General features: G+C 68.5%; 69 protein-coding genes and 1 tRNA gene (1 of these 70 running past the window's edge). 40 read left to right on the top strand and 30 right to left on the bottom strand.

Annotated elements, in window-relative coordinates; genetic code table 11:
• Together AB1L88_RS14490 and AB1L88_RS14485 are read left to right on the top strand one after the other, a co-directional pair.
• On the top strand, nt 1–511 hold the final stretch of the coding sequence (locus AB1L88_RS14490; RefSeq protein ID WP_367097386.1) for a S41 family peptidase. The gene continues 857 nt to the left of window position 1, outside the view; the window shows 511 of its 1368 coding nt (coding positions 858–1368); its start codon lies beyond the left edge, outside the window; it ends in the stop codon at nt 509–511.
• Between the two features lie 174 nt (nt 512–685).
• Nucleotides 686–1849: a serine hydrolase domain-containing protein gene (locus AB1L88_RS14485; RefSeq protein WP_367097385.1), complete on the top strand. Its 1164-nt coding sequence runs from the start codon at nt 686–688 to the stop codon at nt 1847–1849.
• Between the two features lie 10 nt (nt 1850–1859).
• Here AB1L88_RS14485 and queG read toward each other — a convergent pair whose 3' ends face one another.
• A complete protein-coding gene (gene queG / locus AB1L88_RS14480; protein WP_367097384.1) occupies nt 1860–2957 on the bottom strand; it encodes a tRNA epoxyqueuosine(34) reductase QueG in 1098 nt (365 codons plus the stop codon).
• The gene (locus AB1L88_RS14475) at nt 2954–3868 is read right to left on the bottom strand and encodes a hypothetical protein (RefSeq protein WP_367097383.1); all 915 of its coding nucleotides are present in this window, start codon (nt 3866–3868) and stop codon (nt 2954–2956) included. The genes queG and AB1L88_RS14475 overlap by 4 nt, the downstream gene beginning before the upstream one ends.
• A gap of 149 nt (nt 3869–4017) precedes the next feature.
• Between AB1L88_RS14475 and AB1L88_RS14470 the strand changes: the two genes are divergently transcribed.
• The 9 genes from AB1L88_RS14470 to AB1L88_RS14430 all read left to right on the top strand — a co-directional run bounded on the left by AB1L88_RS14470 (nt 4018) and on the right by AB1L88_RS14430 (nt 15498).
• Complete coding sequence (locus AB1L88_RS14470; RefSeq protein ID WP_367097382.1) at nt 4018–4935, top strand: hypothetical protein; 918 nt, start codon at nt 4018–4020, stop codon at nt 4933–4935.
• 127 nt (nt 4936–5062) lie between these two features.
• Complete coding sequence (locus tag AB1L88_RS14465; protein WP_367097381.1) at nt 5063–6178, top strand: aminotransferase class I/II-fold pyridoxal phosphate-dependent enzyme; 1116 nt, start codon at nt 5063–5065, stop codon at nt 6176–6178.
• A 58-nt stretch (nt 6179–6236) separates the two neighbouring features.
• On the top strand, nt 6237–7244 hold the full coding sequence (locus AB1L88_RS14460) for a hypothetical protein (protein WP_367097380.1): 1008 nt from the start codon (nt 6237–6239) through the stop codon (nt 7242–7244).
• Between the two features lie 309 nt (nt 7245–7553).
• Nucleotides 7554–8168, top strand: coding sequence for a sigma-70 family RNA polymerase sigma factor (locus AB1L88_RS14455; protein WP_367097379.1), 615 nt, complete (start codon nt 7554–7556; stop codon nt 8166–8168).
• A complete protein-coding gene (locus AB1L88_RS14450) occupies nt 8168–10279 on the top strand; it encodes a serine/threonine-protein kinase (RefSeq protein ID WP_367097378.1) in 2112 nt (703 codons plus the stop codon). The genes AB1L88_RS14455 and AB1L88_RS14450 overlap by 1 nt, the downstream gene beginning before the upstream one ends.
• Nucleotides 10280–10445: 166 nt before the next feature.
• Entirely contained in the window at nt 10446–12752 is a 2307-nt protein-coding gene (locus AB1L88_RS14445) for a hypothetical protein (RefSeq protein WP_367097377.1), read from the top strand.
• A gap of 103 nt (nt 12753–12855) precedes the next feature.
• Complete coding sequence (locus AB1L88_RS14440; protein ID WP_367097376.1) at nt 12856–13614, top strand: lipoate--protein ligase family protein; 759 nt, start codon at nt 12856–12858, stop codon at nt 13612–13614.
• A gap of 349 nt (nt 13615–13963) precedes the next feature.
• Nucleotides 13964–14422 (top strand): hypothetical protein, encoded by a 459-nt coding sequence (locus tag AB1L88_RS14435; protein ID WP_367097375.1) that lies wholly within the window; start codon nt 13964–13966, stop codon nt 14420–14422.
• Nucleotides 14423–14502: 80 nt separating this feature from the next.
• On the top strand, nt 14503–15498 hold the full coding sequence (locus tag AB1L88_RS14430; RefSeq protein WP_367097374.1) for a DUF1559 domain-containing protein: 996 nt from the start codon (nt 14503–14505) through the stop codon (nt 15496–15498).
• Nucleotides 15499–15640: 142 nt separating this feature from the next.
• Here AB1L88_RS14430 and AB1L88_RS14425 read toward each other — a convergent pair whose 3' ends face one another.
• The 5 genes from AB1L88_RS14425 to AB1L88_RS14405 form a co-directional block, all read right to left on the bottom strand.
• A complete protein-coding gene (locus tag AB1L88_RS14425; RefSeq protein WP_367097373.1) occupies nt 15641–16582 on the bottom strand; it encodes a hypothetical protein in 942 nt (313 codons plus the stop codon).
• Between the two features lie 154 nt (nt 16583–16736).
• Nucleotides 16737–19715 carry an FG-GAP-like repeat-containing protein gene (locus AB1L88_RS14420; RefSeq protein ID WP_367097372.1) on the bottom strand — a complete coding sequence of 993 codons (2979 nt, stop codon included), beginning with the start codon at nt 19713–19715 and terminating at the stop codon, nt 16737–16739.
• Between the two features lie 7 nt (nt 19716–19722).
• Nucleotides 19723–20946 carry a tryptophan synthase subunit beta gene (gene trpB, locus AB1L88_RS14415; protein WP_367097371.1) on the bottom strand — a complete coding sequence of 408 codons (1224 nt, stop codon included), beginning with the start codon at nt 20944–20946 and terminating at the stop codon, nt 19723–19725.
• Between the two features lie 45 nt (nt 20947–20991).
• Entirely contained in the window at nt 20992–23466 is a 2475-nt protein-coding gene (locus AB1L88_RS14410; RefSeq protein ID WP_367097370.1) for a serine/threonine-protein kinase, read from the bottom strand.
• A 25-nt stretch (nt 23467–23491) separates the two neighbouring features.
• Nucleotides 23492–24223, bottom strand: coding sequence for a sigma-70 family RNA polymerase sigma factor (locus tag AB1L88_RS14405; RefSeq protein ID WP_367097369.1), 732 nt, complete (start codon nt 24221–24223; stop codon nt 23492–23494).
• A gap of 138 nt (nt 24224–24361) precedes the next feature.
• Between AB1L88_RS14405 and AB1L88_RS14400 the strand changes: the two genes are divergently transcribed.
• Nucleotides 24362–25417: a PEP-CTERM sorting domain-containing protein gene (locus AB1L88_RS14400; protein ID WP_367097368.1), complete on the top strand. Its 1056-nt coding sequence runs from the start codon at nt 24362–24364 to the stop codon at nt 25415–25417.
• Nucleotides 25418–25749: 332 nt separating this feature from the next.
• Here AB1L88_RS14400 and AB1L88_RS14395 read toward each other — a convergent pair whose 3' ends face one another.
• Entirely contained in the window at nt 25750–26202 is a 453-nt protein-coding gene (locus AB1L88_RS14395) for a cytochrome c (protein WP_367097367.1), read from the bottom strand.
• A 323-nt stretch (nt 26203–26525) separates the two neighbouring features.
• On the opposite strand from AB1L88_RS14395, the gene purM reads away from it, so the two are divergent.
• On the top strand, nt 26526–27626 hold the full coding sequence (purM, locus tag AB1L88_RS14390) for a phosphoribosylformylglycinamidine cyclo-ligase (protein ID WP_367097366.1): 1101 nt from the start codon (nt 26526–26528) through the stop codon (nt 27624–27626).
• A gap of 99 nt (nt 27627–27725) precedes the next feature.
• On the opposite strand, the gene AB1L88_RS14385 is transcribed toward purM, so the two are convergent.
• Nucleotides 27726–29492, bottom strand: a complete 1767-nt coding sequence (locus AB1L88_RS14385; protein WP_367097365.1) for a hypothetical protein — start codon at nt 29490–29492, stop codon at nt 27726–27728.
• Nucleotides 29489–30151 carry a tyrosine-protein phosphatase gene (locus AB1L88_RS14380; RefSeq protein ID WP_367097364.1) on the bottom strand — a complete coding sequence of 221 codons (663 nt, stop codon included), beginning with the start codon at nt 30149–30151 and terminating at the stop codon, nt 29489–29491. Before AB1L88_RS14380 ends, AB1L88_RS14385 begins: the two co-directional genes overlap by 4 nt.
• A 478-nt stretch (nt 30152–30629) precedes the next feature.
• Between AB1L88_RS14380 and AB1L88_RS14375 the strand changes: the two genes are divergently transcribed.
• Nucleotides 30630–34010 carry a cytochrome c biogenesis protein CcdA gene (locus AB1L88_RS14375; RefSeq protein WP_367097363.1) on the top strand — a complete coding sequence of 1127 codons (3381 nt, stop codon included), beginning with the start codon at nt 30630–30632 and terminating at the stop codon, nt 34008–34010.
• A 108-nt stretch (nt 34011–34118) separates the two neighbouring features.
• On the opposite strand, the gene AB1L88_RS14370 is transcribed toward AB1L88_RS14375, so the two are convergent.
• Nucleotides 34119–34943 carry a thioredoxin family protein gene (locus tag AB1L88_RS14370; RefSeq protein ID WP_367097362.1) on the bottom strand — a complete coding sequence of 275 codons (825 nt, stop codon included), beginning with the start codon at nt 34941–34943 and terminating at the stop codon, nt 34119–34121.
• A gap of 56 nt (nt 34944–34999) precedes the next feature.
• Nucleotides 35000–35341 (bottom strand): phosphoribosyl-ATP diphosphatase, encoded by a 342-nt coding sequence (locus AB1L88_RS14365; protein ID WP_367097361.1) that lies wholly within the window; start codon nt 35339–35341, stop codon nt 35000–35002.
• A gap of 307 nt (nt 35342–35648) precedes the next feature.
• Between AB1L88_RS14365 and AB1L88_RS14360 the strand changes: the two genes are divergently transcribed.
• Together AB1L88_RS14360 and AB1L88_RS14355 are read left to right on the top strand one after the other, a co-directional pair.
• A complete protein-coding gene (locus AB1L88_RS14360) occupies nt 35649–37067 on the top strand; it encodes a sugar dehydrogenase (RefSeq protein WP_367097360.1) in 1419 nt (472 codons plus the stop codon).
• Nucleotides 37068–37171: 104 nt separating this feature from the next.
• Nucleotides 37172–38023: a methyltransferase domain-containing protein gene (locus AB1L88_RS14355; RefSeq protein ID WP_367097359.1), complete on the top strand. Its 852-nt coding sequence runs from the start codon at nt 37172–37174 to the stop codon at nt 38021–38023.
• 42 nt (nt 38024–38065) lie between these two features.
• Here AB1L88_RS14355 and AB1L88_RS14350 read toward each other — a convergent pair whose 3' ends face one another.
• Both AB1L88_RS14350 and AB1L88_RS14345 read right to left on the bottom strand, forming a co-directional pair.
• Complete coding sequence (locus AB1L88_RS14350) at nt 38066–41872, bottom strand: CHAT domain-containing protein (protein WP_367097358.1); 3807 nt, start codon at nt 41870–41872, stop codon at nt 38066–38068.
• A 121-nt stretch (nt 41873–41993) separates the two neighbouring features.
• Complete coding sequence (locus AB1L88_RS14345) at nt 41994–43319, bottom strand: lactate racemase domain-containing protein (protein ID WP_367097357.1); 1326 nt, start codon at nt 43317–43319, stop codon at nt 41994–41996.
• A gap of 743 nt (nt 43320–44062) precedes the next feature.
• Here AB1L88_RS14345 and AB1L88_RS14340 point away from each other — a divergent pair.
• The 4 genes from AB1L88_RS14340 to AB1L88_RS14325 all read left to right on the top strand — a co-directional run bounded on the left by AB1L88_RS14340 (nt 44063) and on the right by AB1L88_RS14325 (nt 49796).
• Nucleotides 44063–45526, top strand: coding sequence for a hypothetical protein (locus AB1L88_RS14340; RefSeq protein WP_367097356.1), 1464 nt, complete (start codon nt 44063–44065; stop codon nt 45524–45526).
• 253 nt (nt 45527–45779) lie between these two features.
• A complete protein-coding gene (locus tag AB1L88_RS14335) occupies nt 45780–47111 on the top strand; it encodes a hypothetical protein (protein ID WP_367097355.1) in 1332 nt (443 codons plus the stop codon).
• Between the two features lie 806 nt (nt 47112–47917).
• The gene (locus tag AB1L88_RS14330; RefSeq protein ID WP_367097354.1) at nt 47918–48985 is read left to right on the top strand and encodes a sialidase family protein; all 1068 of its coding nucleotides are present in this window, start codon (nt 47918–47920) and stop codon (nt 48983–48985) included.
• A gap of 10 nt (nt 48986–48995) precedes the next feature.
• The gene (locus tag AB1L88_RS14325) at nt 48996–49796 is read left to right on the top strand and encodes an SDR family oxidoreductase (protein WP_367097353.1); all 801 of its coding nucleotides are present in this window, start codon (nt 48996–48998) and stop codon (nt 49794–49796) included.
• A 124-nt stretch (nt 49797–49920) separates the two neighbouring features.
• Here the strand turns inward: AB1L88_RS14325 and AB1L88_RS14320 are convergent, their stop codons facing one another.
• Nucleotides 49921–51801 (bottom strand): thiamine pyrophosphate-binding protein, encoded by a 1881-nt coding sequence (locus tag AB1L88_RS14320; protein WP_367097352.1) that lies wholly within the window; start codon nt 51799–51801, stop codon nt 49921–49923.
• Between the two features lie 288 nt (nt 51802–52089).
• Between AB1L88_RS14320 and AB1L88_RS14315 the strand changes: the two genes are divergently transcribed.
• Nucleotides 52090–53523, top strand: coding sequence for a sulfatase (locus AB1L88_RS14315; protein WP_367097351.1), 1434 nt, complete (start codon nt 52090–52092; stop codon nt 53521–53523).
• A 152-nt stretch (nt 53524–53675) separates the two neighbouring features.
• The gene (locus AB1L88_RS14310; RefSeq protein WP_367097350.1) at nt 53676–55058 is read left to right on the top strand and encodes a DUF1501 domain-containing protein; all 1383 of its coding nucleotides are present in this window, start codon (nt 53676–53678) and stop codon (nt 55056–55058) included.
• 46 nt (nt 55059–55104) lie between these two features.
• Here the strand turns inward: AB1L88_RS14310 and AB1L88_RS14305 are convergent, their stop codons facing one another.
• Nucleotides 55105–56238, bottom strand: coding sequence for an FAD-dependent oxidoreductase (locus AB1L88_RS14305; RefSeq protein WP_367097349.1), 1134 nt, complete (start codon nt 56236–56238; stop codon nt 55105–55107).
• Between the two features lie 218 nt (nt 56239–56456).
• On the opposite strand from AB1L88_RS14305, the gene AB1L88_RS14300 reads away from it, so the two are divergent.
• Both AB1L88_RS14300 and AB1L88_RS14295 read left to right on the top strand, forming a co-directional pair.
• Nucleotides 56457–57536, top strand: coding sequence for a DUF1559 domain-containing protein (locus AB1L88_RS14300; RefSeq protein WP_367097348.1), 1080 nt, complete (start codon nt 56457–56459; stop codon nt 57534–57536).
• A gap of 109 nt (nt 57537–57645) precedes the next feature.
• Nucleotides 57646–57927, top strand: a complete 282-nt coding sequence (locus AB1L88_RS14295; protein ID WP_367097347.1) for a zinc-ribbon domain-containing protein — start codon at nt 57646–57648, stop codon at nt 57925–57927.
• A gap of 32 nt (nt 57928–57959) precedes the next feature.
• Here AB1L88_RS14295 and AB1L88_RS14290 read toward each other — a convergent pair whose 3' ends face one another.
• The 6 genes from AB1L88_RS14290 to AB1L88_RS14265 all read right to left on the bottom strand — a co-directional run bounded on the left by AB1L88_RS14290 (nt 57960) and on the right by AB1L88_RS14265 (nt 74046).
• A complete protein-coding gene (locus AB1L88_RS14290) occupies nt 57960–59744 on the bottom strand; it encodes an FHA domain-containing protein (RefSeq protein ID WP_367097346.1) in 1785 nt (594 codons plus the stop codon).
• 260 nt (nt 59745–60004) lie between these two features.
• Nucleotides 60005–61324 carry a reverse transcriptase family protein gene (locus AB1L88_RS14285; RefSeq protein ID WP_367097345.1) on the bottom strand — a complete coding sequence of 440 codons (1320 nt, stop codon included), beginning with the start codon at nt 61322–61324 and terminating at the stop codon, nt 60005–60007.
• Between the two features lie 76 nt (nt 61325–61400).
• Complete coding sequence (rsmH, locus tag AB1L88_RS14280) at nt 61401–62270, bottom strand: 16S rRNA (cytosine(1402)-N(4))-methyltransferase RsmH (RefSeq protein WP_367097344.1); 870 nt, start codon at nt 62268–62270, stop codon at nt 61401–61403.
• A 60-nt stretch (nt 62271–62330) separates the two neighbouring features.
• Nucleotides 62331–64229 carry an SWIM zinc finger family protein gene (locus tag AB1L88_RS14275; protein WP_367097343.1) on the bottom strand — a complete coding sequence of 633 codons (1899 nt, stop codon included), beginning with the start codon at nt 64227–64229 and terminating at the stop codon, nt 62331–62333.
• Nucleotides 64226–70738 carry a HEAT repeat domain-containing protein gene (locus tag AB1L88_RS14270; RefSeq protein WP_367097342.1) on the bottom strand — a complete coding sequence of 2171 codons (6513 nt, stop codon included), beginning with the start codon at nt 70736–70738 and terminating at the stop codon, nt 64226–64228. The genes AB1L88_RS14275 and AB1L88_RS14270 overlap by 4 nt, the downstream gene beginning before the upstream one ends.
• Complete coding sequence (locus AB1L88_RS14265) at nt 70735–74046, bottom strand: BRCT domain-containing protein (RefSeq protein WP_367097341.1); 3312 nt, start codon at nt 74044–74046, stop codon at nt 70735–70737. The genes AB1L88_RS14270 and AB1L88_RS14265 overlap by 4 nt, the downstream gene beginning before the upstream one ends.
• A gap of 740 nt (nt 74047–74786) precedes the next feature.
• Between AB1L88_RS14265 and AB1L88_RS14260 the strand changes: the two genes are divergently transcribed.
• From AB1L88_RS14260 to AB1L88_RS14200, 13 genes are all read left to right on the top strand, one after another.
• Nucleotides 74787–74860: transfer RNA gene (locus tag AB1L88_RS14260), tRNA-Met, on the top strand.
• A 1019-nt stretch (nt 74861–75879) separates the two neighbouring features.
• Entirely contained in the window at nt 75880–77175 is a 1296-nt protein-coding gene (locus AB1L88_RS14255; protein ID WP_367097340.1) for an efflux RND transporter periplasmic adaptor subunit, read from the top strand.
• Nucleotides 77176–77256: 81 nt separating this feature from the next.
• On the top strand, nt 77257–80496 hold the full coding sequence (locus AB1L88_RS14250; RefSeq protein WP_367097339.1) for an efflux RND transporter permease subunit: 3240 nt from the start codon (nt 77257–77259) through the stop codon (nt 80494–80496).
• Between the two features lie 435 nt (nt 80497–80931).
• Nucleotides 80932–81297 carry a DoxX family protein gene (locus AB1L88_RS14245; protein ID WP_367097338.1) on the top strand — a complete coding sequence of 122 codons (366 nt, stop codon included), beginning with the start codon at nt 80932–80934 and terminating at the stop codon, nt 81295–81297.
• Between the two features lie 44 nt (nt 81298–81341).
• Complete coding sequence (locus AB1L88_RS14240) at nt 81342–81758, top strand: alkyl hydroperoxide reductase (RefSeq protein WP_367097337.1); 417 nt, start codon at nt 81342–81344, stop codon at nt 81756–81758.
• A 175-nt stretch (nt 81759–81933) separates the two neighbouring features.
• A complete protein-coding gene (locus tag AB1L88_RS14235) occupies nt 81934–82908 on the top strand; it encodes an amidohydrolase (protein ID WP_367097336.1) in 975 nt (324 codons plus the stop codon).
• Nucleotides 82909–83890: 982 nt separating this feature from the next.
• On the top strand, nt 83891–89758 hold the full coding sequence (locus AB1L88_RS14230; protein WP_367097335.1) for a hypothetical protein: 5868 nt from the start codon (nt 83891–83893) through the stop codon (nt 89756–89758).
• 227 nt (nt 89759–89985) lie between these two features.
• On the top strand, nt 89986–92802 hold the full coding sequence (locus tag AB1L88_RS14225; protein ID WP_367097334.1) for a PSD1 and planctomycete cytochrome C domain-containing protein: 2817 nt from the start codon (nt 89986–89988) through the stop codon (nt 92800–92802).
• 41 nt (nt 92803–92843) lie between these two features.
• Nucleotides 92844–94322 carry a DUF1501 domain-containing protein gene (locus AB1L88_RS14220; protein ID WP_367097333.1) on the top strand — a complete coding sequence of 493 codons (1479 nt, stop codon included), beginning with the start codon at nt 92844–92846 and terminating at the stop codon, nt 94320–94322.
• A 153-nt stretch (nt 94323–94475) separates the two neighbouring features.
• The gene (locus tag AB1L88_RS14215; RefSeq protein ID WP_367097332.1) at nt 94476–95606 is read left to right on the top strand and encodes a serpin family protein; all 1131 of its coding nucleotides are present in this window, start codon (nt 94476–94478) and stop codon (nt 95604–95606) included.
• A 99-nt stretch (nt 95607–95705) separates the two neighbouring features.
• Nucleotides 95706–99086: a PSD1 and planctomycete cytochrome C domain-containing protein gene (locus tag AB1L88_RS14210; protein WP_367097331.1), complete on the top strand. Its 3381-nt coding sequence runs from the start codon at nt 95706–95708 to the stop codon at nt 99084–99086.
• 130 nt (nt 99087–99216) lie between these two features.
• Nucleotides 99217–100584 (top strand): DUF1501 domain-containing protein, encoded by a 1368-nt coding sequence (locus tag AB1L88_RS14205; RefSeq protein ID WP_367097330.1) that lies wholly within the window; start codon nt 99217–99219, stop codon nt 100582–100584.
• Between the two features lie 110 nt (nt 100585–100694).
• On the top strand, nt 100695–101096 hold the full coding sequence (locus AB1L88_RS14200) for a 6-carboxytetrahydropterin synthase (RefSeq protein WP_367097329.1): 402 nt from the start codon (nt 100695–100697) through the stop codon (nt 101094–101096).
• A 107-nt stretch (nt 101097–101203) separates the two neighbouring features.
• Here AB1L88_RS14200 and AB1L88_RS14195 read toward each other — a convergent pair whose 3' ends face one another.
• The 3 genes from AB1L88_RS14195 to AB1L88_RS14185 all read right to left on the bottom strand — a co-directional run bounded on the left by AB1L88_RS14195 (nt 101204) and on the right by AB1L88_RS14185 (nt 104418).
• On the bottom strand, nt 101204–101998 hold the full coding sequence (locus AB1L88_RS14195; RefSeq protein WP_367097328.1) for a DUF4190 domain-containing protein: 795 nt from the start codon (nt 101996–101998) through the stop codon (nt 101204–101206).
• Nucleotides 101999–102205: 207 nt separating this feature from the next.
• A complete protein-coding gene (locus AB1L88_RS14190; protein ID WP_367097327.1) occupies nt 102206–102745 on the bottom strand; it encodes a hypothetical protein in 540 nt (179 codons plus the stop codon).
• A 164-nt stretch (nt 102746–102909) separates the two neighbouring features.
• Complete coding sequence (locus AB1L88_RS14185) at nt 102910–104418, bottom strand: efflux RND transporter periplasmic adaptor subunit (protein WP_367097326.1); 1509 nt, start codon at nt 104416–104418, stop codon at nt 102910–102912.
• A 441-nt stretch (nt 104419–104859) separates the two neighbouring features.
• Between AB1L88_RS14185 and AB1L88_RS14180 the strand changes: the two genes are divergently transcribed.
• Nucleotides 104860–106230, top strand: a complete 1371-nt coding sequence (locus tag AB1L88_RS14180) for a hypothetical protein (protein ID WP_367097325.1) — start codon at nt 104860–104862, stop codon at nt 106228–106230.
• Between the two features lie 118 nt (nt 106231–106348).
• Here AB1L88_RS14180 and AB1L88_RS14175 read toward each other — a convergent pair whose 3' ends face one another.
• The 4 genes from AB1L88_RS14175 to AB1L88_RS14160 form a co-directional block, all read right to left on the bottom strand.
• The gene (locus AB1L88_RS14175) at nt 106349–107614 is read right to left on the bottom strand and encodes a dipeptidase (protein ID WP_367097324.1); all 1266 of its coding nucleotides are present in this window, start codon (nt 107612–107614) and stop codon (nt 106349–106351) included.
• 147 nt (nt 107615–107761) lie between these two features.
• Nucleotides 107762–111133, bottom strand: coding sequence for a multidrug efflux RND transporter permease subunit (locus AB1L88_RS14170; RefSeq protein ID WP_367097323.1), 3372 nt, complete (start codon nt 111131–111133; stop codon nt 107762–107764).
• A gap of 13 nt (nt 111134–111146) precedes the next feature.
• Nucleotides 111147–112511 (bottom strand): efflux RND transporter periplasmic adaptor subunit, encoded by a 1365-nt coding sequence (locus AB1L88_RS14165; protein ID WP_367097322.1) that lies wholly within the window; start codon nt 112509–112511, stop codon nt 111147–111149.
• A gap of 236 nt (nt 112512–112747) precedes the next feature.
• A complete protein-coding gene (locus AB1L88_RS14160) occupies nt 112748–113452 on the bottom strand; it encodes a phospholipase D-like domain-containing protein (RefSeq protein WP_367097321.1) in 705 nt (234 codons plus the stop codon).
• 134 nt (nt 113453–113586) lie between these two features.
• On the opposite strand from AB1L88_RS14160, the gene AB1L88_RS14155 reads away from it, so the two are divergent.
• Nucleotides 113587–113790 (top strand): small basic protein, encoded by a 204-nt coding sequence (locus AB1L88_RS14155; protein WP_367097320.1) that lies wholly within the window; start codon nt 113587–113589, stop codon nt 113788–113790.
• A 51-nt stretch (nt 113791–113841) separates the two neighbouring features.
• On the opposite strand, the gene AB1L88_RS14150 is transcribed toward AB1L88_RS14155, so the two are convergent.
• A complete protein-coding gene (locus AB1L88_RS14150) occupies nt 113842–114129 on the bottom strand; it encodes a 4a-hydroxytetrahydrobiopterin dehydratase (protein WP_367097319.1) in 288 nt (95 codons plus the stop codon).
• A 284-nt stretch (nt 114130–114413) separates the two neighbouring features.
• On the opposite strand from AB1L88_RS14150, the gene AB1L88_RS14145 reads away from it, so the two are divergent.
• A complete protein-coding gene (locus tag AB1L88_RS14145; RefSeq protein ID WP_367097318.1) occupies nt 114414–115301 on the top strand; it encodes a ZIP family metal transporter in 888 nt (295 codons plus the stop codon).
• The last annotated feature ends 42 nt before the right edge of the window (nt 115302–115343 follow it).

The following is a 115343-nucleotide window of genomic DNA, read 5'->3' as shown; positions in this document are numbered from 1 at the left end:
GATCACCGGGCATCTCGACGCGCCGGGCTTGATCCTCGATTTGCGGGGGAATCCCGGCGGGATCGGCGCCATGGCCATGGGGATTTGCGGGTGGCTCTTCGACGAGTCGGGCTTGAAGCTGGGCACGATGAGCACTCGCGACACGAACCTGAACTTCGTCGTCTTCCCGAGGGCCGAGACGTTCAAGGGGCCGGTGGCGGTGCTGGTGGACGGCTGCTCGGCCTCGACCTCGGAGATCTTCGCCGGTGGCCTCCAGGATCTCGGCCGCGCCCGGATCTTCGGCTCGAGGACGGCCGGGGCGGCCCTGCCGTCGGTCGTGGTAAAACTGCCCAACGGCGACGGATTCCAATATGCCTTCGCCAACTATGTTTCCGCCAGCGGATCGACGCTGGAAGGCACGGGGGTGATCCCCGATCAGGAAGTCTGGCCGTCGCGATCGGCCTTGCTCTCGGGCGGCGACCCGGTGCTCGACGCCGCCGTGACCTGGATTCGTGCCCAGGCCGACGAGTGAGGCCGGCCCCCCCAGGGGCGGACGGACATCCGAAGAGGGGCGAGGATCGGCCTTGGGGTCCGTTGCCGTCCCCCCTGTAGTGCGTTGAGAGAATCTTCGCGTGCGTGTTCGGGATTGATTCGATGAGGATCTGTCTCCTTTGATTCGGCCTCTCACGGCCCCGGAGCCTCTGCCATGAGCGGTGTTCCCCTTGCAGTCGTGATGGTGACCCTCTTCCCGACGCTGCCCCTCCGGGCGGAGGGTCCCGAGGAAGCCGCCGGGAACGAGGCCCGGGCGCTGGCGGCGCTGCTCGAACCGATTCGGGAGCGTCATGGTCTGCCGGCGCTCGCCGGGGCGATCGTCACCGCCGAAGGGCCGATCGCCGTGGGAGCGGTCGGTCTTCGGCGGGCGGGAGACGGGCCGGCGGTGAGCCTCGATGATCGCTTTCATCTGGGATCGTGCACGAAGGCGATGACCGCCACCTTGCTCGCCACGTTCGTCGAGGAGGGGGTCATCTCCTGGCAGACGACGCTTGCCGAGGCCCTGCCCGATCTGGCCCGGGTGATGCACCCCGATTACCGATCGGCCACACTCGAACAGTTGCTGGCGCACCGCGCCGGATTCTCCGGAGAGACGGCCGCCCCGGGGCTGTCATTGCTCGCCATGAAGGCCTCGAGCGCCTCGCTGACGGCCCAGCGGACCGACTACCTGCGGAGGGTCCTGGCCGAGGCCCCCGCCTCGCGGCCGGGCACGACGTTCGAGTATTCCAACCGGGGGTACATCGTCGCCGGGGCGATCGCCGAGCGATTGGGAAAGGCCCCCTGGGAAGACTTGATGCGACGGCGGCTGTTCGAGCCGCTCGGCATGTCGTCCGGCGGATTCGGCCCCATGGCGTCGCCGGGCAGGGCCGATCAGCCCTGGCCTCATCTCGTCCGGGAGGGCATAACGTTGCCGATCCCTCCGGGGCCGGGCGCGGACAATCCGTTGATGATCGGCCCGGCGGGCACCGTCCACGCCTCGATGGCGGACTGGGCCCGCTTCGTCGCCTGCCACTTGCGGGCAGGTGAAGGGCGACCCGCCTTGCTGGCACCCGAGACGTTCGCCACCCTGCATGCCCGGCCGGGGGACGGGAATTATGCCTTCGGATGGGGGTTCCACGAGCGGTCCTGGGGGGGCGGCACCGTCTTGAATCACGCCGGGAGCAACACCATGAACTATGCCGTGGTCTGGATGGCCCCCCGTCGCCGCTTTGCCGTCCTGGCCGCCACCAACCAGGCGGGGGACGCAGGGCCGAAGGCGTGCGACGAGGCGAGTTCGGCCCTGATTCAGTATTACATGGAGAATCATGCCGGGAAGTGAGCGGGATCGGTTATGGCGCGGGGGGGTGGGGGCGAATCGTTCGGCCTTGAGGCGGCAGCACCCCTCGGAGCGTCGCCAGGGCCTTCGAGCAGGCGGCGCCGACGATCGGGTCGGCGTCGTCGACGTTCTGCTCGAGCGCATCGAGCACCTCCGGGTCGGCGACCCCTCGCGATTCGAGCAGGCTCGCCGCGTTGCGGAGCAGGCCCGAGCGTTTGGCCCGGGTCATGGCCGATCCCCGGATCAGGGCGGCGATTGTCGCGTCGTCGCTCCGGAGCAACTCGACCAGGTCGACGGCGACCCGCCGGGGATCGGCCGCCAGCTCGGGATCGGTGCCGGGCGGGCTCTTGCGGTTCCAGGGGCAGACCTCCTGGCAGATGTCGCAGCCGAAGAGCCAGTCGTGGAGCCGGCCCTCGGCCTCGTCGGGAAGTGGTCCGCGGTGTTCGATCGTCCAATAACTGATGCATTTGCGGGCATCGAGCCGGCCGGGGGCCGAGAACGCGTCGGTCGGGCAGGCGTCGAGGCATCGCGTGCAGGTGCCGCAATGCGTCGATTCGTGGGGAGCGTCGGGTTCGAGATCGAGGTCGGTCAAGAGGGCGCCAAGGACCGTATAACTGCCGATCTGTCGGTGAATGAGCATGGTGTTCTTCGCGATCCAGCCCAGGCCGGCCAGCCGGGCATAATCGCGTTCCAGCAGCGGAGCGGTGTCGGCCACGGCCCTCGACCGCGACTCGGGCCAGGCGGCCTCGACGTGCCCCTTCAGCCGTCCCAGGCGCTTCCAGAGCACCTTGTGGTAATCCCTGCCCCGGGCGTAGCGGGCCACCTTGCCGGTCCGAAGCGTCGAGGGCGGGTCGGGCGTGCCGGGCTTGTAGGACAGGCCGACCATCACGACCGAGCGGACACCCTCGAGGGCCGATTCGGGATGCCGGCGAGCCTCGGCATGGGTGTGCATGTAGGTCATGCCCGCCGCGTTCCCCCCGGCGAGCCAGTCGAGGAACGATCCGAACCCCGGAGGCGAGACGGCCGGTGCGATGCCGACGAGGTCGAATCCCAGCGCCCTGGCCAGGCGCTTCACCTCGGCCGATCGCCGGTCGGGGGGCTGATCGCTCACGGCAAGTGGTCCCGGAAGCGGGAATGACAGGCCTTGCAGTCGTTCGCCGAGTCCTTCAACGCGGCCGTCGCGGCGTCCCGGTCGACGGTCGGGGGACGCAGGGTGTCTCGCAGGGCGAGGGCATTCTGCTCGGCGTCCCGCAGCAAGGCGAGGAATGCATCCCCCCTGCCCTTCGACTCGCCGAGCCGGGCCAGTTCGCGGTAATGCTCGGCCAGCAGGTTGGCCTCATTGACCGGTTCCAGGTCCGGGTGATCGGCGGGCACGCGGAAGCCGGAGTCGGCGATGGCCTTCAGGTGCTCCCAGCGCAGGTCGATCATGACCATCGCCTCGACCAGGTCGGGGACCTCGGCCCGCTCGGGGAGGTCCGCATCGGTCAGGGTGGCGATGGCCCTGTCGGGGGGGGCAGTAAAATGCTCGATGCTTCGATAAAGCCCCGCGTAATCGGGCGAGGTCCCCGCCTGTTCGAGCCATCGGCGGGCGATCGCGTGGTCCCAGCCCTCGGCGACCATCCCGCAGACCGCCGCCGCCGCCGGGCCGCGATGCTTCCCGTGGTGGCAATGGATGTACACGGGCCCCGCCGCCTCCCGAGCAACCTTCGCCAGTGCCAGCGCCCGATCGTCCGGGATCCCGTCGTAACCGATGGGTAAATGCACATAACGCATCCCGTACCGCCGCGCGCGCTCGAGGTCGGGCGCCTGGCCATCCACGCTGACGATCGTCCTCACGCCGAGCGCCGCCAGCGCCTGGAACGCCTCGTCCCCCTCCGGCTGCCCCCCGCTCAGGAATCTCGGCGAGAGGCGGAACAGGTTCTCGATGCCGGCGGCCTCGATCCGATTCGGCCCCTCGACAGGGCGAGGAACGCCCCCGAGGCTGGCCGCGACAATCATTCCCATGACAAGGTGTCGATGCATGCTTCTGGGTCCGCGTTCCTGGCCGCCCGCTCGTTTCGGTGTGCCTTCGAGCATCGCGGACCGGGCGTGCCGTTGTCAACCGGCGGGATCGCAGGCCGATCGGGGCGTGTCGATCCGGATGGGCATGGCCCGCTCGAAGGACCAGGGAGTTGCCGGCTGATCGGCCGATCGGCGAGAATCGCAGCACCACCGGCCGCCTCGCCAACGCTCCTCGGGGGGAAGTCATGATCGCCACCTGTGCCGTGCTTGTCGTCCTGGGAGGGTTCCAGGGCCCCGAGGCCGACGGCCGACGCTCGGTCCTCCCGGGCGGTGCGACCGTGATTTTCCCGGGCGACCTGCCCGAATCCGGGCCGATCGATCTCGTGATCCACCTGCACGGCTCGGCCGATGCCGTTGCTCGCGCGCTGGACGTCTCGGGATGGCCGGCCGTGGCGATCGCGGTGAACGAACCCGGCCTGTCGTCGGCCTACGAGCGCCCGTTCTCCGATCCCGACCGGTTCCCGGCGTTGCTGGAGGGGGCGAGGGCCGTCATTGCCGGGCGCGTGCCGGGGGCCGATCTCGACCGCGGGCGTCTGATCGTCAGCTCGTTCTCGGCCGGGTTCGGCGGAGTGCGGGCGCTGCTCGCGCAGCCCAGGGCGGCCGAGCAGATTGATGCGATCGTCCTGGCTGATTCGCTTTACTGCGGATATGAAGGCGACCCGGCGGACCGCCGGCTCGATCCCGGGAAAATGTCCGGGTTCCGCCGCTTCGCGAGCGAGGCGGCCGCCGGCCGGAAGGCGATGCTCGTCAGCCACTGCGCGCTGATCCCTGACGGCTACGGGAGCACCGCCGAGACGGCCGACGACCTCGTCCGTCACGTCGGAGGCGCCTTCGAGCCCGCGAGCGAGGATCTGGGGGGCGGTTGGCTCCTGTCGAGGCGGTCCGATCGCGGGTCGCTTCGGGTGCTGGGATTCGAAGGGGCCGGGGGGGACGATCACCTCCAGCATCTCCGCCGGCTGGGAGACCTCTGGCGCGACCTCCCCCGTCTCCCCGCGGGCGGCGTTGCGGGGCGGGGCGAGAATCGTTGACAATGCTCGTCCGGGGCCGCGCCGATCCGGCTGGGCGGCCCGATCCGGGATCCGAAGGCCACGGACAATGCAACATCCGCTCCTATCTCGAAAAGCCGAACGGTTCACCGAGAGTGTGATCCGGGGCATGTCGATCGAGGCGCGCAAGTACGGCGCCGTGAACCTGGCCCAGGGGATGCCCGACTTCCCCGCCCCCGAGGCGATCAAGGAGGCCGCGTGCCGGGCGATCCGGGACGACATCAACCAGTATGCCATCACCTGGGGGTCGGCGAACCTCCGCGAGGCGATCGCCGACCACGCCGCCTGGCACCTGGGGATGCAGGTCGACCCGGAGCAGGAGATCACGGTCACCTGCGGCAGCACCGAGGCGATGATCGTCGCCCTGCTCTCGCTCGTCAATCCCGGCGACGAGGTGATCCTGACCCAGCCCTACTACGAGAATTACTGGCCCGACTGCATCATCGCCGGCGCCGAACCGCGATTCGTGCCCATCCGCCCGCCCCACTGGTCGTTCGACTTCGACGAGCTGGCCGCCGCGTTCAACGACCGGACGAAGGCCATCGTCCTCTGCAACCCGAACAACCCGACCGGGACCGTCTTCAGCCGGGAGGAGCTGGAGCACGTCGCCCGCCTCTGCCGGGAGTGGGACGTGATTGCCATCACCGACGAGATCTATGAGCACATCCTCTACGATGGTCGTCGCCATTGCTGCATCGCCGCGCTCGACGGCATGCGAGAGCGTTCGGTGACGGTTTCGGGGATGTCGAAGACCTTCGGCGTCACCGGATGGCGGGTCGGGACGATCATCGCCCCGCCGAGGATGACCTGGGCGTTCCGCCAGATGCACGATTTCATCTCGATCGGCGCCGCCGCCCCGCTGCAGGAAGCGGGCGCGGTCGCGTATCGGCTGCCGCGATCGTACTTCGAGGGCCTCTCCTCGGCCTATCAGGCCCGCCGGGATCGCTTCTGCGCCCCCTTGCTGGAGATCGGCTTCGACTTCGAGCCGCCGCAAGGCGCGTATTACGTGATGGCCGACTTCTCGAGCTTCGTGGGGGATCGGCCCGACGACGAGTCGTTCGCCCGGCACCTGGTCCGAGAGGTCGGCGTGGCGACCGTCCCCGGGTCCAGCTTCTTCCGGGACAAGGAGCTGGGCCGCCACCTGATTCGCTTCTGCTTCTGCAAGCAGGATGAGACGCTCGATGCCGCCATCGCCCGCCTGAGGACGCTTCGAGCCCTGGTCTGATCCGATCCGGGGCATTTGTTCCCAATGGCGCGTCGCGATCGTCGAACATCTTCGCGAGGTGTGCGACGGTCGCGGCTTCATGACCGAGCGGGCGAACAAGGGGGTGATTGTGATCGATTCGGCTCCTCGGTCCTGTTTCTCGCGCCGATCGTGCTCGCGTCGCGCCTCGAACGTCGTCTTCCTGGTCGCGCTGCTGGGGCCGGTCGTCGCCAGGGGCCAGGGGGCGGCCAGCCTGTTCGCGGTCGGGGTCGATGGGAGCGGCCTGCGGACGGTCGCCGCGTCGGGAGAGGGTCCGGCCGGGTTCCACCGGGCGGCGCACCCGAGCTGGTCGCCCGATGGTCGTTGGCTTGCGTTCACCGCGTTCGACCCGACCGGCCGGCGTCCCGAGATTCGCATCGTCCCCCGAGACGGCGGGCCCTCCCGGAGGCTCGTCGAGGGGGTGGCGCCCTCCTGGTCGCACGATGGTTCAAAGCTGGCCTTCATGGTCAGCGGGAAACGGGAGATTGCGACCGACTGGACCCGCCCCGGCCGGAATGACGAGCGGGTGGCCATCGTCCGGGTCGAGCAGCCCGAGCGGCTCGAAGAATTCGGCTCGGGTCTCTGGCCGCGCTGGTCGCCGACCGATGATCGCCTGGCCTTCTCCAGCCGGCAGGGGGCGAGCTGGGATATTTTCGTCCGATCGGCCGACGGCATGAGCCTGTCTCGGCTGTCGGACAACCCGGCGATGGATACCGAGCCGCTCTGGTCTCCCGACGGCCGCGAGGTGGTTTTCCTCTCGAATCGGGGCGTCCGCTGGGACCTCTATCGCGCCCCGGCCGACGGCTCCGCCCCGCCTCGACGCCTGACCAACCACCCGAGCCGCGAGGAGAATGCCAGCCTCAGCCCCGACGCCTCGCGGATCGCCTTCACCGACCATCCCGGCCGGCCGACGAGCAGGATCCTCCTGCTCGACCTGGCCAGCGAGGTCGTCCGACCCTTGCTCCCCGATCCCCTCGGCGACCGCGATCCCGCATGGTCGCCCGATGGCCGCGAGATCGCCTTCGCCAGCCGTCGGCCCTTGCCGTGACGCGGCGCGGCGTGGCGCGGCGAGTGATCCCGGGTCGGGCTCCTGCTCGGAAGCGGTGGCTTTCCTCGGGTTCTTGCATGGCTTCTGATCATGTGTGTGACGAAAAATCAACGTGTTTCGGCGCGGAGATTCGCATGGCTTGACATCATTTGTGGGAGGGTGTTAGCGTTGCTCATCGCTGCGTGGGTGTGATCGCGACGACGCGTTCCAACACGGCGCCCCCCACCAGGGAGAACGATCGTGATGAACACGGTGGTGGCGAGCAGCGGGGGCGATCGTTGAGTTTCGTCGAGCTGCGAGGGACGATCGATGGCGATCACGGACTGCGGCGAGACCGATCGCGGTTTGATCGGGAAGGTCGCCGACTGGCGCGATGCCTCGGCCTGGAACCGGTTCGATGCCCTCTATCGGCCGATGGTGCGCGGCTGGGGCCGGAGGTTCGGCCTGCAAGGGGACGACCTGGAGGAACTCTGCCAGGTCGTCATGATCTGGCTCAGCCGGAAGATCACGAGCTTCCACGAGGCGCCATCGAAGACCTTCCGGGCCTGGCTGCGGTGCGTCGTCTCCTCTCGGGCGATCGACCTGCTGCGTGCCCGGCGACGGTCGTTGCCGGTGATCGATCCCGACGCGATGAGTGATGCGCGATCGCCGGCCGAGCTGCCTTCGACGTCTCGCCCCGCCGGCGGCCGCCTGCCGTCGGTGCCCGACGAGGTCCTGCAGAGCGTCCGGCGCCGGGTCCAGCCCGAGAGCTGGCGGATCTTCTGGATGGTCCGCGTCGAGGGCGTGCCCGTCGACGAGGTCCGCCACCTGTTCGGCAAGACCTACGCGGCGGCCTACCGCAATCAGGAACGCGTGGCTCGGATGCTCCGCGCGGAGCTGGAACGGCACGGGAAGTCGTCGGCATCGGACTCCCGGAGGCGGTGATGGCCCTGGCGTCCTGCCCGAGTCTCGGCGAGCTGCGACAGCTTGAATCCGACTCCCTCGACGATGCCACCTTTGCCGCCCTCGAAGCTCATCTCGAACGGTGTGCCCGCTGCCGATCCCGGCTTGAGCAACTCCTGGCTGACGCCTCCGGGTTTCTCGACTCCCCTTCTGTCCCGGAACCCGATCGGTCGGGAGGGCCGCCCTCGATCCCCGGCTTCGTCGTGCGGCGCGAGCTGGGGCGTGGTGCTTACGGGGTGGTCTACCTGGCCACCCGGGGCCTCGACGGTCGCCCGGTGGCCCTGAAGTGTCTCGGCGGCGGCCCTGCCGAGCTGGCCCGCTGGCGACGCGAGGCCGACACGCTCCGCCGGCTCGAACTGCCCGGCGTCGTGCGATTGCTCGACGCCCACGAGGCCGGGGGCTGGGTGTTCCTGGTGATGGAGTACCTCGCGGGCGGGAGTTTGGAGCCGCGGATCGACCCCTCCCTGTCGCCCGAGGCCGTCGCCCGGCTGGTCGAGCAGATCGCTCGAACGGTCCATTCCGTGCACCAATCGGGCCTGCTCCACCTCGACCTGAAGCCCTCGAACATCCTGCTCTCCGGAGGTCGGGATGAGCCGCTCGACCGCGTGCGGCCCCTGGTCGCCGACTTCGGGCTGGCCCTGCCCTGGGGGGATGCCGAGGCCACCTGGACGATGGCCCTCGGCCCCCGGGGGACCCCCTCGTACATGGCCCCCGAGCAACTGGTCCCCGAGCGGCACACGATCGGCCCCGCGGCCGACGTCTATGCGATCGGGGCGATCCTCTACCGGATGCTCGCCGGCCGGCCTCCGTTCCTGGCCGCGACGAAGCTGGAAACCTATCTGCACCTGCGCGACCGCGAGCCCGTCTCCGTCCGCCGATTGAACCCGAATGTCCCCCAGGCGCTCGAGACGATTTGCCTGGCCTGCCTCCGCAAGTCGCCGGGACGACGCTACGCCTCGGCCGAGGCGATGGCCGACGACCTCCGCCGCTTCCTCGACGGCCAGCCGATCCGCCAGCGAGCCACGCCGAACGTCGTGAAGGGGGCCCGCTGGTGCCTGCGCAACCCGCTGGTCGCCGGTTTGAGCCTGGCGCTGGCCGCGTCGGTGGTGAGCCTCGTCGCCGTCCAGGCGACTCGCCTGCGCGCCTCAAGGGCCGAGGAAGTTCGCCTCGATCGCGAGCTCGTTCGCCTCGAGGAGAACCTCGCGCTCTCCACGGACGTGCTGACGCATTACTCGAGCTACGCCCATTCGCTGTTGTTCAAGGATCGGGCGATCGACGGGTCGTTCGTCCTGGCCGAAATCACCCCGGTCAGGGCCCGGCTGGAGCGGGCCCGCGATTCGGGCACCATCGACCCGGCGAACCTGTACGCGCTCGGCCTGGTGGATCTGCTGACGGCCGAGATCCTGCTGTCTCAGAAACAACCCCTGGAGGAGATCCGCCCGCACCTGATCGAGGCGAGAAACGTGTTTCAGGACGCGATGCGACGCGCCCCGGCGGCCCCCCACATCGAGGGAAACCTGGAACGGCTCGGCACGCATTGGTTCCTGCATCGGATCGGGGCGACCCTCGGGTACCTCGAACAGACCGATTATGCGTACGACTGGCAGGGCTCGGTCACCGAGCTGGTCGACGCGATCGAGCAGGATCTCGACATGCTGGGGATCGGCCGCCGGGCGGCGTTGACGCCCGTCATGAATGTCATGTCCTACATCGGCATCGGCCAGCGCAATGCCGATCATCCCGACGGCTCGAAGTTCTTCTTCCAGTGGCAAGGACTGGGGGGCCGCATCATGTCGCAGACGGTCGACGGGATCGACGAGGCCGAGCGCACCGCGGCGCTCTACGAGGACATCGCCCGGGAACTCCACCGGCGCCACCCGTCCGAGCCGTCCTACGTCTATCTGCTCGCCGAGGTCTACCAGCAGAAGGCCAAGAACTGCTGGAAGCGAGAGGACCTCGACGGGGTCCGATGCTGGCTCGCCCGGTCGATCGAGGTGAACGAGCAGGCCGTGGATCTCGACCCATCGGTCGAGCGCTATCAGACCGTCCTGGCCGATCGCCGGCGTCGCCTCGCCGAGATTCCCGTCGACTGACCCGGCCCGGGGGCGGCCCGGCGGCCCGGAAGATCCCCCCCAGGCGGGTCGGATTGACACAAGAGCACGCGCCGGTACAATCCGCCTCGGATTCCGGCCAGGCGGTCGGCACGAGGGATCGTGCGCGGATCCGGGCGAAGGGGCACGAGGCGATCGCGAGGCAGTCATGGACGATCGAGGATCGGCACGCGACCCGGGCCACGGTCGGCGCATCCGGGTCGAATGCGTGCTCCTGGCCACCGTGGCCCTGCTGGCGTTGATGGCGGCTCCGAGCCTCTGGGGAGAGGTCTACACGACCGAAGATCTCGGATTCTTCCACCTGCCGCTGCGCATCTTCTTCGCCCGATGCCTGGCGACCGGGGCCGACCCGTCCTGGTGTCCTCAGCTGTTCTGCGGGTTCGACCTGCACGGGGAAGGGCAAATCGGCCTGGCCCACCCGTGGCATCGCCTGCTCTACCGGGCGTTCCGGTTCGAGACGGCGTTCAATCTCGAATTCCTGATCAGCTACCCGGCCACGATGCTCGGGATGGCCTGGCTCCTGCGCCGCCGGGGCCTGCCGATCGACGCGTCGCTGCTCGGCGGGTTCGTGGCGGCCTTCGGTGGATTCCTTGTCTACCACTACATGCACGTGAACGTCGTGGCCGTGGTGGCCCATGTCCCCTTCGCCTTGCTGGCGATCGACGCGATCATGCGGCGCGACTCGGCCCGGGGCCGGGCCTGGCCGGGCGTGGCGCTGGCGGTCATCACCGGCTCGCAGCTCCTGCTGGGCTATCCGCAGGCGGTCTTCTTCTCGATGATCCTGGAGGGGCTCTACGTCGCCTCGGCCTGGGCAGAGCTTCGCGGTTGGCCGCGATGGCTGCCGGCCCTCGTCTTCGCGAAGGTGCTCGGCCTGGGGCTGGGGGCCGTGCAGGTCTTGCCGTCCTGGGGGGCCCTGGCCGAGTCGGAACGCTCGGCCCCGACCGCCGAATTCCTCGGGATGCTCTCGCTGCCCCCCGCCAACGCGATGCAATGGCTCGTCCCGTATCTGTTCGAGAGCCGCGTCTACGCCCCGGCGGAGGAACTGGTCCCCGGCTGGAGGGTCGAGGCCGCGGGGACGCTCTCCGACGCCCGGGTCAAGGAATACGGCGCCTACAACGGCGTCGCGGTGCCGGTGCTGCTGGCCTGGGTGGTCATCCGAGGGCGACGCCTGCGGCACGGTCACCTCGCCGCCTGGGCCGTCGCCGCGGCGGGCCTCGGCCTGGTGCTCGCGTTCGGGAAGTATCTCCCGGTCTTCGAGGTGACGCATCGGCTGCCGGGCTTCAACGTCTTCCGGGCCCCGGCGAGGTTCGTGCTGCTGATTCATCTCGCCTCGGCGGTCCTGGTCGCGGTGGCGTTCGCCGATCTTGCGGCGTTGCGCGATCGGGGCGATCGGCTTCCCTGGCGGCGGCTCTGGCCCCTGGCGCTCCCGACGATCGGCTCCCTGGCGATCGTCGCGGCCGCCCGATTCGGATCGCCCGAGGCGTGGCTGGCCGATCATCAGGCCCCGCTCGGGGGCTTGCTGCTCTCGGTCGCCCTGGTCGCGGCGGCCTCCGCCCTGGTGATGGCCGCGGCCCGCCGCGTGTCGTGGGCGCCGACGGCCCTGGCCGTCTTGATCGCGGTCGACCTCGGCGCTTACGGCATGTCGTACCTCGCCTCGGGTTCCCGGGCGAAGCTCGACCTGCTGGCCGCCTTCCATCCCGTGGCCTCGCGGTCGATGGGGGAGCGGTCGGTCTTCGGCCCCGGGACGCTCGTTTGTGACAATATGTGGATGTTCAACGGCCGGGGGCTTGTCGAAGGCTATGCCGGGCTGACCCCCGTGCGTCGGCTCGACTATTCGAAGCCGTCGAGCCGGCGCGTGGCGTCGGCCGCCTGGAGCGTCGGCCACCCCACCACCCCGCTGCCCGATCCGCTCCCCCGGGCCCGGCTGGTGGCCGAGGCCCGCGTCAGCGGCGATCCGAACCGCGACCTCGACGCGATCGATCCCGCGGCCGTCGCGCTCGTCGATCGCCCGGTGACGCTGGAGCCCGGCGGGCCGTCGGGCGGCGACCCGATCATCGTCCGGGATCAGCCGGGAGAGCTCCGGGTCGTGGTCGATTCGCCGGCCCGCCGCCTGCTGGTCCTCTCCGAGCGGCACCACCACGGCTGGACGGCTCGGGTCGATCGCCGACCGGCCGAGATCATCCGGGCCTACGGCGATTTCATGGCCATCGTCGTCGATGAAGGGCGGCACATGGTCCACCTTCGCTTCGAGCCGAAGACCAGGGCGGCCGGCGAGGCCGTCTCGATCGCCTCGATGGCGTTGCTCATCGCCTGGCCGTTGTGCCTGCGGCACCGAGCACGATGGCCGTTTGCCGGGCGAGACCGCGCCTCGCGTCTCAAGGGATTCCACCGCCGATCGGCCGCCTCGGTTGCGTCTCCCGGCCGCCTTGCGAGACAATCGACGCCCCCCGAATGACCGCGAGGCTCGCCGGGTTCCCGGGCCGTTGCCCGGGCCTCGCCGGCCGCATCGGCCCTCGACGGCTCGGGTTCATTGCGATCGCGGAGCGAGACTTGCCCCGATGACGGATGCCGACCTGCCCCCGTTCCGGATGCTCGATTGCACGCTCCCCGGGGTCTTCGCCAATCTGGCGCTCGATGAGGCGCTCCTGATCGAGGCCGATCGGGACGACGCCCCTCCGCTCTTGCGGACCTGGGAGCTGCCGGAATTGGCGGTCGTGATGGGGGCCTCGTGTCGCACGGCCGAGGCCGTCCGGGTGGACCGATGCCTCGCCGAAGGGGTCGGCATCGCCCGACGAAGTAGTGGTGGGGGCACGGTCCTGATCGGGCCGGGTGCCTTGAACTTCACCGTGATCCTGCCCATCGACTCGGCTCCGGGGCGGCTCGCGGTCGATGAGGTGCAACGATGGGTCCTCGGCCGGGTCGCCGAGCGGTTGCGGGCCCTCGGGCCCCCGGTCGAGGTGCTCGGCTCCGGCGACCTCGCGCTGCGAGGCCGGAAATGCTCGGGGAGTGCCCAGCGCCGCTTGAAGCGGAGGTTCCTGGTGCACGCCACCATCCTCTATGACCTGCCGGCCGGCCTGATCGCCCGATACCTCGGGGTTCCTCCGAAGCGGCAGCCCGCATATCGGGAGGGGCGGTCGCACGACGCGTTCGTCACGAATTTACCATTGCCGCGACCGGCGATCCTCCGGGCGGTTCGAGACGCCTGGATCGCGCCGGGCGAGCTTCCCGAGGCCGAATCCGCCGCCGTCCCCGACGCCCTGATCGCCGACCTGATGGGCTCGAAATATACCGATCTCGCCTGGATTCGACGGTTCTAGCCCTCGAAGCGTTTCGTTCGGTCAAGACGACGCTGCCCGTTCCCCGATCAGGGCGACGATCGTCCTCCGTACGTGCTCGAATTCGATATTCCTTCGAATTCAGGATGCCGAAACCAATCGAAGGGGGCGATCTCCCCCGATTGCTCGGCGGGCCGTCGGATTCCCCCCTTTCGGGGATTGTGTCTTTTTCCTTGACTTTTCGGATCCGATCCGCGAAACCAGTTTTGATGGGAAAGATACCGGGATATCCTAGAGAGATTAGGTGCATGCATAGTCTCTCGGATTCGGCGGTGTCGATCTCCCTGATGTTCCGGATTTCGCAATTCGAGACGCTTGAAGGCGGCAATTCATGACCGAACTCGGGATCGGAATGGTTCGACGTCACCACGTCGCGATGCTGGCTCTGTTGGCGGTGGCGTTCCCCGTCGCGGGATGCGGGGGGGGCGATGGCCTCGATCGCCAGCCGGTGACGGGGACCGTGACGCTTGACGGGCAGCCGCTGGCCACGGGCCTGATCACCTTCGATCCGGCGTCGGCCACGGCGGAAACGTCGACGGCGACTGAGATCGTCGACGGGGCCTATACGTTTAGCGAGCAGAATGGGCCGGTTCCGGGCGCGTATCGCGTCGTCATCAATTCCTCGGGCGGTGAGGCCGTCGAGCCGCCGGCCGGTCAGGCGCCGGGTGATACCTATCTTCCCCCGCCCGAGGAGAAGGTTCCCTCGAAATACAACTCGAACACGACCCTGACCGCGACCGTGGAGTCGGGGTCCGGTGAGCCGATCAATTTCGAGTTAACCTCGGATTGATTCGTCGGAGTCGCCGGGCCATGTCGGTCCGGTGAGCATCGTCCTCGTCCTATTGAATTTGAATGATCCGGAGGTCATTGATGCGAAAGACTTCCCGCAAGGGTTTCACCCTGATCGAACTTCTCGTCGTGATCGCCATCATCGGCGTCTTGATCGCCCTCTTGCTTCCTGCCGTGCAGAGCGCCCGAGAGGCCGCCCGCCGCGCGCAGTGCACCAATAATCTCAAGCAAGTCGCCCTGGCGATGCACAACTACCACGACACCTTCGGCTCCCTGGCCCCCGGCCGCAAGGGATGCTGCTGGGGCACGTGGCAGCTCTTCATCCTGCCCCAGCTCGAGCAGGTTGCCGCCTACAACTCCTTCAACTTCGACGGCAACAACGCGGGCGGGCCGGACGGCACCCACCGCTACTTCGGCGTGGTCAACCACACCTCGGCGAACCTCGTGATCTCGTCGTACATGTGCCCGAGCGACTCGGGGTCCAACCCGGCCAACCCGATCACGGCGAACGTCAACGGCACGATCTACGAGTGCAAGTACCGCAACTACGTCATCAACATGGGCAACACCACCGTCACCCAGTTGAACATGCCGGCCTTCGGCATCAACTTCGGTGGCGCCCCGTTCTATGACATGGGCTCGCCCAACATCGACATCGCGCCGGAGTACTACCCCGGCCGGACGACCCGCAAGGTCGTCGGCTTCTCGTCGATCAAGGACGGCCTGAGCAACACCCTGATGAACTCCGAGGTCATCATCGCCAACGGCCGCGACCTCCGCGGCTTCACCCAGTGGGGCGATGCGGTCGGGTTCAGCGGCTTCCTCACCCCCAACAGCAAGTCGCCCGACGTGATCGACGACTACTGGTGCAACCGGCAGCCGCCGAACCCCCCCTGCACGCCGAACACCAGCGAGCTGGACAAGACCTACGCCGCCCGCAGCTACCACCCGGGTGGCGTGAACGCGGCCATGGCCGACGGCAGCGTCAAGTTCGTCAAGGACACCATCAACGTCTTCGTCTGGCGGAGCCTGAGCACCACCAACGGCGGCGAGGTCATCAGCGCCGACCAGTTCTGAGCTGAGCCCTGATCCGCGTCCGACGACGTGGCCCGCGATCGCACGACGAGCCCGCCCGGTTCACTCCTCTGAACCGGGCGGGCTCGTTGCGTTCCGCGGCCAGGTGGCGCGACGCCCAGGAGCAGGACGGTCCGCTTCGGGCTCAGGGCTGCTCATCTGTTCCCGCGTCGGTGTTGGAATCTGCGTCGGTCTCTGCGTCTGCGCTGGCCTCTGCGTCTGCCTCGGTTCCGGCGGGTACCGCGGTCGGCTCGCCGCCCGTGGCCTGGTCATCGTCGCCGTCGGTTCGGATCTCTCGCGGCGGGATGATCGTGTCCGGGAGGGCCGAGGTCAGGTCGTCGGCGCCGTTCTCGGTGATGTTGGTCCGATCCAGGTAGAGATAACTGAGGTTGTCGAGTTCCGAGAGCACCGGCACCGCGGCATCGGTGATGGTCGTGTCGCTGAGATACAGGTTGCTCACCTGGGGGATCTCCCTCAGGTACGTAACCCCTTCATCGGTGATCGGCAGGCCGACGAGGTAGAGCGTCGTGAGCCCTTCGATCGGCGCCAGGTCGGCCAATCCCGGCCCCGAGACCGCCGTGTTGGTCAGATGAAGCGTGCTCAATTGTGTCAGTGGCGCGAGCGATTTGAGGCCCGCATCGGTCACGTCCGTGTCGGTGAGATTCAGTTCGCGCAACTGCGAGAGGCCGTTGATCTGCGCCAGGCCGGCGTCGCTGATGCCCGTCCCCGAGAGATTCAGCACGGTCAATTGCGACATGTCCTTCAGCGCGGCCAGGCCCTCGTCGGTGATGGCCGTGTTGCTCAGGTCGAGCCACGAGAGGTTCTCCAGCGCCTTCAGGTTCGCCAACCCCACGTCCGTGACCTCGGTCCCCCCGAGGAAGACGGAGCTTGCCGTCGTGATCGTGCCGACCTCCGCCAGCTCCTCATCGCCGATCGGCTTGCCGTCGAAATTGATCACCGACACCGAGCCGTTCTCGGCCAGCTCGACCGTCCCCCCGGCCTTCTCGATGGCCGTTCGCTCGGCCGATTGCGACGAGCAGCCCGCCGCCAGCAGGGCACAGGCCATGAATCCCTTGAGAACACGCATTGATGAATCCTAGATGGTGATGTTGAAGTGTCTGGGGCGACATCCAGCCCGCGAACGCCGGCCAACACCCTCCAGGATTGTAATGCTCCATCCTGCGCAACGCGACCGTCAGGCCGCCGTCATCCGGGCGTCGCGGCAGGCACTCGTCCCCGACTCAGGGACACCGCTCGGCCTGGTCGGCCCCCTCGCGGACCAGATAGCGATGATCGGCCTCCAGCCCCTCGATCGTCTCGCGGAGCCCCGAGGGCCAGTCGACCTCCAACCGATCGACCCGAGCGGCATCGCCCAGCCCCACGTGCAGCCAGGGGCCTGAGGCCGACTGATAACTGCCGCCCCCGACCCGGGGCACGACCCACCGACGGCCCCCTGCCCAGACCGAACAGACCGCGCCGATCGCGTCGCGATTCGAATGTCTGCCTTCGAGCCGCAGCGTGATCCAGTGCCCCGGCTCCTCGCCCCGATTCAGGAAGAGGCCCAGCGGCCCCCCCTGGAACAGGGCGACCGCATCGACGCGACCGTCGCGATCGAGATCCCCGACCGCCAATCCCCGGCCCAGCCGAGCGACGCCCCAGGGCGGGGCGTCGGCACCCTCCGGCGGTACGAGCCGACCCTGGCCGTCGTTCACCAGGAGTTGCGTCGGCATCGCGTACGGATACTGCGGGCGGAAGTCATCGACATGACCATTGACGGTGAACAGATCGAGATGTCCGTCGTTGTTCGCGTCGATCAGGGCCGTGCCGAATCCGAGCAGCGACCGCGTCGCCGAGACGAGGCCGACGGAGGCCGATCGGTCGAAGAACTGGCCGCCGCCGAGGTTCTCGTAATAGGTCGTCCCCTCGCCGAAGAAGTTCGTCACCAGCAGGTCGATCCGCCCGTCGCCGTTCAGGTCGCCGCAGGCGATCCCCATGCCCGCCTGATAGCCCCCCTGGGCATTCGCCGCCAGGCCGGCCGCCTCTCCCAGTTCCTCGAAGGTGCCGTCGCCCCGATTCCGGAAGAAGAAATTCGCGGTCGCGTCGTTGGCGACGGAGAAGTCGATCCGACGGTCGCCATCGAGGTCGGCCGCCAGCACGCCCAGCCCCCGGCCCGGCCGGGGCACCCGGATCCCCGCCTCCTCCGAGATGTCTACGAAGTGACCGTTGTCGTTGCGGTACAGCCGGTCCTGCTGCGCCGTCAGGGCCAGGGGATGGCAATAGGAGAACGATCCATCCTCACGCTGGCACCGAATCGGGTGCTCGACATCCCAGACCACGTAGCGCGTGATGTAGAGATCGAGATCCCCATCGAGGTCGATGTCCGCGAATGCCGCCGAGGTCGGCCAACCGTCGAGCGCCCCCAGCCCGCTGGCGAGGGTGACGTCCTCGAACGTCCCGTCCCCGCGGTTGCGGTAGAGCGAACCGCCCCCGAGCCGGGTCACGAACAGGTCGGGATCCCCGTCGTTGTCCAGATCTCCGACGGCCGCGCCGATCCCGTATCCGGCCTCCCGCCCCAGCCCGCTGGCGAGGGTGACGTCCTCGAACGTCCCGTCCCCGCGGTTGCGGTACAGGCGGTCGCCCGACCCCGGCGGCCTCCCTCCCCGAGCCCTCAGCGGCCCCCCTTGCACGGCGAAGACGTCGAGCCAACCGTCTCCATCCGCGTCGAGCAACGCGACCCCGCCGCTCATCGTCTCGGGGAGCTGTCGGTCGGCCGTCCGGCCGGGGTCGTGCACGAAGTCGAGCCCCGCCTCCCGCGCCGCATCGACGAAGTGGATGGATCGCGAGATGCTGGAACCTTCGTGCGGCCCGTCTTCGCCGCGATCGCCCGCGCGGATCGATTCCAGCAACCGCGCCAGGGTCGGCTCGGCGCCGGATGGGGGCGCGGGCGGAATGTCTCGGAGTCGGACCAGGGCCGCTCGCGACTCGTCGTCATGCCCTCGGGTGCGGGCGATGAGGGTCCACCACGCCTCGGCCTCGAACCGCCGGCCCAACGCTTCGGCCCATCGGGCGAGCTGCGGGCCTTCCTCGATCAGATCGGCCTTGAAGTGGCGATCTCGATAACGGTTGAGCACGTCATCAACGGCCCCCTTTCGAGCCCGGATCTCCGCTGCTCCCTCCAGCTCGCCCGACCGGACGAGGCATTCCGCCAGGCGTTCGAGCGCCTCGGGGTGTTCCGGGTCGTACTCCAGGAGCCGATCGAGGGCCGACCGCAACGCGCCCAGGTCGCCGCGACGATCCGCGAACCAGGCCTCGATGGCCAGCAGTCGAGCCGGTGGCAGCCGATCCTCGGGCACATGCCCCAGGGCCTCGCTCGCCTCGTCCTCATCGCCCCGGGCCATTGCCAGCCGAAGCTGAGCGACCCGGACGGCGGGATCGTCGGCTCGGCGGTCGAGGCATTGCTCAAGCCACCTCTGGGCGTCGTCGAGCCGACCCTCCTCGATCGCCAGGTGGAGCAGGCCGAGCCAGACCCGATCGTCCGTCGGAATCCGAGCCAGGGCCGCGTCCAATTGCGCCCGCTGCTCCTCGATCGCGGGGGGCTCGAGATCGACCGAGGAGTACTGCCTCAGCAGGTTGCGCGGCGACGACACCCCCGGCCATTCCCGGCCGGGAGGCTGCTTGAGGGCCTCGGCCCAGACCGCCTCCAGCACGGGCCTCGTCTCGTCGCGCCTCCCGGTCAGGAACAGGAGCCGCACCAGCTGCTCGCGGAGCATGGCGAGCGTCTCGGGCAAGATCCCCTCGGCGGGGTCGTCGATCGCGCGGCGGAGGATCAATTCCGCCCGGGCAAGCTGCCCCCGATCGATCAGGAGCCGGGCCGAGGTCAGGGCCGCCCGGGGCCCGAATTCGCCCGTCTTGAGGTTGAGAAGGTGATCCCAGGCCACGATCGCCGCCTCGTGATTGCCGAGATCCCGCTCGGCGATCCCGAGGTAATACGCGGCCCGAGGATGCTCGGGCTGCTCCTCGACCAGGCGGCGAAGCGCGGCGCGGGCCGACTCGAATCGCCCCGCCTCCAGGTCGGCCCCGGCCCGATCGACCCGGGCCTCGAACTGCCGGTCCTGCCCGCGTCGCACGGCACCATACGCGAGCCAGAGGCCGACGATCGCCAGGGCGACCCCGAGCAATGACCCGCGGACGATGAGGGCAGAACGGCGACTCTCACTCACGAGGTGGTCAATCCATCGGTTCCCCGCGAATGCGGGCGATTTCGTAGGCGTCCTTGTCCCCTCGGCCCGAGAGGCAGATCACCACCACCTTGCCGGGCCCGAGCCGGGCGGCTTCCTTCATCGCCTGGGAGACGGCGTGGCTCGACTCCAGCGCCGGCAGGATCCCCTCGCGGCGGGCCAGGGTGCCGTAGGCTTCGAGGGCCTCGGCGTCGGTGATCGCCTCGTACCGGACGCGGCCGATGTCCTTCCAGTAGCTGTGCTCGGGGCCGACCCCCGGGTAATCGAGCCCGGCGGAGATCGAGTGCACGTCGCTCGTCTGACCCTCGTCGTCCTGCAAGACGTAGCTGAAGCTGCCGTGCAAGACGCCGGGTTGACCCTGGGTGAGGCTGGAGGCGTGCTGGCCGAGGTTCGAGTTGTGCCCGCCGGCCTCGGCGCCGACCAGCTCGACCCCCTCATCGCCGATGAACGGGAAGAACATCCCCGCGGCGTTCGACCCGCCGCCGACGCAGGCGACCACCGCATCGGGCAACCGGCCGACCCGGTCGAGGCACTGCTGCCTTGCCTCCTTGCCGATGACCGACTGGAAGTCCCGGACGATCATCGGGAATGGGTGCGGGCCGACCACCGACCCGATCGTGTAGTGCGTCTCGGCCGACGACCCCATCCAGTCGCGCATCGCCTCGTTCGTGGCGTCGCGGAGGGTCCTCGATCCGGTCGTCACGGGGACGACCGTTGCCCCCATCGTCCTCATGTTGAAGACGTTGAGCTTCTGGCGGCGGATGTCTTCCTCGCCCATGTAGACCGTGCATTCGAGGCCCGTCAGGGCGCAGGCGGTGGCCGTGGCCACGCCGTGCTGGCCGGCCCCGGTCTCGGCGATCACCCGCTTCTTGCCCATCCGCTGCGCGAGCAAGACCTGGCCGATCCCGTTGTTGATCTTGTGCGCGCCGGTGTGGTTCAGGTCCTCGCGCTTCAGGTAGATATCCGCCCCGCCGATCATCGCGGACAGCCGCTTGGCGAAGTAGAGCGGCGACGGGCGGCCGACGTAGTTCGTCAGCAGGTCGTCCATCTCCTGCCAGAAGTCCGGGTCGGCTTTGATTGTCTCATACGCCTCGGACAGTTGGTTCAGGGCGTCCATGAGGGTCTCGGGCACGAACCGGCCGCCGAAGGGGCCGAAGCGTCCGAGGGCGTCGGGGAGGGTCTTCGGGTCGGCGGCGTTTGACGTCGTGGCCATGCGCGGGCATATCCTTCCGAAAGGCGAGCGGCGGACGAACACCTCTCATTGTTTCGCGAACGTCGAGGGCGGGTCAAGGCGTTCCGCCGGAGCCGATGCGACCGCCGAGTCCCCCTCGGGGACGAGGGCGAGGCGTCGGCGGCGCTCGGCCAGTTCGATCCGGAGTCGAGAATCCTCGGGCCCGAGGGCAAGAGCGGCCTCGGTCGCCTCGATCGAGGCACGCATCCAGCGCCGGACGGCGGCCAGGTCGTCGCGCCGCCAGGCGTTCTTGGCGTGCTGCTGGGAGGCGGCGGCGAGCAGCTCATGGCAGCCGGCCGAGTCGGGATCTCGGCCGACGGATTCCCGGGCGACGGCGAGGAAGCATGCGGCGACCCGCTCGGCGTCGTCGATGCTCCCGTTCTGGCGAACGGCCGAACAGAAGAGGAAGCAGGCGGGCGCGAGCGATTCGGCCGCCTTGCCCGGGGAAATCCCCATCATCGAAGTCTCGGTGAGGATGAGGTCGACCAGTTCGGCGGGCGACACGTCCCACCCGAGGCCCGGGCCGGCCCCCGGATCCGAACGCCCGATCAGGGCGCCGATCCGGTAGGTGAGCCAGCGGGTGGTTTGCCAGCCGCCGATCAGCTCGTGATCGATCGCGCCGAAGTCCGCCGAGTAGGCCGCCAGCAGTTCCCGCGCCGCCGCCTCGTCGCCGAGGCCCAGCAGGGTGCCGGCCTGGCTCAGCACGAAGTAGGGATCCTGACGCCAGGAGTCGCCCAGGCGCCCGGTCATCAGGTTGCCGGCCTCGGACAGCCAGCGCCCGTTCGCCTCGTGGTCGCCCCGGCAATAGCCCCGCCAGGCGATCCATTGCAGGAGGATGTGGAAGTGAATCAGCGTCGGCCGGGCGATCGCCGACAGGGACGGCGACCGGGCGAACGCGAGGGCTTCCTCGGCCAGCGCCTCGGAACGCGAGTGATCGAGGCTCGCCTCATAGATCATCGCGGTGAGCTTCGCCTCGGCGTGGCTCCGCCGGATGGATTCGACGTCCGGGGCGAGCCGCACGGCCTCACTCAGCGCGGCTTCGGCCTCCTCGATCAGCGGGGCGATGTCGGCGGTGATGTTGAGGCCGCCGAACTGGGCGACCGTGGCGGCCATCAGGTCGATCTGGCCGAGGGCCGCGAGGTTGGCCGCGTCGATCGTCCCGGACTCCCAGGATCGCCGGAACCGCTCCTGGACCGGGGCGAGCTGTTCGACCAGGCGATCGGGGGCGAGGGGCCGCTCTCGAAAGAGCATGACGTTGGAGTAGTCCTGGTAGACGTGCAGGACCTCCGCCGAGAGCCGCAGGTTCTCCGCCAGCCGGGCGACCTCCCGCTCCTGGCGGGCATCCTCGATCCGGGTCGCCCGGAGCCGGGCCGACTGGATGCCGGACAGGGCGACGGCCATCACCAACGACGCCAGGCCCAGCCCGGCGGCCGCCTGGTTCCGCAGGCACCAGCGGGCGGCGACCACCGGCCGGGGCGTCGGCCGCTCTGAGATCGGCCGGCCGTCGAGGAAGCGCCTCAGGTCGTCGGCCAACGCCTCCGCCGAGCCGTAACGCCGGGCGGGACGCTTGCGGAGGCAGGCCAGGCAGATCGTCTCCAGGTCCCTCGGCACCTCGGGGTTGAGCCGCCGGGGCGGGACGGGCTCGCGGTCGCGGAGCTGCAGGTACGTCTCGATCTTCGTCGGGGCCAGGAACGGCGGCCGTCCGGTGAGCATCCGGTAGAGCAAGGCGCCCATCGCGTAGACGTCGGCCGCCGGCCCGAGGGTCGAGCGTTCGGGGGCGAGCTGCTCGGGGGCCATGTACGAGGGGGTGCCCCGGGGGCCGGCGGCCATCGTCCAGGTGGCCTCGGGGTCGTCGCACGGCAGGGCGAGGCCGAAGTCCGCGACCCTCGGCCGGCCGCCGTCGATCGGCCCGTCGGGATCGCCGTCGAGCAGGACGTTCGAGGGCTTCAGGTCCAGGTGCAAGAGTCCGCAGCGGTGGACCTCGGCGATGGCCCGGGCGACCCCCTCGACGACCCGCGCGGCCTCTTCGGGCTTCGGCGGCCGGGCCGGGTCGAGCCGGTCGTGCAGGGTGCCGCCGGCGACGTACTCGATCGCCAGGAAGGCCCGGCCGGCGACCTCTCCCGAGTCGATCAGGCGGACGACGCCGGGATGGTCGATCCGCCGCATCGCCCCGGCCTCGCGACGCCATCGGGCCAGGTCGTCCGGCCCCCCGCCGAGCAGCTTCAACGCCACCGGCCGGCCGTCGTCGATCCGAGTCGCCAGGTAGACGACCCCCATGCCGCCTCGGCCCAGCTCCCGCTCGATCCGGTAGCCGGGCACGTCCACCGACGGAGCCGATGAGATCGGCGGGGCATTCCAGGGCCGCTCGAGGAACCACCGCTCGAGCGTCCGGCGGCAGCGGTCGCAGCGTTCCAGGTGGTCATCCAGGTCGGCAAAGTCGGCCGTGCGGAGCGATTCGGAGGCCAGCCGCCTCAGGTCGTCGAGGCTCGGGCAGTCGATCATCTCCGGGCCCTCGGGGGGAAGCGGTTCAGGCCGATGGGGCAGGGTGGCGGGGGAGTCGACGCTCGGCCTCGTCGCGGAGCATCCGGGCGATCCGCTCCTGATTGCGGAAGGTCGCCGCGTAGGTCTTGCCGACGGCGGCGGCCACCTCGGCCACCGGCCTGCCGTCGACGCGGATCAACCAGAAGATCCGCCAGTTCTCCGGGGCGACCCGGGCGCGGACGGCCCGCTGGACCTCCTCGACCAGCCCGTCGAGGCGGTCGTCGCGGGGGGGCGGGGTCGCCTCGGGGCGCGGGTGCCAGTGGGGAGCGACCTGCGCCTCGGGGGCGGCCAGCGCGGCGGGGGATCGGCGGCGGGCCCGGATCTGCTCGACGGCCCGGCAGTGGGTGATCCGGCGGAGCCAGCCCCGGAAGGACCGCGACGGATCGTAACAGAACCCCTTCGCCCGGCCGAGCACGCCGACCAGCACGACCTGGCAAAGCTCCTCCAGGTCGTCCCCGGCGAACCCGAACTGCCGGCCCCAGCGGCGGACCATCGGCCGGTAGGTCGCGTCGAACCGCCTCCAGGCCGACGCGTCCCGCCAGTCGGCCACCCGCCCAATCAGCATCCGGTCGGTCGTCCCGCCGTCGAAGTCCGCCATCGACTCCTCCCCCGGCCCCGGCGATCGGCCGCGGGGCCCGTGTTCATCCCGATCGTACTCCCCGTCGGAGAGCGAGGCCAAGGCGGCCAGACGCCGCCGGCCCGCGATCGTGATGGTCACGCTAACACCACCCATCGGATGATGTCAAGCAATGAGAATTGCGTCGGAGCAACACGTTGCGTCCCCGCCTCTCGAGTGCGCGGGGCGACTCATTGCTGGGCCCGCCTGTCACGCCCGATCACGTATGGAGGCCGTATTGTGAAGACAACTCCGCGACACTCCCGACTCCTCGTCTGCCTGGTCGCATGGGCCGCGGTCCTCGCCGGCTCGGAGGCCCGCTCGGATTCGATCCTCGACGTGTCGGTGTACGCGACCCTGGCCGAACGCCCGATGACCCTCTCGTTCGGGGCCGACGGCGAGCTCTTCGTCGGCTCGTCGCGCACGGAAGGCGCCGACATCGATGCCTCCTGGGTCTATCGGGTCGCGCCCGGGGGGGGCGTCGCCTCGACTTATGGGAATGCCCGGCTCCTCGATCCGGACGCCGTGCTCTTCGACGCCGACGGGAGGATCTCCGGCGTCGCCGGCTCGGTCATCGTCGGCGGTGTCGCCACCTGGAACGGCATCCAGGAGCGCGGCCGGCTCTCGGCCATCCGACCCGACGGGACGATCCAGTCGATCGACAGCCCCCTCTTCCAGAACCCGGTGCAGATGGCATTCGACTCGACCGGCCGGATGCTCTTCACCAACCAGGGGGACTCGCGTGGCGTCTTCGCCGTCACCCCGGGGCCGGCGGGGAATCAGCTCTCCCAACTGATCGGGTTCCCCGATCCGCTCCAGACCCCCCGCGGCCTGGCCATCGGCCCGGGCGACCTGATCTACACCGCCCACGTCGATGGCGTGATCCGCGTCCATGCTTCCGATGGGTCGCTCGTGAACGACGCGTTTGCGACCGTGTTCGACCCGACCGGGTGGTTACCCGGAGAACGATCCAGCGGCCTGGCCTTCGCCAATGGCGGCCTGTTCGGCACCGATCTCTATGCCACGACGGGGCGATCCGGAGAAATCCTGCGAATCAGCCCGTCAGGCCAGACCGAGACGATCCTCTCGGGCCTCGGCGGGATCACCGGCATCGCCTTCGGCCCGGACGGTGCGATGTACCTGTCCGACCACCAGAACTTCCGGATCCTTCGCGTCGCGCCGAGCAACTCGCCCCCCGCGGTGATCCCGGAGCCGGCGTCGCTGGTGCTGTTCAGCCTCGGCGGGCTGGCGGTCGCCGGGCTGAGGTTCCGGATCTGGTCCAGGAACCGCGGTTGATGAAGAAGCCGGATCGGTTCCCTTGGGGGGCTGATCCCGCAGTACCTCCCGAGCGTCAAGGGCGAGAAACCCGCGAACTTCGGTCCCGTCTCGCCTTTCCCAGGGACGGCCGCGACCTCCGGACGGGCCGAAGGGCCCGGGGCGGTCGTGGGCTCCGGCCCATGATGGGCCGCTGAAGGGAGGAAGGTTCCCCCATCCGGGCCGGAATCGCCCCCCGCGCAACGCACACGGCCCGCGGCCCGACCGAGAACTCGGGGTCGGGCCGCGGGCCGTGATGATTGGGGCGTGATCGAGGCGGATCGCCTGACCAATCGCGTCAATCCCTACCCGGCTCAGAAGTCGTCTTCGACGCGGAAGACCTTGTGGCACTCGGCGCACGACTTCTTGACCTCGGTGTGGGCGTTCTTCGACTCGGCCTGGTCGCCGGACTCGACCTTCTCGATCAGGGTGCCGAGGTGCGTGTTCATGTCGTCCATCAGCTTGACCCAGGCCTCCTTCGGATTCTCGAGATCCTTGGCCGTCTCAAGCGCTTCTTCGTTCTCGCGGGCCTTCTTGCCCAGTTCGAGCAGCAGCTTCGCCTCGGTCAGGGCGTCTTCCTGCGACTTCTTGAAGGAAACCGGGGTGCGAAGATAGCGATTGATCTTGTTGTTGGCGGCGCTCACCTTCTCCATGATCTCATGGAGGTTTTCTTCGTCTTCCAGCACGGTGGCGGCCGAGAGGCCGGCCGACAGGGCAGCAACGAGCGAGACGCTGGCGGCCAGCGCGAGCCACTTGCGCAACATCATCGGTCAAGGTCTCCGGAGTCTGATGAAAAGGTCATTCGTGCAACAAGGAAGGAGTGGGATCGTTCGGCAGAAAGACGACAACCGCGCACGAACTCTTCGGCCGCCGCCTCGAAGCAGATCTCCTGGCAGTCTCGCCACCATAAACCGCCGGCCCCTCAGAATGCAAGCGCCCTGAGTCGGCCGAGAAGGCAACGGTCCCCCGGGCGGCGGCCGTCTGGTACACTGAGATCATCCTCGATTGCCACCCGGCCCGATCGACCTCCCACCCGGCCCGGCACAGCCCGACCGGACGGCCCCGCACGACAGACCCGGACCGACCGCCCATGCCAGATCCCGAATCCGATCTCGAGCCGAATCCGAAGCCGATCGACTACAAATCCGCCGGCGTCGACCTCGACGCCTACGAGGAGACGATGCGGCAGATCCCCCCCTTGCTGCGCCGGACGTACACCCCCCGGGTGATCGAATGGCCGGGGGGCTTCGCCGGCCTCTTCCGGCTCGACGACAAGATCCGGCTCCTGACGCGGACCTACCACGACCCGGTCCTCGTGGCCTCGACCGACGGCGTCGGCACGAAGCTGAAACTGGCCTTCGCCACCAACCGGCACGAGACGGTCGGCATCGACCTGGTGGCGATGTCGGTCAACGACTGCCTCTGCGCCGGGGCCGAGCCGCTCCTGTTCCTCGACTACGTCGCCATGAGCCGCGACGACCCCGATCTGACCCGCCGGATCGTCCAGGGCATCTCCGACGGCTGCATCCAGGCCGAGAGCGCCCTGCTCGGCGGCGAGACGGCCATCCTGCCCGACTTCTACCACTCGGGCGAGTACGACCTGGCCGGGTTCGCGCTCGGCGTCGTCGATCGCAAGCAGATCCTCGACGGCTCGGAGGTCCGGGCCGGCGACAAGGTGATCGGCCTGGCCAGCTCGGGCCTGCATTCGAACGGCTACAGCCTGGCCCGCAAGCTCGCCTTCGACGTGGCCGGTTTGAAACCCGATTCGTACGTCCCGAAACTCGGCCGCACCGTGGCCGACGAGTTCCTGGAGCCGACCCGCATCTACGTCAAGGCGATGAAGACGGTCTACCGCCACTACCGGGTCAAGCGCATCGTCCACGCCATCGCCCACATCACCGGCGGCGGCCTGATCGACAACCCCCCCCGGGTCCTGCCCGAAGGCCTGGCGATCCGGCTTCGCCGGGGGTCGTGGGAGATCCCCCCCGTCTTCGGCTGGCTCCGCTCCCTCGGCCACCTGCCCGACGACGAGGCCTTCCGCGTCTTCAACATGGGCATCGGCCTCGTCCTGATCGTCGCCGACTACTACGCCGAGGCCATCGCCCGCTACCTCCGCACCGAGGCCGGCGTGCCCGCCTGGGTCATCGGCGAGGTCGAGCCGGGCGAGCGCTCCGTCCGCTGGGCCGAGTAACTCCGCCCGGGACGCATCGCGCAAATCGAACCGGGCCGGGCATGCAGCATGCCCGGCCCGGTTCGTCCGATTCGCGGCTGCCTGCGATCAGGGCGTAGGTTACTCGCCCAGCTCCTCCCGCCGATCGGGATACATCGGCCCCTCGGTCCTGGCCAGCACGCGAGGCTCCCCGGTCCGGTCCTGCATGGTCCGGACGAGCTGGATCGGCGGGGCCGACTCCGGCCACCGCTCGAATTCCGACGGGTGCAGCAGGACGAAGTGCGGCGACTGCCCGCGAGGCTCGACGTCGAGCGCCTCGGGGGCCGGGATCTGCCGGACCTTCCGGCCCGTGTGGAAGGCCAGGTCGGCCGGCCAGCGGTCCCGATCCGGGATGCCCGGGTTGAACGTCGTCGAATTGATGAAGTAGAGCGTCGCCCGCCTCGGCATCCACTGGCCGATTGCCCGCCCCCAAGGGCCCTGGCTGGCCCGGTAGTTCCACTCCGGGGCGATCACGCCCCAGTGGGCCAGCTTCAACCCCAGGCAGACCAGGACCAGGGCCGCGACCCCCAAAATCGGCCGCGACCTCGACCGGCCCACCATCGCGACGCCCGGCGCGAACAGGGCCATCGCGATCAAGGTGATTGCCAGCGGGCGGTACGCCCCGATCGCCGCCGCCACGTAGCCGAAGACCGGCGTGGCGATCGCGGCCCAGCCCACGGCCCCCGCGATCGTCGCGGCCCAGAAGGCACGCCTCGCCCACGGCGACAGCCCCGACCCGTCGCCGAGCACCCGCTCCAGGCTCGCCGCCGACGCCATCGCCAGGCCCACGAGCATCGGCACCCGGGCCGCGTTGCCGAGCCCCGGGATCACGGTCCCGGCCAGCGCCAGCGCCGCGACGATCTTGAGCCAGTCGAGGACGAACGCCCGCTGGTCTTCCGACCACCCCTCGCGGACCGATCGGAACGCGGGCAGGATCGCCAGGATCGACCACGGCAGGGCATACGCCGCCGCCCATGGCACCAGCGTCCAGGTCGACCCCTTGACCATCGGCAGGGCCACCGCCGCCGCCCAGGCGTCGAACCGGGCCGTCGACCAGGCCCAGACCGACCAGGCCAGGCCGATCGCCAGCGCCCCGAGGGCCGCCCGGCCCGGCTTCGCCCCCTCCTTCGACCCGAGCACGACCGCCGGCACCGCCACGATCGCCAGCATCGGCCAGCCCCCGGCCAGCCCGGCGAGGCCCGCCAGCAGGCCGACCGCCAGGTCCGGCCCCCGCGACCGGAGCCGGTCGAGCGCCAGCACCGCCCCAAGGCCGGCAATGAGGTTCAGGTCGGGGATGATCGGCTTGAGCATCAGGGCATGGCTGCCGGTCAGGCCGTAGACGAGCCAGGCGATCGCCCCGTCGAGCATGCCGATCCCGGCCGCCGATCGGTCGATCATCGCCACGGTCCCGGCCGTCGTGAGGGCCGCCAGGAGGGCCGCCCGATGCCCCATCACCGCCCCGAGGCGTCGCGACGCGACCAGGGCAATCAGGGCCGCCGCAATCGCCTCAGGCCACCGGACCGCCGCGGCCGTCGCGGTCACGCCGCCGTAGAACCAGGCCCAGATCTGGCTCGGGACGAGCCGGCCCGGCAGCAATCCCGGCTCCCAGGCGCCATAGACCAGGCCAAACGAACCCATTCGCTCGCCCGCGGCCATCCCGAGCCGGGCCTCCTGCGGCCCCAGGTCGAGCCTCCCCGCGCCGAGCAAGGTGAAGACGGTGATGACCGCCACGACAAGCACCTGTGTCAGCCGGACGCGCCGAACGGTGGAGCCTTCCAGCGGCTGATCGGCCCTGAGGCGTCGCGGGGGGGCGATGATTTCGGGGGTGCGGGTGGTTGCCTGGCTCATCGGGTCGTCCCTCCGTGCTCGTGCCCGTCATCTGCCCTGGCGAAGGTTGCGTCGGATGCAGGGGGCGGGGCCTCTTGCCCGTTTGAAGGCTCCCGGCCCGGTCGGCCCGGGATCCCCGGGAAGGTGTCGGTCGGCCACTGATCGACCATGCCGTAAACGTAGCCGCAGAGCCAACCTTCGCGGTATCCGTGCCGCTCCAGCTCGGCCGCCACGTCGTCGAGCGTCCACCCCTGGCGTTCCATCCGGTAGAGGGCGACGATGGCCCCGGTCCGGCAGGTCCCCCGGGCGCAGTGGACCAGCACCGGATGCCGCATCGGGTCGTCGATCGCCTCGAGGACCTGGCGGAACTGCTCCTCGCGGCCGAACCCGTCGCCGGGCATCGGCAGGTTGAGGAACTCGACCCCGAGCCGCTCGACCAGCCGCCGCTCGGCCTCGACGTTCGGCCCCGGCAGGTGGAAGCTCACCACGGTCTTCAGCGAATACGTCTCAATCGCCTCGGCCGTCTGTTCCGGGGTGAGCTGGCCGCTCCGATAGAGGACCCCGGGCGTGACCACGTCGAAGTGGTCCCAGACCAGGCGGTTGTTCTGCACCTCGATCGTCAGCCAGGTCGCCACCCCGGCGACGATCGCCGTCAGGGCCGCGGCTATCGCAATGCGCATCAAATCGCCTCCCCGGTCCGCCATTCGAGCGTCTTTGTCGTTCGTTCGAATCCGATCCACGAGCCGCCGGGGTCGATCGACGTGCGAAAAGGGGGGCTTCGGGGTGCTTTACGCAGGGGCGTTCCGCTCTCCGATTCCAGGCCCGGCGGGAGGCGGATCGTAGGGCGATCCCCCCGAACGGTCAACCCGGATCGCCCGGCCGCCGGGGGCCGGGTTTCCGCCCCGATCCCCGGCCGGGCGGTCCCGTGGCCCTTCGGAGTCCAGGGCCGATCGGCCCGATTCGCCGCACAAACGCCGGCCGGCGATCGTACAGGGAGGCCAGGGCCGCGGTCCCCGGTTTCGGTCGGGTTGTGGCCGCGACGGAACGCCCGCTAGGATACAAAGGCAATGGAATTGAGGGGGCGGAGATCGATCGGACCTGCCGATCATCCATGGAGCCTCCTTTTTCGATCGACACTCGCCCGGGAGGCATGACGCGATGCGAATCGCCCGACGCTTCCGACCCTCGACGGTCGGCGGCCTGCTCCTCGCCCTGCTGATGGTGCCCGTTGCCACCGCATCGGCCGACGACCCGAAGCCAACCCGGAACGACTCCCCCGCGCCGCTGCAGCCGAAGGAGGTCGCCTTCACCGCGTCCGTCGAGCCGCAGCAGGCCCGCCCCGGCGAGACCGTCACCTACGCCATCACGGCCAGGCTGGACGATTCCTGGCATCTCTACGCCCATGCCGAGGAGATCCCCGACGGGGTCGCCGTCATCCCCACCCGCTTCGAGCTGTTCGCCCTCGGCGGCCTGGAACCGGACGAGAAGGGCTGGACCCCCTCGCAACCGCCGAAGGCGAGCGACCCGAATTCCGACCTCCTCAGCTTCGCCTACCACGAAGGCACCGTCACCTGGAAGCGCACCCTCCGCGTCCCCGACGACGCCCGGCCCGGCGTGGTCGATCTCAAGACCCAGGTCTTCTTCCAGCTCTGCGACGACTCCGTCTGCAAGCCCCCGACCCGCCGGACCATCCCGGCCGCGACCCTGACGATCCTCGACCCGGACACACAGGCCCAGGCCCGGATCGATCGCCCCGCATCGTCGCTCCTCGGCCTGTTCGGCCCGCTGCTGATCGCCCCCCAGGACGATGCCCAGCCGGAGCGTCGCGATTCCCCCGCCCCGTTGCAACCGAAGGAGGCGCAGTTCGCGACCGCGATCGAACCCCTCGAAGCCCGCCCCGGCGAGGTGGTCGAGTACCGGGTGAGCGTGACGCTGGACCCGACGTGGCACATCTACGCGATCTCGGAGACGATCCCCGAAGGCGTGGCGGCCGTGCCGACCCGCTTCGACCTGTTCGGGCTCGGCGGCCTGGAGCCGGCCGGCGAGTGGTCCTCGGACCGCGAGGCGCACGTGCCGGAGGAGGTCTCCGGGGTGCTGGCGTACGACTACTTCGAGGACGAGGTCGTCTGGACGTTGCCCCTGCGGGTGCCGGCCGACGCGGCGCCGGGCGAGCGGACGCTCCGGACGCAGATCCAGTTCCAGCTCTGCGACCCGAAGAGCTGCAAGCCGCCGACCCGCCTGACCCTGCCCCCCGTCACCCTGACCGTCCTGGAAGGCGACGGCTCAACCCCGAGCCCTGCTCCTGCCGATCCTGCTCCCGCTCCTGCCGATCCTGCTCCCACCGCTCCTGCCGATCCTGCTCCCGCCGATTCAGCTTCCGCCCCTTCCGCGGAACCGAGCGCCGCGGCTCCTGCCGCGCAGGACGACGCCCAGCCCGAGCGGCGCGATTCCCCGCCGGTCCTCCAGCCGAAGGAAGCCCAGTTCGCCACCTCCCTGGAGCCGGTCGAAGCCCGCCCCGGCGAGGTGGTCAACTATCAGGTATCCGTGACGCTCGACCCGACGTGGCACATCTACGCGATCTCGGAAACGATCCCCGAGGGGGTGGCCGCCGTGCCGACCCGCTTCGACCTGTTCGGCCTGAGTGGTCTGGAGCCGGCCGGCGAGTGGAGCTCGGACCGCGAGGCGCACGTTCCGGAGGAGGTCTCCGGGGTGCTGGCGTACGACTACTTCGAGGACGAGGTCGTCTGGACGTTGCCCCTGCGGGTGCCGGCCGACGCGGCGCCGGGCGAGCGGACGCTCCGGACGCAGATCCAGTTCCAGCTCTGCGACCCGAAGAGCTGCAAGCCCCCGACCCGGCTCACATTACCCCCGGTCACCCTGACCGTCCTTAAGGGCGATGGAGCGGCCCGGGTCCCGAAGCTGACGTCCTCGTCGGCGGTCGAGAAACCGGGTGCCCCGGAGACCTCGGCCTCGGACGAGGCTGAAGCGGTCGCCACCAGCCCCGGCGTCGCGACCGGGGAACTCGCGGAGAAGCTCGACCAGGGGTTGCTCCCCTTCATGGCCTGGTCGGCCCTGGGCGGCCTGGTCGCCCTGCTCATGCCCTGCGTCTGGCCGATGGTGCCGATCACGGTCAACTTCTTCGTCAAGCAGGGCCAGGTGCGCAAGGACCGCAGCACGACCGGCCTGGCCGTCACCTACTGCCTGGCGATCATCGGCGTCTTCACGCTGGTCGGCGTCCTGTTCTCGGCCTTCTTCGGCGCGGCCTCGCTCTCGCAACTGGCGAACGCGGCCTGGCTCAATCTGCTGGTCGCCGGCCTGTTCATCGCCTTCGGCCTCAGCCTCCTCGGCGTCTTCGAGATCCGGTTGCCGACCTCCCTGCTCAACGCCTCGGCCCAGGGCGAGGCCCGCGGCGGCCTGGTCGGCGTGATGTTCATGGCGATGACCCTGACGATCACCTCGTTCACCTGCACCTTCCCGGTCGTGGGCGCCCTGCTCGTGCTGGCGGCCGGCGGCAGCTACCTCTACCCGGTGATCGGCCTGGCCACCTTCGCCACGGTGCTCGCCCTGCCCTTCTTCCTGCTCGCCCTGGCCCCGGGCCTCCTGCAGAGCATGCCCAGGAGCGGCGACTGGATGAACGCCGTGAAGGTCGTCGGCGGCCTCATCGAGATCGGCGCCGCCTTCAAGTTCCTCAACACCGCCGAGATCAGCCTGGGCGCCAACCCCGAGGACGCCTGGCTCGACGCCCAGGTCCTGCTCGCCACCTGGGTCATCATCGCCGTCGTCTGCGGCCTGTACCTGCTCGGCATGTTCAAGACGAACCACGACCACGGCGAGGTGCAGGTCGGCGCCGGCCGCATCCTGTTCGGCACCCTCTTCCTCGGCCTCGGCCTCTACTTCTCGCCCGCGTTGTTCGGCTACCCGCCCAGGAGCAAGATTTACGACCGCGTCGTCGTCGGGCTGCTCCCGGCCGATGCCGATGAGATGGACATCCTCCTGCAGATGCAGAAGCGCGGCATGACCGGAGGGGGCGGGGGCGGCGGTGCCAGCCCCGGCGGGATGATCGTGGACGCCGACGAGACCGACCCCGTCCGCCGCGCCCGCAACTTCCACGGCGTCTGGTGGGGCATGAGCTACGAGGCCGCCCTCGAACAGGCCAGGGCCACCGGCAAGCCGGTCCTCATCGACTTCACCGGCGTCAACTGCGCCAACTGCCGCCTGATGGAGAAATCCGTCATCCCCCGGCCCGAGGTCGTCGAGCGCCTGGAGCAGTTCATCCCCGTGCAGCTCTACACCGACCGCGTCCCGGTCGACGGCCTGACCCCCGACGAGAAGTTCGACCTGGCCGAGCAGAACCTCATGCTCGAAGTCGAGCTGACCAGCCAGCAGGTCAGCCCGCTCTACGTCATCCTCACCCCCGACGAGCAGCTCGTCGTCACCCCCCGGGGCGGCTACATCGAGCCCGCCGACTTCGTCTCCTACCTCGACCGCGGCCTCGCCGAGTACGGCAACCTCGCCAAGACGGCCTCCGCGGGCGAGTGATTCACGCGCCCTCGCCGCGTGAATCGGCCGAACCGGAACGGCCCCCGCATCCCTCGACTCCCATCGGGCGGATGCCGGGGCCGTTTCCCTTCCTCCTGGCATCGTCCCTCACCCCGTCGTCCCCGCCGATTTGCTCAGGATGAGCCGCCCGTCCCGCTGCACCACATCGCAGGTCTCCTCGTCGTTCCCGAGTCGGTCGAGGATCGCCCGGTCGGTCCCGCCGTACCGCAGGTCATTCACGCAGCAGACCCCGATCGCCCGGCACGCCCGCTCGATTTCCTCGGCCGTCTCCGGCTGCTTGAGGAAGTGTGTCGTGATGTTCTCATCATTCAAAGGGGCGAGCAGGTCCGGGGCCTCGAACTCGGGCGACTCGCACGCCAGGCATTGACCCGTCGTGTAGAACGGGCCGGGCACGTTGAGCGGGCAGCGCTCCGGGTGCTGGTGGATCGTCCCCGGCTCCACCTCGACCGCCTCGCCTGCCGCTCGTCGCTCGCGATACCTTCGGAACCAGCCGAACATGGAATGCCTCCCTTCCCCCCGTCGCCCCGATCGGCCGACCCTCGCCCGGCACCCCGGGGGACGCGATGCCCGCTCCAGCCAGCCCTCGACCTTCGCCCGCAAGTCCTCCATCGGGCGAAGTCCGACGATCGTCTCCACCCGTTCCCCCCGGACGAATCCCACGATCGCCGGCAGATTGCCCACTGCACAGCTTCGGAGAAATACCCCCTGCTCCGGATCATCTGCGTCGATCGCGCCGAAGAACACCCGATCCGCGAACGCCTCTCGGACGCCCCTGAGCCGCTCCTCGCAAGGCCGATCAACCTGGTTCCAGACCGCCCAGGCATGCAGCACCACGACCGGATGCCTCGCAATCGCCTCGTCCCGAGCGAAGTGATCAAGCGCAATGGACGAGGGCCGCCATTCCGGTTGCATCGGCGTTGCGCCTCCCGCGAGGGTCGGGAGGATTCGATCCCCCCCGTTGCCCGTCGTCACGCCTTCCCCCGCGACTCCTTCTCCGCGATCCCGCTGATCCCGAACCGACGGCCCAGCTCCTCCTCCACGGCCGACCAGTGCAGGTCGCGGTGCCCGAGCATCACGATCGCATGGAAGACCAGGTCGGCGACCTCCTTCACCAGGTGCTCCTTCCCCTCCTCCCCCGGCTCGTCGGCCGCCTCGACCACCTCGGCCGCCTCCTCGGTGATCTTCGCCGCGATCTTCGGCACGCCCCCGTTGAGCAGCGAGACCATGTACGACCGCCCCTCCGGCGGCCTCGCCTTCCGCTCGGCCACCAGGTCGGACAGGGCATGCAACACCTTCGGCTGATCGGCCACGGCAAACGCTCCGGACTCGTCGGTTCCTCGCTCAACCCGGCCGATTTGCGCATCGGCCCCTCCGTGATCATACCCGAACCGTCCCCCACGCTCCGCCCGTCTTCGCTCCTCCCCGTTCTCTGCGACTCCGCGCCTCTGCGCGCGTCCCTCCCTCCCGTTCACCCTCGAACCTTCCGCGCCGATCGTTCCTCCGCTTGTCTCGCCCGCCCCTGATCGGCGAAGATGGGAGACTTCACCCGGCCGCCGATCGAATCGGCCGGGACGGATGGTTTCATCTTCAGGACTCTTCTGGACACGAGGACGGCGGATGATTCGCTCCGGACCCCACATCACCCCGCTGCTCCTCCTCGGCCTGGTCGCCCTCAGCCCCGCGGCCCTGCCGACCGCGACCGCCCAGGGCCTCGAGTCCTCCGGCTACCGCGCCGAGCGGCTCCCCTTGCCCGCCGACGTCCTGCCGAGCTGCATGGCCGTCCGTCCCGACGGCACCCTGGCCGTCGGTTCGATGGATGGCGACGTCCTGCTGATGGTCGATTCCGACGGCGACGGCATCCCCGACGCGTACCACCGATGGGCCGGCACCCTGCCGCACTGGCCGCTCGGCATGATCGCCGAGGGGGACGACCTGATCGTCGCCACCCGCTCGGCCCTGATCCGCCTCTCCGACACCGACGGCGACGACTGGGCCGACCGCTGGCTCACCGTCACCGACGAATGGGACGTGACCCGCGACCACCACGACTGGACGACCGGCATCGCCACCTGGCCCGACGGCTCGTACGTGGTCAGCCCCGTGACCGACGACGTCCGCGAGCGCTCCGTCGAGGGGCGCCACCACCTGCGGGGCAAGGCCATCAAGGTCGATCCCGACGACGGCTCGGTCGAGGTCCTCGCCCACGGCCTCCGCTATCCGACCGGCTGGGCCACCCGATCGGCCGACGGCCTCGTCGTCTTCACCGACAACCAGGGGCAGCAGAAGACCAACTGCGAGATCAACGTCCTCCGCCCCGGCCACTGGTACGGCTACCCGAGCCAGGCCGACCCCCCCTCCGGCCCCGAGGGGGCCGAGCCGTACACCCCGAACGTCCTCATCCCCTACCCCTGGGCCCGGTCGGTCAACGGCCTCGCCTTCGCCGAGACAGAAGGCAACTTCGGCCCGCTCGAAGGCCAGCTCGTGCTTTGCGAATATAACAACCGCTTCATCATGCGGGCCTCGCTGGAGGAGGTCGACGGCGAGGTCCAGGGGGCCTGCTACCCGTTCCTCGGCAACCTGCTCGGCCCCTTGACGCTCGCGTTCGCCCCCGACGGCACCCTCTACGTCGGCAGCATCCGCGAACCCTCCTGGGGGGGCGAGCCCGAGCAAGGCGCGATCTACCGCGTCCGATTCACCGGCGAGCCCGCCTTCGGCATCGCCGAGGCCACGGCCGAGCCCGACGGCTTCACCCTCCGCTACTTCACCGCCCCCCCCGATGCCGACCTCGCCCTCGACCCGGCCCGCTACACGGTCAAGCGCTATCATCATGTGTTCCAGGGATCGTACCACTCGCCGCCGACCGACATCGAGTTCCTCTCCGTCGCGTCGGTCGAGGACGGCACCGATCCGCATTCGATTCGCTTGAAGCTCCGCGAGCCGCTCATTCCTGGTCGGATCTACGAGATCCGCGCCGACCTGCCCGGGGCCGAGCCCGACATCGCCCACTACACCCTGCACAGCATCCCCAAGCCTTGACGTCTCTCTGAAACGTTGATCCTTTGACCCGTCTTCGGGACGACTCTCCCCCTCCCCCCCCTTTCGCCTCGACGACCCCGTTCGAGCTTCCCCCGGTATCCTCAATGGAACACGACTCCTCCGCCCTCGAAACCGAATTCGGCGTGCCCATCCCCGGCCGCGTCCTCCCCGAATCCGACTGGGCCCGCACGGCGATCAAGCGGCTCCCTCCCCCCGAGGAAGGCCCGCTCGACTGGGCCGCCCTCTTCGGCCGCGAGGCGCCGATCGTCCTCGACCTCGGCTGCGGCAACGGACGCTTCACCCTGCTCAGCGCCCTGAATCGCCCCGATCACGACCACGTCGCCATCGATATCGTGCCCGCCGTCGTCCGCTACGCCACCAAGCGCGCCAACCAGCGTGGCTTGCACAACGTCCGCGTGGCGGTGAAGGATGCACAATCGTTCCTGCGATCCTATGTCCCTCACGAGAGCGTTTCCGAGATCCACCTCTATCACCCCCAGCCCTACCACGACCCGAAAGAGGCCCGCCTGCGCCTCGTCACCCCCGCGGTCTTGAAACACATCCACCGCGCCCTGAAGCCCGGCGGCCTGTTCGTCGTCCAGACCGACAGCCCGGAGTACTGGGAATACATGACCCGGATCCTCCCCTCCTTCTTCACCGTCCGGCCCCATCCTTCCCCCTGGCCCGACGCCCCCGAGGGCCGCTCACGCCGCGAGATCCTCGCCCGCAGCCGCGGCCTCCCCATCTTCCGCGCCGTCTGCACCCGACGCGACGAGCTCCGGCAGGGGGACATCCGCGAACTCGTCCAGAACCTCCCCCGCCCCGACTTCGTCACCCAGGGTCCCTCCGCCGAACTCGACGCCCTGGAAGCCGGAGAGGCCGGCGGCGGCCCCAGGCAAGGCCGCCCCGGCCCTCGCCGCGGCCGACCCCCCGGCCGCCGTCGCCGCCCGTCCTGATCCCGCTCGCCGGAGGCCCTCCCTGGCCTCGATCACAACCGATCAGGCCAGGCCCTCTTCCGGCTTCGGTCCCCCCTTCGGCTTCCGGCGTGACGGTCCCCGACGCGGCGTCTCGATCGTGCGGGGTGCATCGGCCCCCTCGGTTCCGAGCGCCACCACCGCCGCCTCCGACCGGTCCATCCGCGATCCATCGAAGAAGGCGAATTCCGGGTTCCCGTAATGCTGGTAGGCTCCCCAGCTCAGGGCTCCCCCCGGCACGTGAGCCAGCCGGGCGACCGCCCGCCGCGCCGCCTGCATCGCCCGGTGCATCGCCTGCGGGCGAGCGGCATCGAGCCGCCCGTCCTCCCCCTCCGCGAGCCCGAGCAAGCCCCGATAAAGCGTCTGCGAGAAGACCGTCGCCGCCTCGTCATTGACCGGCCAGGCCGTGCAGACGAAGTTCGACACCCCCCGCTCGAAGAACGATTCCGCGAAGCTCGGCGCCAAGCCCGGATGGTAGCCGACCACCCCCCCTTCCAGCCTCGACGGCACCACGCCCGATTCGCACGCATTCAGAAACACGAACCTCGGCACCCGATCCACCCGCCTCATCTCATGGGCCGAGATCACCTGGCCGTCCGAGAACACCAGGCCCGACCCCGCCGGGTCGTCCTTCTCGTAGAAGGCATGACCGGCATAGTGGAAGGCGTCGTACGTCCGCCCCATCAAGAGGCGCAGGACATTCGTCCGCGTCGCCTCGCCGGGACCGATCAACGCATCAACTTCCACCCGGTTGCCCGAGTGCCCCCAGGCCGCGTTGAACGCCCGGAACAGCTCGACCGTCGCAATCCCTTCGCGTCTCGCCCCCGGCAAGGGCGCATCGGCCGCCGGATCGGCCACGACCAGGACGCGCAGGAATCTCCGCGGCGGCGGCGGCGGCTCCGGAGGCGCCCCGAACCCGCTGATCAACTGCCGGGTCAGCCCCCGGCTCGTCCCCAGGAAGGCCGACCCGTCCGCCACGCCATCGGCCGATGCATCCAGATCCGCCTCCGCGTCCCCTTGCTTCCAAAGCTCCGGACGCGCCACCATCTCCCAGTGGATCCGGGCCGAGGTCGCGTCGAGCATCATCACCAGCGGCCCCCCTGTGCGCAGCAACGGCCGGAAGTCACGCGGCAAGACCAGTTGACCCAAAAACCTGCCCCGCGCGAATTGCCGATCCGCGTCGTACTCGGTCGCCAACTCGTCGTTGGCCGAGGCCACCAGCGCCGGGTCCACGTCGATCTCCCGCATCGGCAACGCCGCCGACCGCGTCACCGCCCCGAACCGGAACACGCGGCGGTTCGACACGTCTCCCGGGCCGAATCGGACGGTCATCCGGACCGGATCGGCCCCTTCCTGAGATTCCATCCCCCCTCCCGACGCCCAGCGCCGCCGACGCTCGGACCATTGCCGGGCGAACTCGTCGCGCTCGAACGCCATCGCCCGGTCGTCCAGCGCATTCAACTGTTCCTCGGTCAACGGTTCATAATCGAGAATCAACCGATGCGATTTCGCGAACTCCTTCTTGAGCTGCCGGAACGTCCGATCCACCTCCGGGACGATCCGGGGGTCGGACAGCGCGAACGTCAGGTGCTCGACCCGCTGATTGTCGGCCACGTCCAGCCCGCTGAACGCCAGCTTGATCCCCCTGACCCACGCCTCGGCCGCCTCGGCCGGCGGCAGGTGGGCGTTCTTCGTCCCGATCGGCGCGGCGGCCAGGTGCCGCTTCCCCAGCTTCCCCAGCGCCCAGAGCAACTCCCTGGCCAGCACCGTCAGCTCCGGCGCCCCGAATCCGCCCGGGACCCCCATCCCGCACAGCGCGATCACCCGAGACGGCTCCCTCGGGTCCGGCAGGAAGTACGGCTGCCCGAGCGTCCCCTGCGCCAGGCCGCGCTCGATGATCGGACCCAGGAACCGATGCGCATGCGACAACGCCGGCGAGCCCGACCCCGCCTCCACCGCCTGTCGAGTCTCGGGGCAGTGACAACGACTCACGATTTCATCCAATGCCCAGGCCGGATCGCCCGGCCTTGGCGTCTCCCCCGCATAATGCCCGAGCGCGATCGCGTCGATCGGCGGCGCATCGCCCCGGCCCGCGGCCCGCAACGGCCGCGACCCGACCGCCGAGATCTCATCCAACGCCAGGTGAATCGCGATCCTCGGCGGCTCGATTCGGCGCGTGCCCCCGTCCTCCCGCGTCGATCCCGCACGACCCGGGACCACGTCCCCCAGGATCAACTCCTCCATCGTTCGTGCTTCGTGCGGCAACGTCGCCGGCTCACCCTCGAACGCCTCATCCTCGACCGTCCCGCGCCGGGCCGCGGACCGCGAGCGGGTCCTGTTCAACGAGACCTCGAAGGCCGACCGCTGCGTCTCCTGTCGCTCCGACCAGCGCCGGGCCGCCTCGGGATCGTGCCGAGGCTCGGCGAGCGCGAACTCGGCCGAATCACCCCACGGTTGCTCCACGACGGCACCCGACTCCTCCGCGATCACCGAGCCTGCTCCCCTCGTTCCCGAGCCGCGCAGCTCTCCGAACCGGAGCACTGCGTCCACGGCATTCAGGACGTTCGGATTCTCAAGCATCGCCGCATGCTCATTCCGAACCGTGAACGTCCGCACCCGAATCGGGTTCCCGTCGCGGTCCCGCAACCGGCCCAGCCTCCGGGAGACGCTCCCGTCGCCGTCCGTGGTGAACAGGTAGTGCGCCGCCGCGTCGAACCCCCTCGGCTGCGGGGCGCGGGCCAGGTGGTCGAGCTTCCCCGGCGCGATCCCGTCGGGCGTCTCCAGCCCCTTGCCGGCGATGTAGATCAGGCGATCCTCGATCGCCCGCCTCACCTCGGGTTCGTCGAGCGACCGGGCCAGCCCCTCGTGAAAGGCTTTTGCGTTCGCCAGGTGCCGCGCCGAGACCCCGGTCGATCCGTACGTCGCCGGGTCATACAGGGCTTCCGCCTTCGCATCCACGATCGGAGACGGCAATAACTGATACACCCCCGGGAACGAATGCACGACCCGGAGCATCCCCGCCATGTCGCGCGACAGGTCGAGCCGCTCCAGCATCCAGACCGTGTTCGCCAGCCCGTTGAAGACCTGCGGGACCAGATACGACCCGTGGTTGGGCGTCCCCAGCATCACCAATCGACCGCCACGCGCGTGCCGCTCGGCGCCTCCCGACCACATCGACCGCCACCGCTCGCCGTGCCGGTCGATGAAGCTGCGCGCCACCAGGCCCCCCATCGAGTGCGCCACCAGGTGCACCGGCTCATCGGGGCCGAAGTGCGTGTTGATGCTCGCCAGCAGGGCGTCGGCCGCCAGCCGGACGTCCTTCCGCCAGTCATACGAGAACACGACGACCCGCCAGTCCCGGCGCATCGCCAGCACCAACTCCCCGTAATACTTCCACAAGACATTGCCCGTGCGGGTCGAATAGGCCGGGTCCGCCTGCAAGACCCCGTCGCCCGCCAGTTGCAGGCGCCCGATCCCCCCCCGGGCCAGCCGCCACAGGTTCAGCCAGATCTCGTGGTCGTTCCCCCGCCGGTCGATCGCGTGCAGCGCGCTCCCCATCAGGCCGGGCAAGACCACCACGTTCCCCCGCGGCTTCGGCGACGCCCCCCGCGTGCCCGACGGCCGCGCCACGGCCAACGCCCGCATCCGGCGGAAGCGGTCGTCGCCGAGATAGCCCCGCAAGGCCCGCTCGTCCTCGGCCGTCGGCCGTGCCAGGATGTCTTCAAGCTCGTCGAGCGAGGCCCGCTCGAACCGCTCGATGATGGTGTGAGGTCGCCGATCACCGGGCCGGCCATCGCCGCGCCCGGCCCCGCTGCTGTTCGATGCGCTCATGATCACGATGCCCGGTTGCTGGTGCGAAATGTGCGCGCGAAGTGCTCATCAACCGGAAAGGCAATGCGATCCTCACACCATTACCATTCTGCGCGGATTGCCCCGGTGCAACTCATTTCGGTCAACTTCGCCGATTTTCTCCCGGCAAGGGTCGTCGCCCTTGCACGCTCCCGGGGAACAGGGCGCGTTGATCGAGCGTCCCATCCGGCCCGATCGGCAGCGGGGCGAAGTCCGAGGCAAGGCTCAGCGTCTCCCCCGCGTCCACCTCGTCGGCCAGGGGCCGAGAGACATACATCGTCTCCAGCTCCAGCGTATTGGGGATCACCACCATCCTCACCTGAGACGGTTCCAGGCGCCAGCAGGTCTGCACGCACATGCCGATCACCTCCCGATCGGTCGGCAGGGCCAGCGGCACCCGAGCCCGGGTCAGGAAATTGCTGGTGAAGCAATTGACCCGCATCGGCTCGGGATCAATGTGTCGGACCAGGCGATCGGTCGTCAGGTCGGCCAGGCCGATCCCGGTGGCATTCCCCCGCGTCTCGGGAGACAGGTCCAGCACGGCCAGGCGGGTGATCACCGGCCTCGGCAGGTCCGGCATCGTCTCGACCCGTTGCCGGCCGATCACGTTCGGGTCCATCCCTGTCCCGCTGTAATTCTTCCCCAGCTCGCCGACGATCAGCACGTCGATCTGATCGAACGGCAAGCGCCCCATCATCTGCCTCGCCTCGTCCAGCAGTCGCGGCTCGACCTCCAGCAACTCCTCCGGCTCCACCGCCTCGACCTTCGCCGTCCGCTCCTCGGCGTTCTCCAGCAGGGCGATGCCGAGCGCCACCGGCGTCTTCCGCAGCAGGAACGCCCCGACCTCCGGCAGCAGGGCCCGCAAGCCCGGCAGGCCGAGCTTGTGCACCTGCGCCGCCCCCTCCTGCTTGCCCAGGCCGATCGTCAGCATCTTCAGCAGGCCGCTCTCATACCGGCCGGTGAACGAGGTGTGCGGCTTGATCCGGTTGAGCAGGACGATCCCGTCGGCGTCGAACGCGTTGCGGTCGAAGTGGATCGGCAGGCCGAAGGCGTTCGTCCCCAGGACGACCGTCTCCATCTCCGACCGGATCGGGCAGCCGATCGCCTCCTCCGTCACCCCCAGCTCGGCCAGCAAGGCCCGCTGCCCCTCGGCCGTCCCCTTGCCGTGGCTCCCCATCGCCGCCACCACGAACGGCGCGAACCCGAGCCCCTTGAGCGCGGCGACCGCCGCCCGCGTGATCCGGTCAATCCCCACGATCCCCCGGCTGCCGACCGTCAACGCCACCCGACCCCCTTTCGGGATCCGGGCCGTGATGTGGCTCGTCCGGATCGCCTCGGCCACGGCGCCCGGCGCGTCGTCGAGGGCGGGGAAGGCGGTTCGCTGGCGGACTCGGGCGACGGTCGGCAGGTCAATCGCGCGTGGCATCATGGTGGGGGCTCCTTCCCGGCGGGCTCGGCGGGGCGATTCATCTTACCGGCCCCCCCGCCGATCGTCAGCACCCCCCGCGCGGGATCGGACCGGGACCGGGACCAAGATCAGGACAATGCCCCCAACGCTTCATGCGCGGCACGCCGCAAGGCACCGCTCGACGGCGTGCCCCCTCGGGCCCGGGGCCCGTCGTCCCGACCCCCAAACGAATGCCCGGCCATCCCGCGCCCCGACCGGGCACGGTCCCGCGGTTCCCATGATGTCGATGCGTCGATCAATGCCAGTCTGGTCCCGTTTGAAGCGTTTTGTCCGGGTTCCTGCCGATTGTAGTTTTTCCCGCCCCCGACGGGCCCGGCCGGAGCCCCCCGGCCCTCGATCCGGGGGGCGGAAATGTTGAATCCACCCGGCTCGCGGCGCGACGCTGCCGCCATTGAACCGCTCAAGCCCCTTGGCGCGTCACGGGTTCGGGCCGCGGTCTCGACGGAAGTTCAGTCGTTGGGTTTCGGGATCCTTGTATGTACGCGTGTGTATGAAGGGGGGCGTCCCTCCCGGTCCTGGCACGCTGTTCGCGTTACCGATCCGACATCGACCGCGTCTCGACGTTCGCTCCTCCGAGCCTCGTCCAACTCAACGGCCCCGAGTCGCCGATCCCGGCACCCCTCGGGCCGCCCGATCGCGAGACGCGCGAACGTGTTTCCCTTGATTTCGAACCCACCGAGGGCCCCGTCTCGGGGTGATCGCTCGTGGTCTCGATTGCGCTCGAAACCCTGGTTGCCGCGTCGTCCATGTTCGGTGAAGCCCAGGAAAGCCGCCTGGCCGTCCGGGATCGCCAGGATCAATCGCTCGTCGATCGAATCGGCTCGCATGAAAGCACGTTCATGCCGCCCGCCTCCCTGGCCCGCCGCCATTTCTTCGTCGCCCCGCTCGATCTCCTCGTCCACCGCGACCCCTGGGGCCGCCCCCGCTTCCAGGTGGCCGAGCTGAACGGGACCGGCATCGGCGGCCTCACGAACATGACCGAACCGGCCGTCGACTCGGTGCTGCGTGCCTTCTCCGAGGTCCCCGAGGTCCTGCCGGTCTCCGACGAAGGCTCCCCCCCCCTGGTCGTCATCGCCTCCTCGGGGCGCGAAAACCGGGCGTCGCCGCGGGTCAACCGGCTCTTTTATGAGAAGATCCTCTATGCCGATGCCATCGCCCGCGGCTTCGCCTCCCTCGGCGAGCGCTGCGACATCCTGGGCTGGGACCAGGTCGCCCGGATGGGCACCTGGACCCCCGATCGCCCGACGGTCGTGCTCGGCCACCTCCGCGAGCTGGCCGAGGCGATCACCTGCGACGCCTTCGGCCGCCTCCGCCTGTTCGGCTCGCCCGTCTCGGCCACCGTCAACGACCGCTTCTGCATGAACCTGGTCAAGCGATTCGACAACCGGATCGACCTCGACCGCTGGTTCACCGCCAACCGCTGCTTCGTGGCCGGGGCCGACAAGGCGACCGCCTACGACCTGTTCAACCGGCACAACGCGACGCTCCCGCCCGACTCCTCCCCGCTCGTCGATCGCGCCATCCCGTTCGCCCGGGCCCGGACCCGGGTCGAGCTGGTCGAGACGGTCCTGGCCTGGGTCCGCGCAGGCCGCCGGACGGTCATCAAGCCCATGGCCACCGGCCTGGGGCACGGCATCGAGTTCTTCCTCGACGCCGGCGAGCCGACCGAGGCCATCGTCTCCCGGGTCGACCGCTCCCTCGCGTTCGTCCAGGACCACTACGACTACCAGGGGGGCGGCCTGCCCTACACCGTCTGCGAATACCTCGACTCGGCCGTGGTCGACGACCCGTCGCACGACCTGCACGGCCACAAGTTCGAGCTTCGCGTGGTCGTCTACCGCGACGGCGACCGGCTCCGCCCCTTCCCGTCGATCGCCAAGGTCTCCGCCTCGCGCTTCGACGCGGCGTCCGTCGATCGCGGCATGCTCATCAATAACGTCACCGCCTCCTCCTCCGCCACGGCCCGCCCCGGTCGCGAGTACGTCCTCCCGCTCGCCAACGAGAAGACGCTGGCCACGCTCGGCATCGAGGAATCGGAACTCGCCGAGCTGTGCCGCTTCTGCACCGGCTACGTCGCCTCGGTCCTGGAGGCGCTCGAACCCTCCTCCGTGCCCGCCCCGCTCGGCATCCGCGCCCCTGCCGGCCGTCCCCTCGTCCACGTCGCCTAGCGCCGTGACCCATCCTCGCCCCGGCCCCCGCCTCCCCTCCGCCCTCGGGGAGAGGGCCGGGGTGACGGGGCCCGATTCCGAGGCCAGCCCGCCCTGGCCTTCGCCCCTCTACTCTCCCGGGGGGCGATCGGGGGCGATGCCGTGAACCGGGGCGCAGCCGTCGTCTCGGAGCGGCCATCCCGCACGTTCAACCCATGCCGAGCCCCCCAAGCATCGTGTCTCATCCGTTCCCCCTCCCGGAGTTCCACGGCCCGTGCTCGACTGGATCGATCGACGGATCACCGCCCTTTGCTGCCTGGCGCCGGGCGACGTCTCGCGCCTGGTCCCCTTCTTCGCCCTCTATGCGGTCCTCTTCGCGGCCCTGACGATGGCCGACGGCATGGCCCTGGCCCTCTTCCTCGGCCGCGTCGGGGCCGATCGCCTCCCCCTCTGCTACGGGCTGACGGCGCTCGGCAGCATGGCCGCCGTGGGGGCGTACATGCGGATGGCCCGGCACCGCCCGGTCGCCGGCGTCTTCCGGCTGATCCTCGCGGGGGCGGCGGCCGTCTTCCTCGCCTCGTGGCTCGCGGGGCTCGGGTTCCTGGGCGACGCCGCCGGGCACGCGGCCCCGGCCGTCCTCTTCGCGGCGCGCGAGGTGTCGCTCGTCCTGGTGCTTGCACACTTCGGCACCTTCTTGCAGGAGTATTTCACCCGGGACGACCTGAACCGCGTCCTTCCCGTCGTCTACGCCGGGGGCCGCTTCGGCGGCCTGCTCGGCGGCGCGACGCTCGAACACCTCGGCCCGGCCCTGGGGGTGCTCCAGCTCGCCCCGGTCGTCGCGTCCTTGATGTTCGCCGGGGCCCTGGCCGTGACCACCCTCGCGAGACGCCTCCCGACCGCCCCGGACGACCCGACCGCCGCGGCCCGTCGCCCGGCGGGCGTGCCCGGCGGCCTGGCCCGCTCACCCCTCTTCCGCTGGCTGGTCATCTCCTCCGGGCTGTTCATGGTCGTCCGATGGTTCCTCAACTACGAGTACAACCACTTCTTCGAGCGCCACTTCGCCTCCGAGGCCGAGCTGGCCGCCTTCCTCGGCCGCTACACCCAGTGGGCCCTGCTCGCGTCGTTCGTGGTGCAATTGCTGCTCGTCAACCGTCTGGTCCGGTTCGCCGGCCTCCGCGGGGCCGTCGGCCTGACGGTCGTGCTCCTGCTGCTCGGCATGGGCCGCAACCTCTGGGAGCTGACCCTGCTCGCCGCCGTCTGGAGCCGATTGCTCGAATCGGAGCTGCGCTTCGGGCTCCGCAACCCGATCAACCAGCTCGTCACCAACCAGTTCTCCCGGCCCGACCGCGTCCGCGTCCGCGCCTGGACCCTCGGCGCCCTCAACCCCGTCGCCGCCCTGCTCGGCTCGATCGCCCTCGGCACGCTCCAGGTCTCCGGCCTGACCTCCTGGATCGCCCCCGTCGGCTTCGGCCTCGCCCTGCTCCACGCCCTCGCCTCATTCGCCCTGACCCGCCACCTCCAGGATCCGGCGTCTTCGCTTCCGTCCCCACTCCTCTCCCGCCTCGCCCCCCGGGCCCGATTCGCCCGATCCTCCCGGATTGTGTGACTGCCCCTCCCTTTCCCCACGATGATAAGGTCGTGCGATCGCCCCCAAGGCGTCGCGTCCCTTGCTGCTCGCAACCCCTCCTCCCCGCCCTTCTCTTTCTCAATCCGGCCGATCGTGCCTTGAACGCGAAACATGAAAATCATGAATTCGATTTGCCGAATTCACGATTTTGGCCGCCCTTATGGCGCCGGTCTCTCGGTTCAATTCCGCACCCCTCCCCTTCCCGAAACGAATCAGGTTCTTCGCCCGAACATCCTTCCTGGAAATGATTTGCGGTTGAGTGTATCAGCGCACCAGCCGCCGCGCGGCGGGCGCATCGGGGTTCCTGCCCCTTCGGCTGCCGACCTGGTCGCCTGCTCCCTTCGTCTCCCCGTCCCCTCCGGCGCGTGTCGATTCCCGAAACGAATCGGTTCGATTTTGCGAAAGTTGCGATTTTTCAACGAGTTATGCCACTTGTCGCCCGCGCACCGGGGCGCACCAGCCCCCATCCCGGCCGCGCACCCGGCTGAGGATCGGCCCGATCCCCCTGGCCGTCCGTCGCGCCCCGATCCGGCCGGGCCGATCCCCGAAACGAATCGCGAAATTCGAGGAAATCTCCTGCCTTGCAGAGGTTTGCGTCGAATGCCTGACGCGCACCGGGCCCGATTCCCGCCGCGCGGCAGGCCCCGACCGGGCCGGATCGGCGCCCCCTGGCGATCGGGCGGCCCGGGCGGCATCCTTGGAGGCGGGCTGCCGAGGCCCCCTCCGGTCCGGGTCGATGGTCGGCCCGGCCGGATCGGCCCCGGCTTCGCCCGGAGGACGTCCCGATGTCGATTGCCGCCAGGGTGCTCACCGTCGTTCCGCTCTGGATCCTGCTGGGGGGGGCTTCCCTGGCGATCGGGGCCGAGGGTCCGGTCCTCGCCGAGGGGTTCATCTACGAGGAGGCCCCCTTCCCCCAGTGCCACGCCTCGACGATCGCCGAGGCCCCCGACGGCACCCTCGTCGCCTCCTGGTTCGGCGGCACCCGGGAGAAGCACCCCGACGTCGGCATCTGGGTCGCCCGCAAGGCCCCCGGCGCCTCCTCCTGGTCGGCCCCCGTCGAGGTCGCCAACGGCATCCAGTACACGACCCTCCCCGGGGGGGAAGTCGTCCGCCACCCCTGCTGGAACCCGGTCCTCTTCCAGCCTGAGGACGGCCCCCTGCTCCTCTTCTACAAGGTCGGGCCCAGCCCGAGCACCTGGTGGGGGATGCTCACCACCAGCCCCGACGGCGGCCTGTCCTGGTCCCCCCCCCGTCGCCTGCCCGAGGGGATCCTCGGCCCGATCAAGAACAAGCCGATCCCCTTGCCCGACGGCACCCTCCTCTGCCCGACCAGCACCGAGGACGACGGCTGGCGCGTCCACTTCGAGACGACCCCCGACCTCGGCCTCACCTGGAGCCGGACCGGACCCATCAACGACGGGAAATCCATCGGCGCGATCCAGGGGAGCATCCTCACCCGGGCCGACGGCTCGCTCGTCGCCCTCGGCCGCAGCCGACAGGCCCGGCTCTGGCAGGCCGTCTCCACCGACGGCGGCGCCTCCTGGTCCGAGATGACCCTGACCGCCTTGCCGAACCCGAACTCCGGGACCGACGCCGTGACCCTCGCCGACGGCCGCCACCTGCTCGTCTACAATGCCACCGAGCGCGGCCGGTCCCCCCTGAACGTGGCGATTTCCGCGGATGACGGACAGACCTGGACCATGATCCACACCCTCGAATCCGAGCCCGGCGAGTACTCCTACCCCGCCGTCATCCAGGCCGAAGACGGCACCATCCACATCACCTACACCTGGAACCGGACCCGCATCAAGCACGTGGAACTCGACCCGAATTCCCTCGAACCGACCTCCTAAGGACACTCTCATGGATATGCAGCTTACCGGCAAGATCGCCCTCGTCACCGGCTCGACCGCCGGCATCGGCAAGGCGATCGCCGCGGGCCTGGCCGCCGAGGGGGCGACCGTCGTCATCAACGGCCGCAACCCCGAGACCGTCGAGGCCGCCGCCCGCGAGCTTTCCTCCCGGGGCGGAGGCACCGTGCACGGGGTCGCCTGCGCCCTCGACACCGCCGAAGGGGTCGAGACGTTGCTCAAGGGGGCCGAGGCCGTCGGCCCGGTCGACATCCTGGTCAATAACGTCGGCATCTTCGAGCCGAAGCCGTTCGACGAAATCCCCGACGCCGACTGGCAGCGTTTCTTCGATGTGAACGTCATGTCCGGGGTCCGCTGCTCCCGGGCCCTGATGGGGGGCATGCGGGATCGCGGCTGGGGCCGGATCCTGTTCATCTCCAGCGAGTCGGGCATCAACATCCCGGAGGAGATGGTCCACTACGGCATGACCAAGACGGCCCAGCTCGCCATCTCCCGGGGGCTGGCCAAGACCCTCGCTGGGACGGGCGTGACCGTCAACTGCCTCCTGCCCGGCCCGACCTGGACCGAAGGGGTGGCCACCTTCGTCGAGCAGATGGCCGCGCAGCGCGGGACCACCGCCGAGGCGATGAAGGCCGAGTTCGTGCCGATGGTCCGGCCCAGCTCTCTCATCCGGCGCTTCGCCACCCCCGAGGAGGTCGCCGCCCACGCCGTCTACCTCTGCTCTCCCCTGGCCTCGGCCACCAGCGGCGCGGCCCACCGGGTCGAAGGGGGGATCGTCGACGTCTGCTTCTGACGAGCAGCCTCGCCGACACCCCCCTGTCCCGAATTTCAAGCCTGACGAACCCGGAGGAGCCCCCGGACTTCACCCGCTGCCTCGACACCGATCGCCGTCCACGACCATGCCGAATCCAGGCGTCTCAATCATTCTCAAGCATGGGGTTCGCCACCCGGCCGAACAGGCGGAAGGCGGCGCGGGCCTTCTGGCCGGTGTCCATCTTGTCGAGGTACGAGGTCCGGAGCGAGTCCAGCCAGCGGAGGTCGCGGCCCTCGTAGGAGATCGCCACCCGGACCAGGATCGGCCCCGGGTGGGCCATCGCCGTGGCGATCCCGCCGAGGACCTCCTCGTTCGACTCGATCGACAGCGACGACAGGCCCATCCCCCTGGCCAGGGCCGTGTAGTCGAGCTTCGCCAGGTGCGTGGCGGTCGTCCGCTTGAACAAAGGCTCCTGGAGCATCTGCATGTAGTGATACACCCCGTCGTCGAGCACGAAGATCCGCACCGGCAGGTGCATCCGGGCCGCGGTCGAGGCCTCCAGGCCCGACATCAGGAAGCAGCCGTCCCCCGTCACGCAGGCGACCGGCAGGTCGGGCCGGGTCCGCTGGGCGCCGATCGCCGCCGAGACGGCCCAGCCCATGCTCTGGTTGTCGGCCGGGGTGATGAACCTCCGAGGCCCCTGGCGACGCACGGCCTCGGCGGCCCAGTGGGTCGAGGCCGTCACGTCGACGAACATCAGGCCCTCCGGCCCGATCGCCTCGCCGAGCAGGGCCAGGAACCGCATCGGGTCCACCCCCTTCGTCACCCGGACGGCGACGTGCTCGGCCCGCTCGGCCTGGCGGTCCTCCTGGATCGCCCGGACGAGCCGCACGTTGGGGGGGCGTCGCATCGGCTCCCCTTCCGCGAGCACCCGGGAGAGGAAGGCTCCCGCCTCGGCATGGACCTTCACCGAGGCCGGCACGTTGCGGCCGAGCACGGCGGGGTCGATGTCGACGTGGATCAGGTCCTCATGCTTCGGGATGTTGTAGTTGGCCGTCGTGACCTCGTTGTAGCGGACCCCGATGGCCAGCACCGTGTTGACCTGCTTGAAGGCCCGCTCGGCCGCCTTCGAGCCGAACGAGCCGTAGCCCCAGCCGACGGCCAGCGAGTGATCGTCCGGGATCACCCCCTTGCCGCTCACGCTCGTGGCCACGGGGGCCTGGAGCAACTCCGCCACGGCGACCAGGGCCGCGCTCGCCTCGGCCGTGCCGAGGCCGGCGTAGATGCCCACGCGCCGGGTCGGATCCCGCAGGATGTCGATCGCCTTGCGGACCGCGGCCTCGTCCCAGGGAGGGGCCAGTTCCAGCGGGATCGGGTCGTCGTAATCCCAGGTCTCCGACAGCAAGTCGTACGGGACGACCACGCCGACCGGCCCCGGGGGCCCGGCCTTCGCCAGTTGGAAGGCCCGGTGGATCGCCGCGGCGATCTGGCCGGCGTGGTGGACCTCGATCACGTTCTTGCAGACGGTCCGGAGGATCGCCGCGTTGTTCAACGAATGCACCTGGCCGAGCGGCGCGGCCGGGCCGCGCTTCACGTCGGTCACCAGGCCGACGATCGGCACCGTGTCGAGCAAGGCCTCGCCGATGCCGGTCATCGCGTTCGTCAGGCCGGGGCCGGGGATCAGGGCGAAGGCCCCGACCTTGCCCGAGACTCGGGCCGAGGCATCGGCCATGACCGGCGCCGCCGACTCGTGGCTGTTAAGCATGTACGGGACGCCCAGGGTCTTCATCGCGTCCCAGAACTCATTGTTCTGCGCCCCCGGTACGCCGAAGACGCAGGGCACTCCCTCCGCCTGAAATGCGGCGGCGGCGGCCTTCGCGCCGGTCATCCGGCCCTTGATCCCCGCCCCTTGCTCCGGGGGGACGGCGACCAGCGGCAGCCTCGGATCGGGAGCCGGTGGCGCATCCTGAGCTGCGGCCTCGGCGGCCAGGCCGGCCCCCACGGTGCCGATCGTCCCAAGGACGGTGCGTCTCGTGAATTCCATCAGGGGGTCTCCCGGGGCGATTGGGACGAGAAATGCCGGATCGTCGGCGGAGGCGGGTCGCTACGGTTGCTCTATTTTGCCCAGTTTTCGCAGTTGGGTGAGAGGTTTCTTTTGGCTCTTTTGGTATCGGCTGTTCCGGTTCGTTGGATTGATTGGGTTCTGCGGGGGCGTTGTGCCGGGCGGGACGGTGGGCTAGGGTGTGACGGTCACGGTCCGAGAGGGGTTGCGGGGCCGGGCCGGGGCGGTCCGGACCGCCCGCGAGTCCCGCGCCAAGGCGAGGCCAATCTGATGCTCGGTCTGATCTCGGTGCTCCGGTTGCGGTCGGTCCGACGGGGCCGTTCGCTCGCGTTCCTGGTGGTCCTTTTGGGCGGGCTGGCCGGCCCAAGCGTTCAGGCCCAGGAGGGGGCGACGGCCCGGCCGAACATCGTCATGCTGTTTGCCGACGACTGGCGGTGGGACACGCTCGGCTACGCCGGGAACCGGATCGTGCAGACGCCGAACCTCGACGCCCTGGCGGCCCGGGGGGCCTGGTTCCGGCAGGCCCGGGTGACGACCTCGATCTGCTGGGTGAGCCGGGCGAGCCTGTTCACCGGGCAATGGATGGCGCGGCACGGCTCGCCGAACCCCGAGCCGATCCCGACCCCCTGGGCCGAGACCTATCCGGGCCTGCTCCGCGAGGCGGGCTACTGGCTCGGCTTCGTCGGCAAGTGGCACAACGGGCCGTTCCCGGGCGACCGGTTCGACTTCGGCACCTCGTACATGGGCCAGCACTACATGACCCTGCCGGACGGGACCGAGATCCACGTCACCGCCCGCAACGAGCGCGACGCCCTGCGATTCCTCGACGAGCGGCCGGAAGGGCGGCCGTTCTGCCTCACCGTCTCCTTCTTCGCCACCCACGCCGAGGACCCGCACCCCGACCAGTACCTCTCACAACCGGAGAGTGCTCCACTCTACGAAGGGGTGACGATCCCCGTCCCCGCGACCGCCACCGAAGCCCACTTCCGCGCCCTGCCCCCGTTCCTGGCGACCGAGAAGAACGAGGGCCGCGTCCGTTGGTACTGGCGGTTCGACACCCCGGAGCGTTACCAGCGGTACATGAAGGCCTACTACCGCATGGCGACCGAGGTGGACCGCACCGTCGGCCGGATCGTGGACGAGCTGGAACGCCAGGGCGTACTGGACAACACCCTCATCGTCTTCATGGGAGACAACGGCTATTTCCACGGCGAGCACGGCCTGGCCGACAAGTGGTACCCGTACGAGGAGTCGTTGCGCGTCCCCCTGATCGTGGTCGACCCCCGGATGCACCCGATGCGTCGGGGGCACGTCAACGACGACTTCGTGTTGAATGTGGATGTTGCCCCGACCTTCCTGGCGGCCGCGGGCATCCCGGCCCCCGAGGGGATGCAGGGCAGGGACTTCGCCCCGCTCTACCTGGAGGCCGACCCCCCCGCCTGGCGCCAGGAGTTCTACTACGAGCACCCGACCGTGACGAACCGCGAGCGGATTCCCAGCTCCGAGGCGGTCGTCCGCAAGGACGTGAAGTACTCGTACTGGCCCGAGTGGGGCTTCGAGGAGCTGTACGACCTGCGGGCCGACCCCTTCGAGGAGCACAACCTGGCGAGCGACCCGGCGCAGGCCGGTCGACTGGCCGAGCTGAGGGCTGCGTTGGAGCGGTTGCGCCGGGAGGCGCGAGGCTCCCGGGCGTCCCCGCGGTGATGAACTCTTGATAAACAATGGTGGGCTCTCGTAGAGTACCACCCTTGGGAAGATTGGGCCGTCCTCTCCTCGTTGCCTCCGGCCCCGCGTGTCCCCTGGATTTCCGGCCGGCTTCGTCCGGGCCGGACCCCTCCGACGCAAGGAGCCTGCCGATGCCCCGCCCGATCCTGTCGCCGACCCGATGCGAGGGGACCCTGCCGCGCCGATCGTTCCTGCGGGCCTCGCTGACCGGCCTCTCGACGCTGGGCCTGGCGGATCTGCTGCGGCTGGAGGCGGCCGCGGCGGGTGCGGGTGCGGGCATGGGGACGGGGCCGCAGTCGGGGCCGTCGATCATCCTCATCTGGCTCTGGGGCGGCCCGAGCCACATGGAGACGTTCGACCTGAAGCCCGACGCCCCGGCCGAGTACCGCGGCGAGTTCAACCCGATCGAGACGAACGTCCCCGGCATCGTCATCAGCGAGCACCTGCCCCGGCTGGCGAAGATCGCGGACAAGTACGCTCTGATCCGGTCGCTCTCGCACGACAGCCCCGGCCACATGAACAGCACCCACACGGTGATGACCGGCTACACGGGGGAGATCGTCGAGACGCCGCCGTACAAGCCGAAGCAGCCCGACATCTTCCAGGCCGCCCACAAGCTCCTGCCGAGCCGACTGCCGGGCCTGCCGCAGTGGGTCGCCCTGCCTCGGGTCCGCTACACGGGCGGGGGGCATTTCGGCGAGTCGTTCGGCCCGTTCGTGGTGACGGCCGACCCGAACGACCCGCAGTTCCAGGTGCCGGCCCTGAGCCTCGACGAAGGCCCCCGGTCCCGCCTCTCGGGCCGGGGACGCCTGCTCGACGACTTCGAGCGGATGCGGCGCACGGTCGAGCAGACCGAGCAGGTCGAGTCGCTCGACTCGTTCCAGCAGCAGGCGCTGACGCTCTTGACCGGCACGACCGCCCGGGACGCCTTCGACCTCTCGGGCGAGGATCCTCGGATCCGCGACCGCTACGGCCGCGACGAGATCGGCCAGCGTTGCCTCCTGGCCCGGCGGCTGGTCGAGTCGGGGGTGCGGCTGGTGACGGTCGACTTCCCCTGCGTCCCGGGGCAGAAGGCGTTCTCGTGGGACGACCACGCGAGCGTCTGGAACATCTTCGAGCAGATGAAGATCCGCCTCCCGGTGCTCGACCGCGCCGTGTCGGCCCTAATCGAAGATGTCCACGCCCGGGGGATGGAGCGTGACACCCTGGTGGTGGTGATGGGGGAGATGAGCCACACGCCGAAGCTCTCGAACCACCAGGGGCAGCCGGGGCGCGAGCACTGGGGCAAGTCGATGTCGCTCCTGCTCTCGGGCGGCGGGATGCCGATGGGCCAGGTCATCGGCGCCACCAACCGACGCGGGGATGAGCCGGTCGACCGCTTCCTCAGGCCGAGCGACCTGCTGGCCACCTGGTACACCTACCTCGGCCTCGATCCCCACGCCATCTTCCCCGACCAGACGAATCGGCCGATCCCGCTCCTGCCGCACGGCGAGCCGATCCGGGAGCTGGTCTGAGCCGCCAGGAAGGTACAGGGCGGCTCGGCCTGCGGGTCGCGGGATTTCAGCGGTACCGGCGGAGGAATCGGCGGTCGAGGAGGTCTTTCCAGGCGAGCATGCACCGGCCCCGGTGGGAGAACGCCCCCCAGCAGGCCAGGCCGGTGCCGTCGCCCAGGTTGAGGATCTGGAGCCATCGCCGCTGGGGGCGATAGCGTCGGAGCCGGCCGCCGAGCAACGTCGCGCAGAGGTTGTGGGCCAGGACCCTGGCCTGCCTCACGGCGACGACGCCGATCCGGGGCAGGTCTTCTCCGTCGAGCGTGGCGCAGTCTCCCCCGGCGAAGAGGGTCGGCTCCCGGATCGATCGGAGGTACGGGTCGAGGAGGAGCCGGCCGTCGTCGCTCGTGGGCAGGCCGATCTGCCCGATGATCGGCGGGGCGACCAGCCCGTGGGCGGCGACGACCAGGTCGTAGGCGATCCGGCCGCCCCGGCTCAGGACCGCCGCGTCCGGCTCGACCCGATCGACGGCCGACGCGGTCCGGACCGCGATCGCGCGGCGATCGAGCAGGGCGCCGATGGTCCGCGCCGCCGATTCGGGGAAACCGCTCAGGATGCGGTCGCCCGAGGTGGCCAGGGTGATGGTCACCTCGGCATCGAGGCGGTCGGCCAGGGCCCGGAGGTTCAGGGCGATCTCGCAGGCCGTGGCCCCGCCGCCGATGATCAGGATGTGGGGGGGCTGGGCGGGGCGTCCGTCGCCGTGCCGGACGCGTCGGGTCAGGTCGGCCCGGAGCTTGGCCAGCCGCCGGATCGGCTTGGCGGGGAAGGCGTGGGAGGCGAGCCCGTCGACCCGGTCGAGGGGCACGCAACTGCCGAGGTCGAGCGAGGCCACGTCGTAGGCGAGCGACCCTCCCCCGGCCAGATGGACGACCCGGGCGGCCGGATCGACCCGCGTGACCCGATCTCGGAGGAATCGTGCCCCGACCCGTCGGGCCAGGGTCTCGACGCTGATGCGATCTTGCTCGACCTCGTACTGGCCGCCGAGCATCCCGGTGGCGAGCCCGGAGTACCAGAAGTCGTCCTGATCGACCACGGTGGCCTCGATCCCGGCCCGGGTCAGGGGGCGAAGCGTCCGGATCACGTCCATGTGGGCGTGTCCTGCCCCGAGAATCGCCAGCCGCCGTCCCTTCTGCGTCCCTGTCACGTCGACGTTCCTCGTCTGCTTCCGCCTCCGGGATGGTTCGCGTGTGCGCTTGCCGGGACCGTGCCGCAGTTTCCGGGCCGATTTTCCTATCGAAGGAGGTGGATGATCCTTAAAATGGATTTCTTCACGCCAACCTCTCGCCGAGGAGCCGGGCGTCTCCCGTGCGAACTGGTTTGATTGGGCGAGAAAGGGTTCTCAAACCGTAGAGTCTCATGCGCATGGAACGGTCTCTCCTCTCTCGCTTCGAAGGGGCGCGAGCCCATCGTCGGGCGTTCACGCTGATCGAGCTGCTGGTGGTCATTGCCATCATCGGCGTGCTGATCGCCCTGCTGCTCCCGGCGGTGCAGGCGGCCCGGGAAGCCGCGAGGCGGGCGCAATGCACCAACAATCTGAAGCAACTGGGGATTGCGCTGCATAACTACCACGACGTGCACGGTTCGCTGCCTCCGGGGCGCATCGCCTCGCCGTCGTGCGGCCGGGGGTTCTTCATCGGTTGTCAGAACACCCCTTGGTTCTCGATGATGCTGCCCCAGATCGAACAGCAGGCGCTGTACGACGCGTTCAATGCGGAACTGGGGGCCGAGGGGCCGATGCCGACGATGCCGGTGGCCGGCTTCTTCGCCAACGCGACCGTCGGGGCCACGAAAATTGCGACCTTCCAGTGCCCGAGCGACGGCGAGAATCGGTTCCGGATCGCCCCGACGTATCTGGGAGGGGCCTTGAGCGGCCCGAGCTTCTCCAAGGGGAATTACGCGGCGAGCTGGGGCAACACGTACTGGGGCCAGGACCAGCCGAACCCGAACGGCCTGCTGACCGACCCGATCACCGGGGCGCCGGCCACGTTCATGGCCTCGGCGTTCGGGCATGCCGGGAAGGTGAACTTCGCCTCGATCCGGGACGGGACGAGCAACACGGTGGTCGTGTCCGAGATCATCCAGGGGGCCGAGAACGACCAGCGCGGCATGGTCTGGTCGACCCTGATGGGCGGCGGGTCGTTCACCTCGCGGTTCCCCCCGAACCAGTTCCGCGACTATTATCTTCTGGAGCACGACGCCGACCGGCTCAACGACACGGTCTTCTGCGTGAACGACCCGGGGGGCCGGCTCCCGTGTGTTCCCGCGGTGGGGAGCGACCGGCTGCGGACCTTCTCGGGGGCCAAGAGCCGCCATCCGGGGGGCGTCAACACGCTCCTCGGCGACGGCTCGGTCCGGTTCACGAAGGACACGATCAACCACGCCCTCTGGATCGGGCTCAGCACGATCCGAGGGGGAGAGGTCATCGGCGCAGACCAGCTTTGAGGTCGATCCGGCCTCGTTTCCCCAATCAGTGTCGCCCGGCCGGCCGGCCGTCTCCTCCCCTCGACGGGGGGAGGAGGCCGCCGGCCGCCGGTCGATCCGAGCGAGTTCGATGATGCGAGGCGACGACACCGAAGACGATTGGGAGGGGGATGATCCGGACGACTGGGACCTGGAGGATGAAGCGGAGGAGGACGACGACGACGGAGAGACTGCCGTCCTCCCTTGCCCCTCCTGCGGGGCCGAGGTGTACGAAGACGCCGAGCGATGCCCCGAGTGCGGGGACTACATCGTCCGGCGGCTCCGGAACTGGGAGGGGAAGCCGTGGTGGTGGGTGGCGTTGGGCCTCCTGGGAATCGGCGCGGTGATCTGGGCCCTGGGATTGGCGCGTTGATCCGGAGAACAAGGGGGCGCGAGCGGATCGGGTCAGATCCAGGGGTCGTCGATGGCTTCCTCGACCGAGGCGTAGAGGTCGACCAGCTTCGGAAGCCGCATCGAGTCGAGCACGGGCAGGACCTTCGGCGAGACGCAGCAGACCCGCATGGCCCCGTGCTCGCGGTCGAGGTGCTGGAAGAAGGCGAGCAGGGCCCCCACGGCCCGGCTCGACAGGTAGTTGACGTGCTCCATGCTCAGGACGACCCGGCGCGGGAGCGGCTTGTCGAAGAAGGTCTGGAGGTCGTAGCGGAGGGGGCCGACGGTCGATTCGTCGTCGAGGAACGACTCGCGGATCCGGGCGACGAGGACCCCCCGCACGACCTCGCATGCCAGGGCGTTCGTGGAAAGTTCCGGGTCGGTGTGGGCCGAGTCGGGGTCGTACGATTCGGCCGGCTGATCGTCGGGGGTCGATTGGCCGGGGGAGGCCCCGGCCCCCTGGAGCGTCGGGATCAGGAGGGCGGTCGGGGCATCGGGGTTGGCCGACGCGGCCTGATCGAGCAGCCAGGAGGCGAGGATGTCGTCATCGGTCGGTGGCGACGAGCCGTTGACGGGGAGGATCTGGAGCGAGAAGCCGAGGACCCCGACCTGGAGGGAATCGCCGTCGTGCGCCTCGGCCTCCTCGCCTCGAAGGGTGCGGCCGGCGAGGATCGTGCCGTTCTTGGTGCCGTAGTCGCGGACGAAGACCTTGTCGTCTCGGCGTTCGATGATGGCGTGAATCCGGCTGATCGTCTCGCTGTTGGGTCGGAGCTGGCAACGGGCGTCTCGGCCGATCACGAAGCGGCGCCCCTTGATCTCGATGGCGCGACCCTTGGCCTTGCCGACGGCGACGATTAAACGAACGCAAGGGGCCCCGGCGGTGGGGTCGGGGGCCTGGGTGCCGAACGAGGCGTCGTCGGCCGGGGATTCGGCCTGCTCGGGGGAGGGCTGCGGCCAGACGCTTTCCAGGGCCGGCCGGGTGTCCGGGAAGATCTCGATGTGTTTGTGCAGGTCGGTCATGAAGAACAGTTGCGCGACGGCCGGCTGCACGGTGCAGACCTTCAGGGCGCCCCCTTCGGTGCGACACCGGTCGTAGACGCGGAGGACGGTGCTCAGGGCCTGGCTGGAGCAGTGCTCGACGTTGCGGAAGTCGAGCGCGATGCGGACCTTGCCGGCGAGGACCAACGCCTCGAGCTGCTGGGTGACCCGGCGGATGTCCTCCTCGTCGATCAGGTCGCGATCGAGGATGCGGGCCAGGGCGATCCCGTCCTGGTCCTCGATCGACAGGCCGTGCCGGGAGGGCGGGGGAGCCTCCTCGTGCGGGGGGTGCTCGGCTTCGTGGCCGTGTTCGTGGTCATGGGCGAGACGATCGAGGATTGATCGGGCGGTCCGCATGGCCGGCGAGAGGGGGATATTGGAATCCGAAGGGCTGGCGGCCGGTTGCAGCCCCTGGCGAGCCTTGATGGCGCGGGCCACCCAGGAGGCGTCGCGCCCGGCCATCTCGTCGGCGGGGGCGATCATCACGAGGTAGTGGACCGGGCCGGCGCACAGCTCGTCGCCATCGTGCAATTCGGTCGGGACGACGATGCGATCGCCGTTGACCAGGGTGCCGTCGGCCGAATTGATGTCCTCGACGAACAGGCGGATCCCCTGCCAGTAGAGCCGGCAGTGCCGCTTGCTCACCCGCCCGTGGTCGGGCCGGAGATGGCATGAGGGTTCACGGCCGATGACGCATTCGCGTTCCGACATGCGGAACTGCTCATTCCCGTAGGCACTGAGTTGGACGAGCCGAACCTCCATAGGATTGCCTCCGAGGGCCCTCGGGCCCTTCGTGATCAGGCTGCGGGGCCAAGCCTTCGCCTCGAAGCACCGACCGGCGTCGTCGACGGTCTTGTGGGGAGGGCGGGGACATTTCTTTCCGGTCTACATCCTCTCGAAGGTTGACGCAAGTCCTCCTCGATCAAATCGGGCGAAATTCTCAGAATTCCTGGTTTCTTGGACATGCAGGCATGTGGACATCCCTTTCGCTTAATTGGGAAGCTTGGGGCCGGGCATGCCGGTCAGTCGGCCGGGTCGCCGGGATCGGAGGGTGCGGGTGTGCGTGCCCACCGGGACCGGAGGGACTGGCCGAGGGCCGGGTCGGTCATGGAGACGTAGCTCACCAGGCCGGCGAGCCGGTCGGGGGAGTCGGCATCGGGTCGGGGGCGATTGGCGAGGTGGTTGTGGACCGCGGCCCGGAGCTGGCGGCGCAGTTTCCGGGGGACGCGGGGCGTCGCGTCGCCGTTGACGACGAGGCCGGTGACCTGCTGCCGTGCTCCGGGGCGAGCCACTCGGGTTTTTTCAAGCCGGACGGTGAACCCCTCGGACTCGACCACGCGACGGGCCTTGCCGAGCAAGGCACCGAGTCTGGGGTCCCCCTCATGGCCTCGAGGGAGGCTGAACGTGAGGTCGTCGGCATACCGCGTGTAGCGGTAGCCGAGCGACCGCGCGAGGCCGTCGAGGCGGCGGTCGAGTCGGAGGCAGAGGGTATTGGTCAACGCCGGGCTGGTGGGTGCCCCCTGGGGCAAGCAGCGGGGGCCGAGGGCGACGTAGTAGGTCGTCTTGCCCTGCTCGACGATTTCGCGAGGGGACTCGGTGCAGATCAAGGCGAGGAGGGTCGCCACCTGCTCGCGATAGCCGGCGCGACGGAAGATGCCCTTGACCCGCCGAAACGTGACCGAGGGGAAGAAGTCCTTCACATCCATCTTGACGACGATTGCCGAATCGACGTGATTCCTGGCATTCGAGAGGATGGATCGCCCGGCCAGGAACCCGTGGGCCGCACCGTGGACGGGCAGCTTCTCGGCGATATTGCGGAGAATCCAGTGCTGAGCGGCCTTGAGGGTGGGCATGGGGGCCCAGATGGCCCGCTCCGATCCGTCTCGCTTGGGGATGGTGAAGCGCCGGTAGTGCAGCGAGGTGGCCGCGTCGCGGTGGAAGGCGAGCCAGCGGAGCTGGGCGATGGTCAGGCCGAGGGCCTCGGCGAGGTCGCGAGGGGAGTCGAGCGGGGGCAGCTCGTTCTCGGCGGCGCGTTCCTCGGCGTCGGGGGCGTCCCACGGGTCCTTGGCGGGCTGGTCGTTCCAGTAGATGCCTTCGCCGAGGTGGACGATGTGGCGGGCTCGGTACGCGTTCCAGGCCTCTCGCTTCAGTTCCCGGCGGTGGGCGGCTTCTTCCTTGAGCTGCTTCTTGTAGGCGGTCCGCTCGCGATCGGACATGCTGTCCAGATCCCGGCGGGCGACGAGGAAGCCGCGCTCGGCCAGTTGATGATTCACATAGGCGTCGACGCCGCCGGCGTGTTCGATCGCCCGCCAGAGCGAGAGGAGGTCGGTGGCGCGGGACATGGGAGCCTCTCCTGGATGGGGGGAACACGTCGGGGGCCTGGGCGTCGCCGGTGGTCGCGATCGGGATGATCGCGGTTCACATCCGCTCGGCGGCGCGGAGCTTGGCGCTGCGGGCCCTCGGGTTCTGACGAAGTTCGCGGTCGCCGGCGATGACGGGCTTGCGGGTCAGGGGGCGGAGGCGGTCGTCATCGCGGAAGGCGGTTTTGACACGCTCATCTTCGAGCGAGTGGAAGCTGATGACGACGAACCGGCCGCCGATTCGGAGCCGATCGGGGGCGGCGGCGAGGAAGCGGTCGAGGATGGCCAGCTCGTCGTTGACGGCGATCCGGAGCGCCTGGAAGACGCGGGTGCTCGGGTCGATCCGGTCGCGGCGAGTGCCGGGAATGCCCCGGATCAGGGAAGCCAGCTCGTCGGTCGTGGTGATGGGGGCCCGGCGGCGGCGCTCGACGATGCGGTCGGCGATGGCTCGGGCTCGGGGTTCGTCCCCCAGGTCTCGGAAGAGGGAGGTCAACTCGTCGGCCGATCGTTCGTTGACGAGGGTGGCGGCGGTGATCGGCTGCGAGGGGTCGAAGCGCATGTCGAGCGGCCCCTCGCGCTGGAAGCTGAAGCCCCGGGAACTGGTGTCCATCTGGTCGGACGCGAAGCCGAGGTCGGCCAGGATGCCGTCGACCTGTGCGATCCCGAGCGTCTCAAGTTCCTCCCCAAGGCGATCGTAGGCCGAATGGACGAGCGTGACCGGCAGGCCCTCCGAGCGGTTCCGGGCGAAGTCGAGCATCATCGGGTCGCGGTCGAAGCCGATGACGCGGCCTTCCGGCCCGACCCGCTCGGCGATGGCGGCGGAGTGCCCCCCCGCTCCGGCGGTGGCATCGACGAAGATGCCGCCGGGCCTCGGATCGAGCCAGGCCAGGACTTCGTCGAGCAGGACGGGGCGATGGACGGCGGTCATCGAGGCACCGGGGATCAACACGAGGACGAGGGTCGGGGTGGTACGGGCCGGGGACGGGCCTCAACTGTCCGAGGCATCGAGGTAGCCCCCGGCCTCGAGTTCCGAGACGCGGGCGAGGTAGCTTCGCCTCGCGTCGTCGAGTGAGTTGAACGTCAGGCGCTGGCGGCGGAGCGGCTGCCCGGCGCGTCCCCAGTGAATCGTCAGGCGATGACGATCGAGGGCCAGTTGGTAGACCGTTTCGCCTCGGGAGTCGCGGCGGCTGAAGGCCCGGGATTCGGCGGTGATGGCCTCGGCAGGGGTCAGCCCCTGGCGGCGTTGGGCCTCGCGATCGGCGTGGGCGAGCCGGAGGGCGATCAGGTGGGCACAAGGCCCGTTCTTGAGCCCCTGGCGGCGGAAGAAGGGGCAGGTGCATTCGGCCTTGGCGACCTGCCCTTCGTCGGTCAGGAGCAGGACCGGGCGGTACTCGCGGCGGTCTTCGGCGACCTCGACCCGCCCGGCCAGTTCGACGCCGGAGGTCGCGATCCGGGTCTCGGAGACGATGGTCACGGCTCCCCGGCGGGCGATCAGGTCGTGGGCGGTGCGTTCTCGGGCGTTGCGGTATTCGAGGCGGCTGAGGTCGATCGGGGCGTCGGTCAGGGGGCGAAGCCGGTAGACGTCGGCGGCAAGGTCGTACATGATCCGCCCTTGCTGGCAGCCGAGCTGGAGGGCCTCGATCAACGGCTCCCACTTCAGCTTCGTGGCCTTGAGCAGGTCGCCGGCCCCGGCCTTCCAGTGGTCGGCCAGGTGGCTGAGCACGAGGTCGAGCTCGGCCGTCGTGTCCTGGGTCTTGCGGGGCAGGAGCAGGTCGAAGCGGATGGCCTGCGACCAGTTCGCCGCGGTGAAGCCGGTCAGGCCGAGGGTCAGGGTCAACGGCCCGGCGCGGAGGACCCAGAAACTCGGCAAGCCGCTGCCGAGCAGGTGGACCTCGATCTCCTCGACGATCGGGAGGAAGCGTCTGAGCAGGAAGAGGCGACGGCGTCCCCAGACCCGGACGACCCTGGCCGTCTTGCCCGCGTAGGGAGCGGCCGAGGAGGGGATGACCGTTTCCCAGGGCTCGAGGACCAGGCGAGGGGGCTCGCCGGGGACCAGCTCGATCCGGAGGCCGCGACGCTTTCCCTTGCGGTCGGCGTGCATTCGAAGGTGACGCAGGGCGTTGTAGAGGTCGATCGGGTTGAGGGTGAAGGTGTCGCGCGGCAGGGCGGCGGCCGATTGGACCTGGAGGAAGCCCCGGAGCCAGGAATCGGGGACCCGGATCGATTTCTCCAGGACGGTGCCGGTCCCTTCGGTCCGGACCGAGACCCCGTCCTGCCCGACGCTCAGCCGGGTGGGGCGCTCGCTGCGGAGCTGTTCGAGTCCGCGATGGAGCGCCTCGCTGAAGTCGATGTTCGTGGTGCCCCAGCGGGGGGTGACGGTCGGTTCCTGCTCGAAGGCGTCGAGGTCGACGCCGAGCTTGGCGTAGGTCCCTTCGTCCTTGCTGAAGACCTCGAAGAAGACCTGATCGGGATGGACGGAGACGACCGGATCGAGGATCACATACGCGAGCGGGTCGTTGCGCATCAGCCACGAGAAATAGGCCCGCTGCCCTTCCCAGAGGCCGAGGTTGGCCGATTCGGCCCGCATCCGGCGGTAGGCGAGGTAGGCGGTCCGGTCCTTCGGGACGTAGCGGTAGTCGCTGCCGACGACGGCGTAGAGCGCCCCCATCGCCTCCCGGAAGCGAAGCGGGTCGGCCAGGGTCGCCTCGAACCGCACGGCGGGGCGTTTCAGGTTGCCGACGAGCGAGAGCGTGGCGTGATCGTCGTCGGAGACGAGCGTGCTGGGAGCGGCGTAGGCGAGATCGACGTCGGTATGGGTCGGCGTGTCGACATCGACCACCTCGGGCTCGGTCTGGTGTTGCGGGGACGGGTCGGGGGCGTCGCTCATGGCGTCACCTCGTGGCGTCGGGGTTTGCGGGAGCGATCGCGGAGGCGCTTCGAGCGGCGGAGGGCCCGCCAGGCGGCCTTGCGGACGGTCTCGTCGTCGGCGTCATCGAGGCCGATGGCCCGCAAATGGTCCTCGGCCTTGGTGCTCGCGAGCGCCGCGAGGGCCTCGACGGCCCCGAGTCGGGCGGCCTCGGGCAGTGAGCGATCGGCGGCGACGGCGGCCAGGGGTTCAAGACGTCCGCGAGCCACCAGGAGCGGCAGGGCAACCCCCTGGCTGTGCAGGTTGGGGGCCGCGTGGCTCAACGGCGTGTCGAGCGATTGACCAAGCTGGTGGGAAAGCCGATCGAAACCGACCGGGTCGCCCATCAGGTCCGGGGCGATTGCCTCGCCTCGTTTCGCATCGAGCCGGGCGAGGGCATCGGCGGCGAGGGCGCGGAGAGTGGCCGGGCCCTCGCGGGCGAGCGTCTCAAGGGTGGCAATGAGGGTGGCAGGAGGTGACCGGAACAGGGTGAGGGCCTCGACGGCCGATCGGAGGATGCCCGGATCGGCCTGATCGGGATCGCTTGAGCGTTCCGAGGCGATGAGCTGGATCAACTCGTCGGCCGCCGATTCGGTCCGTCCCGCCGCCCAGGCAAGCGCGGCGATCAGACGGGCGTCGTCGTCGCGGCGGGGGCCGGCAACTCGGGTTTCGACCCGACTGGCTGCCGCTCGGGACGCGGTCCATCGTGAGAGCGCACTGGCAATCTTCGGGCCGGACGTCGTGTCCTGGGTCCGGCCGAGGACCTGGGCCGCGGTGGCGACCGCGGCGGCATGCTCGGAATCGATGGCGGCGCGGGCCTCGGCGAGGGGAGGTTCGGGGAGATCGAGCAGGATGGCACCGATCGCCCGGGCATTGGTCTCCTGGCAATGCGGGATGAGCGCGAAGAGCCGGGCCGGGTCGCCCCGTTCGCGGAGCCGATCGAGCGGCTCGGCCAGGGGGATGTCGAATCGTTTCTGGAGATCGGACCAGGTGGACCGGCCCAGTCCGAACGCATCGAACGGATTCTGAACGGCGGCCTCGTCGGGTTCGATCGCGTCGGGGCCGAACAGTTTCCGGGCGCTCCGGAGCGCGATGTAGGATTCGGGCCAGCCGGTTTCGCGGAGATGACGAAGCAGGAGGTCACGCGTGGCCGGTTCGTCATCGAAGGCGAGCAGGTCGAGGGCGATCGGGACGAGGTCGGGACGAGCCTGCTCGCCATGGGTCCCCGGGTCGGCAAGCTCGCGCACCCTGGCCCAGGCCTCTCGGGTCCCGAGCCACCGGAGGCCCCGCAGGGCCATCGCGGCGACGCTGCCGGGGGATCGGGTCTGGCGATCGAGGAGCTTGAAGACGTCGGCCGACCGGGGGCCGCGGCCGAGGTGGCCGATGGCCTCGGCGGCGACATCTTGCAGGGCGTGGCCGGATTCACCGGCGAGTTGCAGGATGCGGTCGAAGGCCCTCGGGTCTTCCAGCTCGCCGAGCGCGACGACGGCTCGGCGTCGGAGGGCGAGGTCGGAGAGGTAATCGACGGCCGAGAGCAGGACGCTGATCCCCTCGGTCCGCCGACCAAGGGCGAGCCCCTCGGCGGCGAGGAACTGGGTGACGGGGTCGGGATGCTGGAGCGCCTTGAGTAAGGGGTCGGCCGGGCCGTTGCGCTTGCGGAGCCGCCAGGCGAGGGCCTCGATCGCCTCGCGCCGGGGCCATTCTTCGGGATGTGCAGAGGCTCGCCCGAGCGGTTCGTCGACGGCCGATCCCAGGGCCCAGCGTGCCGGGGTGATGGCCCGCTGAATCAGGCGGGTCTCACCGAGGGCGAGGCAGCGATCGAGCAGCGCGGCGAGGGTCGCGTCGTCCCTGGGGTGTTGCTGCTCCAGCCATCGGCGATCCTCGGGGCGTTCGTCCCTGGGGTCGTCGATGGGTTGGTCGTGTCCGCTGACCGTGAGCGCGGCCTGGAAGCAGATCATGCGGGCCTTGGGCAGTCGCTCCATCAGGCGGAGCAGGCGATCGGCGTCCTCAGGCCGGCGGAAGCGGGCGGCGGCGGGGATGAAGGTGTCGGCGGGGGCGGTGGCGGCGGGATCGTCCTCGATCAGGTCGAGGAAGATGCCCGCGGCCCGGGAGTCTCCGAGCGATTCGAAGGCCCGCAGCACGGCCTGCCGATCCGAGGGTTCGGCCGCGGCCTTCAGGAGACGGACCAGGGACTCGAACGCCGAGGGGTCTTTGCGATCGGCCAGGGCGAACGCGGCCGCGCGACGGACGGCGGCGAAGCGGGAGGCGAGGGCATCTCGCAGGGCGGTCGGGGCGGCGGGGTCGGACTCGGCGGCCTCCTGGAGCCAGGAAACGGCGAGCAATCGCAGCGGCTCGAAGGCGGCATCGAGGGCCCTGGCGGCGACGATGGTGCGGCCTCGCCGAGCGCCGAGCAGTCGAGCGGCCTCGGTCGCCAGGTTGTCCTTGCGAGCAAGCATGACCTGCTCAAGCACCGATTGGCCGCTCGGGTCGTCCTTGCTGCCGCTGAGCAATTCGAGGCCGCGAACACCCACATCGGTCGGGCCGGCCGCCAGCGCCTCCGCGCCAAGACGCGTGGCGTCGGTGCCGAGCGATCGCAGGTGGTCGAAGGCGGTGTCGCGGACGACCTGGTTCGGGTCGGACAGGGCCTGGAGCATGACCGGGACAGCGGCGGGGGTGAGGATCGGGTCATCCTTGGCCAGCGCCTGCAGTCGGTCGAGGGCGGCGCGACGGATGCGGGCAACTGCCGCCTCGGCGGCCGGGTTTGCGGGAACCGGGCGCTTCTTCGACCGGCCCGATGAGGGGGGGATCGCCTGCTCTCGGGCGAGGCCGACATAGGCCCCGAAGGCTCGGGCCCGGAGTTCGAGGGCGGAGACCGGCCCGGATTGAGAAGGCGGGCGGTCCTGTGTCGCCGAGGGGTCGGAAGGACCGAATCGCCGGGAAAAGGTGGCGAGGGCAAGCTCGAAGGCGTCCTGTTCCTTCTGCTCGGGGCCGAGCAGGGGGAGGAGGCGGATCACCCCTCGCGCCCGGACGAGGGGGGGGGCGAGGACGAGCAGGTCGGCGAGCCTCTCGACGGCCTCCTCGGCGAGAGTCCAGGCGGCTTGCTCTTCTCGGTCGTTGATGAGTCGCGTGGCCGTGGCGAGCAAGGCGTCCGGATCGTGGGCGGATTGCAAGGCGTCGGCGGCGACGAGGCGGATGTGGGGCGATCGGCTCGAAAGGGCGGCGATGAGCCGGGCGGCGTCGCCGTCAGGGGCGTTGCGCTCGCGAAGCATCAGGAGCAGGAGGGCACGGTGCCGGATCGCTGCCTTCTCGTCGTCGAGGGCCAGGACCACCCGCCCTTCGCCCGAGGCTCCCAGGGCGACCGCGGTGGCGAGCCGTTCGTCGCGACTGAGGACCTTCGCCCCTTCGGTCGAGTCGATGAGGGGGGAGGTGGATGCGTCTCCTCGCAAGGCGAGGCCCATGGCGGCCCGGTACTTGATGTTGGGGTCGGCATGAGAGAGGGCCTGGCGGAGGGGGGCGATCGCCTCGGGATCGACGCACCAGACGAGCACCTCGGCGGCCCCTTTGCGAAGCGAGGGGTGCGTCGAGTCGAGCAAGGGGAGAATGGGGAGCACCGCCTCAGCGTCTCCCAGCTCGGCAAGACCCTCGAGGGCGAGCCCCGCCAGATCGAGCCAGTCGGGGCGGCGTTCCGACTCGGCAGGCTCGGGGGCGGCCGAGAGGGAAACGAGCGGCCCGAGGGCGACCCGATCGCCGTGCCGGGCCAGTGCCCGAGCCGCTCGGACGCGGACGTCGGAGTGGGGCGCGTCCAGGGCCGATGCGAGCAACGACCGCGCATCGCTCGACACCAGGGCGTCGATGGCCGCGAGCCGGACGTCTCGGTCCTCGTCGTTGATGGCCCGGGCGAGAACCGCGTGGGCCTTGGCCGAATGCCGTTTGACCAGGGCAGCAACGGCTTTCGAGCGTATGTCGGCGAAGCGGGCGCTCAGGGCCGCCCCCAGCACGTCGAGCCCCTTGTCCTTGGCCGAGGCGGCGGCGAAGGCATCGGCCCTGAGCTCGGGATCGGGATCGTCGAAGGCCTCGATCAGGAGGTCCCAGGCCCAGGGTTGGGCAAGCTGGGCGAGGACCTCGGTGAGGACCTCGCGGCGGACGTCGGCATGGATACTCTGGCGGGCGAAGCGGAGCGCCCCGGCCCCTCCTCCGGCGGCGGGGAGGTTCAGCGAGGCCTTGAAGGCCTCGGCCCGGATGGGAGGCGACCCGTCATTCAGGGCACGGACGAGGAGGCGGCCGATCGGGGTGCCGGCCGAGTTCGGTGGCGTCTTGCGAGCCTCGGCCAGCAGCAGTTGGAGGCCGCGACGGCGGACGTCGTCGTGATCGGCGTTCAGTCCGGCCTCGGCGGCGCGGAGGGGAGCATCGGCGTCGATCGATGCGAGGGCGGAGAAGGCGGCGTCGCGGACTTCCGGGGCGTCGTCGTGCACTAGCGACCGGAGGCGATGGCCGGCGGCGTCGTCTCCGAGGGCTGCCAGGGCGCGACAAACCTCGACGCGGGCCGAGGGTTCCGCCTCTCGACTGAGCTGCAGCAGGAGGCCGAAGGCCCTCGAATCACCCAGCAGGGCCAGGCCGCGAGCACCCCGGAGGGAGGTGTCGAGCGACCGGCTCGCCGAGGCGTTGAGCAAGGGAGCGAGATCGTCGGCGGTGAGGTCGGCTGACGAATCGGCCCCAGTGCCCGCCCTGGCCGCTTTTTTCGGGAGCGCCGTGACCCGGGGCTTTCCCTTCGGCTTCGATGGGCCGGAGGATTCGGCCGCCCCCCCCTGCCCTGCCCCGTCGGGAGCGTTGGCGAGGTCGGTGAGCTGACGATTCAGCTCCGGGTCGCGCTGCCGAAGGGTGGCGAGGAGGCGGGGGCGGGTATGAAGCATCAACACAAAAGCCACGCCGCGAACATCGGCGTCGCGGTCGTCCGAGCGGCGACGAAGCGCGGTGGCGACCTCGGGTCGGTCGAGCAGGTCCCGATGGAGTAACCGCACGAGGGCCCATCGCCGGACGTCGGCGTGCTTCGAGCCGAGCGCGATCAAATTGGGTTCGGGAGCATCGGGGGCATGGATGGCTTCCAGGGACTCGGCGGCCGAGCGGCGGACGTCCCACTGGCGGGCGTCGAGCGTGGCCAGCAGGCGATCGAGGGCCTGTTCGTCGCGCCAGGCGAGCGGTTCGAGTGCCTGAACGGCCAGGCGGCCGATCTCGGGGTGGTTGGTCTTCAGGGCGAGATCGATGGGGCGGAGATCGCTGGCGTCGGCCCGCGCGCGGAGTTGCTCGAAGACGAGGACGCGGATCCGCTCGTCCGGGTGATCGAGCAGGCCTTCGAGCAGGGGCACGACGCGAGGATGATCGGCCTGGCCGAGACGCCGGGCGGCGTCGAGGCGGAGCTCCGGATCGACGTCGACGCGGCAATGCTCGGCGAGCAGTTCGACGGCGGCAGAATCCGCGTCTCCGGAAAGCGCGGCGAGCGCCGCTTCTCGGCGTCGGGGGTCGCTTTGCGAGAGTTCATGCCGAGCCCGCGCGACCCCGTCGGAGAGGCGGGCGGTGGCGTCGCCGAACTTGCCGGCGGCATCGAGCACCACGAGGCGGAGCGTATTGTCCTCGCAGGCAATGACCAGGCGGGGGCGTTCGTGGACCGTCACGACTGCCAGGGCTTTCACCTTCGCCACGCCGTCTTTCAAGGTCGCCGGGCGGCTGCCCCCGGAGCGGGGCCAGGTCTTCACGGTCGCATCGAGCGATCCGGTGAGGAAGCGATCCCCGGGGGCCCAGATGATGCTCGTGATCAGCTCGTCGTGCGCGTTGCTCTTGCCCCGATCTTCCGGTTCGAGGGTTCCCCGGGCCAGCGTCGAGAGGAGCTTCCGGTCGGCCCCGGCCGAGAGGAATCGCAGCTCATCACGCTCGAACAGCAAGGCCGAGACGGCTCCCTCGTGGAGCTTGCCCGACTCGCTGAGGATGAAGTCGTCGCGGCCTTCGGCGGAGAAGACGGTGACGTCTCCCTTGCGTGTTCCCGCGACGAGCCAGAAGCCGGTCGGATCGCTGGCCAGGCTGGTGATCTCGGCCGGGAGGTCGAGCGTTTGAAGCGGATTGAGCTTGGATTTCTTGATCTCGGCGATCGTGAGGGTCGGCCCCGACGCGATGGCCAGCCGGTTGTCCGATAGGGGGACGAGCGCGACGAGGGGGCCGCCCGAGGACGTGAAGGCCCGGCTCGGCGGCCCGCCCTGGAGCGACCCGCGGTAGCAACTGCCATCGGTGCCGCCGATCCAGAGCTCGTCGTCGATCGGGCACAGCGACCGGGCTCCGGTCGGGATGGGATCGCTGGAAAGGTTCAGCGATTCGCAATCGAGGCGGTAGAGGGCAGTCGGCCGGCCTTCGGGATGCTCGGTGACGAAGGCGAGCCACTTGCCCGAGGAGGCCAGTGCCCGGATCGCTCCCCGGTACGTCAGGTACGATTCCTGGACGCTCACGAGGCGGTCTCCTTGCCGAGGGCTGCCGGGGCCTCCCCGAGGTCTGGCAGACCGGGGTGGGCGAGGCGAATGCGGGTGACGGCGATCAGGCAGGCGGCGTGTTCGCTCTTCCCATGCGACGCCAGAAACTCGATCAGCGGTGGCAAGGCCGCGCGGGCAAAGCCCCCGTCCTCGATCGCCAGATCGCGCAACGTCTCGATGATCGCGAGCTTCGCCAGGCGGTTCGAGAGGGGGCGAAGGCGATCGAACCCGTCACCGGTCCCGCCGTCATCGGTCGAGGCCGGTCGGCGACCGGGCCGACCGGGAGGCAGTTCGAAGAGCATCCGGCGCAGGAGGTCGCTCATGAGAGCCGCCGTCGACGGGGGCTGCTCGGGACGGGCGGGCGGACCGGACCCCCGGGCGATGACGGCCTCGGCTGCTTTCTTGCGGGCGACCGGGCCGATGGTCGGCTTCGGCGCGACGAAGGGGGACCAGCCCTCCGTCACATGCCGATCGCGGTAGAGCGACCACAGGGCTCGGAGGACGAAGGCCCGGACGGCGCGGTCGGGGCTCTCGGTCAGGCGGTAAAGTTCCTGAGGGAGTCGAAGCCGAGGGGACCTGGCGATCAACTTCAGGCCGAGGGCGCGGGTGGCGTCGTCGCTCGACTCGCAGAAGCGATAGACGGCGGCCGGGCTGAGGGAGTCGGGGTCGATCCGGTAGCGGCGAGCCTCGGGGACTGGCTCGGCCAGCAGTGCTTCGGCCACGAAGCGGCGGACGTCGGCGAAGGGGGCCTCGGCGAGGCGGACCAGATCGGGGCCGGAGGGGGACCAGCGGGCGAACTCGTAGCGGGCGATCGCCAGGGCGAAGGATCGAAGCGGCTCTCTCGACTCGGAGAACAACGGGCGGACACGGTCGAAGGTCAGGAATTCGTCGGGCACCTCGGCACCGGGGTCGACAGGCCGGTCGGTCTCGTCGAGGGCCATCTCGGGGCGATGCCGCCTCAGGTATTTTCGGGCGAACTGGCCGAGCCTGGCGTCCTCGGCCCCGCCGCCGATGGCCAGTTGCCAGAGCCGCTCGCAGCCGAGCAAGGTGGCGTCGGCCGAGACCTCGCGAGTGCGGCCGGTGAGCATCTGGAGGAAGGCGGTCTCGGAGATAATCCGGATGTTTGCCCCTTCGGCGTTCAGTTGCTCGGCCTTGACCTGCTTCGACCCTTTCTTCCCGTTCCCGTACAGAGGTGAGCCCTCGTCGCCGATGACGAGGTAATGCAGCTTGGCCGTCACTCCCGAGCCGACCGACCCGCCGGCGTTGCGGACCTTCCCCTCGGCTTCCTTGCGCTGCATCGTGGCCAGCTTGCCGGTGAAGAGGAACGAGGCCCCGCCGAAATCGACGGCGACTTCCTGCTCGGGCGACGAGCCGCTCTCGGCGTGAGGGGAGGGCTCGGAGGGGGCGAAGTCCGCCGGGACGAAGCCCTTGATCATGACCTCGACGGCGAAATCGTGATAGCGAGGCTCGGCCCGCCGGACGAGGGTCATGAGCCAGTCGAATCCGAGGTCGGCCGGCAGGAAGCGCCTGACGTCGCGGAGCCAGGCCAGGACCCGATCGGCCAGATCTTCGTCGAAGGCCAGTTCGCCCCCCCACCGTTTGCCGATGGTGCGGGCCTTGCGGACGGCGGGGTGGTCATCCCAATCGGGATGGAATGCCAGCGCCTTGAGCAGGTCGAGGGGGATCGAGGCGGCCTTGAGCCGCCCTTCGTCGATCCAGTCGGCGGTTTCCCATGAGGTGCCGGGGCGGAGGAGCAGCAGGGAGAGGAATTCGGGGTCGAACGCGTTGGGATCGAACCGGGCGAGGTGGTCCATCGCGAAGCCGACCACGTCGCCGGCGGGCTCCTCCGCCGTCCGGTCGTCTCGGGCGATCAGCTCGCGGAAATAGGCGTCTCCCAGCGCCTTGGGAGAGTGAATCTTCGGGAAGAGTTCCGAGACGAACTCAAACGCCTCGTCGCTCGGGGAGAAGAGGCGGTCGGCGAACCACTCGGGCGTCAGCTCCTTCGGGCCGAAATGCTTGCGGAGCGCCGCGGCGGCGAAGTCGTGGCCGTGTTCGGTTTCGAGCAGGCGCCCCCAGGCGTCGAGGCCGACGTCTCGCCTCGGGTCGCGTTCGCCGAGGAGGTCGCCGGCGAGTTTCCGGACGACCTCGCTGGAGTTGTCGGCCAGGCGGATCAGGGTGGCGACGGGGAGGTCGCGGGCGTGCGTCCGGGCGTACGAGGCAGCATACGATCGCGCCTCCTCGCTCGGGGATTCGAACAGGCGAAGGACCGGCTCATGCAAGCCAAGGTCGCGGAAGCTCCCTTGCTCGAACTTCGGCACGTTGCCGAGGATCCAGACGACGAATCCGTGGACCGCCTCGCTGGGCGAGTCGATCAGCCGGACGACCCAGGCCGGTTCGACCTCGCGCAAGGCGGCCCGGAAGTCCTTCTTCAGGGCCTCGGCGGCGTGAGCCCGGACCACGTTGCAACGGGCCCGCTCCAGTAATCCGAACAAGGGGCGCGGGCTACGTCGCCAATGCTCGGGGAAGGCTCGGGTGGTTAACGGATCCTTCTGGGTCGCTCCGAACACGAAGCGACTCCGGTTGTATGGCTTCGAGCCGGCTCGCGTGCTGGAGCCGTGATACAGCAGGTGGTTGTAGACCCACGATCCTTCGGTGCGAGCTCGCCAGGTCCCCCAGGATTCCGGATAGCGTGCCAGCACGGCCGACGCGGCATCGGGATAGGCCACCGGCATGGCCTGGCCGATCCTCCGGAGCCATCTCCAGCCCCGTCGCACGAGGTATGCTATCGTCCGTCGGCTGATGGCGTGGTCGTGGGTGGCATAGGCCACGTCGAATCGGGCCACGAGAGCGGCGAAGAGTTCCAGGTCGTGCTGGGCCTCTGCCTCTTTGAAAATGCGCTTGAAGGCTCGCCAGGGGCCGTAAGTTAATGGGACCGTGTCGATGAGGCGAAGGAGGCAGGAACGGGCGAACGGAGAGTTCTCGGTCCAGAGGCGGGAGATGACCTCGTGTAACATCAGGCGGTCGGGCAGCGGCACCTCGGCGTCTGGGGCTTCGACCGCCGCGATGCGTTGGGTGCGCTCGATCCGCTGCTGATCCGGCGATTTCTTGCGAAACGCGCGGGTTTGTGTCTCGGCAAGAACGCGATCGAACGTCGGTGCTCCGTCTCGGAGCGGAGCCTCGGGTTCGGGGTCGGGCTCCGAGGCGATCGCGACGATGAGATCCACGAGGATCGGGTCGCGAGCCTCCCAGGCTCGGCGTACGTCGTCGATCGTGCGTCGAATCGCCACGGCGGTACGCTCCGTCGAGCCGGATCAGGATGGTTGATGGCACGTCAAAAGATGTCGTTCGATTTGGACAACCCGGCCAGCGTTTGAGACTGGCCGGGCCGCCCAAACCGAAGACTCGTCTCGCCCGGATCGGCAACGGATGACACAGGAGCGTCTACCACCAGACCTGGGACATCGAAGGCTCACTGGCCCGCCGCCCCGGGGGTGATTACCTCGTCGGCGGAACCGCGATCGGCGCGGTTGGACCAGGCCCGCCGACGAGGTAATCACCCCCGGGGCGATCAGCGGGCCTGAAACAGCCTTCGTTGTGATGCGAAGCGGATCGTTTCCACGGGCGGCGCAACGCCGCCCCCGACGCCGAAGCGTCGAGCTAGACCTGGACTCCTGTCTGTTACTGATCCGTCGATTGGCTCGACGCCCACTCTTGTATCGTGGCCCTCGATGGCTCGCAAGGGGGTACTACAGATTTTTTGTACACGTTGTCGAGTCCGATCAACACCTGGGGTTTTTCCTGGTCATCCCGCGCCCGCTTGGGATCGTCGCGGTGAGATTTCTCGACGAGTCCGACAGGGAGTTCGCCGCCCTGGCCCGCCCCACCGCACCTCCCGGCCCTGTTGCCTTCCTCGGTGCTCGGTTGCCTTTCCAGAACTGGTCGGCGTGGGTGTTGAAAAACGGCTTCGCTTGCCGTATGATCCTCCAACTCAACAGTCGATCGCTCTCCTGTGTTTTCGACCGGTGTTGGCGGCGTAGCTCAGTTGGTTAGAGCAGCGGAATCATAATCCGCGTGTCGGGGGTTCGAGTCCCTCCGCCGCTACTGAGGACAGCTTGCGATATCCCCCGCCCCGAGACGTCGAAAGGCTTCTCGGGGTTCTCTTTGCGCCGATCGGCAGCGGAGAAGAATGCATCGGCGTTCTCGCCGGTAACCGACAGTGTCCGACGTGTTCCGTCCCCTCCGGTGGGCAAATAGTGGGCAAAGCGTTCGCTGATGCGTCCGTCGGTCCCGGTCGCGGCCTGCCCCTCGGGGCTCGGAAGATCGGGGCGGAGGGAAGGCGGCGCGGCGGCGGCCCCTTCCAGATCGACGGCCCGGGACCTCGTGTAGCGTCCGGTCAGTTCCAGCGTCGAATGCCTCATCAGACGTTGGACGACCCGGGGGGAGACTCCGGCGTGACCGGCCTGGGTGGCCAACTGGCACCGGAGGGCGTTGGAATTCGTCGCCCCGGCCTGCGTCGTCACGGAACGCGATCCCGGCGGCAGCCAGATCGAACAGATCGAATTTTGAGCATGTCGGCTCCGCGATCCGGGCGAGTGAAGGTTGGGGTATCGACCGCGATCGTCGCGCGATAAGGCCCGGGGTCGTCGGCCGGTCCCCGGGGGAGCGGCAAGGTCGCGAACTGGCCCAGGCGAGGTCGGGCGATACCCGGCGGTCTGGGCGGCATTCAGCTTACTTCTCCCGGCGTGAGTGTCGTCCGGAGACGGTCACAGTAGAGGGCGGTCGGGGCAAGCAGGCTGCCTGCTCCTGGGAGGGCCAGTCTTGGCTGGCGGACTGGTCCAATCCCAGGGGCGTGCTTCGCCTGGTCATCGGCCCTCCGAGGCGGTCCCCCGGCCGTTGGGGTGTTGACGGCCGCCCCCGGGCGGGCAATCTTAGAACTGAACGCTGCCCTATCTCCCGCCTCGCGACGCACTTATTGGTATCGGATCGGATCGACCGCCTCCCCGGCGGGCGACGGCCGCGTTCGACATCGGCGTCCCCCGGGACGTCCGCCTCGCCTGCCCTACCGCCCCGCCTCATCCCCGCCGAGGCCCGCGCCGCCCCCCCTCGAGGACACCAAGACCATGCCCGGCTACCCGACTCCCCGAGGTCCTTCCTGCCCCCCCAAGCTCCTGCTCCTCGGGCTGCTGCTCGGCCTGGCGGCCGGCTCGGCCGGTTGCTCAGAGTCCGAGGGGGTCGCGGCCACCGCGACGCCCACCCCCTCGCCGATCCGGGCGACCGTGGTCGAGGTCTCCGAGCAGCAGTGGCCCAGAGAAGTGGCCACGCAGGGGAACCTCGTGGCCGACGAGACGACCGTCGTCGGCACGAAGGTCGCCGGCCGGATCGACCAGGTCCACGTCGACCTCGGCGACTTCGTCGAGGCCGGCACCGTGCTCGCCTCGCTCGACCGCCGGGAGCTCCAGGAGCAGGTCCGGCAGGCCGAGGCCGAGCTGATCCAGGCGAGGGCCGCCATCGGCCTCGACCCCGAGGACCCGCTCGACGAGATCGAGCCCGAAGCCTGCCCGATCGTCCTCGAGCAGAAAGCCCTCTGGGACCAGGCCCGGTCCGACCGGGAGCGCTCCTCCGCCCTCCGCAATCGCCAGGTCGCCACCGACACCGAGTACGAGACCGCCGTGACCGCCGAGCAGGTGGCCCGGGCCCGGCACGCCTCGGCCATCAATTCGGTCCGGGAGCTGATCGCCACCGCCAAGGTCCGCACCGCCCAGCTCGAGCTGGCCCGGCAGGCCCTGGAGGACGCCGAGATCCGCGCCCCCTTCGACGCCCGGATCCAGGACCGACACGTCTCCCCCGGCATGTACGTCCAGGTCGGCGCCCCCGTCGCCACCCTGATCCGGGACGACCCGCTCCGCTACCGGGGGACGGTCCCCGAGCTGTTCGCCTCCAGGCTGGCGATCGGCCAGCTCGTCCGGCTCCGGGTGGAGACCGGCCCCGAGCTCCCCGAGGTGACGATCAGCCGGATCAGCCCCTCGATCGACCCCTTCAGCCGCTCCGTCCTCTTCGAGGCGAGGGTCCCCAACCCCGACCACGCCATCCAGGCCGGCCAGTTCTCCCAGGGGGAGGTGGTCCTCGACCAGTCCCGCCGGATTATCGCCCTGCCGAAATCGGCCGTCGTCGAGTTCGCCGGCACCCGGAAGGTCTGGAAGGTGGTCGACGGCAGCGCCGTCGAGCAGCCGGTCGAGCTGGGGGGCCATCGAGACGACCTCATCGAGATCCTCGACGGCCTCGAGCCCGGCGAGCGGGTCCTCCTGGACGGCTCGAGCGGCCGACCCGCCCCGGTCCAGATCGGGCAGGCCCCCGCCCCCCACCCTGAGGTCGCCGCCGTCGCCGCCGAGGGCGCCGACCGGCCCGGCACGCCCTGATCGCCCCGGATCGGCTCGGTCGCGTCCCCACCCCCCGATTCCCGGGCCTTCGGCCCCCGGCCCCTCGCGGAATGAGGTCCCATGTACTGGCTCTCCGAGCTCTGCGTCAAGCGGCCCGTCTTCGCGTTGATGCTCATCACGGCCTTCGTCGTGGCCGGCATCGCCGCCTTCCCCCAGCTGGGGGTCGACCGCTTCCCGAACATGGACCTGCCGACGGTCTACGTGCGGACGACCTACCCGGGCGCCGCCTCGACCGAGGTCGAATCGGAGGTCTCCCAGGTCATCGAGGACGCCGTCGCCACCGTCGCCGGCATCGACGAGCTCCGGTCGATCTCCCGGGACGGCCAGTCGTTTGTGATCGTCACCTTCGACCTCAACCGGGACTCCGACGCCGGCGCCCAGGACATCCGGGACGCCGTGGCCGGCGTGCTCAACCTACTCCCCCCCGGGATCGACCCGCCCGTCGTCCAGAAGCGCGACCTCGACTCCTCGCCGATCCTCTCCCTGGCCGTCTCCGGCCCCCGATCGGCGAAGGAGCTGTACCTGCTGGCCGACCGCTCGGTGAAGAACGTCATCGAGTCGGCGCCGGGGGTCGGCGAGGTGACGATCACCGGCGCCGAGGAGCGGGCCATCCGGGTCGAGATCGAGGCCCCCCGGCTCGCCTCGCACCAGCTCTCGATCCTCCAGGTCCGGGACGCGATCGCGAGGCAGAACGCCGAGGTCCCCGGCGGCCTGGTGGACGAGGGCCCCCGCGAGCGGGCGCTGCGGACCCTCGGCCGCGTCGGCACCTCCGAGGAGTTCCCCGGGCTCGTCGTCTCGACCGTCAATGGCCGGCCGATCCGCCTCCAGGATCTGGGGACCGTGACCGACGGCACCAAGGAGGTGCGCACGGCCGCCCGGCTCAACGGCGTCCCCGCGGTGATCATCCAGGTCCAGCGGCAGTCCGGGGAGAACACCGTCCGGGTGGTCGAGGGGGTCAAGGGCCGGCTGGACCGGGCCCGGGCGATGCTCCCCCCGGACGTGACGCTCGAGCTGATCCAGGACCAGTCGCGCTACATCGTCGCCGCCCTGCACGAGATCGAGTCCCACCTGGTCGTGGGCAGCATCCTCGCCTGCCTGACGGTGCTGGCGTTCATGAGGTCCTGGCGGTCGACCATCATCGCCTCGGTGGCGATCCCGGCCTCCATCGTGGCCACGTTCGCCTTCATGAAGATGTTCGGGTTCACCCTGAACAACATGACCATGCTGGCGCTCGTGCTGATGGTCGGCGTGGTGATCGACGACGCCATCGTGGTGCTGGAGAACGTCTTCCACTGCATCGAGGAGCGTGGGATGGACCCCTATGAGGCGGCCATCCGGGGGACCCGGGAGATCGGCCCGGCGGTGCTGGCGACGACCCTCTCGCTGATCATCGTCTTCCTGCCCGTCTCGTTCCTCTCCAGCGTGACCGGGCGGATGCTCTACGAGTTCGGCATCACGGCGTCGGTGGCCATCCTCGTCTCGATGCTCGTCAGCTTCAGCCTGACCCCCATGATGTGCAGCAAGCTGCTGAAGCCCGGCATGCCGGACCCCGAGCACCCCGGCTCGCGTCGCGGGTTCTACGGGGTCATCGAGCGGACCTACCTCGGGCTGCTCGGGCTGGCGATGCGGTTCCGCTGGCTGGTCCTGGTCGTCTCGGTCCTGGTGATCGCGTCGAACATCACGCTGTACCGGTACGTCAAGCGGGACTACATCCCCACGAACGTGGACGAGTCGGAGTTCGAGATCCGGGTCGAGACCGGCGAGGGGGCCAGCCTGGTCTCCACCGACGAGGCGATGCGGGTGGCCGAGGACTTCCTGCTCGCCGAGCCGGGCGTGACGACCGTGCTCACCACCATAGGCGGGTGGGGATCGGTCAACCGGGGCGAGATGTTCGTGAGGCTCCAGGACATCGAGTCGAGGACCTTCTCCCTCGGGCGACTCTTCCGGGGGCTGCTCAAAGGGGACCCGGGGGAGGCATTCCGGGGGAACTTCAGCCAGCAGGAGAAGATGGTCGCCGTCCGAGAGCGCCTGAAGGTCGTCCCCGGGGTGCGCGTCTCGGTGCGGAACCTGACCTCGTTGCGCCAGGGGGCTCCGGTCGACATCGACTTCTCGATCACAGGCCCCGACCTGCTCCAGTTGGCCGCCTTCGCCGACGACCTGAAGGCGCGAGCCGAAGAGATCCCGGGCATCGTCGACCTGACGACCACCCTCCAGCTCGACAAGCCGGAGCTGCTGGTCGACATCAAGCGGGAGCGGGCCGCCGTGCTCGGCGTCGACGTGAGGGAGATCGCCGACACGCTCCGCGTGGCCGTCGGCGGCGACGACCGCGTCTCCCGGTACCGCGACGAGACGGTCGACGACGCCTACGACGTCGAGCTGAGGCTCGTCGGCGTCGACCGGGGCGACGTCCAGTCCATCTCGCAGCTCTTCGTGAGGGCCAACCCCAGCATCGACCGACGGGGGGTCGCCTCGGCCGCCCGGGAGGCCCCCACCGAGCCGGTCCTGACCCGGATCGACAACGTCGTCTCCTTCCGGGTCGGCAACGCCGCCGCCCGGATCGACCGCCTCGACCGGCAGCGCATGGTCGCCGTCCGGGCCAACGTCGCCCCCGGCTACTCGCTCGGCGGCCGGATCGAGGCCCTCCAGGCCGCCGCCGTCGAGATGGGCATCCCCCCCGAGATGGAGACCCGAGTCCTCGGCGGCGGCCGGGAACTGGAACGCACCTTCGACGACTTCCGATGGACCTTCGTCCTCTCGTTCGTCTTCATGTATATCGTGCTCGCCGCGCAGTACGAGCACCTGATCCATCCCTTCACCATCCTCCTCTCGCTGCCCCTGGCCATCCCCTTCGGCCTGCTCAGCCTGGCCTGGGGCGGGGAGACGCTGAACGTCTACTCTGCGCTGGGGATCCTCGTCCTCTTCGGCGTGGTGAAGAAGGCGGCAATCCTGCAAGTCGATCACATGAACGTGCTCCGGGCCCAGGGCCTCGACCGGTACGATGCGATCATCCGGGCCAACCGGGACCGCCTGCGGCCGATCCTGATGACCACCGTCGCCTTCGTCGCCGGCCTGCTGCCGCTGCTCATCGCCACGGGGCCGGGGGCCGAGGAGCGGCGGTCGATCGCCGTGCTGACCGTCGGCGGCCAGATGATGTCGCTGCTGCTCACGCTGCTGGCCGTCCCGGTCATCTATTCCTACCTGGACGACCTCAGCGGGCTGTTCCGCCGTCGACCGGCCCCGACCCGGTCCGAGGAGACGAGCCTCGAGGAGAATCGGTCGGAACCGGTCCTGTCTTCCTGAACCGTCCGCCGACCTCCGTCGCCTTCGAGGCCGGCCACGGTTTGGTCGAGTCCTCTTCGACCTGTTGATCCTCCACCCGATGGCGGGAGGAGGACTCGTCGTTCCAGGAGTCATCCACCGGCCTGCCAGGATCCGGGGATGCCTTCCGACCCGGCGTGAACGATCGACGCCGGGGCTTCCACCTCGGCCGTGGCGATCGCGGCTCGATCATCGTGGCGGGATGCTCGATCGGGAGCGTCGTGGTCGTCATCCGGGCGTCCCCGCTCCAGCCATCGGCGGAGGGTCGTCCTGCTTGATCTCGGCGGCTCGGCAGGCGGGGCGCATGCGCATGAGGTCTGTCTCGGGGTTTTGGATGCGCCGAGGGGTGATCGTGAGGGGGTAGCCGGGAGGTCCATAACGATGGGGAGGGAGGTTCGTCGGCGGTGGAGGTCGGGGATGGTCACGCGGCTTCGATGGATGATGAGCGGTCTCCTGGCGATCGCCGGCATGGTGCACCTGGTCGCTCCCGGGGTGTTCAAGCCGGCCATGCCGCCGTATCTCCCCGGGCATCTCACGATCATCGTGGTGACGGGAGGCCTGGAACTGGCGGCGGCGATCGGGTTGTGGGTGCCGCGGTTGCGATCGCTGACGGCGTGGTGCCTGGTGGCCTATTTCATCGCGATCGTGCCGGCCCACGTGCATGTGGCCTGGAACGAGATCGAGATGTTCGGGATTCGAGATCCGCGTGTGCTCTGGGGCCGGCTGGCCTTTCAGGCGGTCTTCGTGGCCGCGGCCTATCGACTGACCCGGGAGGAGGGGTGATGAGCAGTCCTGGAGACCGTGTCACGCGATCCGGAGCCGGATGGATGACGGGATGGCTTCGAGCGGCGGCACTGTACAACCTCCTGTTCGGAGCCTGGGCGGTCCTTTTCCCGGGCGCCTTGTTCACCTGGGCCGGGATGGAGGCGCCGAACTATCCGGAGTTGTGGCAGTGCATCGGAATGATCGTGGGGGTGTACGGCATCGGGTACGCGGTCGCGGCGGGTGATCCGTATCGGCACTGGCCCATCGTCCTGGTCGGGTTCCTGGGGAAGGTCTTCGGGCCGATCGGCTTCGCTCAGGCGTTGTGGCAGGGGTCGCTCCCATTGAAATTCGGCGTCATCTTGCTCTCCAACGACCTGGTGTGGTGGATCCCCTTCGCGATGATCTTGCGAGGGGCGTATCGAGAACGCTTGCGAGGTCGTCGGGGACCGGCCCCTTCGGATCGGGTGGACCTCCCCTGAGGGGGGGGACTAGGGACGATCTGCGCGGGGGTGACCGTCCTGCCGAGGGAGGTTTACGTTCTCGGAAGTCTGTCAGCCCGGTGGTAGGATGGGCGGCGCGGGTCGGCGAACGCTGGCGAGGTGTGGCCTCTCCTCCCGGCCCGACACTGGGGACGATCGCGGGGGGCGGCGGACGATGACGAACCGACGGCGATTCCTGGGAGGGGCGGCGTTCCTGGCCACTTGCGGCGTGCGGATGGGAGGAGCGGTCGAGGCATCGGACGAGGAGCGGACGGTGGATTCACCGAGTGATGGCGGCCTGCCGATCGTCGATACGCATGTGCATCTCTGGGACCTCGATCGCCTGCGGCTGCCCTGGCTGGCGGGGGGAGGACCCCTCGCCCGGAATTTTCTCCCCGACGATTACCGGGAGGCCGCCGAAGGACTGGACGTCGTCAAAGGGGTTTACATGGAAGTCGACGTCGACCCGGCCCAGCATCCGGACGAGGCCGCGTCCGTGGTCGAGCTTTGCCGTCGGGGGGGCGAACCGCTGGTCGGCGCCGTCATCGGCGGTCGGCCCGCGTCCGATGCGTTTGGCGCATATCTCGACCGATTCCGGGAGAGTCCGGAGGTCAAAGGGGTCCGTCGGGTCCTTCACGGCGGAGAGACCCCACCGGGGACGTGCCTGCAGCCGGAGTTCGTCCGAGGGATCCGGCTGCTCGGGGATCGGGGCCTGAGCTTCGATCTCTGCATGCGACCCGGGGAGCTGAGCGACGGGGCGAAGCTCGTCGACGCCTGTCCGGAGACGTCGTTCATCCTCGATCACTGCGGCAATCCGGACGTGCAGGCCGCCGACCTTTCCGCCTGGAGGGACGACCTGTCGCGATTGGCCGATCGGGAGAATCTGGTCTGCAAGGTCTCGGGGATTGTTGCCTCGGCCAAGCCCGAAGCCTGGACCCCCGACGACCTGGCCCCCATCATCAACCACGTGCTCGACCGCTTCGGTCCCGACCGCGTCGTCTTCGGCGGGGACTGGCCGGTGTGTACCCGGGCCGCCAGCCTTCGCCAGTGGATCGGTGCGCTGAATGTGGTGGTCGCCGATCGTAGCCTCGCCGATCGCAAGAAGTTGTTCCATGACAACGCGATCCGCGTCTATCGCCTGATGGGTTGAGGGGAAGGAGCCCGGCTTGCCTCGCGGGCCGATGGCTTCGCGATCTCGCTCGGTCAGCGATTTGCGCCCCTCGGTCGCCCCGGCATCGTGTGTTCCGTATGTGAGAGGAGTGGGCTGCTCGAAGGGTGACGCGAAGCCCCCCGATTCGGGGGGGCGACCTGTGTCGCCTCAAGAGCGTCGGAGATGCCCTCCGGGACGCTCGGCCGCAACAGGCAGGGCGGAAATCGTCCCCGAGATGGGCAGCCCCGATTGAGCTGCCCGGCCGTGGCACGGTTTCCGTTCCGATTCTCAGGAAAAAAAGGAGGAGGATCGGTCCGCGGGGGATCGTCTCTCCTTGGGCCTTTGCGCGAGCGTGAGGGGGCGTCGCCATCGAGCGGCGTTTCGAGAGGACGGGATCGCGCGCATCAGTCGGCGGCCTCGTCCCGACCAAGGGTCGAATTGCGAGAGCGGGAGACGAGCAATGTCCGGACTCATAGGCTTCCTGGTGGTCGTAACGGTCATTGCTCTGGTCGGCCACGGGATCTGGGTGGCGGTTCGGGCAACGATCCGGGCGATCCGACGGGCCATCGGTCGGGACGACCTCCAGCCGATCCTGGCCCCGCTCTGCCCCCGATGCGGAGAAGGCTGGGAAGCTCGATCGAATGGACAGGGTTGTCTCGTCTGCCACTGGCCGGAACCTCCGAGACCAGGGGATTCGAGGCAGACCCGGGCCCTCGTCGGACGACTCCTGACCCGGATCCGTCGCTACCGGGAGGTGGGCCTGCTCTCGTCGGACGACGGGGATCGTATCGCTCAGGGGCTCATCGCAGAGTGGGAACGGCTTGCTCGGCCTTCGGCAGGGCTCGCGCACGGCTCGTCAACGCCGACGAGGCCCCGACCGGTCGCTCCCCCGCCTCCGGAGCGAGTCGGGCCTGCTCCCGTGCCAACCCCGATCTCGCCGCCCGGACACGATGTGACGCCGGTCGCAGGAACCCCTCAGGAGGTGATGACGCCCCGGCCCGATGTGGCGGCACGGGTTCGGGCCTACCGGGAGTCGAAGCGGGCGGAGCCGTCGGCCGATCCCGCTCGGACCCCCGAGCAGCCGGCAACGAAGGGGCGCAAGTCGAGCCTCGGCGGCCTGCTCGCGGCGTTCATGGAAGAGCGGAACATTCGATGGGGAGAGCTGGTCGGGGGTCTCTTGATCGTGGGGTGTTCGCTGGCCCTGGTCATCGGCTACTGGGACCGGATCGCCGAGCGGCCGATCCTGCGATTCGCGCTGGCGAATGGGGTCGTCGCGGCCTTCTTCGGTGTCGGTCGTCATGCCGATCGCCGCTGGAATCTGACGACGACCGCAGGGGGCTTGCTCGGGATCGCAACGCTGCTCGTCCCGCTCAGTGTGTTGACGGTCGTGCTGGCCCGGGGGACGGAGGGAATCGGTATCCCCCTCCTTGTCGGAGAATTGATCGCGCTGACGGGGTTCGCGGTACTGATCGGCAAGGGGTCTCAGGCGATCCGTGCGTCGGCCCCGTGGGCGACGGCAATGGGGGTGGTGGTGCCCTCCGCGGCGATTCTGGCGGCCGGCTGGTGGGGGCGGTCGGGCATGGACGGGGGCCTGCTGCTGGCGATCGGTTCCGTTCCCTTGCTGGCCCATGTGGGAGCGACTCTCCGCTCGATGTCGGTCGAGCGACGCACTGCTGAGTTTGACGAGGCGGCGGCAGACCGGCTGTTTCGGACACTCGGCCTGACGGCCTTCGCCGCGGTCGTGGCGATCGGTGCGTTGCTGCAACGGACGGGGGCGTCGCTGGACGCGCTCCACCGGTTTGCCCTGCTCGCGCCCCTGGCGGGCCTGCCGAGCATGGCGGCGGGTTTGATGGGTTGGCGGAGGGCGTCATCGACGATGGTGGTCCATCGGATCGCGGGCGGGTCGATCGCCGCGGCCGGGACGCTGGTGATGCTCGGCGGCGTGGTGCTGGCCTGGCCCGAACCTGCCGGGATCGCGGTGGTGGCCGCGGTGAATGCCGGGGTGCTGGTGGCAATTGCCCTCGCGTTCGCGATGCCCGCCGCCCTGGCCCTGGGGGGGACGCTGCTTGCCCTGGCGGTGGTCGTCGTGACGCAGGTCATCCTGGGGACACTCCCCTGGATCGGGGGCGAATCCGCGGAGTTGGTGTCGGCCCTGGCCTCTCCCGGGAGCGGTATGACCCTGGTGGGGATGGCACTCGTGTTCGAGGCCATGGTTGCCGGTGTCGTCCGCTTCGGCCGAATCATGGAAGCCCGGGCGATGGCCCTGGTCGCGGTGCTTGCCGGTTTGCTCGGCCTGGGGCTGGTCTCATGGCATGGCCTGGGCGTGCCGGGCGATCCGGCCGGCGCGCTCTGGGCGTACGGTGCCCTGGCGATCGGAGCACTGGCCGGGGCAATCGTGGCCTCCTGGATGCCCTCACGCGGAGGGGTCGGTCGGGCCTCGGAGCCGGTCGCCCTGGCTTGGATCGGATCGGGCTTGATGCTCGTGGCCCTCGTCCAGGGGTTCGTCTTCCGGTACGGCGAGGCCTGGGAATTGGCGTTGCCGTGGTCATCGAGCTTGCTCGGACACGCGACGATCGCCGCGCTGTTGCCAACGATCACTGGCAACCGCTTGCGGAGAATCGGCGGCGCCGCATCGATTGAGCAGGCCCTGGTGCACTCCGCCTTCCTGACCTCGGTGGCCGGGGCCTTGCGGGTGCTCTGGCTCGTGCCGACGGCCGCGCCGATGGATCTGGCGGTCCATCTGCTCTGGCTTTCGGGAGTCTGGGCGGTCCTGGCTTGGCGGTTCCTGTCACCCGGCCTGTTCTGGGCATGTCAGGGGGCGATGGCCGGGTCGCTGGGCCTGGCCGTGGCGTCCTGGACGACGGGGCGTCCGTGGTTCATCGAGCAGCGTTCCCGGCTGATCGACGATCGCTGGATCTGGCTCGATCCCCGGGCCTTCCAGGCCGAAGGGGCCGCACTGGCGTTGTTTGCGCTGGCATGGGTCGGCGTGCGAATCGGGGGCCGGGCGGTGTCCGGGCATGGTTCGAAGCCGGATCGCCTGGAGGTCGTTCGACGGCTGATGGAGCCGTCCTGGCCGACGTTCGACCGACTCGCGCTCTGGGGTGCCGTTCTGATCCTGGTTGGCCTGGCGGTCTATGGCGTGGTGCCCGGGGTGGCTCAGGAACTGTCCCCGTCGGGATTCGCCGAGCGTGTGGCGTCCTACAAGGGGAGCGAGTCGATCGAGGGGAGGCTCGTCCCATCGGCGTCGGCCTTCGAAGTTCCGGGGATCGCTCATGATTCGGCGCTTGGCCCGGGATCATGGATCTTGCTCGGTTCGGTTCTGGCGACTCTCGTGGTCGGCCAGTGGGAGCGGTTCCGGAGGCTCTATCTTCTGGGGGCAATGCTCGTCGTCTCGATGGCGGTTCCCTTGATCGCGGGACGATGGGAATCAGACGTGGCCGTGGCCTCGGCCCTGCGATGGGGAGGATCGATCGCCTTGCTCGCCCTCTCGGTCCCGATCTGGGCCCGGGGGTGGCTGGGCACGGTGGCCGAGCGGGTCGGTTGGCGGATTGACCGGGGGCGGTCGGCCGGGCTCGGACCGATGGCCGTCGGCCTGGCGGTGGCGATTGCCGCCCTTCCCGTGATGGCGATGGTGTCATTCGTCTCCGGCGCGGCCCTCTGGGTGCATCCGGTGGATCCAGAGCTTGTGGATCTTTGGAGGCTGGGCGGCGGGGTCTTCGTCGTGCTGGCCGTGCTGGGGAGCGTGGCGTTGGCGGTGGCCCGAATGGGGGAACTCGGTGCGGAGTCGGGTCGATCGGGAGTGATGCGGGTTGCCGGCGGCCTGATGATCGCCCTGGGAGCGTTGGCGTTGGTGGCGGTGTCGTCTCTGGTGGCCGGCTCGGTGCTCGCGGGCAATCCGATCCTCGGCCCGTCGCCGGGGTCGTTCTTCGGGCGCCTTGGCCTGGCGTGGTCGTATGCCCCGCCGATCGTGCTGGTTGCTGTCACCCTGGTCGGTTATGCACTCCGAGAGCGGTCGTCTGGGTTCGCACTGGCCGGGGGACTCCTGCTGAACTTCGGCGCGACGGTCGGGATGCTCCTCTCGGGAACGGTCCCGACCGTTCCGGACGATCCGATGCTTTGGCTTCGTCTGGCGCAACTCAACGCGATCGTCGGCTCGGCGTATGCGATCGGCTGGATGGGGATGCGTGACGTTGCCCGGCGACGAGGGAAGACGCTGGATCGTCCCGATCCGGATGGGACCGCCCTGGCGGTGCAAGTGGCCTTGCCGGTGGTGCTTGTGGGATTGGTCCTGCTGGTCGGCGGATTCGGCCTGCTCGTTGATCCTTCGCCTGTGCCCGCTCGGGAGGCGATTGCCGATCCGATCGGCTGGCTCGCCGCCGCCTTGACCATCGGCGCGGTGCTCGGCGGGACGAGGGCCTCGGCTCGAACGATCTCGATCGGCGTGGTCGCCCCGTGGGTCCTGGCGATCGGAGCCTTGCTGGCCTTCGGAACGGCCCGGAACGACTCGGGCAACTGGCTGACCTTCCACGCGATGATGATCGTCCAGGGGCTGACGTCCGGTGGGCTGTTGCTCGTCGCCTGGAACCGACTCGGCGTGCGGGAGGCGCCGCCGAGCGGAGGTCGTGGTCAAGGTGGTCGAGGAGTCACGCGATGGGCCGCGATGAGCACGGGCCTCCTCGCCCTCTTCGCCCTGAGGGCGTATCAGAGTGATCCGCACGACCCGCTCTGGTGGACGATCGGCGGCCTGGGAGCCTCGGTCCTCCTCTCGGCGATGCTGGCGGGGTGGTCGGCGGGACGAGGATTCCTCTATGGTGCCGGGCTCCTGCTGAACCTGGCAACGACCCTCTGGTGGTTCGGCTCATCGAACGCCTGGCTCGGAGAGACGTTCGATGGATTCCTCGTCATCAATCTGATTGCCCTGGCATTACCGGTGCCGATCTGGCTTCTGATCGAACTGCGGGCGATCCGCCCGGCTCGATCGCTCGATCTACGGCCAGGAATCGTCCCCTTCCATCGGGCCGCCACCTGGGGAGCGTTGCTGGGGCTGGTCGTGATGGTGCTGGTTCATGTGCTCGGCGATGCGGCGGGAGGCTGGGACGGGCCGCCCCTGGGCCTGGCCTGGCCGGTGACGATCGCCGTGGTGGGGCTCGCCCTGGCGGCCGGATTCTGGGACGAGCGGTCCCGGTCTGAGGTGGCGGGGCTCTACCTGCTTGGGCTCTGCGCGGCCGGGTGGTTCATCGCCGGGTTCGATCTCAGCGGCACGATGCTCGCCTGGATCGGTTCGGTGGTGCTCTCCGCGTACACGGTGATCGCCGGGGCGCTCTGGAGCGCCCGGACGGGGTTCCGACGCGTCGCCGACCGGATGAAGATGCCGCGGTCGGCCGACCTGGAGGACCCGGATGCCGGCCTCGTCTGGCTCATCCCGGCGAACATGATCCTCTCGGCGGTGGTGGTCGGGTTGGCCCTGGGGGTGGTCGTTCGCAATCCGGATCTTGTCCCTCGCTTCTCCTCGGGCAAGGCGGCGCTGGCGACGGCATTGGCGGTCGGATTGCTGGCGAGGGGAGAACGGCGATCGATCGTCCGGGCCTCGGCCCTCGGGTTCGGATCGGTGGGGGCGGTGGCGTGGGGTTGGGCCTGGATCGACCCCGGTTCGGCCAATGTCATGCTCGATCGGGGCGTCGCCGTGATGGTCGCCCTGCTGGCGACGGCAGCCGGATACGGCGTCGGGCTGGTCAAGCTCGCCCCCCGGGCCATCCACTGGGCCCGTGCCGCCCGGCGAGTGGTGCCGACCCTTCTGGGCCTGGCAGCGGTGGCCCTGTGTGTCGTGATCGGTGGCGAACTGGTCGCGAAGATCGAGGGCTCGGCCGTGGCGATCTCCCCTCCGGCTCTCGTGGCCGTGGCGGTGACGCTGATGGGTGCCGCGGTCGCGAGTCTCGCGGCGGCGATCGTCCCGGGCCGCGACCCGCTGCGGCTTCCCGAGGCCCGGCGGACCGTTTACGTCTACGGAACCGAAGGGCTGCTCGCCCTGCTTGCCTTGCACCTGGGGTTGACGATGCCCTGGCTGTTCTCGGGGGTTTTCGCCCGCTACTGGCCGTTGATCGTGATTGGCCTGTCGTTCACCGGGGTGGGATTGGGCGAGCTGTTCCGACGCCAGGGGAGGCTCGTGCTGGCCGACCCCCTGGAGCGCACCGGTGCCGTCCTGCCGGTCTTGCCGTTGCTCGGAGCCTTCTGGCTGGAGCCGACGCCGGGCCAGGATACCCTCTTCTTCGTCCTGGCCGGTGGCGTGTATACGGCACTTGCCCTTCTGAGGTCCTCGATCGGCTTCGGGGCCGTGGCGGCCCTGGCGTTCAACGTGGGGCTCTGGACGGTCCTCGGCCGTCGCGAAGGGTTCGGGTTGATGGATCATCCGCAATTCTGGATCGTCCCGCCGGCGCTCTGCGTGCTGGTCGGGGCGTATCTGAGCCGCGATCGGCTCAGCGCGGCACAATCGGCCTCGGTGCGGCATGTGGCGGCGGGGGCGGTCTATCTGTCCTCGACGGCCGACCTGATCCTCAACGGCGTGGCCCAGGATCCGTGGCTTCCTTTGGTGCTCGGCGGTTTGTCGCTGCTTGGCATCTTCTCGGGAATCGCGCTTCGGGTCCGAGGGTTCCTGTTCCTGGGCCTCGGATTCCTGGGATTGTCGATCTTCGCCATGATCTGGTACGCCGCGGTCGACTTGCGGCAGACCTGGATCTGGGCCGCCAGCGGGATCGTGGCCGGCATCCTGATCCTCGCGGCCTTCGCGCTGTTCGAGAAGCGGAGGCGAGAGGTCATGGACGTCGTCGAACGCCTCAAAGGTTGGGAAGCGTGACAGAGTATTTCACCGCTCGGATCGGCGGGGCCGCTGGCAGGTGCCCCGCCGATCCGACGTCCTGCCGCGTTGCCCCCCGGCGCCTTGCACGGTTAAACTCGGGTTTGACACGGGGGAGGCTTTCCCCCGATCTCGCCCGAGGCCTGGGGTGAGTCGCCGCGATCGGCTCGCGATCGGGATCGGGACGCCGATCATCCCTCCGTGATTGCGATGGGGAGGACGCCGCCATGCTCGTTCGATGGTGCGTCGCGATTGCCTCGGTGGTCGTGGCATTGATTCCGGCCTCGGCCGATGCGGCGAGCCGCCCGGAGGAGCCTCGCGAAGCGCCTTCGCTCAGCTTCGAGCGCGATATTCGCCCGATCTTCCGAGAGCATTGCATCCACTGTCACGGCGAGGAAGACGACCCGAAGGCCGGGCTCGATCTCCGGTTCGTCCGCACGATGCTCGACGGCGGCCTGACCGGCGAGGCGATCGTCCCCGGCGACCGCGACGGGAGTTTCCTCTGGCATCGGGTCGAGGACGATGAGATGCCGCCGGGTGATGGGAAGCTCTCGGCCGATCAGAAAGCGACCCTCGCCGCCTGGATCGACGCCGGGGCCCGGACCCTCCGCCCGGAGCCGGACGAGATCCCGCCTCCCGGGACGGTGATTCTGTCCGAGGAAGATACGGACTTCTGGTCGTTTCGGCCGATCACGCGCCCCGAACTGCCCGAGGTCGAGCACGCCGATCGCGTCCGATCACCGATCGACGCGTTCTTGCTCGACCGGCTTGAAGCCGAGGGGCTGGGCTTCGCTCCCGAGGCCGATCGGGCCACCCTGATCCGGCGGCTGAGCCTCGACCTGACGGGCTTGCCGCCGACCCCGGAGGAGGTGGACGCGTTCCTCCGCGACGAGGCGCCCGACGCCTACGATCGCCTGGTCGATCGCCTGCTCGCCAGCCCGCACTATGGCGAGCGCTGGGCCCAGCACTGGCTGGACGTGATCCGTTGGGCCGAGACCTGGGGCTTCGAGACGAATTCCCCCCGCCCGAACGCCTGGCCGTACCGCGATTGGGTGATTGAGGCGTTCAATGCCGACATGCCCTACGACCGTTTCGTCTTCGAGCAACTGGCCGGCGATACGACCGGCATCGACGCCGCCACCGGGTTCCTCGTGGCCGGTCCCGCCAATCTGCCGGGCCAGATCGGCAAGGACGAGGAGTCGATGCGTCAGGCTCGCCAGGATGAGCTGGACGAATCGGTCCGGACCGTCGGCGAGGCGTTCCTCGGCCTGACGGTCGGCTGTGCCCGCTGCCACAATCACAAGTTCGACCCCATTACCCAGCGCGACTATTACGCCTTTCAGGCGGTGTTCGCCGGGCTCCGCTACGCCGATCGTCGCTTCCGAGGCCCCGAGAATGACCGATGGACGGCCCAGGCCGCCGAGGTCGGCGAGACGGTCGCCCGGCTCCGCGAGCAACTCGACGCGGAGCGGTCGTCGCTCGGCCTGCAACCGCCGATCACCCCCGAGTCGCATGAGGAACGCTTCGAGCCGATCGAGGCCACGGCCCTCCGAATCGCCATCGAGGCCACGCACAATGGCGGTCGGGCCTCGCTCGACGAACTGGAAGCCTGGTCGGTCGGGGCCGAACCGATCAACGTCGCCCTGGCGGATCGAGGCGGGAAGGCCTCGGCCTCCAGCTTCGCCCTCGAAAACCAGACCCGACACCCCGACAACCTGATCGACGGCAGGTCCGTCGCCGAGGGGTATTTCCCCTGGATCGCAGAGCGACCCGGGCCGGCCTGGGCTCGAATTGAGCTGCCCGACGCGGTGACCCTTGACCGCATTGTCTGGCGGCGCGGCTTCGACGGCTTCCCGGTTGCGTATGAGATCGAGATTCGCCGCCCCGACGGTTCCTGGGTGACCGTGGCCGACACACGCTCCCGGATGCTCCACGAAGAAGACCGCCGCGCCGCCGGTGACATCGCGATCGACGGCATTCCTCCGGAACAGGTCGAGCGCCTCGCCGCACTCGTGGCGAAGATTCGGGACGGCAAGGCCGAGCAGGGGCGGCTGGAGGCCGGCCCCCAGGTCTTCGCCGGGGGATTCGGCAGGCCGGAGCCGACCTATCTGCTCCGGCGAGGCGACCCGATGCAACGTCAGGAGGAAGTCGAGCCGAATACGCCCGTCGTGCTCGGCTCGCTCGGGCTTTCGACCGAGGCCGATGACGCAGGGCGTCGCGAAGCCCTCGCCCGTCACCTGACCAGCCCCGATCACCCGTTGACGGCCCGGGTCATGGTCAACCGGATCTGGCAGCACCACTTCGGGACCGGCCTGGTCTCCTCCCCCTCCGACTTTGGGCGGATGGGGGAACTTCCTTCGCACCCGGAATTGCTCGACTGGCTGGCCATTGAATTCATCCAGAGCGGTTGGTCCGTCAAACATCTGCATCGGCTCATGCTTGGATCGGGCGCCTTCCGCCAGGCGAGCACTCCTCGGGACGACGCGCTCGCGATCGACGCGGAGTCGCGGTTGCTCTGGCGCTTTCCTCCCCGTCGACTGGAAGGGGAGGCGATTCGGGATGCGATCCTGCTCGCGAGCGGTTCGTTGAATCGAGACATGAGTGGGCCTGGCTTCGACTTCTTCAATCAGCGGGGAGGCCTGTCCGACTACATCCCGGTCGATCACGATGATCCCTCAGGCTGGCGTCGGATGATTTACGCGATCAAGATCCGGATGCAGGCGGTCGATGTCTTCGGCTCGTTCGACTGCCCCGACGCCGGCCAGATGATCCCGAAGCGTACGCAGTCGATCACGCCGATTCAGGCATTGAGCCTCTGGAACAGCACGTTTGTCATGCGGCAAGCCGGCCTCTTCGCCGGCCGGGTTCGAGGCGAGGCGGGTTCGGACCTCTCCGCCCAGGTCGATCGCGCCGTCTGGCTGGCGCTGGGCCGGCCACCGACCGCGGTCGAGGCGGAGCAACTCCTTGCGCTCGGCCGGGAGCATGGCCTCGAACAAGTCTGCCGAGTCCTCTTGAACACGAACGCATTTCTGCTCATCGATTGATTCCAGGACGGATGAGCGTCTTGTCCCTTGGGAGCGTCGCCATGCCCGGACCCCGACCGTCGCCCAGCGGCCTCCGCCTGCTCGATCGCCGCGGCTTCCTCTCCAGGACGTTCGACGGCCTCGGTGGGATCGCCATGGCCGCGATGCTCGCCGAGGATCGGCTGCTTGCTGCCGGGGCGTCTTCCGACGGCCTGCAAATCGATCCGAAACGCCCCCACTCGCCTCGCCCCCCGCATTTCGAGCCGAAGGCGAAGAACGTGATCGTCGTCTTCGTGGCGGGGGCGCTCAGCCACGTCGATACCTTCGATTACAAGCCCGATCTGATTCGATACGACGGCAAACCGATGCCGGGGAATGAGCGGCTCGTCTCCTTCCAGGGAGAGAACGGCAACCTGACCGCGCCGCTCTGGAAGTTCCGGCCTCGGGGAGCGTCGGGCAAGATGACCTCCGACCTCCTGCCTCACCTGGGCGAACTGGCCGACGACCTCTGCTTCCTCCACGCCCTGACCACGAAGTCGAACACGCACGGGCCGGGCGAGAACGTCATGTCCACCGGCTTCACGACCGAGGGCTTCCCGTCGATGGGCTCGTGGCTCACCTATGCCCTGGGCAGCGAGAATCAGGAACTCCCCGCCTTCGTCGCCATCGAAGACCCGCGCGGGATGCCGCAGGCCGGTCCCAACAACTGGGCCAATGGATTCCTCCCGGCCGCGTTTCAGGGGACCCCGTTCAGCACCACCAAGCCGGTCAGCCATCTCGCCCGCCCCGCCGACCTGCCGGCCGAGACCGACCGCGCCGCGCGTGATGCCCTGCTCGCGCTGAACCGCGACCACGCCCGGGATTACCCCGGCGATGAGTCGCTCGCGGCCCGCATCGCCAGTTACGAGCTGGCCGCCCGCATGCAGCTCTCGGTCCCGGAAACCAGCGCGGTCGAGAGCGAGCCGGCCCACATCCTCCGGCTCTACGGTGCCGACGACCCCGAGCCGACCAAGGCTGCCTTCGCCCGCAATTGCATCCTGGCCCGTCGCCTGGTCGAGCGCGGTGTTCGCTTCATCCAGGTGTTCAATGGCGCATATGCGTCGGGGGGAAACCTCAACTGGGACGGGCACAGTCAGCTCAAGGAACAATACGATCGGCATGGGAGGATTCTGGACCAGCCGGTTGCCGGCCTGATCCGAGACCTGAAACAGCGAGGGTTGCTCGAATCGACGCTCGTGGTCTTCTGCACCGAGTTCGGGCGCATGCCGATGTTCCAGCTCGGCACCTACGGTCGCGACCACAACCCGTTCGGCTTCACCTGCTGGCTGGCCGGGGCCGGGGTGCGTGCGCCGTTCAGTTACGGCGAAACGGACCCCTTCGGCTTCAAGGCCGAGCGGAACGTGACGACCGTGCACGACTTCCACGCGACGATCCTCCATTTGCTCGGGCTCGATCACACGCGGTTGACCTACTACCACAACGGCATCGAGCGCCGCCTGACCGACGTGCATGGCAACGTCATCACGCCGATCCTCACCTGACATCCTCGGAGCCTGACGACGGACCTAAGGATCTCCCGCGTTCGGCCGTGATCAAGGGAAAGGAACGTTCCTTTCTCGATTCGCGTGGAGGTCGTCATGCTCGGGTGCGTTCTGCTCGCCATCGTCTGCGGTCCTGGACCGGAGGACGAATCCATGGACATGATCGTTCAGGGGAATACGCAATTCGCCTTCGACCTGTACAGGCTGCTTGCCCAGGAACCGGGGAACCTGTTTTTCTCTCCCTACAGCATTTCGTCTGCCCTGGCGATGACGCTCGGGGGTGCCGCGGGCGAGACGGCCAGCCAGATGGGCGATGTCTTGCATCTCCCGTTGCCTCCCGACGAGTTGCATCCCGCGTTTGGCAGGATCAACTCCCGGTTGCTCGAAACCGGAGACGACGCAGGGTATCAGCTCAATGTGGCCAACCGCCTTTGGGGGCAGCAGGGCTACGGTTTCGTCCCCGGCTATCTCGCACTGACCCGCGATGCATACGGCGCCGAGTTGCAAACCGTCGACTTCGCCCGGGCCACCGAGGAGGCGCGTGACCGGATCAACACCTGGGTCGAAGAACAGACGCGGGGCAAGATCCCGAACCTGATCCCTCCCGGGGTCCTGGATTCGTTGACTCGGCTGGTCCTCACCAACGCCATCCATTTCAAGGGAGACTGGGCCGCTCCCTTCCCGGAACAGGCGACCCAGGACGCTCCGTTTTTCCTCTCGGGTGAGGACGAAGTCATCGTCCCGTTGATGAACCGTCGGGGTTCGTATCGCTATGCCGAGGGAGTTGATTTGAAAATCCTCGAGCTCCCTTACGGGACGGGGGATCTGGCCATGGTCGTCCTCTTGCCCGACGCGAAGGATGGCCTCGGTGCCCTGGAGGCCCAGCTCAACGCCGAGCAGCTTGGGCGATGGTTCGCCGGGCTTCGACGCCAGGACGTCGCCGTGGCGTTGCCTCGCTTCTCGCTCAGCTCGCAATTCACGCTGAATCAGGCGCTGAGCACGCTGGGAATGACCTTGCCGTTCCAGCAGGGCCAGGCGGATCTCTCGGGCATGGATGGCAGCCGTGAACTGTACATCACCGCCGCCATTCACAAGGCATTTGTCGATGTCAACGAGGAAGGAACCGAGGCCGCGGCCGCCACCGGGATCGTCGTTGGGGTCCGGTCGGCCCTTCCGAGCGAGGCCAAGGTCTTCCGCGCCGATCATCCCTTCCTGTTCCTGATCCGGGACACACGAACCGGAAGCATCCTGTTCCTCGGTCGACTGACCCAGCCCGAACCCTGAGACGTCTTCATGACCGCCGTGGACCTCGCCCGACGCCTTCGCTAGGATGAAGGTTGATCGTGTGTTGAACACTCCGGCCCGCGGGTGGAGCGTCTCGTGATGATGCCAGCTTGTCCGGTTCGTCGGTCGGTCGCTCCTCGACGGGGGCGGCGGTACGCCAGGCTCCTGGCAACGGCCGTCCTCGCGGTTCTTGCGAGTGGTGTTCAGACCGTCGCCCGAGACGATTCCGCTCGAAGGAGCTTCTTCGAGTCGAAGATCCGCCCCGCACTCCTCCTCCACTGCGCCGAGTGCCACGGCGCGACCAAGCAGGCCGGCGGCCTTCGCGTTGATTGGCGTGAGGGATTGCTCGAAGGAGGCCACTCCGGCCCCGCCGTCGAGCCCAGCAATCCCGAGGGGAGCCTGCTTCTCCTCGTCATGGAACATGCCGAGCCCGGCCTCGAAATGCCGAGGAAGGCCCCGAAGCTTGCCGACGAGATCCTCCGCGACTTCCGCACCTGGATTCTCGACGGGGCTTACGACCCGAGGCAAACACTCCCCTCCCCCGAGGACGCCGCTCAGGACGAGTGGTCGATCAAGCTGGCCGAGCGGCGTACCTGGTGGAGTCTCCAGCCCGTCGTTCGCCCCAGGGTCCCCGAACCCGATGATTCTCCCTGGGCCCAGGGGCCGATTGATCGCTTCATCCTCGATCGACTACTCCGGGAAGGACTGCGACCGGCTGAGCCAGCCGAGCCGGTCGTCCTGGCCCGTCGCGTAGCCTACGTGCTCACGGGGCTTCCTCCCGATGAGGGATTGCTCGGATCGTTCCTTGATGATTCCTCTCCGTTCGCCTACGAACGGCTCGTGGACCACCTGCTCGACTCGCCCCACTTCGGTGAGCGCTGGGCGAGGCACTGGATGGACGTCGTCCGCTACGGGGACACCTACGGCTACGAGTGGGACATTCCCGCCAAAGGGGCCTGGCGCTACCGCGATTATCTCATCCGAGCCTTCAATGCGGATGTCCCCTTTGATCAACTCGTCCGGGAACAGATCGCCGGCGACCTGCTGGAACACCCTCGGATCGACCCGGCCGAAGGGGTTGTCGAATCCCTCGCCGGGCCGATGTTCTTCCAGCTCGGTGAGAAACGCCACGGCGACAGCGCCGAGTTCGACGGTATTCATCAGGAGATGCTCAACAACAAGATCGATGCCTTCTCCAAGGCGTTTCTCGGTCTCACCGTCGGCTGCGCCCGCTGCCATGACCACAAGCTCGACGCCATCTCTCAGCGCGATTATCACGCCCTGGCCGGCGTGTTCATGAGTCCTCGCTGGGTTTCCCGGACGCTCGATACCCCTGATCGCAACGCCGAGGTCCTCGCCGAACTCCGCAGCCTGAAGGACCCTTTGCGTGCTGCGTTGGCCGAGTGGTGGCGGTCCCAATCGGCCGATTGGGCTGCCGCCTTGCTTGCTTCGGCCGATCCCTCGATCTCAAACCCTTCCAATCCCTGGGAGGCCGTTGCGGGTGAGATGGGCGAGGAACCGACGCTTGAGCACCCTCTCTTCGCCTGGAGGACCATGCTCAGAGCCTCCCAGGCAGGTGATGATCTGGCCGCGACCTGGGACGAGCTTGCATCGAGATACCGTCAAGAGCGAGGGAGACGCCTGCAGGAGAATGCCGAGGCGTTCACGGTGATCGCCGACTTCTCGGACGGTGTTCCGCCCGGTTGGTCGGTCGAAGGGGAAGGGCTCCGCAGCGGACCGGTCCGCTCGGGAGACTTCACCGTGGCCGTCGAGGGGGACGCGCTCGTCGATGCCATCTTGCCGGCTGGATTGTTCACGCATGCACTTTCTCCGCGATTGAATGGTGCATTACGATCGCCGATGCTCGATGCGCTTCCGCAACCCTGGTTGAACTGGGAGGCCAGTGGCGGTGATTTTTCGGCCGAGCGGACTGTGGTCGACAATGCCTTTTTGACCGAGCGTCAGGCCTACCTGGATCGCGAATACCCCTCCTGGTCGGGCTATCCCTACCTGCCCGAGTTCGTGGGGCGTCGGGTTTATCGCGAGCTTGCGACGAAAGGCAGCAATCCGAATTTCCCACCGCGCGTCGGTCTGGGTGGCCCCTGCTCCGACGAACAGGCCGCCGACCCGAAAAGCTGGTTCGGCGTGACCCGGGCCGTGGTGAGTTCCGGGGCGGGGATCCCTGAGGACGAACTTGGCCGGTTCGTCCCGCTTTTCGAGGGGCCTTCGCCAGGCTCGCTGGATGCTGTTGCGCAGGCATATCAGCGATGGTTCACGGACTCACTCGATCGCTGGCAGGCTGACGAGGCGACCGACGACGATTCCATCCTCTTGAACTGGCTTCTCGACCACGGACTCCTGCCCAATCGCCTCGGCGACTCGGCTCCAGGGGCGGTCGCAGCATTGGTGGAGTCGTACCGAGCGGCAGAACGTCGTATCCTGGAGCCTCGGACCATCAACGGGATGGCCGATCTGGATCAGGGACTCGACGATCGAATCAATATCCGGGGAGACTACGCCGAACTCGGCCCGGCCGTCCCCAGGGGATTCCTGGAGGTTCTCTCCGCGAATGCTGACGAGGCCGCCTTTCGATCCGCGTCGAGCGGTCGACGCGAACTGGCCGAGCGTGTCGCCTCACCCGACAATCCATTGACGGCAAGGGTCTATGTCAATCGGCTCTGGCAATGGGTGTTCGGCGTTGGCCTCGTCGGATCGCCCGACGATTTCGGCAAGCTCGGGGAACTCCCCTCGCATCCGGAATTGCTCGACTGGCTGGCCGCCCGGTTCATGGACGAAGGCTGGTCGACCAAGCGGATGGTGCGCGAGCTGGTCCTGAGCTCAACCTTCCGGCAGGGCAGCATGGCGATTCCAGGATCTGCCGAGATCGACCCTGCCAGCCGACTCCTTGCCCATTATCCGCTCCGGAGGCTCGACGCAGAGTCGATCCGGGACTCCATCCTCGCCGCATCCGGTCGGCTTGATCCCCGATTGTACGGCCCTCCGATCGATCCCCCCCGGTCGAGCGAGGATCCTTCGAAACGCCTCTACTCCGGTCCGCTCGATGGGGAGAATCGCCGCTCGCTGTACATCAAATTGACCCTGATGGAACCGCCCCGCTTCCTGGCGATCTTCAACCAGCCTCCCCCGAAAATTCCGACCGGAAGGCGAGACGTGACCAACATTCCGGCGCAGGCACTCGCGCTGCTGAATGATCCGTTCGTCACGGATCAGGCGGCCTCCTGGGGAGTTCGAGTCGCGGCCCGGCCAGCGGATTCGATTGCAGACCAGCTTTCCACGATGTTCCAGGAGGCTCTCGGTCGAGCACCGAACCCGGCCGAACTCCAGCGGTGGTCGAGCCTCGTCAATGATCTGGCCGTCGAACGGTCGATCGCGTCGGGAGCCATCCTCACTTCGGCCGAACTCTGGGCAGACGTTGCCCATGCTTTGTTCAATACCAAGGAATTCCTTTACCTTCGCTGACCCGTCGCGACCCGAGCCGAGGCCTTTCGCCATGACCATCCGAGGACGACGGGATTTCCAACATCGTTCTTCCGGGTTCCCTGTCCTGAGCCGACGCGATTGGCTGAGGACATCGTCATGCGGATTCGGCATGCTCGCGCTCTCCGGTTTGCTTTCGGAGCAGGCGCGCGGAGCGGACGCCGCGCCGACGGCCCGAGCGAAGCATGTGATTTTCTGCTTCATGGACGGTGGGCCAAGCCACGTCGATACGTTCGACCCCAAACCGGCGCTGTCTCGGTATCAAGGGCAGGCGATCGGCGAGCAAGCCGTTTCGAAGAAGTCGCAATCGGCCGCGTCTCGCGTCTGGATGGGGAGCCCCTGGCGATTCCGTCGCCGCGGTGAACGGGGCCTGTGGGTGAGCGACCTCCTGCCCTACCTCGCCGATTGTGCCGATGATCTGTGCGTGGTGCGATCGCTCGAAGGCGAGCAGCCACTTCACGGGCAACAGAGCCTTCTGTTGCACACCGGACGGGTGACGGGCCAGGCGCCGAGCTTCGGTTCCTGGGTTTCCTATGGCCTCGCTTCAGGACGTTCGGATTTACCGGGTTATGTCCTCCTCAATAATGATTGGATCCCCAATGGAGGGTTCGAGAACTTCGCCCCGGCGTACCTGCCGGCGTCTCACGGCGCAACCATGATCCGTTCCCGTGGTGTTCCCGTTGACGGGATCGAACCGAGCGATCCTCACGCAATTCAGCGCCGGAAGCTCGATCTGCTCGCGGAACAGGACCATGCCTTCGCGCAGCAGTCGACAAACGGCCATGTCATCGAATCGGCGATCCTGAACTACGAGACCGCATTCCGAATGCAAACATCGATCCCCGAAGTGGCTGACGTCTCGGCCGAATCGGTGGAAACCCGCCGGCTTTACGGCCTGGACCGTCCCGACGATCATCAACGGTTCTATGCCTTGCAATGTCTCCGCGCCCGTCGACTGGTGGAACGCGGAGTCCGGTTTGTCGAGATCACCTGCCCTCTGACCCATCCGAACAATTCACCCTGGGATCAGCACGGCGAACTGAAGAAGTACCATACTGAAAATGCGTTAATTTCCGATCAGCCGATTGCCGCGCTGATCGTCGATCTGAAGCGTCGGGGGTTACTCGACTCGACAATCGTGGTCTGGGCCGGTGAGATGGGACGAACTCCCCACACCCCGGCCGTCTCCGAGCGAGCCGGGCGCGATCATCATGTCGATGGCTACTCGATTTTCCTGGCGGGTGGTGGTTTCCGAGGGGGGTTTGCGTTCGGCCAGACGGATGACTTCGGCAATCGAGTGGTTGAGCACCCGCTGACGATTCACGACATCCACGCCACGATCCTGCACCAACTCGGGCTTCATCACGAGCGACTCACCTTCCGGCACGGCGGGAGAGACCAGCGATTGACCGATGTGCATGGGAAAATCGTGCGGGAACTGATCGACGCGCCGGCCGATCCGACTCCCCTCCTGGGGTGAAGACGGGAAGCTCAGGCCCTTTCACTCACCAGGAAGTGATCCTCGCCCCATCCTTGCCGATCGGAGGATCTTCAGCCTAGAATCCCCCCATCAAGGGAGGGAGAAATTTCATGTATCGCGTCGCCCGAGAAATCGACTTCTGCTACGGACACCGCCTGCTCAACTACGAGGGCAAGTGCCGCCATTTGCACGGTCACAACGGGAAGGCCGTGATCCTGCTGGAGTCGGAGGAACTCGACCATCGGGGCATGCTCGTGGACTTCAGCGACATCAAGCAGCATGTCCAGCGCTGGATCGACGATCATCTGGACCATACGATGCTCTTGCATCGCGAGGATCCCATCGTTCCCGTCCTCCAGGAGCGGGGCGAGCGATTTTTCACCATGGACGACAACCCCACGGCCGAGAACATCGCCCGGCTGATTTACGACAAGGCGAAGGAAGCCGGGTTGCCGGTGGTCGAGGTCACGCTCTGGGAAACCCCTCGCTGTCACGCAACTTACGGCGATTAATCGCAATCGGGCCGCCCTGGATCAGAGGGCGGCCCGCGACCGATCGGAATCTCAGCAGGACATCCTTCAGGACAATCGCCGATCGCGACCGTCGGGTCGAATGTCAATTAATGTTCGTGTCCGTGCGCCGACTCCACAACACTCGCCTGGGAACCGGACTCGTACGGGAACACCACGTCCTTGACGTACCATTGACGCTGGCCCTCGTAATCCGTCCCTTCGACACGGAACAAGGCGTACTGGACGGCCGGGAAGTCTTCGGTTTCCGGGCCGTCGAGCATGACTCGAACGTAGGCGAAGGGTGTGATTCCCGAGAAGCCTCTGCCTTCAATATCGTCGAAATGGATGTGTTGATCGCCACTCGCCAGGCGCTGGCTGATGGCTCGAAGCATTGATAATCGCGTGTCGGGCCCAGCCATCTCCTGTTCAGGAGTGTTCTCGACATCGGTCATCAACCCCTGCGGGGTCATCTGAGCGCGAACCTGGGGATGCTGGCCCAACCAGTAGGCATCGGCCATCCCCTTGGATTCCAGGGCTTCGACGAGTTGGGTGGAGTACTCGCGGGCCTGCCGACCGATGATCGAGTGCTGCACCGTCGAAAGCGTCGGGGCGGCGAGCCCGGAGACCAGGCCCAACGTAATCCCGAGGTTTGCGAGCCCGGTCCCGGTGACGAGATCGGGGTAGCGTCGGATGGAGCGTTGGGCGGCTGCGCCGCAGGCGATGGCAGCCACGGATGCCGCCACGAAGGTCAGGCTGGCGAAGCTGACCAGCGAAATCATGCCGAGCACCAGGCTGGCAACAGCCCAACTGCTGATTGCCCGGTAGGTGGGCAACTCATTCTCGATGGGGGAATCGGTCCACGATGGGGCCGTCGAAGAAGCGGCTTGCGGTTCGGTGGCCACGTCGAGGGCTCCTGCGAATGCGATCGCCTGCCCGAAGGGCGGGCCGAGTGCGGGGGCGGGCCGGAAGACCAATTTGAGTACTGATTGCGCGGCTCGCGTGCGGTACATGCGAACCTGAGCGTCCATGACCAGGCTAATCGGCGAATCAGCACGGCGTCAAGGACCGGGAGCGAGGCCTTGGGAGGCTCCGCAGCCTATCCGTGGCTGTTACGACAGATCGAACGGATTGGTTCGCTGCGGGAGCATCGACAGAATCCAGATGCAGATCCAGATCGAGCCGAGCGCCCACCCTGTCACGCTCGTCCAGGTCCAACTCCAGGCGATCCGGCCGGTCCGCCAGCCTCCGATCATCACGGAAAGGGCCACCGGCCCGAGGATTTCAGGCCCGATCGGGGCTGCCCAGTCGAGTTCCCGGACGTTCCCCTGGACCAGCGCCGTGAGGTCGAACACCCAGAGGAGCACGCCACCCGCGATCCAGGTCAACTCGCCGATGGTTCCGTCTTCCGTGCCTCTCCGCCACAAGAGGAAGGGACCGACCATCGCCAGACAGCCGGCAAGGGTCGAGAGGCTGGCGATCAATTCGCGAGGCGGCCAGGAAAGCTCGTGGCGATCGACCAGCAACATCAGGCCATAGCCGATCGCGAGCAAGACCAGGGTCGCACTGAGCAGGGGAGACGAGGCGCCCTGAGCCGACGACACGGAGGCGGCAGATGCGGAGTTCCGCGAGGCGGCACGTTTTGAGGGCATCGAGAGGGACCCGGAGATCGAGGGACGGCCGGCGTCGGATCGTCGCGGCGGCAGTGCGGGCGCCGACCCGTTCCGGCACGCGCCGCGGCTCGATCCTTCCCATCGGTTTCCGGGCCAAACGATCATGAGTCGGTTCGACCCGGAAACCCGGCGGATGATGCCGATCAGTACAGAACTGCAGATCCGAGGGCCGCGTGCGACTCGCCGAGGTCAATCGGGTCAGATGTGACCAGCGGTTCGGACGCCGGTGCTTCGATCATCAGCTCCTCCAGGTCATACCGGGTCGGGTGGAGCACCACCTCTTCCCCTTCGTCCAGCCCGCCCATGATCTGAAGCATGTCGATCGTGCCCGGCCGCACCTCGACCGACCGGCGTTCGAGGCCTCCGGGGCTGGCGACGTAGCAGAACGAACTTCCCTTGTCGAAGGCAAGCGCCTCGGCCGGCACGACCAGGGCATCGGCCCGGCGATCGGTCTCGATCTCCACCTCGGCCTCCATCTTGGGCATGATGCCGGGCATCGACGCGACCTCGATGATGGCCTTGTAATCCTTCACGTCGTCCTTGATGCGGCTCAATCGCGTGGTGACGGGGAGCCGTTCAACCTTGATGACCCGGCCCGGCAGCAGCACGTCCGGGAACGCCGTGACCCGGACCGAAGCCGGCATGTCCTTGCGGACCCGCTCGACGATCGTTTCGTTCAGCGTGACCTCGACCTGCATCGCATCGAGATTCGGCAGGAGGAAGAGGTCCATGTTCCGGTGAACCTCCACGCCGGCGGCCAACGGCTCGACTCGATCGTCATCGGTCGCGTAGATCACATACCCGTCGTGAGGGGCTCGGATGGTGCAATTCTCGAGTTGCTCCTTGTACTGCGCGAGCCGTTCCAGCTGCCGCTCGTGTCGCCGACGGTAGTAGACCGCGGTCGAGAGCCGGCGATCGATCTCGGTCTCCAGCGTCTGCGTCATTTTCGGGACGGTGTATTTCAGATAATTCGCATAGGCGATCCGGACCCGATCCAGAGCGATCTGGTCGCTCAGGAAGAGCTGCTTCTCTTGCTCGTGCCGCGATTGAGAGATGTAACCGAGCGGCAGCATCTTCTCCGACCAGGCGAGCCGGTCTTGCTGGCGCTTGAACTGGGCTTCGGCCAGCTTGACCTGGCCCTCATAATCCTGGATTTCTTGAACCCGAAGCCCATCGACGTACTCGGTCAGCGAGATCTGGGCGGTTTCCAGATCCAGTTCGACTTGCTGCAACTCCGCGGCGGACTTCTGGACCTCGATCTCCTTCTGGCGGATCAACTCCTCGTACTCCGATCCGTCGATCCGGCACAGGACATCCCCCTTCTTCACGACCGACCCTTCGGGAACGACCTCGGTGAGGACGGAGCGGCCGCTGGTGGAAATGCGGCTCCCCCCGGCGTTCCGCTCGCTGAATCGCTCCAGCTCGCATTCGATCAGGGTGTTTTCCGAGCTGTTCAGTTCGCCGTTCGCGACCACGGTCACGGACAGGTCCTGGCGAAGCACGGGAACCCGGGTAATCCCTTCCGGGATCGCCCGAGCGTCGCTCGACCACGAGGCCGAGGGGAGCAGGACGGCCGCACTGGCGGCCACGCCGGCCATGACCAGCGTTGCGGCGAGCCAGGAGAGTCCTCGCTTCGACGTTCGGGTTTTCATGGGATCGTTCCTCATTCAAAGGCAGGAGGGAGGCGGGAAGGCATGTCGTCGTCAGCCCGAGTGGCCTCGGGGCTGAGGGAAGGCAGGCGATCAGGAGGGTGTTCGGATCGGCTTCGACACCGAACAAGGGTCGAGCAAATCATCCCGATGTTGACCGCCTCAAGGGGGGAGAATCAAGGGACCCGAGTCAATCGTGCAAGGATGATGCCGATGACTCGGTCGAGTTTGCAGGACCCCATTACCATCGGCAGAAGCGATGCTGCAGGTTTGATCGCTTCTGTGTCCCGAGCGGTAGGGTGGACCGATTGTACAACAATCGCTCAATCGAGGCAACTTCGAGGAATCCTCTCGGGCCCAACACCCATTTCCGGTGCCTCGGGGACGTCTATAAAACGGTTATAGAACAAAAATCCCGCTCGGCCAGAGAGAAGGACGCTCCTCGTGAATCTCCGGATCATGACCAGAATCGGCATGTTGTCATGCGTGATTGCCGCCGTTGCCCTTGATGTCGCCCTGGCAGGGACCGGTGTGGTCGAGCCCGCGGCGGTCGATCGGGGCCGAGAGGCGTTGACGTCTCGAAGCTTCTTGAAGCCCGAGTGGAGTCTCGAAATCTACGAGAACGTCGCCGAGCTCTGGGGAGGCGAGGCTCCTGATCCCGACGCCGACCCCGAAGCGTACGCCCTCGCCTTCAACCGGCGGTACGGCTTGCACCCGGCCCCCTTCCCCAACGATGGCCTGCCGATGGGCCTGAAACGATCGACCGATCCGGGCACCGGACGTCAAGGGCTCCAGGTCGATTGTCTGGTTTGCCACGGCGGGTCCATCGGCGGGCAGAGCTTCGTCGGCCTGGGGAACTCGCAACTGGACATGATCGGCCTGTACCAGGACTTCTTTCAGGCAGACGGGCGTCCGATCTTCTTCACGGGCTTCACGGTCAACACCGTCCGGGGGGCGGTCAATGCCGGGCAGATGGCCGCTGTCCTGATCAGCCTGCGCAAGCCCGACCTCTCGCGGCGGCTGTTCCCGATCCTCCATGGTTCGAAGTTCCCCGAGACCGACGTGCCCGCCTGGTGGAATCTCAAGTACAAGGACACGAGCTACTACGACGGCCGCACCGATGCCCGATCCGTCCGGTCGAACATGCAATTCATGCTCGGCGAGAAAAACCGAGAGCAGTTCGAGGAACTCGAGCCTGCGTTCGCTGACATCCTCGCCTATCTCAACAGCATCGATGCGCCGTCTTATCCCTTCGAGATTGATGCGAACCTGGCTGCCAGCGGCCGGGCAATCTTCGAGAATCAATGCGCGAAATGTCACGGCTCGTACGGCGACGAGCCGTCGTACCCGAATCTGATCGTCGAACTCGATCGGATCGGCACCGATCCGGCCCGGGCCCTGGCCCCCTCCGACCTCTTGGTCTCACACTACAATTCCACCTGGTTTGCCGAGGAGTATCCCGTCGATGAGGTGATGACGGGCTATCAGGCGCCCCCGCTCGAAGGTATCTGGGCCACCGCGCCTTACTTGCACAACGGATCGGTGCCTACCCTGGAGCAGGTGCTCGACTCCTCCTCCCGTCCCGATCGCTTCCGACGGCCCCCCTCGACCGATTTCGAGCACTACGACACCGATCGGGTCGGCTGGCGTGTTGAAATCCTCGATCCCGTCTCTCCCGAAGCGGCGAATCGAGAGAAGGACCGCTCCATCTTCGATACCGGTCGCTACGGTCTCGGGAATCAGGGGCACACCTTCGGCGACGCGCTTCGCCCCGACGAACGCCGGGCCGTGATCGAGTACCTCAAGACGCTCTGAATCAAACAGAACGCCCTCGATCCGTTCGCCAGCCACCGGAATCGGCGGCCGGAGAAGCGATCGAGGGCCTCTCGTCGTGCGGAGCCGCATGGCCGCCGCCCAGCCGCGGCGTACCCGATCAATGGGCTTGCTGCGGCTGTCCGGGCTGCTGCACATCGGGCTCGGTTTCGGCTTGAAGCCTCCTGGCCACCACTTCCGCCTCTCGGAGGGCACGGAGGGCATTGCCCCCGAGGATCTTGACGACGTCGTCGGAGGAATATCCCCGCCGCAGGAGTTCCTCGGTCAGTCTCGGGTAGCTCGACACGTCTTCCAGGCCGACCGGCACGCGGTTGATGCCGTCGTAGTCGCCGCCGATTCCCACGTGATCGATGCCGGCAATCGTGGCGATGTGGTCGATGTGGTCGGCGACGAGGGCCACATCACCACGCAGCTCGACTTCGTGCTCGTCGATCCAGTCACGCAACGCGTTCCGATAGGCGGCGTCGTCATCCGGGAACTCATTCCGGAACCGCGATCGAGCCTCGGCCAGCCGTTCCGAGGCGTTCGGGACCAGGAAGCTCGGGTAGAAGTTGACCATGATCACGCCCCCATTCTCGGGCATCCGACGCAGGATCGCATCGGGGACGTTCCGGGGGTGGGGCGCGATCGCGTAGGCGCTGGAGTGGCTGGCGATGACCGGCGCGGCGGAGACGCGGAGACAATCCTCCATCGTCGCCTCGGAAACATGCGAGAGATCGACGAGCATTCCCAGCCGGTTCATCTCCCGGACGACCCGCTCACCGAACTCCGAGAGGCCACCGCTCCTCGGCTCGTCGGTGGCCGCGTCGGCCCAGGAGAGGCTGGAGTTGTGCGTGAGAGTCATGTACCGCACCCCCAGTCGAGCGAAGTTGCGGAGGAGGGAAAGGTCCTCCTCGATCGCCACTCCACCCTCGATCCCGAGCAACGAGGCGATCCGGCCCGAGGCGACGATCCGCTCCACATCGTCCGCCGTCCGGGCGAGCTCGAACGCGTCTGGGTAGCGTTCGATCATCCGGTAGACGATGTCGATCTGCTGGAGGACCGTCTGCGACGGATTCGGCTGGTCGCTCGGGATGTAGACCGACCAGAACTGTGCATCGACCCCCCCCTCGCGCAACCGAGGAATATCGGTGTGCCCCGAGTCGAGCCGCCGTCCGATGTCGAGCCGGTCGAAGGCCACGTCACCATCCCCCCGGAGCCTCCAGGGCAGGTCGTTGTGGCCGTCGAGCAGGATGGCCCTGGCATGGACCTCCGCGGCCCGGGGAGAGACGGCCGGGTCGGGGTCTTCGGCCGAGTCGGCCGAGGTCCCAGGGAGCAGGGCCGCGACGATCACCGCCGCTGTTCGAATCGGGGACAGAACTCGCATGATGAAGAATCCTCAGTCCATCGTTCGGGGGCAGGATCGCCAGCCTGGCCAGACCGATGTTTGGCCTTGAACTGTGCTCCTGCAGCCCGAATCCCGAGAGAACGATCTTGAATCACGCCGGGCGTGCCGGAACGGGGCGCAGTGATTCTAACCGGTCGTCGCGGACGAATTCGACGCTGACGGCTCCAGGGGAGGGCTTGCAGTGCCGGCCATCCCGGCAACTCGACCGACCGTGATCGAGCGGATCACCACATAGAAGACCGGGGTCAGCAGGACCCCGAAGGCAGTCACTCCGAGCATCCCGGAGAAGACCGCCGTGCCCAGCGCCTGCCTCATTTCCGCCCCCGCCCCCTCGGCCCTGACCAGGGGGACGACCCCCAGGATGAACGCGAACGAGGTCATCAGGATCGGCCTCAGCCGGAGGACCGAGGCCAGCACGGCCGCCTCGCGTCTCGGGTGGCCTTCCTGCTCCTTCTCCCGGGCGAATTCGACGATCAAGATGGCATTCTTGCACGCCAGCGCGACGAGGACGACGAAACCAATCTGCGTGAAGATGTTGTTGTCCATCCCCCGGAGCATGATGCCCGCAATCGCGCAGAGCAGGCACATGGGCACGATGAGGATGATCGACAGCGGCAGGCTCCAGCTCTCGTACTGGAAGGCCAGGACCAGGAACACGCAGAGCACGCAGAAGGGGAAGACGAAGAGCGCCGTGTTGCCTTCGAGCTTCTGGAGCAAGGTCAACTCGGTCCATTCCGTGCTCATGCCTCGGGGCAGTTCGTCGACGGCGATCCGTTCCATCAGGGAAACCACCTGGCCGGAACTGGTCCCCGGCGCCGGGGCCCCCACGACGGACGCGGACGGGAACAGATTGTATCGCTCGATAATCGTCGGGGCGCCGATCTCCCTGACCGATGCCACCGCCCCCAGAGGGACCATCCGGCCCTCGGCCCCTCGGGTCTTCAGCTGGGCGATCTGGTCGGGGCGAAGGCGATAAGGGGAGTCGGCCTGGATGTTGACCTGCCAATTGCGGCCGAATCTCGTGAACTGATTCACGTAAAGCGACCCGAGTTGAATTTGGAGCGTCTCGAAGATGCTGTTGAGCGGCACGCCCATCGACCGGGCCATGTCGCGGTCGATGTCGATGAAATACTGCGGGACATCGGCGCGATAGCTGGAGAAAAGCCCACCGATCGTCGGTTGCGCCGTCCCGGTGTCGATCAGGTTGGCGACCGACCCCTGGAGCAGATCCGGGCCCAGGTCCGCCCGGTCCTGCACCATCAGCTTGAACCCGCCGACGCTCCCCAGCCCATCGACCGGAGGGGCGCCGAAGACGCTGACGATCGCGTCCTGTTCCTCGCGCGATTCCAGGGCGAAGCGACGCAAGACCGCATCGGCACTCAGCTCTTCTCGACCGGCCCGCTCCTCGAACGGTTCGAGCACCACGAACATCGAGCCGATATTCGAGGCGTTCGTGCTGTTCAGGGCCGAGTAGCCGACCATGTCGATGGTGTGGGCCACGCCGGGGATGTCACGGGCGGTCTCCGACAACCGCCGGATGACCGCCTCGGTCCGCTCGAGCGAACTGGCATCGGGGAGCTGCGCGTTGACGACGAGATACCCCTTGTCCTGCGACGGGATGAAGCCGACCGGCACGGCCCGGAACCCGGCGAAGGTCAATCCGAGCAGGCCGACGTAGGCGATCAGGACGATTGCCGACGCCCGGATCAGGCCCGAGACCATGCGGCCGTAGATCGTCGTCGCGACGTCGAACACCCGGTTGAATCCGGCGAATAACAGCGCCAGCAGGCGATCGATCGCGATGCCGAGGAACCACCCCGCCACGGCTCCGGCCAGCGCCGCGAGACTTCGGGCGATCCACTCCCGAGACTCCTCCAGGCCCATCGTCGAAGCAATCCTCGACCCGAACATCACATCGGCCAGGAAGGCGAATGCGATGACATAGGCGAGGCGGGGCAAGGCCCATGACCGCTCGGTGTCCGGGCCGTGGTCGTGAGACTTGAGCAGGATGGCGCACAGCGCCGGGCTGAGCGTCAGCGAGTTGATCGACGAAATGACGGTCGAGACCGCGATCGTCAGTGCGAACTGCTGGTAGAACCGCCCCGAGATGCCGCTGATGAAGGCCACCGGCACGAAGACCGCCAGCATGACGAACGTCGTGGCGACGATCGGCCCGATCACCTCGCGCATCGCTCGCGACGTCGCCTCTCTCGGTTTCAGCCCGAGGGCCAGGTTCCGCTCGACGTTCTCGACCACGACGATCGCATCGTCCACCACGATCCCGATGGCCAGGACCAGCCCGAACAGCGACAGGTTGTTGAGCGAAAACCCGAACAAGGCCATGAAGATGAACGTGCCGATCAGCGAGACCGGCACGGCCACCATGGGGATGATCGTCGCCCTCCAGTTCTGCAAGAAGATCAGGACGACCAGGAAGACCAACGCAAAGGCTTCGAAGAGCGTGTGAACGACGCTGGTGATCGACTCCTCGATGAACTGAGTCGTGTCGTAGACGATCCGATATTCCAGGCCGGGGGGGAAAATGGAGTCCTGGAGTTCGGCCATTCGGTCGTAGATCCCCTGCGCCGTGGCCACGGCGTTCGAGCCGGGAAGCTGGAACACCGCCAGGGTGATGGTCGGGGAGCCATCGAGATAGGTGTTCACGTCGTAGCTGCGAGCCCCCAGCTCGATCCGGGCCACGTCCCGCAGGCGGGTCACGCGGCCGTCGTCGCCGGTCTTGACGATAATCTGCTCGAACTCGTCGGCCTCGAGCAGTCGCCCCTGGGTGCTGAGGGTGTACTGGAAGCCGACATCGGCCGGGGCGGGCTGCTGGCCGAGGCGGCCGGCGGCGACCTGGACGTTCTGCTCTCGGATGGCGTTGGCCACGTCGGAGGCCGTCAGGTCGAGCGACGCGAGGCGGTCCGGGTCGAGCCAGACCCGCATGCTGTATTCCCGCTCGCCGAGGAAGGACACGTCGCCGACCCCCGGAAGCCGGGCCAACTCGTCCCGGATCTGGAGCGAGGCGAAGTTGCTCAGGTAGAGCTGGTCGTAGCGGGCGTCGGGGGAGATCAGGTTGACGCAGAGGGTGATCGACGGCGACTTCTTCTTGGTCGTCACGCCGATCCGCTTGACCTCCTCGGGCAGCTTCGCCTCGGCCGTGCTGACGCGGTTCTGCGTCAAGACCTGGGCGGTGTCCAGGTCGGTGCCGACCTCGAACGTGACGTTCAGCAGGTACTGCCCGTCGGAGGTCGAGGTCGACGACATGTAGAGCATGTCCTCCACGCCGTTGACCTCCTTCTCGATCTCCGAAGCGACCGTGTCGGCCACCGTCTGTGCATTGGCCCCCGGAAAACTCGCCGCGACCGAGACCGTCGGTGGGGTGATCTCCGGATACTGCGCGATCGGCAGCCCGATCAACGCAACCCCACCGAACAGGACTGTCAGGATCGAGATGACCGCCGCGGCGATGGGCCGCTTGATGAAGAACTCGGTGAACATCGGGCGGCAATCCTCAAGGAGCGTCGGGATCGGGAGTCGAGCCGGGCGAGGGAGCGTCCCCGGGACTCGGGGCGTCGGACGCCGCGGGGGATTCAAGTTCCTCCATGCCGGCAGCCTCCGTAATGCCGATGGCCGGGAGATCGAGACCCTCGACTTCGCCCGAGGCCTCGGAAACCACCGCGAGCGCCTCCTCCGTGCCGGGGGGCATCGGCATGGCGACGTCTCGGGGTTCGACGGCGATCCCCTCGCGGACCCGCTGGATGCCGCCGACGATCACGCGGTCCTCGGCCGTGAGCCCCTCGGTCACGACCACCATCCCGCTGAAGACCGGGCCGACATCGATCAGCCGCCGCTCGACGCGGTTCTCGTCGTCCACCACATAGGCGAAGCGAATCCCCTGGTCGGAGCCAAGTGCCGTCTCGGTGATGAGGAGCTGATCCTCGGGCTTGCCCAGAGGGATGCGGACCCTCGCGAACAGCCCCGGAGAGAGCAGGCGGTCCGGGTTGGGGAACACCCCCCGTGCTCGCAGGGTGCCGGTGTTCGGGTCGATCCGGTTGTCGGCGAAGTCGAGGATGCCGACGTGCGGGTAGCCGGGTTCGACGGCCAGGCCCATCTCGATCGGGATCATGGCTTCTCGGATGCGGGTGGCATCGAGTTCCTCTCCCCGGCGTTCCGAGGCGTCCTTCCGATAGCGGAGCAAGGCCCGCTCATCCACGTCGAAGTCGACGAACATGGGGTCGACCGAGACGACCGTCGTCAGCAAATTGTCGTCCGTCTTCCCGACGGTGATCAGGTTGCCGACATCAACCATGTGAGCCCCCGCCTGCCCGGAGATGGGCGAGGTGACCTCGGTGAAGCTCATGTCGAGCCGGGCCCGATCGAGCTCCGCCTCGGCCCCCTTGGCCTCGGCCACGGCCACGTCGTATGCGGCCGCGGCGCGGTCGAAATCCTGGCGGCTCCCCACGTCCCGCTGGGCGAGTGTTCGGTAACGATCCCGCTCCACCGCGTTCAGTCGGGCGCGTGCCTTGGCCTGCTCGACCCGGGCCTCGGCCAGCTCAACGGCATCGTGATACTCGCGCGGATCGATCACGAACAGGACCTGGCCCGCTTCGACCAGCTCCCCCGCCTCGAAGCGGATTTCCTTGAGATAACCCTGCACGCGAGCCCTGATCTCCACGGTCGAGACTGCCCGGGTCCGGCCCGTGTACCGATCGTAGTCGACCACCGGGCGGACCAGGGGGCGACTGACCGAGACGGGAGGGGGCCCCGCCTCCACGACCGAGGGCTCGGCACGTTCGCAGCCGGCAGACGCCAGGCAGAGGACCATCGGTGCGGCCAGAGCCGATGCTCGGCAGAGGAAGGGGACGATACGGCTCATGGTCTCAGAACGCTCCCGGAATGGGGCAAAGAATCAGCGCCAAGGAGGTGTGCCGATCGGAATGATCCTAAATGTTCGGTTCGGTCTTCGTCGACCCTGTCCGCAACGGATCGCGTCGAACGTCCTGCCTCCCGGCAGAACCCCTTTTGATTCGACGCCATTCGTCCCGATATCGTCGTCGACCACGGAATCACGAATCCGAAGGGGCATCGTACCGACCGAGTTGCCGTCTCGAATCACTTCGATTCTCCGAGCAGGCCCCAGAGCCGTTCGAACTCCCGCAGAAATGAGGTGACGAGCCCGGCCTCGCTGGTGATGATGAAATTCTCGAAGTTGTACTCGGCCGCCCCTCGGGTCCAGTTGTAACTGCCGGTCAGCAAGGTGGCACGGTCGAAGACGGCGAACTTGTGGTGCATGTGATTCGGGTCGCGGTCGGTGTGCAGCCTGATCCCCGCTCGCCTGAGTTCTCGGATGTCCGACCCGGTGTCGTGTGCCTTCTCGTCGTCGCTGATGACCCGGAGGGCAACCCCTCGTCGGTGGGCGGCGAGCATGGCCGAAGCGATCCGGTCATCGGTGATCGTGAAGACGCAGACATCGACGGAATGCCGGGCGCGGTTGAACAGGCCGGCGATGGCCCGAGGGCCGGAGTCGCCCGGCATGAAATAGGCCGCCCCCTTCTCCGGGGCCTCGCGACCGGACGAGGTGCGGTGCGCCAGCAATTTCTCGACCCCCTCGAGCCAGTCGAGGATTTCCGGACCTCCGCCGTCGTCCAGGGCCCGGCGGGCCAGGGCGAATGCCCTGCTCCTCCAGAACGCCTCGGTGGCGGTGTCGGCATCCTGCTCGTCGAGGAGTTTTTGGATCGTCTGGCGTTCGCCCCGGGAAAGGCGATGGTCGTCGAGGGTCTGGGCCAGCAGGGCGTCGATGCGATCTGCGTCGGACATCGGTGCGGCTCGTCGGCTTGCAGTGGGCCGGTCGGGGGTGTTATGATGCCTCGTTCCAGCCCGGACCGAAGGCGCCTAAGAACCAAAAATCGTCCCCCCCGACCTCGGGAGGAAGGGGGTTGGGAGTTGTTCCGATGTCGATGGACAAAAGTTTGAAGAAGGCCAGCGGCCTTTCCCGTCAGCGTAACGTGCAAACCCGTGCCGAGCGACTGGCCATCCTCCAGGAAGACGGCCGTTGGGATCACGATCAACCGGTTTATGGCCTGCCCAAGACCCGGCACCGCGACCTGGCCGTCGGCCAGTCGGGACCGAAGCGACCGGGCAGCGGCCAGGACTAAGGCCGGGGAAACCTGGCCTCCCGCAGCCGCCGTCATCGCCCGAAATCGTGCTCAGCGATCGTCCGGCAGGGCGTTCAGCTCGGTGGCGAGTTGAAAGTCCCGATCGGTCAGCCCGCCCGCGTCTCGGCTATTGACCTCGATCCGTACGGTCCGATAACTGAGCACGATTTCCGGATAATGTTTCAGCCGATCGGCCACGGCCCAGGCCTGATTGACGAACTCAAGCCCGCGTCGGTCTGAGGCAAACTGCCAGGTGCGAACGAGCATGTCGCCCACATGCTCCCACCCCGGAACGGTTGCGAGCCGAACCTGGATCGTCTCGTCGTGGAGCTTCTTCATCGGCCGCTCCTCGCGGATCGGATTCGGATCGATTCGATTGCGATGCCCCTCAGGAGCTTCGGACCCGACGCATCCCGGCCCAAATCGACTGGAACTCGATTATCCCTCGCTCCCTCAGAGAGGGCAAGGGTCCCCTCGCTGCCCCGTTCGCGAAGCGGAGCGGTTCGGGCGCGGATCGCGATGGTTCACACGCCCTGGGACCCTTTCGCTCGCCCCTTCGACGTGACGCTCTGAGCCGTCCTCGGACGTTCTCGCCCTTTGACCGGCCCCGGGAGGGCCGTCGCATGACGCTGGCTCTGGCCCTCTCCTGCCTCGCGATCGTCGCTGTCAGTCTGCTTGGCGGCTTGCTCCCGCTCATCACGACGCTCACCCACACGCGACTTCAGCTTTACCTCAGCTTCGCCGCCGGGACCATGCTGGGCGCGGCGTTCTTTCACATGATGCCCGAGGCCGTCGCCCTGGGCTCGGCCGGTACGCTTCGATGGGCCGCCGCCGGGCTCACGGCGTTGTTCCTGCTCGAACGCTTCTTCTCCTTCCACCAGCACGAGGCCCCCAACCCGGCCGAGCCCCACGATCACGGGCACGACCACGGGCATCACCATCAGGCCAACCGCGGCCGGGTCGAATCGCCGACCCTGAACTGGGCGGCGGCGGCAATCGGTCTGGCCGTGCATAGCCTGATCGGGGGAGTGGCGCTGGCCAGCGCGGTCGTGGCCGACTTCGAGACGAAAAGTACCTTCGGCGCCGCGAGCTGGGGGGTCTTGCTCGCGACGATCGTCCACAAGCCCGCCGATGCGCTGACGGTGATCAGCCTGATGCTCCGAGCCCGGACGACCCCGGCGAAGGCCCACCTGGTGAACTTCGGCTTCTCGCTGATGATCCCGATCGGTGTGGCCCTGTTCCTGATCGGTGTTTTGCTGCTCGATGCGCCTCGATCGGGGATCGTGACCGCGTCGGCCCTGGCCTTCTCCGCCGGGACGTTTCTCTGCATTGCCCTGAGCGATCTGCTCCCGGAGCTGCATTTCCATTCCCACGACCGGACGAAGCTCTCCGTCGCGTTCCTGCTCGGCCTCGGCCTGATGTTCCTCTCCTCATTCGGCGAGTCGGAACACACGCATTCCCCGATCGATCACGAGGATCACGGCCATGTCCTCCCGGCCGACGACCACTGATGGTCGGCCCTCCCGCTGTGCCTCGGGGTGATTCGAGCCCGG

The sequence above is a fragment of the Tautonia sp. JC769 genome, from assembly GCF_040717455.1.
Classification (GTDB): domain Bacteria; phylum Planctomycetota; class Planctomycetia; order Isosphaerales; family Isosphaeraceae; genus Tautonia.
Note: the sequence above shows the minus strand (reverse complement) of the source record. Positions and strands in the feature narration are given on the sequence as shown.

Excerpts from the sequence above, each read along its gene's own strand:
- AB1L88_RS14485 (WP_367097385.1), top strand. The coding sequence starts at position 686 with ATGAGCGGTGTTCCCCTTGCAGTCGTGATGGTGACCCTCTTCCCGACG.
- AB1L88_RS14475 (WP_367097383.1), bottom strand. The coding sequence starts at position 3,868 with ATGCATCGACACCTTGTCATGGGAATGATTGTCGCGGCCAGCCTCGGG.
- AB1L88_RS14465 (WP_367097381.1), top strand. The coding sequence starts at position 5,063 with ATGTCGATCGAGGCGCGCAAGTACGGCGCCGTGAACCTGGCCCAGGGG.
- AB1L88_RS14455 (WP_367097379.1), top strand. The coding sequence starts at position 7,554 with ATGGCGATCACGGACTGCGGCGAGACCGATCGCGGTTTGATCGGGAAG.
- AB1L88_RS14450 (WP_367097378.1), top strand. The coding sequence starts at position 8,168 with ATGGCCCTGGCGTCCTGCCCGAGTCTCGGCGAGCTGCGACAGCTTGAA.
- AB1L88_RS14445 (WP_367097377.1), top strand. The coding sequence starts at position 10,446 with ATGGACGATCGAGGATCGGCACGCGACCCGGGCCACGGTCGGCGCATC.
- AB1L88_RS14440 (WP_367097376.1), top strand. The coding sequence starts at position 12,856 with ATGACGGATGCCGACCTGCCCCCGTTCCGGATGCTCGATTGCACGCTC.
- AB1L88_RS14435 (WP_367097375.1), top strand. The coding sequence starts at position 13,964 with ATGACCGAACTCGGGATCGGAATGGTTCGACGTCACCACGTCGCGATG.
- AB1L88_RS14430 (WP_367097374.1), top strand. The coding sequence starts at position 14,503 with ATGCGAAAGACTTCCCGCAAGGGTTTCACCCTGATCGAACTTCTCGTC.
- AB1L88_RS14425 (WP_367097373.1), bottom strand. The coding sequence starts at position 16,582 with ATGCGTGTTCTCAAGGGATTCATGGCCTGTGCCCTGCTGGCGGCGGGC.
- trpB (WP_367097371.1), bottom strand. The coding sequence starts at position 20,946 with ATGGCCACGACGTCAAACGCCGCCGACCCGAAGACCCTCCCCGACGCC.
- AB1L88_RS14410 (WP_367097370.1), bottom strand. The coding sequence starts at position 23,466 with ATGATCGACTGCCCGAGCCTCGACGACCTGAGGCGGCTGGCCTCCGAA.
- AB1L88_RS14395 (WP_367097367.1), bottom strand. The coding sequence starts at position 26,202 with ATGATGTTGCGCAAGTGGCTCGCGCTGGCCGCCAGCGTCTCGCTCGTT.
- purM (WP_367097366.1), top strand. The coding sequence starts at position 26,526 with ATGCCAGATCCCGAATCCGATCTCGAGCCGAATCCGAAGCCGATCGAC.
- AB1L88_RS14385 (WP_367097365.1), bottom strand. The coding sequence starts at position 29,492 with ATGAGCCAGGCAACCACCCGCACCCCCGAAATCATCGCCCCCCCGCGA.
- AB1L88_RS14380 (WP_367097364.1), bottom strand. The coding sequence starts at position 30,151 with ATGCGCATTGCGATAGCCGCGGCCCTGACGGCGATCGTCGCCGGGGTG.
- AB1L88_RS14375 (WP_367097363.1), top strand. The coding sequence starts at position 30,630 with ATGCGAATCGCCCGACGCTTCCGACCCTCGACGGTCGGCGGCCTGCTC.
- AB1L88_RS14370 (WP_367097362.1), bottom strand. The coding sequence starts at position 34,943 with ATGCAACCGGAATGGCGGCCCTCGTCCATTGCGCTTGATCACTTCGCT.
- AB1L88_RS14360 (WP_367097360.1), top strand. The coding sequence starts at position 35,649 with ATGATTCGCTCCGGACCCCACATCACCCCGCTGCTCCTCCTCGGCCTG.
- AB1L88_RS14355 (WP_367097359.1), top strand. The coding sequence starts at position 37,172 with ATGGAACACGACTCCTCCGCCCTCGAAACCGAATTCGGCGTGCCCATC.
- AB1L88_RS14350 (WP_367097358.1), bottom strand. The coding sequence starts at position 41,872 with ATGAGCGCATCGAACAGCAGCGGGGCCGGGCGCGGCGATGGCCGGCCC.
- AB1L88_RS14345 (WP_367097357.1), bottom strand. The coding sequence starts at position 43,319 with ATGATGCCACGCGCGATTGACCTGCCGACCGTCGCCCGAGTCCGCCAG.
- AB1L88_RS14330 (WP_367097354.1), top strand. The coding sequence starts at position 47,918 with ATGTCGATTGCCGCCAGGGTGCTCACCGTCGTTCCGCTCTGGATCCTG.
- AB1L88_RS14325 (WP_367097353.1), top strand. The coding sequence starts at position 48,996 with ATGGATATGCAGCTTACCGGCAAGATCGCCCTCGTCACCGGCTCGACC.
- AB1L88_RS14320 (WP_367097352.1), bottom strand. The coding sequence starts at position 51,801 with ATGGAATTCACGAGACGCACCGTCCTTGGGACGATCGGCACCGTGGGG.
- AB1L88_RS14315 (WP_367097351.1), top strand. The coding sequence starts at position 52,090 with ATGCTCGGTCTGATCTCGGTGCTCCGGTTGCGGTCGGTCCGACGGGGC.
- AB1L88_RS14310 (WP_367097350.1), top strand. The coding sequence starts at position 53,676 with ATGCCCCGCCCGATCCTGTCGCCGACCCGATGCGAGGGGACCCTGCCG.
- AB1L88_RS14300 (WP_367097348.1), top strand. The coding sequence starts at position 56,457 with ATGGAACGGTCTCTCCTCTCTCGCTTCGAAGGGGCGCGAGCCCATCGT.
- AB1L88_RS14295 (WP_367097347.1), top strand. The coding sequence starts at position 57,646 with ATGATGCGAGGCGACGACACCGAAGACGATTGGGAGGGGGATGATCCG.
- AB1L88_RS14290 (WP_367097346.1), bottom strand. The coding sequence starts at position 59,744 with ATGGAGGTTCGGCTCGTCCAACTCAGTGCCTACGGGAATGAGCAGTTC.
- AB1L88_RS14285 (WP_367097345.1), bottom strand. The coding sequence starts at position 61,324 with ATGTCCCGCGCCACCGACCTCCTCTCGCTCTGGCGGGCGATCGAACAC.
- rsmH (WP_367097344.1), bottom strand. The coding sequence starts at position 62,270 with ATGACCGCCGTCCATCGCCCCGTCCTGCTCGACGAAGTCCTGGCCTGG.
- AB1L88_RS14275 (WP_367097343.1), bottom strand. The coding sequence starts at position 64,229 with ATGAGCGACGCCCCCGACCCGTCCCCGCAACACCAGACCGAGCCCGAG.
- AB1L88_RS14255 (WP_367097340.1), top strand. The coding sequence starts at position 75,880 with ATGCCCGGCTACCCGACTCCCCGAGGTCCTTCCTGCCCCCCCAAGCTC.
- AB1L88_RS14250 (WP_367097339.1), top strand. The coding sequence starts at position 77,257 with ATGTACTGGCTCTCCGAGCTCTGCGTCAAGCGGCCCGTCTTCGCGTTG.
- AB1L88_RS14245 (WP_367097338.1), top strand. The coding sequence starts at position 80,932 with ATGGTCACGCGGCTTCGATGGATGATGAGCGGTCTCCTGGCGATCGCC.
- AB1L88_RS14240 (WP_367097337.1), top strand. The coding sequence starts at position 81,342 with ATGACGGGATGGCTTCGAGCGGCGGCACTGTACAACCTCCTGTTCGGA.
- AB1L88_RS14235 (WP_367097336.1), top strand. The coding sequence starts at position 81,934 with ATGACGAACCGACGGCGATTCCTGGGAGGGGCGGCGTTCCTGGCCACT.
- AB1L88_RS14225 (WP_367097334.1), top strand. The coding sequence starts at position 89,986 with ATGCTCGTTCGATGGTGCGTCGCGATTGCCTCGGTGGTCGTGGCATTG.
- AB1L88_RS14220 (WP_367097333.1), top strand. The coding sequence starts at position 92,844 with ATGCCCGGACCCCGACCGTCGCCCAGCGGCCTCCGCCTGCTCGATCGC.
- AB1L88_RS14215 (WP_367097332.1), top strand. The coding sequence starts at position 94,476 with ATGGACATGATCGTTCAGGGGAATACGCAATTCGCCTTCGACCTGTAC.
- AB1L88_RS14210 (WP_367097331.1), top strand. The coding sequence starts at position 95,706 with ATGATGCCAGCTTGTCCGGTTCGTCGGTCGGTCGCTCCTCGACGGGGG.
- AB1L88_RS14205 (WP_367097330.1), top strand. The coding sequence starts at position 99,217 with ATGCTCGCGCTCTCCGGTTTGCTTTCGGAGCAGGCGCGCGGAGCGGAC.
- AB1L88_RS14200 (WP_367097329.1), top strand. The coding sequence starts at position 100,695 with ATGTATCGCGTCGCCCGAGAAATCGACTTCTGCTACGGACACCGCCTG.
- AB1L88_RS14190 (WP_367097327.1), bottom strand. The coding sequence starts at position 102,745 with ATGCCCTCAAAACGTGCCGCCTCGCGGAACTCCGCATCTGCCGCCTCC.
- AB1L88_RS14185 (WP_367097326.1), bottom strand. The coding sequence starts at position 104,418 with ATGAAAACCCGAACGTCGAAGCGAGGACTCTCCTGGCTCGCCGCAACG.
- AB1L88_RS14175 (WP_367097324.1), bottom strand. The coding sequence starts at position 107,614 with ATGCGAGTTCTGTCCCCGATTCGAACAGCGGCGGTGATCGTCGCGGCC.
- AB1L88_RS14170 (WP_367097323.1), bottom strand. The coding sequence starts at position 111,133 with ATGTTCACCGAGTTCTTCATCAAGCGGCCCATCGCCGCGGCGGTCATC.
- AB1L88_RS14165 (WP_367097322.1), bottom strand. The coding sequence starts at position 112,511 with ATGAGCCGTATCGTCCCCTTCCTCTGCCGAGCATCGGCTCTGGCCGCA.
- AB1L88_RS14160 (WP_367097321.1), bottom strand. The coding sequence starts at position 113,452 with ATGTCCGACGCAGATCGCATCGACGCCCTGCTGGCCCAGACCCTCGAC.
- AB1L88_RS14155 (WP_367097320.1), top strand. The coding sequence starts at position 113,587 with ATGTCGATGGACAAAAGTTTGAAGAAGGCCAGCGGCCTTTCCCGTCAG.
- AB1L88_RS14150 (WP_367097319.1), bottom strand. The coding sequence starts at position 114,129 with ATGAAGAAGCTCCACGACGAGACGATCCAGGTTCGGCTCGCAACCGTT.
- AB1L88_RS14145 (WP_367097318.1), top strand. The coding sequence starts at position 114,414 with ATGACGCTGGCTCTGGCCCTCTCCTGCCTCGCGATCGTCGCTGTCAGT.